Genomic DNA, 81,070 nt, shown 5'->3' with positions numbered 1-81,070 from the left:
TGGCAAGACGGTATCTACATATGCCGTAGGGTGCGCATTTATGCGCACCTGGTTTTAAACCGCACCAGCCTAAGCCAGCAGCTCCTCACTCTGCATCAGCGCAAAAAACGACTCCAGCTCGCGCAGCATCATCGAAGCCGCAATCGAAAGCTGGCGCTGCGGCGCAACACACAGCGACAAAGTAAACGGTTTCAGCACCGTATCGATCAGCGGGATAAACTTCAGTTCGCCACGCCGATACTCATCAACGATATCCAGCCAGCACATCAGGCTAATCCCCACATCATCGCGCACCAGCGAACGCAGCATATGAATATTATTGGTACGCGCCACTTCGTTGATCTTAATGCCCGAACTGTTGATCAACGCTTCCAGCGGATCGGCCAGCATCAGCGGTGCGGCGGGCACGATAAACGGCCAGGATTCGCAGTGGCTGAAGCGGATCGACTCCAGATTTGCCAGCGGATGTTGGCTGCTCACCACAATACCCAGACGTAAATCGGCAAACGACTTCACCAGCAGCTCGCGCGAACTCTGCGGATTGAGCATGATGCCGAAATCCGCATCGCCTGAGGTCAGCGCATTGGCGATATGGATGTTGCTCATGGTGGTCAGCGTGAAGGAGATGCCGGGATAGTCGCTGCGAATGCGCTGCAAAATCGATGAAAAGAAGCCGCGATTAATCGCATCAATGGTGGCGATATGCACATGCCCATGACGTAATCCGCGCAAATCATCCAGCTGCGTACAAACGCGGCCAAAATCCCGCTGCCAGTTTTTCGCCGCATTAAGCAGGATCTCACCCGCCGCAGTCATACGTAATCCTGATGGATGGCGCTCAAACAGCGGCATATCCAGCTGTTCCTCCACGCGCAGAATCTGCCGATCGATCGACGATGCCGAGACATGCAGCACCTCAGAAGCCTTGCGCAGCGAACCCTGGCGGGCCACCTCAGTGAAATAGAGCAGAAATCGGGAGAAGGCGAACATTAGGGGTGCTCTCTTTTTTGCAACGCATCATGCGAATTAAACAGATGGACGCTTACACATGGGCAAAATAATAATCGCTGCCATGAGAAAAACAAGGGTTTGCGCGGCCTCGCAGCCGATGACATCCCTGTTCAGGCAGAAAGATGATGAAATTCACTCCTCTCGCCGTCACCGTCATCGCAAAGCAGTTCAACGGTGCAGGCAATGTGTTACTGACGCTGGCGAGTTGCAACGGGCAGCCGCTGCCCGCCTTCACGCCCGGCGCGCATATTGATGTGCTCATTCCCGACGGCGGTAAACGCCAGTATTCGCTCTGCTCTGCGCCAGCCGATCACTATGAAATCTGCGTGCGCCTGGATGAGTGTTCAACCGGCGGATCGCGCTGGCTGCATCAGCAGTTGACCATCGGCGATAAGCTAGAGATATCCGCGCCACGCAACCACTTTCCGCTGCCGCACGTGCCGCGCACGCTGCTGTTTGCCGCCGGCATCGGCTTGACGCCGCTGCTGGTGATGGCCGAAGCATTGGCGGCGCGTCAGGCGGATTTCACCCTGCACCTTTACCTGAAACGCGCCGACCAACTGGCTTTCAGCCAACGCCTGAACAATCTCGGCGCGCGCGCCGTCATTCATTACAGCAGCGAAGGCGACAGCCTGCGCCAGCACGTTCCCGAAGCTCTCACCCAGCCCGACAACGCTGCGCTAGTGTTCTGCGGCCCGGCGGGTTTTATGCATCATTTGCAGCAGCTGGCGTTGCAACATGGCTGGGCGGAAGCACAGCTGCACAGCGAGCGCTTCCAACCCACAACGACGCTGGCGGTTGGCGGTGCGTTCGAAGTGGAGATCGCCTCTTCCGGCGCACGCTTTGCCGTAGGTGAGCAACAAACTATCGCTGAAGTGCTTGAAGAGGCAGGGATTGAGATTGAACTCTCCTGCGAACAAGGCATGTGCGGTGCCTGCATCACCGGCGTGTTAGCGGGCGAGCCGGATCACCGTGATGATGTGCTGAGCCACCATGAGCGCGCGGCCAATGATTGCATCGTGCTGTGCTGCTCGCGCGCGCGTTCACCTTTATTGGTACTGGATCTATGAGCGGCTATCCGGGTGCGACCGGCGCACGTTTACCCCGCTGGCTGCTGCCAGAAAACTGGCCTGAAGCCAACAATCAACCTCATCTGGCGACCTTAAATTTCCACGCCGCGGGCCTGCAATTCGAACCCGACCATGCAGCAGCACCCGCTGATTATCTGCCGCTCAACGGCGCGCTGGTGCTGCCCGCGTTTATCGAGCCGCACGCGCATCTGGATAAAACCTTCACTATCCAGCGCAGTCCGGCGCAACAGCCCGGTTTGCTGGCCGCGATTGCCGCCATGCATCAGGACCGCGCGCACTGGAACGCAGCAGATTTGCAGCAGCGCGCCAGCCAGGCGCTGCGCTGGGCGGTAGAAGCCGGCGTCGGTTTGCTGCGCACCCATATCGACTGGTTCTCCGTCGATGCACCATTAGCGTGGCAAGTGATTGGCGATCTGCACCATCCGCTGTGCAGCATTGAGCGCGTGGCCCTCGCGCCGCTCACCTTCTTTGCCGACGCCAGCGATGCGCAGCATATTGCCGCGCAGGTTGCGACCAGCGGGCCCGGCGCGCTGTTAGGCGGCTTTATTCACAGCAGCAACTGGGATGCGCAGGCGTTTCAGCATCTGATGCAGGCCGCCGAACTGTGGCAGCTGGATATCGATCTGCATATTGATGAAGAACTTAACGTCGAAGCTCAGGGATTGCGCTGGCTGGCGCACTATTTGCAACAGCACCCGTTTAGCGGCGCGATCACCTGCAGCCACAGCTGCGCGCTGTCGCAGCAGGAGGATGCGCAACAGATTCTTGCCGTGCTGGCGCAACACAATGTGACATTGATTGCGCTGCCGCTCACCAACCTGCTGCTGCAGGATGCGGTGCCCGGCCGCACGCCGCGTCTGCGCGGTTTAACGCTGGTGAAAGAGGCGCAGGCGCTGGGCATGCCGCTGCTGCTCGGTGCTGACAACGTGCAGGACGCGTTCTGTCCGTTTGGCAGTTACGACCCGCTCGATACGCTGTTCAGCGGTTTGCTGAGCCTGCAACTGGGCGCGGCGTTTGATCAGGCCTCCGCGCTGATCTGCCAACGCCGCGCGCTGCTGGCCAATGATTTAGTGATTTTTCCGCATGCCGATGTGGCGAGCTGGCCGTTGCGTCAACGTCAGCGCTATCGGCTGAAAATGGGGGTGCGTTATGGAGAAACAACAGATGGCGCTTGATGAAGGAGCGGGAAAACCGCTGGCGAAATATGCCGCGTGGCGACGCGCGGGTGACTTCATTTTCCTCTCCGGCATTATCCCGGTGAATCCGCAAACCGCCACCATTGTGCGCGGCTACGACGACATTCCCGCCGCGGCGCAACAGCTGCTTGGCCGCACCGGCGAGTTCTCCACTGACATTAAAGAGGGACCGATTCTGGCGCAGAGCTGGTACGTGCTGGAGAGCATCCGCGCCACCATCGAAAGCGCCGGCGGCCAGATGAGCGATGTCTTCAAACTGGTGCAGTACTTCCGCAATCTCGACCATTTTCCACACTACAGCCGGGTGCGTAAGCAATTTTTCCCCGATGCGCCGCCGGTTTCTACCGTGGTGCAGGTGAGCGAAATGCTGCCGAGTCCGGACGTCTTGATTGAAGTTGAAGCCACGGCGTGGTTGCCGCAATAACACGAGGAGTTGAAATGTTACATGGTTATATTCCGGCAAACCGCTTTTTGCCGTACCTGAGCTGGACCGACATCGCCACGCTGGAAAATAAAGCCAACACCGTGATCGTGTTGCCAACCGGCGCGATTGAGCAGCACGGCCCGCATCTACCGTGCGCGGTGGATAGCGTGATCTCATCTGGCGTGGTCGGCCATGCACTGGCGCGCTTACCCGCGGAAATTCCGGCTTACGCCATTCCGCCGATCACCTACGGCAAATCGGATGAGCATCTGCATTTTCCCGGCACGCTGACGCTGACCGGCGAAACCCTGCTGCACACCATTCTGGAGATTGGCGAATCACTCTATCGCGCCGGTTTCCGCAAATTCCTAATGGTCAACGGTCACGGCGGCCAGCCGCAGCCGTTGCAGATGGCGGCGCGCGAACTGCGTCTGCGCCACGGCGACATGATCATCATCATGCAAGACACCTTCAAAGTGCCGAACTGCGCGGAAAGCTTTATGGACGACAAAGAGCGGCAGATGGCGATGCACGCCGGACATGCGGAAACCGCGCTGATGCTGGCGCTGGCACCCGATACCGTGCAGATGGACAAAGCGGTCGCTAATTATCCGCCGGAATTCCCCTGCCCGACGCTTTCGACCAACAAACCGCTGGCGGCATGGGCATCCTACGATTTCGGCCCAAGCGGTGTGATTGGCGATCCTTTGCCATCCACGCCCGAGCAAGGCGCGGCCATCCTCGATTCGCTGGCAGAAAGCTGGGCGCAGGTGATCACCGAAGTGCACCAGATGACGTGGGTAACCCGCGCCGAACCGGCGTGGGGCACCGGCCAGTGGCAAGGCAAAGTATTAGATCACCACGACGCAGCCGCCTTTTTAACACCTCGCTAGGGAATAACGATGAACAAAACATTGAGCACTGTTGCCGCGCTTGCGCTGGCACTCTCGGCCCCGAGCATGGCGGCGGAGAAATTCACCTTTATGACCAACTGGTATGCGCAGGCCGAACACGGCGGTTTCTATCAGGCGCAGGCGCAGAATCTCTATCGCGATGCCGGCCTCGACGTCACCATCAAAATGGGCGGTCCGCAGGTGCATACCATGCAGCTGATGGCGGCCGGTCAGGCCGACTGCATCATCAGCGATAACATGCAGGCGCTGGAAATCTGGCAGCAAGGCGTGCAGGCGATGCCGGTTGCCACCACCTTCCAGCACTCGGCGATTGCCTTTCTCACCCATCCGGATGTGAAAAATCAGGCTGATTTGCAGGGCAAAACCTTCCTGCTGGCGGCGGAAGCCTACACCTCATATTGGCCGTGGGCGCAGAGCGCGCTGAACCTGAAAAATGCCCGCGTGCGTCCGTACACCTTCAGCATTCAGCCGTTCCTCGCCGATAAAAATCTGGTGCAGCAAGGCTATATCACCTCCGAGCCTTTTGCGGTGCAGAAAGCCAATGCGCAGGCCAATGTTTATCCGATCAGCGATTGGGGCTATCCGCCGTACGGCAACAGCATCGTGTGCATGAAATCGACCATCGAGAAACGTCCGGCAGCAGTGGCAGCGTTTGTGAAGGCGTCGATGCAGGGCTGGAAGAATTATCTGCAAGATCCAAGCGCCGCCAACGTGCTGATCAAGAAAGAGAACCCGCAGATGAGCGATGAACAGATCGCTTTCGGCATTGCGCAGATGAAGAAATACCAGATGCTGACCGGCGGCGATGCGCAAACCGGTGGCATCGGCATCATGACCGAAGCGCGCCTCAAGCAAACCTGGCAGCTACTGGTCGATACCAAGCTGATCGATGCGGCCAAAGTGCCGTTTGACGGCAGCTACACGCTGAAATTCATCCAAGACGTCAAGGTTCTGCCATGAATAGCGCCAGCCATCTGACGCTGCTGAATCCCGATGCGCAAGCGGTGCCGCGTTCTGCGGCGCCACCGGCGATTGAGGTGCTGTCAGCGGAGAAAATCTACCCCAACGGCACGCGCGCGCTGCTGCCGGTCGATCTCACCATTCGTCAGGGCGAATTTGTCTCGCTGCTCGGCCCGTCCGGCTGCGGCAAAAGTACCTTGCTGAAAATGATCGCCGGGTTGATTGAGCCCACCGATGGCAAGTTAATGCTGTTTCGCCGCGATCGTCGAGAAAATCAGCGTGAGCTGCCGCTGTCGTTTGTGTTCCAGGAAGCGACGCTGATGCCGTGGAGCAACGTGCACAAAAACGTGCGTCTGCCGCTCGATTTGGCAGGCGTGCCGCGTGCCGAAGCGGACACCCGCGTGCGCGAAATCCTTGAGCTGGTCGGCCTCGGCCAGTTTGGTCACGTGCTGCCACGCGAGCTTTCCGGCGGCATGCAGATGCGCGTGTCGATAGCGCGCGGCCTGGTCACGCGCCCGAAAGTGCTGCTGATGGATGAGCCGTTTGGCGCGCTGGATGAGATCACCCGCAACAAGCTGGACAGCGATCTGCTGGATTTGTGGCAGGAGCAGAAGCTGACGGTGGTGTTTGTCACCCACTCAATTCAGGAAGCGGTATTCCTGTCGCAGCGGGTGATCATGATGGCGGCGCGCCCCGGACGCGTGGTGGATGACATCCGCATTGAAACGTCATTGCCGCGCGACGATGAGTTCCGCGTCAGCCAGGATTTCACGCACTATGCGCAACAGCTGCAACGCGGCCTGCTGGCGGCGAGCAAGGAGAGTCAATGATGAAACCGTTAGCGGCCCATCGTCAATTTCAGCAGTGGCTGTTCCCCGCCATTGTCGCGGTCGCCATGCTGCTGCTGTGGCAGTTTTTGGTCACCACCTTCAAAGTACCGGTGTTTCTGGTGCCCTCGCCGTTAGTGGTGGCGCAAAGTCTGGTGCAGAACTTCCCGACGCTGTTTATGTCGTTGCTCTACACCCTGAAAATCACCGTGATTTCCTTCGCGGTGGCGATTGTGATTGGCTCAGTTGTGGCGTTTCTGCTGGTGCAAAATCGCTTTATTGAAACCGCCCTCTTTCCCTACATCGTGTTCCTGCAGGTGACGCCGATTGTCGCTATCGCGCCGCTGATCATTATCTGGGTAAAAGACACCACGTTGTCGTTGGTGGTGTGCGCCACCTTGATGGCAGTGTTTCCAATAATTTCCAATACCACACAAGGTCTGCGCAGCGTGTCGCCAGGATTGCTGAGCTATTTCCGCCTCAACCATGCGTCACGCATGCAGATTCTGCTGCGCCTGCGTATTCCTTCGGCGCTGCCGTACTTCTTCGGCGCGCTGCGCATCTCCAGCGGCTTGTCGCTGATTGGCGCGGTGGTGGCAGAGTTTGTCGCCGGCACCGGCGGCACCGATACCGGATTGGCGTACCAGATTTTGCAGGCCGGTTATCAGCTTAATATTCCGCTGATGTTTGCCGCGCTGCTGCTGATTTCACTGGCCGGTTTCCTGCTGTTCGCGCTGATGTCGTGGCTGACGCGCCGCGTACTGGCGGCATGGCATGAGAGTGAATTGAGCCCCAATTAATAAACACGCACGCACCGTAGCGGCGCAATTTATTGCGCATTGCTGGCACGGTGCGCCTGCAACAGCGCGATAAATCGCGCCGCTACGATATGTGCATGTATCAGGTGCGGCGCAGCAACACCTTTTAACATAGGAAATAAACATGTCTGATTCTGATCGCCAGTCTGCACTGGCGGCGCTGGTCGCGGCGTTGCCTGAACTTGACTGGATCAAAGAAGCGCCGAAGGTTAAACGTCTGTCGCGCGATTTCCACTGGTTTAGCCCGGTACTGAAACCGCAGCTGGAAGAGAAGTTCGCCGAGCTGGCGGTGCGTCCGCGTGACGAGCAGGAGCTGGCACTGATCGTCGCGGCCTGCACCAAACAGCGCGTGCCGCTCAACTTGCGTGGCGGTGGCACCGGCAATTACGGTCAGCTGATTCCGCTGCACGGTGGCTTGATGGTGGATATGACGCGCCTCAACGCCGTGACCGCCGTCGGCCACGGCACGGTGCGCGCGCAGGCGGGCATTCGGCTCGGCGATCTGGAAGCGCATACGCGTCCACTCGGCTGGGAGCTGCGCTGCATGCCGTCCACCTGGAAACTGGCGACGCTCGGCGGTCTGTTTGGTGGCGGATTTGGCGGCGTAGGTTCGATTAATTACGGTCCGCTGGCCGCGCCGGGCAACGTGTTGTCGGTGCGTCTGATGACCATGGAAGAGACGCCGCGCATTATCACCCTGCAAGCGCCAGATGCGCTGTTGCTGCATCACGCTTACGGCAGCAACGGCATCGTGCTGGAGATTGAACTGGCGCTGGCACCGCGCCACGACTGGATCGAACGTCTGGATATCTTCAACGATTTCCCGACAGCGATGGCCTTTGCCGATGCGCTGGCGCGTTCGCCGGGCATGGTAAAGCGCCAAATCGCAGTGTTCGCCGCGCCGGTGCTTGATTACTTCAGCGATCTGGCCGATGCCGATGTGGCCGGCAAACATGGCGTGATTTCAGTGGTGGGCAGCGAAAGTGACGGGCTATTACCTGCGCTGCTGATCCAACATGCGGGCCGCAACGCGCTACATTTTGCCGAAGGTGAAAACAGCGGCCATTCGCTGATCGAATACTGCTGGAATCACACCACGCTGCAGGCGCTGAAAATCGACAAGACGCTGACGTATCTGCAAACCGCTTACGCGGCGGATAACTATCAACAGCAGGCGTTAGCGCTGGAAGCGCAATTATCCGATGAGGTGATGTCGCACATTGAATTTCTGCGCGATATGAACGGCACTATTACCTGTAGCGGCTTGCCGCTGGTGCGTTATCGCGATGAAGAACGGCTTAACGCAATTATGGATATTTACCGCGCTAACGGCGTGAAGATAAATAATCCACACGTGATTCATATTGAAGACGGCAAGCAAGGCATGGTGCGCGCCGACGTAGTGGCAATGAAACGCGCCTGCGATCCGCATAATTTATTGAATCCGGGCAAATTACGCGGCTGGGAAGTGCGGGATACCTTGCCGGATGTGCATATTTCGGGCGTGAATTAGTCATAAATTACGCCAGCAACCGAGGTTGCTGGCTGTTAGTTAGATATAAGGTTTTTCCGCGTCGTTTAATGGAATACTCCACGCTTCGCCATTAACCCGCACTTTTAAATAGCGCCGGGTGCGATATTTTCCTGGTTCATACTCTTCGACCTCCCCTTTAATCACCGTTCCACGCAATAACAACTCTTTATTGTTGTTATAGCCGAAGCCAACGTCTTTGTTACCGATCCAGTGCTGCTCAAATGCCACAATCGGTGCCGCATCCAGCGTTGCGCTCTCTTCAGTGGTACAGGCGGTAAAACTCTTACGGAAGATAAAACACAATCCGGCCTGATAACGGTCTTTACCATTGGTCGTTACCAACGCGGTTGAGAATCCGGTATAGGCAGCGATTTTCACATAGAGCTTAGTTCTGGCACCGTTACCTGAAATATGGACTTTCACTACCGGGCTGGAACCTTCGCCGTACCAGCTACCAATCGTGTTCCCACCATCACGCGCCTGTAAATAGATATTCGTTGCGCCTTCTGGCGTGCGATTGCTGTAGTCGACCTGGGTTTCACTTTGCGAATTATATTGCGCGGTGCCTACCACACGAACGTGAATCTGCGACGTCGCATCGGAGAAATTGAATTCACCAACGTAAAACCATTTATTGTTGGCGGTGCGGTTATCCATATGGTGCTGGGAGGAAATATAGTCATAACTTAGCGAACCTTGCGCAATAATCCCCCAATCGGAGAATTCCAATACGCCACGATCGCCTTCACCAATTAGCGTCCACGGCTCAATCCCTTCGGTGCTGTAATCAAATCCAGCGCTTTGGTTATGAATACTTTTCTGAATAATGGTGGCGCGGCAATAACCGAGTTTTAGCGGATTGGTAGTGGACTCAATCGCCAGCCCTTCAATCACCCATTGCCCGTTGGTGAGATCGCCGGCAAATTCCGCGTGTTCAATCCAGCCGTTGCGGATAAAGGATTGGGTACAGCGCGGTAAATCCAGCACCGGCTTCTTGGTGTTGCCTTGCAAGTTGAAGTTCGACAGCTCAATTGCCGTGGAGTGATCCCACGCGCCTTGTTGGCGATCGGACCAGCGAGCGTAAACGATGCTGTCCTGACAGCCGCGCGAATAAAACTGGTCGATTTTACAATCCAGCGTATCAATTAAATCCAACGCTCTGCCGCCGAGATAGCGGAACTCCATACTGCTGACTCGTAAGAACTGGCCGCCAATAATGGTGTTGGCGTAAAAGCCCACGGTGTTAAATGCGGTACCGCCATCTTCGCCGCTGTTGGAACTCATTCCTTTTACAACAATTCCCGAGATCTCCGCATAGCGCGCCTGCACTTTAAAGAACAGCTGGCCACGCGGTTTGGTTTCCCAGTTGAAAACCAGTGTTGTGGTAGGGAAATAGCCGAAGTTGACCGATGCGCCGGTGACCTTGAAGCGATTGATCTCTTTATCAGAGATGTCGAACGTCGACATGCTGAACACGCCCGCGGTAAAGCGAATTCCCGCTGAAGGCAACACGCGTTGCGACCAGGTATACATGCGCTTGACTGCTTCGATGCAGTCGGTTTTCCCGTCCGGCACCGCGCCAAAATCCAATACCGTAACTGAGTTGTAATCCAGTACGACACGTTTCCAGCGTTTTTTCCCCGCCGTCACAATAATTAATCCACCATCGTCCGGGCTAGTTGAGTCGGTTGCGTCGTAGAGAAATACGCCGCCGCCCGCTTTGGTTCCGCGGGTATATTCCAGCACCGTGGCGAGTTCGCCGATGGTCGTAGGCTCTGTCGCCTTTAGTTCCGCGACATCGCGCAACTGAATAACCGATGCTGCCGCCGTGACCGCATTTTGTGGATTTGTATTCGCCATGGTTTACCCCTAGAACAATAAGAGAAAGTAACTGCCACAACGAGTATAAGTAACTGATAATTAATGTGTTGATAAGGTCCAGCCTAAACAATGGCTTTTACTCGTGACAATAATCCCTCTCACGACAAGGCCATGATTAGTGAAAGAAAGCGCAGCGGCAAAACGATGATTTACGGAATTATCGTAGAGAGATTATTGCTTTGAGCGGCACGATTAATAAAAGGCCAGTAACCGTTAGTTACTGGCCTGTTCGCTTAGAACGTGGCGTTCACACCGACATTCCAGGTCACCTGATGGTAATCGCTATTACCGCCAACGGTTGAAACCCCGGCAAACGCATTCACCGTTTCGCCGAGCGGCACGTTGGCGCCCACCGACAGATCCAGCCAGTTTTTATCGCGCGCCTCGACGCTGCGCTCAAATGACGTGCGCGTCGATTTCAAACCTGCACGCACGGTGGAATCGGTATCGCCAAACTGATGGTTATAACTCACCTGCGCCCACGGATTGACCACCCACTGTTTGCTGTCAATGCGCCAGCCGACTGAGCCAATCTGTGAATGGGTGGTTTGATCGGAGTAACGCATCGCGGTGCTGCTGTCGCTGTTCTCGCTGTAGCCGCCGACGCGACCGTAATCCAGCGCGTAACTGGCGACCGGCCCGGTGCTGAGATTTTCAGTAATCGGCAGCGTCCAGCCGGTTTGCACGCGCATGCCGAGCAATTTACCGCTGGTGCTACCCTGCTCGGTGCGTTTGGCTGGGCCGATGTGGATATCACGCTCAATGCTGTCGAAATCGAGATCGGCATAGTGCAGATCGGCGTTGATCCAGCCCTGATCGAACACCGTCAGCTGGCTGTAAAGCGCCACCAGATTGCCACGCAGTTTGTAGTCGTAGTTGGAGGACGGTTCCTGACGCTGATTGGTGTTGGAGAACAGTACGCCGGTTTGCCAGTTGTCGGTGATCTGATAACCGATACCCAACGTTAAGTTGGTGGTGTTGGCATCGCCGTCGCTCCAGCTGTCGCCCTGATAATCGACATGTTGTCCGGCATAGCCGCCAAATACCGTGAACTTTCCGGCGCTGGCAGGCTGTTGACGCTGTTGCTGCAAATGTCCGTCCAGCGTGTTTTGCGTGTCACGCGCCATCATCAGTGGCGATTGTGACAACGCCGCCACCTGCGCTGGCGCATCCAGAATCGACTGGATGTAATCGGCGATCATCGCGTGCACCGCTGGGCTCGGGTGCAGACGATCGGCAAACAGATAATCCTGCGCCGAGGAGAAACCCGGCGTGCTGGATTGGCACTCATCCGCTGAGGTGCCAATCGGACAAGCGATGCCGATGGTGTTGCTGAGGCCATATTGCGTCGGGTTGGTAATCACTTCATCGAACAACCCGGCGATATCGACGCGCACGATGTTGCCATTCAAGTTCGCCAGCCCCGCTTCTTCCTGCTGGTTATAACCGTCGGACAGCGCCGTAACCTGCTCGCTCAGTTCCTGCCATGCGGTGTAGAGCTGCTGCGCCAGCGCGTCACGCACCGCCGGAACTGACGAAACTTCGTCTGCCGCTTGCGTGAAGGCATCCTGCACCGCTTGCTGGCGCGCGGCTTTATCTGGCGTGGTCACGCCATCCAGCGACTGAAACGCTGCCACCATCGCCGGCGTAGCTTCGCTTCCCAGCACGCGTAGCACCGTTTGGATCATATAGGGCGTTGAGCCGAGCTGCGGCACGGTGGGCACAATCACCGCGCCCGCGCCGGCATCCAGCAGGGTTTTAATCTGCGCCACCGATTGATTGGCGCTGTTGCTGATGGTTTCACTGGCGGTTAACGGATTAGTGACGGCAACGGCGATGTCGTTGGCGCCAACCCAATGAATGTACAAACCATTGCTGTCAGCGCGCCCGCCGGTTGAAGCGAGATAACCCGCCAGTTGATCCTGGGTGTTTAAATCAGGATCGAGCTTGGGTACCGAAACCGCGCCGCCCTGCGCATAATTGCTCCCGCCTAACGTTGAGCGCTGTAAATCCTCGCCCAGATGCGCGGCAAGAATCTCGTCATATAAAGGATGTTGTGCACCATCGAAGGTAAAGCGCCCCACGTTGCCGCTATCACTCAGGCTATCGCCAAACACGGTCAGGCTATCCCATGCCAGCGCGGGAACCGGCGTCAATAACGCAGTGAGTGTGGCGATGGCGACAGCGGAAAGCGCAGATTTGTGGTTGTTCATCATCAACTCCGTGATGGGCCAGAGATGCAGCGTCTGACCGGCAAAAGGTAAGGTCCGCGCATCAAGCGAACCCGCAACATCGCATCAGGAATGCGTAAGGAAAATATCAAGGACGTTTAACTGTTTAGTCAGGAAGGTGGCGTTATGCCAGTTTGCAGCGGCAAATAAACTTAAGTTTATTAACAGGCCTTTTACATGCATTTAAATTAAACCTTTAAATAAGGCCGCCGATACTAGTGTTGCGGAGTTCGACTACGCTCTGATCGGTACATTTCGAAAACATCAGGTAGGTTAATTACATACCCCGTGCGGCGCTGCGGCGCAAAGAGACACTTAAGTGTACGGCGAAGGGGAATCTGCGGGCAGCTCAGGTGACGCATGTTGGGCGTGACCAATTTTGCGCTGCACGCATTACGTTCAACAGCACAATAATCGCCTGAGGCTTCCCATGTTTGGTGTGAAAAAGTCGAGTCTTTCCTTGCCGTTTTATAAAAGTGGCGATGTGGCAAAAGATATCAATGCGATCAAACAGCATGTGGCATGGATTGAATTTACGCCTAACGGCGAGATTCTCACCGCCAATCACCTCTTCCTTGCCACCACCGGCTACCAGCTGAATGAGATTCAGGGGAAGCATCACCGCATCTTCTGCAGCCCGCAACACAGCCAATCCTCACGTTATCTCGCCTTCTGGCAAACGCTGGCATCGGGCGAATCGGTGACCGGCATTTTTGAGCGCTTCAATAAGCACGGCCAGCGCTTCTATCTCAGCGCCACCTATTTCCCGGTGAGCGATGACAAAGGCCAGGTTTACAAAGTGATCAAGGTAGCATCTGATATTACAGAACGTCATCAGGAGCTGGAGCACAAAGAAGCGGTGATCACCGCGCTGGACCTTTCCATGGCGGTGATTGAATTCACGCCGGACGGACAAATCCTCACGGCCAACAGTAACTTCCTCAAGCACATGGGATACGAGCTGGCTGCGGTTGTAGGGCAGCATCATCGCATTTTCTGCTTCGATAACTTCTACCGTGAAAATCCCGACTTCTGGCGCAAGATGGCGAAAGGCCAGCACTTTGTCGGCCGCTTCGAACGCAAAACCGCCAGCGGCGAACGCATCTGGCTTGAGGCCAGCTACAACCCGGTTTATGACGCGGATGGCAAGGTGTACAAGGTGATCAAAATCGCCTCGGATATTACTGCGCGCGTTGAAGCCGCCAAGCGCGTCGCCGACATCGCGCTGACGACGTCTGAAGAGACCTCACAAATTACTGATAACGCCAATGAGGTGCTGGACGAAACCATCCGCAACTCCGGTCTGGTGGCGGTGCAGGTTAATGCGGCGACGGCGATCGGTGCCGAGCTCAACGCCTCGGCGAAGAGCATTAGCGAGGTGGTGGAAACCATCAACCTGATTGCCTCGCAAACCAATATTCTGGCGCTGAATGCGGCGATTGAGTCAGCGCGCGCCGGTGAAGCGGGACGCGGATTCAGCGTGGTGGCGGGCGAAGTACGACGTTTGGCGGCATCTACTTCCAGCGCGACTAAGCAGATCACCCAGGTGGTGGAACATAACGCCAGCCTGATTGCGCAGATGGAGCAGCAGCTCAGTGAGGTGAAACAGTTTGTGGTGACCGAGCAGGATAAAATCAGCGTGTTGTCACGCAGCCTGCGGGAAATTAACAGCGGCGTACATGAATTTGTGAACGTGATTCATCGGTTGGATGTGTGATTTTGTGAGGTGTGTATAGTTGAATAAATGTGCACCTTACAGCAGAGCGCACGCATCGTAGCGGCGCAATTTATTGCGCGATAAATCGCGCCGCTACGAAATGTGCAGTGATTGAATTCAGCAAGATTTACATCATCTGCGGTTCACGGATCGCCTGACCTTTGGCGAAACGCGCCAGGCTGTACGGCTTCATATCGGTGAACAGCGGTTTGTTATTTACCATCTGCGCACACAGCAAGCCTGCGCCTGGCCCAATACCAAAACCGTGACCACTAAAGCCGGAGGCGATAAACAAGCCCGGCATGCTGGTCATCTCATCGATCACCGGCACCAGATCCGGCGTGGTATCAATCCAGCCGCCCCACGCGTGATCCACTTTAATGCCATTCAACTCCGGATAAAGCTGCACCAGCGCCTGCATCGCTTCCTGCACAATGCCGTTATCCGGTGCCGGATCGAGGGTGCGGATCTTCTCGAACGGCGACACGCCTTGATTGGACCACGAACCGGCGGCTTCCGGGCCGTTGAAGAACGAGCCGTTGATGCGCATCTTGAGCTTCTTGGCGATCTTGCTGCGATACATTGGATAGAACTTGGTGGCGTAACGGATATTTTGCGGCGCGAGATCAATCTGCCCGCGTCCGGAGAGCGCCACGGTGTAGCTGCCATCCTGACGACGGCGAATACACAACCCGCCGGTGCTGAGACAGCCTTTGATCACTTCAGGCGCCGCCGCGGTTTTGAACGCGGTGCCCAGAATATTGGCGCTCGGCAGTTCGATGCCATATTGCTTGCAGAAGCGCGAACTCCACGCGCCGCCGCAGCAGATTACGCGGTTGGCTTTCACCAGGCCGCGCTCGGTCCAGACGCCGGTGACGCGTCCGCCGGACACATCGAGGCCGCGCACCGCACAGTTTTGCTGGATCGATGCGCCGAGATTTTTCGCGCCGGTCGCAATCGCCGGAGCAGCCAGAGACGGCTCTGCGCGTCCATCGCTCGGTGACCACACGCCGCCCACCCACGGCGAATTATTGCCGATGCGCTCGCGCGTCTCTTGCGCGGTCATCAAATGGCTGACGAAGCCAATTTGCTGCGCCTGTTTGCCCCACGCTTCCCAACGTGCCAGGTCGCTTTCGCTCTGCGTGCCGTAAGTAATGCCCTGACGCGAGAAGCCGAGATCGAGGCCGATTTCGCTGCTCAACTCGTCCCAGCGCTGCAAACTGCGCATCGCCATTGGCAGTTCGTACAGATCGCGGTTTTGCTGGCGAACCCAGCCCCAGTTGCGGCCGGATTGCTCGCCACCGATCACGCCCTTCTCAAACAGCGCCACTGAAACGCCCTGTTTTGCCAGTTCGTAACTCACCGACGTGCCAATAATGCCGCCGCCGATAACAATCACATCAACGGATTCGGGAAAGCGTTCACTGTCTGCTACTGCATTGATTTTTATGCGCATCGTCTCAAGTCCTGCACGCCACGTCGGTGACGAAATCACAAATGATGTTCAGAGGGAATGTGCATGATCCACAACACTCTGGCTTCACTCGCGCTATGGTTAAAAATGTTATGCGGTAAATGGCTCTGGAACTGGAAGCTGTCGCCCGCGGTTAATATGGCGCTGTCGCCATCAATCTCCAGCATCAACTCACCTTCCATCACCAAACCGGCCTTCTCGCCCTTGCCCATCAACATCTCATCGGAACGCACGCCCGGCGGCACATTGATGAACATAAACTGCAAATCGTGATCGCCGGACGGCGACAGCATCTCCTTGGATATCCCGCGCTTGCCGACATTAAAATGCGGCCGCTCAATCGCGCGACGAACAAAGTGTTCCGCGCCGCGCAGGTTGGTTTGATTCTCTTCCAGGAAGGCCGAAAGCGGCACTTTCAACACCAGCCGCAGCTGCTCTAACACGCGCACGGTGGGATTGGTCAGGTTGCGCTCGATCTGGCTGATGGCGCCAGCGGACACATTCGCCAGCTGCGCCAGATCAGTGATGGTCATATTGCGCGCCTTGCGAATCCGTTTCAGCCGCGATCCAATATCCGCTTCCTGCGCGCCCGTTGCTTCGTCACTGATACTCACTCTCTTCATCGGTTTTTTACCCTTCCAGCAGATAACTTTATCCAATTTCGCACAGCGCAGTCGCCGCGTTTATTTCCCTGATACTGTGTTTATCGCTGAAATTACCGGTGCGAGACAGCAAAATATGCCGCAGCGAAGGTTATGGCATGCCCCATTTGGTTTTAATGGTCTGCAAGGTGCCATCTTCTTTCATCGCGGTCAGCGCGCTATTAATCTGCACCATTAATTGATCGTTGCCCTTTTTCACACCAAACGCCATCGGCGAAACATGCTCGGGTTTATAACCGTCAATAACGTGCATGCCTTTCAAGCCACCGGCTTTTTCCTGCGCTTTCAGAATCGGATAATCATTCATGCCTGCCGCAATACGCCCGAGAGATAAATCGCGCGTCATATCCGCCGGACTGTCATACACCTTCACCTCTTTGGCGATGCCGCTGGCCATCAGGCTTTGGGTGTAATCGGTGCCCGCCATGGTGCCGACGATGTCACCTTTCACATCCTGCCACGAGTTATAGGTTTTTTTATTGTCATCACGCACCACTAAACCTGCGCCAAACGCGGTCACCGGCTGAGAAAACGTAATGCGTTTGGCACGCTCTTCGGTGGGCGTCATGCCCGCCACAATCATGTCGATTTTGCCGGCAATCACCGATTGAATCAGCGTGGAGAACGGAATGGCGGTGTAATTAATGTCGAGGTGCTGGCGCTTCGCCACTTCGGCTGCCACATCCGGCATAAAGCCTTCAATTTTACCGCTTTGAGTATCGAGAAAAGTGGTGGGCGCACTGGAGGGCGGTGAACCGGCGGTCAGCGCCGCCGCTTGAGCATTAAGGCAACATGCAGCCGTAAGACACGCGAGTAATAACCGGGAACGATTAGCAGACATAACTCACTCCTGAATCAAATGAAAAGGGCGAACGTCATTTTCAATATAATGAAATTAGTGCGGGTGGTGTCAATGTTTTATTTAACCGCAATGCGTGATTTCACAAATAACGATTAACCCCTTTGATAACATGTAATATTTCACCTATAGCCTGTTCATATGGCGATAATAAGTAAAAGCTATCTCTGAACAGCGGGTAATGATTGACAGTGATTCGCCATCGGGGATATTCATTATAATGAAATTTATCTGCAGGGGATTATCATGGATTGGAGTAGTATTCACGTTTATCTGCCCTTCCTGTTAAAAGGGGCCGAAATGACGATTTACATCACCATTTTGTCCCTGATAATCAGCACGCCATTGGGACTGATTTTTGCCGCGGCGAAGATGTGCCCGTGGAAAATAATTTCCTGGCCGATTGCGACGGTAATTAATATTACGCGCGGCCTGCCGATGATTGTGGTGCTGTTTTATATCTATTTTGTCTTCCCCGATATTGGCATCACGCTGTCGTCATTTCAGGCCAGCGTGATTGGGATCGCCTTCTGCTTTTCGACCTATATCGCTGAGATTTTCCGCGCCGGCATTGAATCGGTGGATCGCGGCCAGCTCGAAGCCGCGCGCTCAATGGGCATGAGTTTTCCTAAAGCGATGCGCCGCGTGGTGCTGCCGCAGGCATTTCATGTCGCCCTGCCGCCTTACAGCAATACGCTGGTGATGATGCTGAAAGATTCCGCGCTGGCTTCCACCATCGCCGTCACCGAAATGACGCGTCAGGGCCAGCTGATTGCTGCATCCACGTTCGATAACACCACGGTGTATACGCTGGTGGCGCTGCTCTATCTGGTGCTGTGCCTGCCGTTGCTGGCGCTGACCAAGCAGCTGGAAAAACGCCAGATTAAAGGAGCCTGAGATGATTGAGATTCGTGATGTGCACAAAAAATTCGGCCCGGTCGAAGTGCTGAAAGGCGTGAGTTTTAACGTCAGCGAAGGCGAAGTGGTCTGTTTGATCGGCCCGTCCGGTTCAGGGAAATCGACCATTTTGCGCTGCATTAACGGCCTCGAAACTTACGAAGGCGGCGACATTAACGTGCTGGGCCAGCGCGTTAATAACAAACATAAAAGCATCAACGATCTGCGTCGTCAGATCGGCATGGTGTTTCAGCGCTTCAACCTGTTCCCGCATCGCAGCGTGTTGGAGAACGTGATGGAAGGCCCGATGCACGTTAATGGCGAACCGCGGCATGTGGCGGAGAAGCGCGCCAAAGATCTGCTGGCGATGGTTGGGCTGGCGGAGAAGATCAACGCGTGGCCGACGCAACTTTCCGGCGGTCAGCAGCAGCGCGTAGCGATTGCCCGCACGCTGGCGCTGCAACCGAAAGCGATATTGTTTGATGAACCTACCTCAGCGCTCGATCCGGAACTGGTGGGCGAAGTGCTGCAGGTGATGCGCAATCTGGCGCGTGAAGGCATGACGATGATTGTGGTCACCCATGAGATGCAGTTCGCGCGCGAAGTCGCCGACCGCGTCTGTTTCCTGCACAGCGGACAGATTGTCGAACAAGGCCCCGCCGATCAGATCCTGCTTTCACCGCAGGAACCTCGCACGCAGGATTTCCTGCGCCGCGTGCTGGGCAACGTGGTTTCCACCACCTGCGCCTGCTGCCGTAGGGTCGCCATTCATGGCGACCTGGATCCTCAACCGCACCACACTTAATTCAGAGGAAAATAATGAAAGTCCAAAAAATCACCCAACCCGCCGCTATCGCAGTGATGGAAGATTGGGGCAGCGTCGAAGGTTTGCCCGGCACCGGCAGCATTGCGTTATCCGGTATTCAGAAAGTAATTCCCGGTAAAGAAGATATCGATACGGGAATATTTGAATGCGGCGTCGGCTCCTATCGCCGCTCGGTGAAACAGGCCGAAATCATGCACTTCCTCAACGGCAACGGCTCTTTCACGCCGGATGGCGAAGAGACGCTGCACTTCAAGCCCGGCGATTCGTTGTTCTTTGAAGCCAATACCGAAGGCACCTGGGTAATTGAAAACACCATGCGCAAGTTGTATGTGATTTTTGACGCCAGCTGACTGATGCGCTGCCTATCTAAACGTGAATTGCTGACCGGTGCGCATGAATGTGCACCCTACAAAATCCTGCCTTTATTTTCCGTTCCCCTTTCGTAAATTTTTGTCTTTGCACTGGCGTTGTGAACAAAAATGACTCATACAGATAGCATCAGCTATATATTATAGCATTGGCTATATTCCTCTGGAGATGATCATGTTTACTCAACGCCTTTTGCCTGCGATTGCCGTCCTGCTGTCACTCAGCGCGTTTACCGCGTCAGCGGCTGAAAAACTCAAAGTGGTGACCACCTTTACGGTGATCGCCGATATGGCGAAAAACGTCGCGGGCGATGCGGCGGACGTGACGTCGATTACCAAAACCGGTGCAGAAATCCACGAATACCAACCCACGCCAGGCGATATTCGTCGGGCGCAGGGTGCCAATCTGATTTTGGTAAACGGCTTTAATCTGGAACTGTGGTTCAGCCGGTTTTACCAGCGTCTGAACGATGTGCCGCAGGTGACCGTGACGCAAGGCATTGAACCGATGGGCATTACGGAAGGTCCGTACAATGGCAAACCCAATCCGCATGCGTGGATGTCGCCGGATAATGCGCTGATCTACGTCGATAACATCCGCAACGCGCTGCAGAAATACGATCCCGCCAATGCCGCGATTTATCAGGCCAACGCTGAGCGCTACAAAGCGCAGATTCAGCAAACCATCGCGCCGATGCGTGCCGCTATCGACAAGCTGCCCGCCGATAAACGCTGGCTGGTGACCAGTGAAGGTGCCTTCTCCTATCTGGCGCGCGATTTCGCTTTGAAAGAGCTCTATTTGTGGCCGATTAACGCCGATCAGCAAGGTACGCCGCAGCAGGTGCGTAAAGTGATCGATGCGGTGCGCGATCATCAAATTCCTGCCATCTTTAGTGAAAGCACCATCTCTGCCAAACCCGCGCAGCAAGTGGCGCGTGAAGCCGGCATTCATTACGGCGGCGTGTTGTACGTCGATTCGCTGAGCAACAGCGAGGGTCCGGTGCCGACCTATCTGGATCTGCTGCGCGTCACCACCGAAACCGTGGTGAAAGGCATCACAGAAGGAAGCCAGAAATGAACCCAGCCGCAGGATTAATCGTCGAGAATGTGGGTGTGACCTACCGCAACGGCCACACGGCGCTGCGTAAAGCCTCTTTTAGCGTGCCCGCGGGCAGCATCACCGCGCTGATTGGCGTCAACGGCTCCGGCAAATCCACGCTGTTCAAAGCGATCATGGGATTTGTGCCGCTCTCTTCGGGCGCGGTAACGCTGGCCGGTTTGCCGGCCAATAAGGCGCTGAAACACAATATCGTGTCCTATGTTCCGCAGTCGGAGGAAGTGGACTGGAGCTTCCCGGTACTGGTGGAAGATGTGGTGATGATGGGCCGTTACGGCTATATGGGCATGCTGCGTATTCCGCGTGCCGCCGATAAACAGAGCGTTGACCAGGCGCTGGAACGCGTGGGAATGAGCGCTTATCGCCATCGTCAGATTGGCGAGCTGTCGGGCGGGCAGAAGAAACGCGTTTTTCTGGCGCGCGCGCTGGCGCAGAGCGGTCAGATTATCCTGCTGGATGAGCCGTTTACCGGCGTGGACGTCAAAACCGAAGCCGCGATTATCACCCTGCTGAAGGAGCTGCGCGACGAAGGCCGCACCATGCTGGTTTCCACCCACGATCTCAACGCCATCCCCGATTTCTGCGATCGCTGCGTACTGGTGAAAAATACCGTGCTGGCGAGCGGCTTACTGCATGACACTTTCACCGCCGATAATCTGGCGCAGACCTTTGACGGTGCGCTGCATGAGCGTAACGCAGTGTTGATGCAGCTGATGAAAGACAAAAATCCTGACCGGGGAGCGAACCATGTCGTGGATTATTGAGCCGTTTGGCTATCAATACATGCTGAATGCGATGTGGATCGCCGCGCTGGTCGGCGCGATTTGCGCCTTTCTCTCCTGCTTCCTGATGCTGAAAGGCTGGTCACTGATCGGTGATGCGCTGTCGCACTCGATTGTGCCCGGCGTGGCGGGCGCGTATATGCTTGGATTGCCCTTTTCGCTCGGCGCGTTTCTGTCCGGCGGGCTGGCGGCGGGCAGCATGCTGTTTCTCAATCAGCGCACGCGCTTAAAAGAAGATGCCATTATTGGCCTGATCTTCTCGTCGTTTTTCGGCATCGGCCTGTTTCTGGTGTCGCTCAATCCCACGTCGGTGAATATTCAAACCATCGTGCTGGGCAATATTTTGTCGGTCGCGCCTGCTGATATCTGGCAGCTCGGCGCGATTGGCTTTATCACCCTGACCATTCTGCTGCTGAAGTGGAAAGATCTGATGGTGACCTTCTTCGACGAGAGCCACGCGCGTTCACTCGGTTTGAATACCCTGCGGCTGAAGATTTTGTTCTTTACCCTGCTCTCGGCGTCCACCGTCGCCGCGCTGCAAACCGTCGGTGCCTTTATGGTGATTTGTCTGGTGGTGACGCCCGGTGCAACCGCCTATTTGCTGACCGATCGTTTTCCGCGCCTGTTGCTAATCGCCGTGACCATCGGCAGCGTCACCAGTTTCCTCGGCGCATGGAGCAGCTACTTCCTCGATGGCGCGACCGGCGGTGTGATTGTGGTGGCGCAAACGCTGGTGTTTTTAGTGGCCTTTGTCTTCGCGCCAAAACATGGTGTGCTGGCTTCGCGCCGCCGTGCGCGTCAGACCATGGAGGACGGCGTAAATGGCTGAGTTATTGTTGAGTCCTTTCCAGTTCGAATTCATGAACATGGCGCTGATCACCACCTTAATACTGTCGCTGCCGTGCGCGATGCTGTCGGCATTTCTGGTGCTAAAAGGTTGGTCGTTACTCGGTGATGCGATGAGCCACGCGGTATTTCCCGGCGTGGTGATCGCCTGGCTGATTGGCTTGCCGTACGTCATTGGCGCGTTTGTCGCTGGCATGGTGTGCGCCGTCGCAACCGGCTACATCAGCGAAAACAGCCGCATCAAACCCGACACGGTAATGGGCATCGTCTTCTCCGGCATGTTTGGCGCCGGTTTGGTGCTGTATCTGAAATTGCAGCCCGAAGTGCATCTCGACCACATCTTGTTCGGCGATATGTTGGGCATCAGCCTGGCGGATATCATCCAGACTGCGGCCATCGCGGTGATTGTTAGCCTGCTGATTGGCATCAAGTGGCGAGATTTGCTGCTGCACGCGTTCGATCCCAATCAGGCGCGCGCCTGTGGCATCAACGGTAAATTGATGCATTACGGCTTGCTGTGTTTGATCTCGTTAACCATCGTCGCCGCACTGAAATCGGTGGGCGTGATTCTGTCGATTTCGATGCTGATCGCGCCTGGCGCTATCGCTTTGCTGCTGGCGCGTCGTTTCGTGCAGGTGATGCTGCTGGCGATTGGCATTGCGGTGGTGACGGGTTTCAGCGGCGTGTACGCCTCGTTCTTCCTCGATAGTGCGCCGGGCCCAACCATTGTGGTGATCTACGCGGCGCTGTTCGTGCTGGCGTTTTTGTATGTCACGGTAAGGGATCGGCGCACGCAGCAAGTGCATGTGTGATGATTTTGGTCGCCAGTAAATTAAATCACCTCTAACCCCTCATCTTTGAGGGGTTGAAAGCAACTTATCTTGACTCACTCTATTTCACTCCCTACTCTTATGTTAATGCGAACCCATTAAAAGTGAGGGGTTGAGTTTAACTTATGAAAAGACTTGAGCTGATCAATAAGCTCGCCGAGATGGATCGTAAAGGCATTTATGTGCTGCCAAAAAAGGATCTCGCGAAGCTCTTCCCACTTGAATCCGACAAATCGATGGAGCAATCGTTGAAGCGGATGGTCGATGACAAGTTGCTGCAGCGAGTCGCGCGTGGCCTGTATGTGAATCCGAACGCTTCATCCAGAAACCGCTGGATGATGGAAGAAATTGCTAAAGCACTTCGTCCGGGAAGCATGTCTTATGTGAGCCTTGAATCAGTATTGTCGGAATATGGAGTAATTTCTCAGATTCCCATCAATCGCATGACATTAATGACCACCGGTGCGAGTGGTTTAATTGATACGCCTTATGGCACCATTGAATTCACCCATACCAAACGTAACGTTGCGCAAATTGTCAAAAATACCCTGGTCGCTAAAGGTCGGCCTTTACGCATCGCAACCCAAAGTGCAGCAATTCGTGATCTGTTACGCGTAGGACGAAACACCAATATGGTGGAAGAAGAAGCTATGCAAGCATACCAGGAAGGGGAAATTGCATGATCATTGATAAAACCGATTTTAATCAACTCGTCGATTTAGCGATGGCTAATGCCTCACTGTCAAAGATGCGTCCGGTCGTTGAAAAGGAATTGCTTCATTATGAAATTTTTCATGCACTTGATGCTGAAGGGTTGCTAAAAGACATTGTATTTCAGGGAGGAACATCACTAAGACTGTGTAGAGGATCAGATCGCTTTAGCGAGGACCTCGACTTTGCTGGTGGTAGCGACTTCTCAGCAGATAGCATGCAAAAAATTAAAACCTGTGTTGAGAAGCGAATCGGCGAGCGATTTGGGCTTAATGTCGTGGTAAATAATAAGCCCGCTAAAGTGGGAGAAGACGGTATAAATCACGTTCGCGTGGAAAAATGGTGGATCTCTATTGAAACCGCCCAGGAAAATCCCGCCATGCCACGTCAGAAAATAAAATTAGAAATCGCCAATATTCCTGCCTACACCCGTGAATTAGTCGCGCTTAGAGTCAACTATGATTTTTTAGTCGGAATGCCGGTCGTGTTGGTTAACGCGGAAACCCTTGATGAAATCCTGGCAGACAAAGTATTGGCCTTCCCTACTTCACTACTCGATAACCAAGGAAGAGCTGTGGCTGCAGACTCGGTGAAAATTCGTCATCGTGATATTTGGGATCTGGCTTGGTTGATCACTCGTGGAGCGAAGCTCGTTCCTGAACTCGTCACGTCAAAAATCAAAGATTATGGGGTGATTAATTACTCCGGCTTAGTTGAGCATGCAATCAAACAACTTCCGGATATTATCAGGAGCCGCGAATTTAATGCTCAAATGAGTCGTTTCATTGACTCAGCCACACTAGCACGAACCCTTTCAGTTGAAAGTTATCTCAATTATCTGGATACATCTGTGCGTGGTTTATTTATGGAAATGAAAGCGGCCCTTTAAAGATACAGATTACTATTAATATCGCCCTACGATGGAAACTCGCAGCCCAACTCGCGCAATTTCTTCTCGACCCAATCGCGTTTATTGCGCCCTTCGGCGATGGCCTGCAGTTTGGCGATTTCACCGCTGTGGCGCGCGCTGGCCAACTCGTGAATCTCATCAATGTGATCAAAAGGCACGCACAGCACGCCATCATCATCACCGACAATAAGATCACCCGCTTCAATCACCATGCCATTTAACGAAATCGGCACATTCACTTCGCCGGGGCCGTCTTTATAGGGCCCGCGATGCGTGATGCCCGCCGCATACACCGGCAAAGCATTGTTGCGGATACTCAGGCTGTCGCGCACTGCGCCGTTAATCACCACGCCAGCGATGCGCTTCTTCGCCGCATACGTCAGCATCAGCTCGCCGACAATCGCGTTGGTCACATCACCACCGGCGTCCACCACAATCACATCGCCGGGTTCAGCGATATTTAACGCGTAGTGCACCAGCAAATTATCGCCAGGCCGACACTTAACCGTGAGCGCGGCACCCGCCATGTAGCCACCGGCGTGATAAGGCCGCAGATTGGCCCCGCCCGCCGTCAAGCGCTGCATGGCATCGCTGATATTCGCCACTGGCAAATCCTGATAGGCCGCAATCTGCTGCGCACTGGCTTTGCGCGTTCTGCTAACGATGCGGAATCCGCTCATACCTTTTCCTATGACTGTTTAGCGAACACGTCTTCATTGAGTTTGGCTTCTTTCACCGCGCCGTAGCCGATGAACCAGTGATCGAGAATTTTTTGGTAAGTGCCATCCTGAATTAACGAGTTCAACGCCGCCTGAACCGCCTTCTCTATTGGCGATCCCTTCGGTAATCCGATTGACATTGGTGGTTCCTGCACGCTGATTTCACCGGTAATTGCCAGATTTTTCAGCTGCGCGGCCTGATACGCCAACCCTTCCCACGGACCGTAATAAAACGACGTTCTGCCGCTTAATACCGCGACTACGCCATCAGGACGGCTCGGGAATACTGCAACGTTGATCGCCGGTTTATTTTCACTGATGCAGGTTTTGCTGGCTTCGTTGAGAAACTCAATCTGCGCCGTGCCCACGCCTGCGCCGACGGTTTCGCCGCAGAGTGCAGTTAAGCGGGTAAACGGCGGCACGTTTTTATCTTTCCGCGAAATCACCGCCTGGCGTGAACTGTCGAAATAACTAACGAAGTCGATTTGCGCAAAACGCTTTTGGCTCGGTCGAATATTTGACAGCACCGCATCAAAGCGACCGGTTTTTAAGCCTGGAATAATGTTGTCGAAGCCGCCGGTATCTTTCCAGATGACTTTCAAACCCAGACGCTGACCAATCGCATTCATGATATCGACGTCGCGACCGGATAAGGTTTTATTATCTTCCAGGAAAAACGTGGTGGGCGGTGTATTAGGATTGGTTCCGGCAATCACATAACCTTTCTGAATGATCTCTTGCGGTAATAAAGACTGTAATTTTGCATCAGGTTTCACCTGAAAATTAAATTTAGCCGCAACGCCCGCCTCTTCCTGCGCATAAACGGATGCCGTTAATAATGCAGACGATAGAATAGCTCCCGATAAGAGAGATTTAATATTAAGCATGATTTACCCCAGGTGAAAAATAGGAAGTAGTAATAATTAATTCTTATAATGCAAGGGGTTGAAACCCTTTCAAGTACCATACAAGATCGGGTTAAAAGGATGAAATTCATAATCAGCATATAGATAGCGATAAATGTTTATTTCACAATGAAATAATCAATAATTACTGCTGCATATGGCATATCGCCCATGCTGAAGAGTTCAGCATGGGCGATATGAAGAGAACATTTTGATGCGCTAAATGTTAAAACGACCACCTCACGCCCGCGTTATAGCGCCAGCCTTTGGCGCCGTTGCCGTCGATCTCTTTGCGGTAATCCGCTTCGGCATACAGCGCAACGTCGTTATTCAGCGTGGCGCTGCCGCCTAAGCCGACATCCCACATCTGACCAAACTTCCCGCTCTCAAAGGTTTGGCTGCCTTCCGCATCTGCCGCACCGATTTTGGTTTTCGCGGTGCCGCCCCAGCCTTTGTAGTAGTTGGCGCGAACATACGGCGTGTAGGCATTCTGGCTGGCGTCCAGCCAGGTGCGATCGAGGCGCGCGCCGAGTCGGCCGATGGTTTGATCGTAATCGTTGTACGACACGCGCGTGCGATCTTGATCGGTGAAGCTGTCCATCTTCATCTGCAGCCAGGTGATTTGCGCCTGCGGTTCGAGGCGCACGCCGTTGGCGAAGGTGAACGGATAGCCCGATTCCACCGACGCCGTCCAGCCGTTGCCTTTCGGTGATGCCACCTCTTTCTGCCGGGCGATGTCGGTTTCACCGCGATACCAACCCCAACTCAGCGAGCCATCGAGGTAGAATCCGCTGTCGCGCAGCCAGGTGCCGTACAGCGAAATGCTGTCGCTGTCGAAGCTGGTGGAGCTGTAACCGTCGGCTGCGTGAGGACGAATGCGTGTGTTACCGCGCGTATAGGCCACGCCGCCGCGCAAGCTGTCTTGCGGGCCGTCGGCGCGCAGCACGTTGCCGCCCAGTTGCACCGCGCTGTAATCCAGATCGAAGTCGTAGCCGTAATCGGCCAAACCGCGATTGCTTTGATATTTCAGATTGGAGCCGAGATAGCGGATAAACATCTCGCCGCCCACGGCATCGGACGCGGTTTGCTGCTGACGCAGTTCGCCAAGACGTTTATGCAGATCGTCGGTCACCGCCAGCGAGTAATACGCCAAACCAACCGGCGCGGAGATGTAAGACGGCACCTGCGGCGTCACGGCCAGCCGCGCGGCACGCTGATTGCTGCCCGCTTGTGGCTGGCACAGCGAACCGTCTTCACAGACAAAGGTGTTAGCGAGTCGATAATCCCACGCACCGGATGTTGAACTGCCCGGCGCGAAGCTGGCTAAACCGTATTGCCACGGCCCGGACGCCACATAGCCGCTCTTGAGCGCAAAACTGGTTGCGCTGGCGCTGCCGGTTACCTGCGCCAGCGACACGCCTTCGTTGGCGGCAATCACGCCGTCGCGATTGCTGTCCAGCTGCGGGCCGCCGATCAGCGTGTCGTCGATAAAAGTGGTGCCCGACACATTGCCGTTTACGCGCAGGTTGTCGCTCTGCGTGGCGGTAGAGTTGAGTTTCAGGCTGCCGCCCGCCGATGCCAGTTCGCCATCAATGGTTAAAACATTCGCCGCCGCGTTGCCGCCGTTGGTGAGATCCAGCGTACCGGCGTTCTTAACTATCAGCGAATCATCGGTCGCGCCTTGCAGCAGCGGATTGACGTTATCGCCGGCAAACAGCGTACTACCGGCGTCGATATTGATGGTGCTGTGCGCCAGTTTGATGTTGTCGGTTAGCGTCCATTGGGTGGCGAAGAAGTTGAGCGTGCTCCAGCCCGCGCCGAGGTTGGTGCCTTTGCTGGCATCATCGCTGGTAAACGAGCCGCCGCGCGCCGTCAGTTCGCTGAGGTTGAGCGTGCTGCCTGCGCCGTTTTCGGTGGTGATGTGACGGGTGTCGGTCAGGCTAACTTTCTGCACCGTCGCCTGATTCGCCGCACCCTTGCCCATCGTCAGGCTGCCGTTCAGCGTGCCGCCGGTCACCACCAGTTCATCGCTGCCGTCGCCGGTATTTACATCGCCGATCACTGAACCATCCAGCAATGCGATAACATTACTGCCTGCGCCGCCCGCCACCACCACTTGATCCGGGAACGGCGCGTTGATGGTTCCCTGATTGATGAAGAGCGTTTGCCCGCCGCGCAAATCAATCAGCGGCGACACGCGACTTTGTGAACTGATTGTTCCCTGATTGATCACCTGGCTGGCATTGCGGGTGACAATCGCCGACCCGCCATCCGCATCGAGAATGTCGATCACGCCGCGCGAAATCACTTTTCCGTCGGTGTTAGCGCGAATGCCAGTACCTTCACCCGACACCACAATCGAGTAATCTTTACCCAGCACCAGACTGTTGGTGGTGCTGACTCCATCGACATTTTCGAAAAGGTAGCCTGTGCCGTTGCCAGCCACATTGATGTGCACTTTACCGTTGGGATCCAACGACGTCACTGAACGCACACCATTGCCGCCGTAAACATCCAACACCACGTTTTTCAGAGAGATATTAGTGCTTTCGGCAATATTGTTGATCGCGCTACCGCTGCTGTAGCTGAGAATAGTGATGTCGCTGGCTTCAAAGCCGCGTGCACCCGGCTCCAGCCGCACGCCATCCGCACCGCCTCGCGCCTGAATGGTGCTTGCGGCCTGCCCATCGCCAACAATATTTAGCCAGCCAGCGTTACCGACACGTATCGCTGCGATGCCATCATCAACCTGCAAACGGCCTTTTATCGGCACGTATTGGTTATAGCCGCTGCCGACATCGACACCGATGCCGGAAGCAATGAAGATGCTGCCACGATTGGTCAAATGGCCGCCGTTGTAGATGCGCGCGCCGGTGCTATTGTAACCGGTGAAATTCACCGAGCCTTGCTGCTGATTGACGAGGCGCGCGCCTGAACTGACGTCAAACGCGGTAATATTGTCTGCGCTGCCGGTGATGGGTGCGGCGACGGACACTTGCGTTCCGCCGCCACTGGCGATTGCCGCCGTGCTGAATTCACCATGCATCGCAATGTTACTGGTGATGAAAGCTTTTGCAGTGTCGCTGGCACGCAGCACGGTGACATTTTTGCCCGTGGTGAAGTAACTATCGGTGCTGGACACCAAAGCGCCCGGCCCGCTGACATCGATGCCGGTGATGCTGTTTCCATATAACGAGACGCTGCCCGGCGTTGCGGCATCCAGCCTCGCACCATTAACGATCTCGTACAACAGCGCATTATCGGCTCCGACTTGAGTAACGCCGCCGTGGGTGATCAAGCGCGTTCCAGGATCGGCGGCACGAAAACCGAATTGGTTGGGATCGTGAAACTCCACGCGATTGCCATCACCCAACTCCAACAAGCCGCCAGCAAATACCGATCCTGCCATCGCGTTAGTGCCGTAAAGATTGATAGTGCCGCTTTGGTAGATCCGCGCCAGCTCATTAAAGGCCACCACACCTTTGCTGGTGAACAAGTTCATGCCATCGACGCTATAAACGTTCAACAAACCGTTGTTGAATACCTGCGTCAAGGTTTGCCCATCACCGTATTGCGGATCTCCATTGGCATACAGGCCGGTACTGTTGCCTGTCACGGTAATTACGCCACGGTTAAAGGCAAACGCGCCAGATTCCGCCCGAATCCCGGTGGTGTTTCTCCCGCCTAAAGTGATGTCGCCGGTGTTAATCAATTGCGCCTGATTTTTGACGATCAACGCTTCCTGATTATTGGCAACACCGCTCAGTGGCGCATGGTTGATCAACAACGTATCGGGATTGAACTGTGTTGCCGGATTGATGGCTTCGCCTAATAAGGTGTATTTGTTGCCGTCGGCAATGGCGGCCGTCGCGCCGATGCCAAGCAATTTGATGCGCGCATTGGCATCTATGGTGGCTTGCGCACCATCGGTAATTTCAATGCCGCGCGCATACATGCCAGAAATATTGAACCTGCCGCCATTAGTGTTCACGTCAGTGTACTGGCCGCTGCCATATACGCCGGTGGCGAAGCTGTTGGTCATCGACAGCGTGCGGCCTGTGCCATCGAAGTCTGCGCCATCCTCAACGCGGAAAATCGTGCCGCCGTAAACCGATGAGAGATAACTGCCGTTGGCGGGTAAATTGATTCTGGCGTTGGGACCAATGGCGTAGAAACTGATTTGTCGTCCGGTGAACAGACTTGAGCTGGGAACGGAAACGGGAATTGAATTGGCGCTGACATCAATGGCGGCACTGCCTTCCGCGCGAATACCAATCCCGTTGGTGCCGCCGAGGCGAATCGGCCCGGTAAGATTGGCGTAGGCGGTGCCGCCGGGATCGCCCTTCACCCAAACCGCCGTGTTATAGGATGTTCCGTAGCGATCGCCATCGCCGAGAACGTTAATCGCACCGCTGGAATATGCCTCGGAATCATTGCCATCACGTGCGATGACTTTAAGACCGGTGCTGTTGAAGCCATTCACATTGATGGCTCCGGCATTGATCACTTTGTTGCTAAGGCTGCCGGAATCGAGCACCAACATGCCAACGTTTTCTGCCGGATTGGGCTGCGCCTGGCCGTTGATATCAATCACGCCGTTGTTGATGGTAGTCGCGTGCGGAGCCAGTTCCACGCGCATGCCCGTGGCATTTTGTACTTTGGAGCCGATAACAATATGGCCGTTATTGATGGCGCTGGAATCAAGCAGTTGCGAGATGCCGTTAACGCCGCCGCTCATGTTGACCGCGACATCTTGCGTGGCATCATTTTTGCGATTTTGCGGTGAACGTCCGATGTAAATCGTGCCGTCTTTGGCGTTCACAAAGCTACCTTGCCCATCGCTGCTCGGCATCACGCCAGACGCTGAGCCACCGTTGGAAACGTCACTGACGCCGACATTGATATTACCGTGATTGACTACCTTGCTGTTGTAGGTGGTGATGCCCGCGCTGTATCCAGCACCGGGTTGCAGATTGATCACGCCACGATTGATAAATTTGCTGCCATACGCGGCGCTAACCGCGGTTCCGCCGTTGCCGATAGTGCTGAGATCCACGCCTTTGCCATCAGCGTTATTAAGGAAGCCGCTGTTGATCACGCCGTTATTGAATCCACGCGCGCCGTGCAGCAATTCCAAACCCGAACCGGTGCTGGAAAGCTTGCCGTCGATAATCGCTTTCGCGCCGTTGCTGGCGCGCATTACCGCGCTATCGCTGTTCACCACTTCGAGCGTTTTGCCACGATTGATTTTGACTGTCGCTTTTGGCCCATCAGCGCTGAGTACCACTTGATCGAATATCGGCAACGCCACTTCATCATCGTAATTGTTGGTGCTCATGCGATACACCACGCGACCATCGCGCAGTTTAAAAGCTTTATTAAATTCGGTGTTGTAGTTATCGGTAATGATGTTGCCGTTGGAGAGTTGACCAATCAGCCAGTCATTGTATTTGCGCAATTCGTAGAGATTAGTGACGTTGAATTGTGTGGTGCCACCATCGTAAGTGCCGACGCTAAATTCACCGGCATATTCCACCACGTTGCCGACATCGTAAGCTAAACGATCGCCACCATACGGTGTGGTGCCCGCGGTAAAGATGATGCGGTTGTTAGAATTCCAGTTCAAATTCCCTTTCTTACTGGCGGTAAATAACTGGCTTTGCTTCACTGCCATCGACCAGCTATTACTGGAGGAATTGATTGCGGCATCGTGCTTGCCAATATCGACGTTCAAGGTTCCGTTGCTGACTGACGCAACACGCGCATCGATATATTGTTTGTCATTCACATCAAAATAATCTGGCACGACGGTTTGGAGATCAACCGAAGGTAAATCAACCAGTTCTGCGCTATTAAACACCTGATAATTGTTATAGGTATGATAATTGGGATCGAGAATGCCAATGGTGTGATTTTGCGGCCCAATTTGTAATCGTTCCGCACCAATCACATTGTCATTGATAATACGGCCAATCGATCGCAACTCGCCAATCGTAACGCTGCCCACGCCACTTTCACCGGGCGCGAACTGCGGCAATCCGTTCAGCGTTTGCGTGCTGCCATTGCAAAGACAATAAGCGCCAACTTTATTGTCATTCACTTCAGGCGTGTAAGGTCTTAATATCGCAGCCGTTGTCGGCAACACAGGGAACATCACGCCTTGCGCAGCCACAAGGCTTAGTAACACCGGATTTAATTTAAACACGTTGTTTTCCTCATGCAGAGAAAAGACAAAACGCGTACGGCAGAATGCCAATACGCTTCAGAGGTATTTAAGTGATTGAATTATTTTGTTTCAGGTTTTTAATATTTGAAATCGGATGAAATGAGTATCTACGCTAACGCAGGAAAACGCCCAATTTGAGTTAAGGAATTGTGAGGTGGGAGAGATGATTTAGGAATTAAACCAGAATGTATTTATTATTGTTCGGATCTAATATTGCTTGCAGAGGATAATATTGATGCATAAAGTAGAATGCGTGGAATTTAATCAAACCTTCATCTATTTGTTATGATTTATTCGATGCTTTTATTTCTCCAAAGGCCACGCCGCCAATCCCTTTATCTCTTTCAAAACAAACATACTCTGCATCTCCTTTATCCCCGGCAATCTTCGAATAACCGACATGGCGAATTCCGCATAAGCATCCATATCCGCCGCCACAACCTGCAATAAGAAATCCGCATCGCCGCCGATGCTGTAGCAGGAAACCACATTATCCAGCGCCATCACTTCTTGTTCGAATTTACGCGCTTCCGCTTCGCTGTGGCTATCAATGGTGACGCGTACAAATACCATCACATTAAGGCCAATCTTTTTTCGATTAAGTACCGCGCGATAACCCTGAATCACTTCGTCCTCTTCCAGCTTGCGTACTTTGCGCCAGGTTGGCGATGCGGAGAGGCCAATTTCGTCGGCGAGATGTTGGTTGGTGATGCGCGCATCCTGCTGCAACTGCTGGAGGATTTTGATATCTGTCTTGCTTAAGCTCATAAGTGGATAATCCTTTCCTTTGTTTAGCGATTAAGGGATTTTTTATCCCTAATCTGTTCCTTTTGCAACGAATTCAGAAAGCACTTTCTTTTGGGGTTGCGGCATACTTTCTCTGCCAAACAGATGTTTGTATGTACCGTAGCGGCGCAATTCATTGCGCAATGTCTGGTCAGGCACAGTGTTGCTGATAATGAGCGCGATAAATCGCGCCGCTACAAAATGTGCGGAATTTATACTCCACCATTCACTTACTTCTGCATCCCCACTCAAGGTGAAATACTCAATATGGATTTCGACGCAAACACCCATCGCTGCACCATCGTGATTGATCAGCAGCTGCCCGCCGGATTGGCGATGAACGCTGCCAGCGTTATCGGCATTAGTTTTGGAAAATTAATAGGAAATTTGGTGGGGCCGGATCAGCAAAGCCTGGATGGCGTTAATTATCCCGGCGTCATCTACGCGCCGCTGCCGGTGTTATTGGCGGACGGTAATTATCTACGCGAGTTGCAGCAAATAAGCGGCGCGGATAGCGAGATTTTTTCGATGCCGTTCAGCGCGCTGGCGCAATCCTGCAAAACGTACGAAGAGTATGGCGAACGTATTGCTGACGCGCACAGCGATCAGATTGAGTTGGTGGCGATCGGTTTGATCGGTCCAAAGAAAAAAATTACCCGTTTAACCGGCAATTTGAAGCTGTATCGCTAAACATCCTCTTCGGCGGCGAACCACGCAGGCGGCTGCCCGACGTAGCGACTGAACGCCACGCTGAAGGCGCTGGCGGAGCGATAGCCGACGCGCTCTGCCACTTCGGCCACCGCCATGCTTTTACCGCGCAGCAGATTTTTCGCCAGCGCCATGCGCCACGTCAGCAAGTAGACCATCGGCGCCACGCCAACCGCTTCGCGGAAACGCACAAAGAAAGAGGAACGTGACAGCGCGGCGGCTTTCGCCAGTTCGGCCACCGTCCAGCTGTGCGCAGGATTGGCATGGATAGCGCGGATTGCCGCCGCCAGCCGTTCGTCGGCTAAGCCGCTCATCACGCCAGGACACGCATTGCAGATTGGCATCGATCGCAGCGCTTCTATTAATAGCAGCTCCAGCAAGCGTTCCAGCACCACATGACGCGCCGGTCGCTGCGCGCGGCATTCATCCATCACCAATTCCACCAGCGTGGTCAGGCGCGATTCGCCGCGCACCTGAATAAACTGCGGCAGCAGCGAGACAATCAATCCGGCATCGGGCGCGCCGAACTGGCAATAACCAATCAGAGTTTGCACGTCGGCGGGCTGCTGTTGGTCGCCAATCCAGTATTCGCCGGGCGCGAGCATCTGTGGCGCGGTTTCTGGCGCATCGTCGGCGGGCGGTTCGGCGCTGGTCATGCAAAATTCGCACGCCGCCGGGATCAGCACAAAATCGCCCTGCTCCAGCGTGATGGGCGGATGCCCTTTCATCTTCAGCTGGCTGCGACCTTCCAGCACCAGACAATAAAACGGCTGACCGGTTTCACTGCGATGCACGCGCCAGCGGCCATTAGCACGCGCGCGTTTAGAAAACGCCGCTTGCGGCTGCAGCAGCGACACCATCTCCGCTAAAGGATCGATCATTTGGACTCCTGCGAATGAAAGCTGGACGTTGCGTTGTAGTGAGTCCAGTTGGTTGACTCTATAGTGATCGTCTACCCCAATGCAACGCAGGAGTGAAAGATGAAAACGATTTTAATCACCGGCTGTTCTTCCGGCTTTGGTCACGCCACCGCGCTCTATTTTCTGGAACGTGGCTGGAAAGTGATCGCCACCATGCGCACTCCGAGCGCCGACTTATTTCCGGCGTCAGAAAATCTGCGTCTGCTGCCATTGGACGTCAGCGATGCCGCCAGCATCAAAAATGCCATCGCCGCAGCGGGCGACATCGATGTGCTGGTGAATAACGCCGGGATTGGCGTGCTGGCATCACTGGAAGGCACGCCAATATCGACGGTGCGCGACGTGTTTGAGACTAACACGCTCGGCACCATCGCACTGACGCAGGCTGTGCTGCCGCAGTTTCGCGCGAAACAAGGCGGAACGGTGATCAACGTGACCTCGACGGTGACGTTGAAATCTCTGCCGCTGCTGGCGGTTTACACTGCAAGTAAAGCGGCGGTGAACGCCTTCACCGAATCGCTGGCTTTGGAGTTGCAGCCGTTCAACATCAACGTGCGTCTGGTGCTACCGGGTTTGGCGCCCACCACCGATTTCGGCAAAAATGCCACGCCACGAATGGAGAACACGCAGCTTGAGCCGTATCAGCCGCTGTTAGATGGCGTGTTCAGCGCAATGCAGCAGCCGCAACCGACCACCAAAGCGCTGGATGTGGCCGAAGCGGTGTGGCGCGCGGCGACCGATCCGCATGCTCCGATGCGCATTCCCGCCGGTGAAGATGCGGTGGCGCTGGCGAACGAAGTGGGCTGATATACTTTGCCAGGCAGCGTAGTTTGCCTGGCAACGCCAACATCGCTATGTTGTCACTCTCGCCCGCCACCTTTTAGGAATCGGAATGCACATCAGCCTGCTGGCACAACAACCACAGTTTTTGGATGCAGTGACCCAAATGCTGTACCGCGAATGGTCGGATTTCCCCAACTGGCGCGATGCGGCGTTGATTCAGCAGCGTTTACAGGTGCGCAATGCCGATGAGGCCAAAACGCTGACGCTGGTGGCCACCACAAGCGATGGCGAATTGATGGCGACCGCCAGCATCATCCATTACGAACTGCACGATATCGTCGAGCGCGAGTTTTGGCTCGGTGAAGTGATTACTGCCGCAGAACATCGTGGTAAAGGATTGGCGAGTGGCTTGGTGACGCGCTTAATTACCGAAGCACGTCAGCGTGGGATTAGCGCGCTGTGGCTGTATACGCCGGATCAACAAGCGCTCTATCGCCGCTTCGGCTGGCAGGATGTGGAACAGCGCGAGATTGCTGATGAAGATGTTACGGTGATGAAGCTGATTCTTTAAGTCGATTTCGCCAACGCTTGCAGCGCCGCCAATCCATCGCGCGCCATCCAGGTGCGCAGCGGCGCAAACAGCGGTTGCGGCAGATCCTCTGGTGCGAACCACTGCCAACCGCGGCACTTTTCGGGCTCCATTAGCTGCGGTTCACCAATTGCTTCCTGCGCTACCATCAGCAGCGTGATGTAGTGCTTGTTGACCTCGGGAAACACATCGCTAACGAACGCGCCGTTTTGCAGTTCACCCAGCTGTAAGCCGGTTTCTTCCAGCACTTCGCGACGCGCACAGGCTTCCGGCGATTCGCCAAATTCCAGATGCCCGCCCGGCGCAGACCAGTCGCCCGCGCCGTGGCTGCCTTTGCGTTGGCCCAATAACAGTTTCCCGTCGCGGAATATCAAAACGCCGATTCCCACTTGTGGTGACATCGTTGCTCCTTGTCCTTGTTTTGCCAGGTCGTCATAAATGACGACCCTACGTGAAAAAATTGCCCCACGTTTTATCACATTCTGTGCCGCGCGTTTATCGCTGCGGTTTAAACCGCAGCGCCATAACCATCAGCAACACAATGCCCACGCTCATGATTACCCACGCGCTATCCAGCGAGGCGGCGCGGTCACGCACGATGCCAGCGATTAGAGGCATCAAGGCCGCCAGCAAATAACCGCCGCCCTGCACGAAGGATAGCAATGCGCCCGCCTCTTCCGGCGTGTGCGCATGATCAAGCGTGACAATCAGCGAGAGTGGGAACAGCGCGCCGATGCCCAATCCAAGCAGCAATGTTGGCAGCCACGCCTGCGCGCCGCCCAGCATCAGCAAACTGATCAAGCCCAGCAGAATCAGGGTTAAAACCACCAGCAGCGGACGGCGACGATCGCGGAAGCGATGGATAAGCGCCGACAGCACAAAGCCCGCGGCAACTTCCGTCAGCGTCAGCGCGCCCAGCACGTAGCCGCTCTGCTCCGGTTGCCAGCCGTGCTGCATGTAAAACGGCGGCAGCCAAGCCAGCACCAAGGTGTACGCGCCGGTGCCAATGCCAAAGAAGATCATCAACAGCCAGGCACGCGGCGAGCGAGCAGCGCGTGGAGCCTGGCTACTTTGCATTGGCGTTACGCCGCGTGAAAAAGTCAGCCACAATAACAGCGCGATGAGCGCGGGAACCACCGGAATCGCCAGTGTTAACGCTAAACCTTGTGTATTCGCCAGTGGCGCGGCGCTGGCGGCGGCAATCGCTGCGCCCGCCATTATCCCGGTGGTGAACAGCGCCATCAGCGTGCCCGCTTTCGCACCGAAGTGACGTTTTATTTGCGCTGGCATCAACGCCTGAATTAATCCGATACCGCAACCCGCCACCAGCGCGCTGATAATCAACGCTGTGGCAGATTGGTCGAATCCGCGCGCTACGCTCGCCAGCGCCAGCAACAGCAATCCGGCAGCGATCCCGCGCACTTCGCCAAGCCGGCGCAACAGCAGCGGACCGGCCAGCGCCGCCAATCCCATCATGATTACCGGCAACGTAGTCAGCAGGCTAAGCTGCGTGGCGCTGAGCTGCGCGTCGCGCTGCAGGAGCGGAAACAGCGGCCCCATCGCCGCCATAATCGGCCGCAAATTCAGTGCGATAACAAAAACCAGTAAGGCAAACATCCCAACCGCAGGTAAAGTACGATTCACTTTGCATCTCCATGCTCATTAAAAGTATCTTAACGTTAAGATACTTTTCGCAGTAGCAATAGCCCATGCGCACAAAGCAACAAATGGGGATGAGATAGCGAATATTGATCACCGCACAATCCGTAGCGGCGCGATTCATCGCGCAATAAATTGCGCCGCTACGGATTGTGCAACCAGGTAAGAACTGCATCAGGGGAAATCCGTATGACCGATCATGTCGATTTTGTAGTGGAACAGTGGGCCAGCGCGATGCCGGAGCTGGATGCATCGTCGATGGCGGTATTTGGTCGCATGCTGCGCATCATGAAACATCTGGCGAAAACGCGCGCTGAAGCGCTGGCACCGTTTGGTTTTCGCGATGGCGAATTTGATGTGCTGGCGACGCTGCGGCGCGCGGGTGCGCCCTATCGCTTATCGCCGACCCAGCTGTACAAATCATTGCTGGTGACATCGGGCGCGATGACCAATCGCCTCAATCGGCTGGAAGAAGTGGGTTCGATTGTGCGCGCTGCCGATCCCGACGATAAGCGCAGCATGCTGGTGGCGCTCACCGATGAAGGCTTAGCAAAGATCGAGCAAGCGCTGCTGGTACACACGCAAACGCAAAATAGCCTGCTGGAAACGCTGGATGCATCGCAGCAAACGCAGCTGAAAACCTTGCTGAGTCAGCTGTTGGTGGCAACGGAAGCGCAAAGGTAAAAACGCTGTTGCTGATGTGTCAAATAATGAATTAATTCAGCGTGTTTTCCATTAAAGTAACCGTCCCGCCAGGTCTTTTTACGGATTAGAGATGAGCAATAAATACGCCCCATCGCAGATTTTTCTTCATTGGTTGACCTTCCTGTTGGTCGTCACTGCGTATTGCACCATGGAATTTCGTGGACTGGCGACGCGCGGTTCGTGGCAAGGCTTTGCGATGATTATTAGTCACTTTAGCGCAGGAAGTTGTGTGCTGGTGATTATGCTATCACGCATCCTGCTGCGTTTTCGCCATCGCAGCCCGGCGATTTTGCCCAAGCCGCCGCACTGGCAAACCGGCCTGGCGCATCTGATGCATCTGGCGATCTACGTGTTTTTCATTGTCTTACCCACGCTGGGCATTTTGTCGCGCTTCTATATGGGCCGCACCTGGTGGATTTTTGGCATTCCGATGCCGGTAAGTAGCAATCCGGATCCGGATTTCGCCGACACAATTGCGGACTGGCATGAAACCCTCGCGCCTTACGGTTACTGGCTGATTGGCATCCACGCCGTTGCCGCGCTGGCGCACCATTATCTGTTCAAAGACAATACGTTAGTGCGCATGATGCCGTCGCGCCGCTCGCGCGCTAAAACGTCAGACTGAAGCTATCGTCGAGCAGCGCCACAATCTCGCTATCCGGCAAGCCGTTCTCCAGCGTGATGCTCAGCCAATGCTCTTTGTTCATGTGGTAAGCCGGATAAACGCCGGGTAACTGGCGCAGCGATCCAATCAATTCAGGCCGCGCTTTGATGTTCATCACATCAATGACCGGCCCATCCGGCAAACCGAGTTTATGACTCTCCAGCGGGAACACCAGCGCAAACCACTTGCGGTGCCGCGGATGACGCAGCACCGCATATTCACTGTGCTTTTTCCACGGATAATCGGGTTCTACCTGATAGTGCTGATTGATGTAGTCGAACAGCTGCTGGCGTTGCATGCATCCTCCGTGGTGAACGCGGGATAAAGGCCGCCGAAGATGGCGGCCCCTCAGACTTTATAAAGCTGAAGCAAAAGTTGCCAGTGTTCGATTAAAACGTGCAGATTCTTCGATAAATGGCGCATGGCCAGAATTGGCAAACATCTGTGTCTGAATACGCGGATTGATACTCTTTACTCTGGCGAGAGATGCAGCAGGATTCACCAATGCATCATGCTCACCGTAGATAAACAGCAGCGGCACACGCGATTTTTTTACTCCTTTTTCCAAGGCAATGGTCATGGTTGGCACCGCTCGTTGCATGGGCCATGCAGCCAGCGCGGCGTTAGCCAGCAGACGTTCAAAGGTTGTGCGGTCAGGTTGCTGATAGAAGCAAAGGTGTAGAAAGGCCCGCTCGCCATCCAGATGCGTTTTCAAATCACTTGCCGTCATTGCACCATACACTTCATGCGCCGGAATCAAAGTGGGATTAAGTTCTACCACACCGTCGACGTAGATAGCGCCACTGATATTACCGTCACCGTAGGCCGCCAGATAGTTGGTGATCACCGCTCCGCCCAATGACCATCCGACCAATAGCGGCTTATTTGCATGGCTTTGATTAATCACTGCGCGGAGATCGTCGGCCCAGCGTTTTCCATCGCGGTAAGCTGATTCTTGTTCAGGCTTGTCGGATAAACCGTGCCCACGCATATCGAAAGTAATCAGCCGATAGCGTTGCTGTAACTGCGCATCACTGATCTGTTTTTCCCAGTTTAAGTGGCTGCCAAGCAAACCGTGAATAAACACTATAGGTAAACCATTAGGATTACCTGATTCCTGTACTGCAAGCCTTACGCCATCTGGCGCGGTAATGGTGTACTGCTTCTCAGCGGCAAACAGCGTGGCAGAAAAGAGCATGAGAACGACGCCAAACAGTGTGCGTTTAATAAGTAACAGCATAAAAAGTCTCCTTAAATGAATGATTCCCGGCTATCCTGAACCCTGACACTGATGTCAGAGTCAAGCCGCTTGATGGGGAGCAACTTATGCAGTTATCAATTGGAGAGTTGGCAAGAGAGACAGGCGTGAGCGTGCGCGCCATCCGTCATTACGATCGCCATCATCTGCTGACTTCAACACGCGCCTGTAACGGATACCGTTTTTTCCCGCTACAGGCGATAACACAGGTGCGGCAGATTCAGCGGCTGATCAATACCGGTTTCAGCATTGCCGAAATCTGCTCTTTTCCGGATTGTATGCGCATGGTCGAAGGGGCAGCATTCTGCCCGGAAACCCAAGCTGTGCAATATAAGCGGCTGGCGGATATTGAACGCCAAATTAGTGAACTTGAATCCCGTCGTGCGTTACTGATGGCCACACTGGCTGAAGGCATCACCCGATAATGCGGTTTCCATTAACAGTGCCGTCAGTAACGCTCTTTGCGGGTAAATTTTTGCGCTAAATCAGCGCCCTTGAACCAGGGAAGTAAGTGATGTTTCATCTGATTTTCAGCATACCGAGCTGGTATGTGATCGCCCGATTTTTGTTCCCGTTAGCCATGCCCTTGCTGTTAAAAATCATCCTTTCTCTGCTGGTGTTGCTGGCTTCGCAGTATTTGCTGGTGAGCCGTTTTACCTCTGGCAGCATGTTCTCGCCGGAAATGCCGCGCGCCATCGTCATCCTGTTCAACTGGGGTTTCAGCGCCGTTCTGTTCCTCGCGCTGACGCAGTTTGTGATTGATGTGGTGGCGCTGGTTTCGCTGTTGTTCCGCCATCCGTTTGAAATCGTGCCCGCGGTACGTTATGTAGCGGCGGCGTTTGCCTTGATTCTCGCCACGGTTGGCGTTTATCAGGCTATCCGCGTTCCGCCCATCAAAGATGTGACCATCGAAATCGACAACCTTCCGCGCGAATTTGAAGGCTATCAACTGTTGCAGTTGACCGATATGCACATCACCAAACTCTTCAATGAGAAATGGACGCGCGCGCTGGTGCAAAAAGCCATGACGCTGGATGTCGATCTGATTCTGGTCACCGGCGATGTGATTGACGGCACGCTGCAAAACCGGCGTGCGGACGTCGAGCCGCTGCGTGGATTGCATGCCCGCGATGGCGTTTTCGCCATTACCGGCAATCACGAATATTTCTTTGAGCAGGAGCGCTGGACCGCGCATCTGGCGTCGCTGGGTCTGGAGCCGTTACTCAATCGTCATACGGTAATTAAACGCGATAACGCCGAGCTGGTGATCGCCGGCATGCCGGATACCTCAGCAGCACGACGTGGCGCAGTTGGCCCCGATTTGGAGCTAGCGCTGGCCGGTGCGCCGGAACATGCCCCGATCATCCTGCTCGATCACCAGCCGCGCAACGCCCGGCAAAATGCGCTGAAAAACATCGATCTGCAGCTGTCCGGCCACACGCACGGCGGCCTGATTGTTGGCTTTGATCGCCTGTTTGCCAAACCCAACGCGGGCTTCGTGTCGGGGCTGTATCAGGTCGACGGCATGCAACTCTACGTCAACAACGGCACCGCGCTCTGGCCTGGCATGGCGGTGCGTTTGGGCCGACCATCGGAGTTGACCCGCATTACGCTGCAGCGCAAACCGTAACGCGCGTCAAGGTTGGGGGATTGCCCGCGAGGCATCCCACAATCTCATCATCTGGGCGATTCCGTGCTCAATCTCGCCGAGAGGAACCTCATCGCGCGCCAGCGTCGAGATCCCCAGCATAAAACTGTTGAAACTGACCGCAAGGGAAAGCGTCTCCTCATCATCCCGCAACTCACCGCTGCCGATCCCTCTTTCAACGCAATGCTTGATCCCTTCACGGGTGCGCATGCGCGATGCTGCAAGCGGTTTAAGCACGTGGCGATTTTCCTCAGAACAGGAAGACATCACGCTCAGTGCCACCATGCATCCGCGCGGATGCGAAGGATCGTACTGCATTCTGGCGGAGTTGAGCAGCGCGGTTTCCAGCGCCTGGCGAGCGGGCACGCGGGTATCCCACAAAGCTTCCGTGACCTGAGCATGGGTTTGCAAATAACAGTTCACGGCTTCAGCAAAGAGCGCCTCTTTCGATCCAAACGCGGCATAGAAGCTTGGCGCGGTGATGCCTTTGCCTATCGAGGCTTTGAGCTGCGCCAGCGAGGTTGATTCATAGCCGTTTTCCCAGAAAAGGTGCATCGCTTTGATTACCGCTTCATCCCGGTCAAATTGTCTTGGTCTGCCTGTTCTCATCATCACATCCTCCGCCATTTATACTAATCGATACAGAATTCATTGACAACGCACAGCTTGCCTCCGCAATATATATACCGATCGATACATATATTCATGGCGCTTTGCGGCGCTGTTGCAAATCAAGAGCAGGCTAAATAATGAATTCAACGTTTAAGCACGAAGAAGCCCAACGGCTGCCAATCCTGGCGCTTTTGGCGCTCGCAATGGCAGGTTTTATCTGCATTCTGACTGAAACCATACCCGCCGGATTGCTGCCACAAATCAGTCAGGGGCTCAATATTTCCCCCTCGCTGGCCGGTCAATGGGTTACCGCCTATGCAGCCGGTTCGCTACTGGCCGCGATTCCGCTCACATTACTGACCCGAAGCTGGTCGCGCCGGGTTGTGTTGCTAAGCACCGTGTGTGGATTTCTGCTGTTTAACACCCTCACCGCCGTCTCTTCAGACATCGTTATCATCTTAATAGCGCGATTTTTTGCTGGTGCCTCAGCCGGTTTGGCGTGGAGTTTGATTGCGGGCTATGCGCGAAGAATGGTGGTTCCATCGCTGCAGGGACGCGCATTGGCGCTCGCCATGGTGGGTACGCCAATCGCCCTTTCACTCGGTGTTCCGGCAGGCACATGGATGGGCTCGTTGCTGGGATGGCGTCTGACATTTGCCGCCATGTCGGGACTCTCGATTATTCTGATTGGCTGGATTCTGCTGGCCGTGCCGAACTATCCCGGCCAATCTGCCACGCAAAAAATGCCGCTCGGCGCAGTATTACGTATCCCCGGCGTATGTGCCGTGCTTGGCGTGGTGCTGACCTGGATGCTGGCGCATAACATTCTCTATACCTACATCGCGCCGTTCATTGCTTCAGCCGGTCTGGCGCATCGCGTGGATGTGGTGCTGCTGATCTTTGGCATCGCGGCATTGGGTGGAATATTCATTACCGGCAAGATCATTGATACCCATCTGCGCAAAGCGGTGCTGCTGTCACTCTCCATCTTTGCTGCGGTGTCGCTGATTTTTGGTCTGAGTACGCCAACACCCGCCGTGATCTATGCGGGCATAGCCGTTTGGGGACTCACCTTCGGCGGTGCCGCGACGCTGCTGCAAACGGCTCTGGCAGATGCCGCCGGTGAATATGCCGATGTCGCGCTCTCCATGAATGTCGTCACCTGGAACAGCGCTATCGCCCTCGGCGGTTTGACCGGCGGAATGTTGCTTGAACATGTCGGCTCCCAATCTTTTCCGTGGGCGATTCTGCTATTGCTGTTGGTCGCGTTGGCCATTGCACTGCGTGCTAAGCAGGGTTTCCCGGCTGCGAACAGCCGGGCGAAAACCTCACTCAGCCCGGCCAGCGAGACTGACGGATAACGCGACAGAAATTGAGCGGTGAGAAATCCGGCTCTTTATCCTTAATCACATCGGCTTTTACATTGCCAAAGGTGGTGTCCGGTTTATGCCGGATGCCATCGTAAAAGGCCTGAATGATCGCCTCCTTGAACGCCGCCGGGCGCGGATAGTTCGCCGTCACGGCGCCAATCTCCTCTTCCGCAAACTTCTCATAACCGATGCCCAGCACGTCCATCTCCACGCCCGCGGTAACCAGCGCTATTTCTGGTGCCATAAACTCCGGTATTCCCGGCGTGGTGTGCAGCGCAATCGCGGTCCACACCTTATCGATATCACTGGGAGCGATGCCGTAGCCTTGCAGAAATTCCCGCGCGGCATTGGCACCATCCACTTCAAAACGTTTATCGCAACTGCAGTGCTCGTGCGTCAGGCCGATGTCATGGAACATGCAGCCGATATACAGCAGCTCGCGATCGACGTTAACTCCACGCTGCTGCCCCGCTAGCGCGCCCCAGTAATAGACGCGGCTGGAGTGGTTAAACAGCAACTCTGATTCGGTATCGCGCACAAACTCTGTCGCTTCGCGGGCCATTTTGCTGTCCGGGATGCGGATGCCGGTAATGTTCACGCTCATTTTTCTCTCCTGTTGGTTGTCTTTTTCCACCATAGAGCGCAGGCTAAAAGTCTTAAAGTGCCCAATACAGACGATTAAAGACATTGTGATGTTTTGCGACATGAGGAAATGAATGCGTCATGAAATAGCGATTCTGGCGGTGCCGGGCGTGCAGTTACTCGACGTTTGCGGCCCGGTGGATGTGTTTGCCGAAGCCAACCGTCTGCTGCAGCGGCAGATCTACACGCCCCGCATTATCGCAGTTGAGGGCGGTGAAATTCACGCATCATCCGGCGTGCGGCTGAGCGCCGATTTGCAGCTGGCTGAAACGCAGAACTATGCGCCGCACACCTTTCTGATCGCTGGCGCGCCGGGCATAGAAAATTTTGCTGCCGATGACAACCTGCTGCATGCGCTGAGCGGTTTATGCCAGCGTAGCCAGCGTTTCGGCTCGGTGTGCAGCGGCGCGTTGCTGCTGGCGCGTACTGGATTGCTGGCCGGCAAACGCGTCACCACGCACTGGGAAAGCGCCGCTTTACTGGCTTCGCGCTATCCGGAGATCACCGTAGATGCCGATGCGTTGTGCGTTGCAGATGGGCGAGTGCGTACCGCCGCGGGCGTTACGTCCGGGCTGGATCTGGCGCTGCGTCTGGTGGAAGAGGATCTTGGGCGTGAAGTCGTGATTGAGATCGCCGCGCATCTGGTGATGTTTTTCCGTCGTCCGGTCAATCAGGCGCATTTTATGCGCAGCAACAGCGCATCGTTGCGCGGCCGCTCGGCGTTGCAGGAGTTACAGCGTTGGGTGATTTCGCATCTGGCGGAAGTTAAAACCGTGGCGATGATGGCCGAACATATGGCGATCAGTGAAAGGCATCTGACGCGATTATTCCGCAATGAATTGGGGATGACGCCGGGACAATGGCTGGAGCGCGAGCGCGTGGCGAAAGCAAAACAGCTGCTGGAACAAAAATCGCTGCCCGCAAAAACGCTGGCATTACAGTGCGGATTTTCCGGCGCTGACGTGATGCGACGAGCGTTCAGCCGGGTAACCGGCATCACACCCGCCGCATACCGCAAAATTACGGAAAATAACGAATAAAATAAAAATATTGAATATTTCGTAGCGGCGCGATTTATCGCGCAATAAATTGCGCCGCTACGATATGCACGCTCAGTAATTTACTCTTTCGCAAACGCCAGCAAGTCTGGATTAATCTGCTCAGGATGCGTCGTGAACATACCGTGCGACAAGCCTGGATAGGTTTTCAGCGTGCCCTGTTTCAGCAACTTAATCGCCTTGTGCGCCGAATCATCAATTGGCACCACCTGATCGTCTTCCCCGTGCAGCACCAATACCGGCACCGTGATCGCTTTGAGATCTTCGGTAAAATCGGTTTCCGAGAACGCAGTGATACAGTCATATTGCGCCTTAGCACCGCCCGCCATGCCCTGACGCCACCAGTTATCGATCAAACCCTGGCTCACTTTCGCACCTGGACGGTTAAAGCCGTAAAACGGACCCGCTGGCACATCGATAAAGAACTGCGCGCGGTTAGCGGCCAGCGCTGAGCGGAAACCGTCAAACACCTCTTTCGGCAAACCTTCTGGATTGGCAGCGGTTTGCAGCATGATTGGCGGCACGGCGCCCATCAACACCGCTTTCGCCACGCGGCCTTTCTCGGCATGCGCCACATAACGCGCCACTTCACCGCCACCGGTTGAGTGACCGATATGGATGGCGTTGCGCAGATCCAGCGCTTTGGCCAGTTCTGCCACGTCGGCGGCGTATGTGGTCATATCGTTGCCGCTATCGGTTTGGTCAGAACGGCCGTGGCCGCGACGGTCGTGGGCGATAACGCGATAACCTTGTGCCAGGAAAAACAACATTTGGTTGTCCCAGTCATCGGCGCTTAACGGCCAACCGTGGTGAAACACTACCGGTTGGGCATTTTTTGGGCCCCAGTCTTTGTAAAAGATTTTGGTACCGTCTTGAGTGGTGATGATGCCGTTGCTCATGAGTAAGTCCTCTGTATGTGATTGTCTGTGTTCGATGGGCTTATTGTCACGGAAAGCGGCAGCGGCTAACATTGTCAAATATGACACATTAAGGTCCGTAACTGACAAATGATGAAAACTGCAGAAAACAGCGTTGTGGCGGAAATTGGCCTGGTGCTCTACCCCGATTGCCAGCTCGCGGCGATTTATGGCTTAACCGATATGTTCAGGATTGCCGCGGAATGGGCGGAAAACATTTCTGGTGAGGAGCGCAAGCGGACGATACGTGTCTCACATTGGCAGATCGATGCGCACAGCGACCAAATGGTTTGCGTCTGGGATAGCCATCCCGATACACCACATCGATTGAGCCACGTGATTGCGCCGCCAAGTCTGGTGGTGCCAGCGAAAATGGTGCCCATGAAGGTGCCCGCCAACTGGATGAGCGGGCTTTATGATGAAGGCGTAACGCTCTGTTCGGTGTGCGCCGGTGCCTTTGTGCTGGCCGAAACCGGACTGATCGATCACCGTCGCGCCACCACGCACTGGGCCTTTGCGCAGACGCTGTCAGAGCGTTTTCCTGCGGTGGAAGTCGCGGTGGAAAATATGGTGATTGACGATGGCGATATTATTACCGCCGGTGGGATTCTCGCGTGGACGGATTTGGGTTTAACGCTGATCGAAAAAGTACTCGGCACCGGCACCATGCTGGCGACCTCACGCTTTTTACTGATCGATCCGCCGCGTCGCGAGCAAAGCACTTACTCGGCGTTTATCCCCAATTTCGATCACGGCGACAGCCAGATTCTCCGCGCGCAGCATCATCTTCACGCCCATGTTGCCGAGCAGCACAGCATCGAGAGCATGTCGGCGCTGGCAAGCATGACGCCACGGACCTTTCTGCGCCATTTCCAGAAAGCAACCGGCCTGCGGCCAACGGATTATTTGCAGCAGGTACGCATTATGAAAGCGCGCGATGCGCTGGAGCTGAGTAATCGTTCGGTCGATCAGATCGCCTGGGAGATCGGCTACAGCGATCCTTCCGCCTTTCGCAAAATTTTCCGCAAACTCACCGGCGTCACGCCGGGCCAGTACCGGCAGCGGTTTGGCAGCCGGCACCATGATTAACGCCCATCACAGCAGGAAAATCGCCGTTTTCCTGCCATGATTACGTTCGTCCCGTTATGACTTGCTAAGGATTTCTATGCCACTGCGTTCGCTTCAGGCTCTGTGTCTGGTTAACTTTTTTATGGCTGACGTACGAGATGGTCTTGGGCCTTTTCTCGGCATATTTCTCACAGAACGCCACTGGAATGCGGGAGATATTGGCTGGGTAATGACTGCCGGTGGCCTTGCGGGTCTTGTCGCTACCCTGCCGGCGGGTTTAGCCACTGACGCCACGCGCCATAAACGTTCGCTGCTTATCACTGGATCAATCCTGATCACCCTTTCCACCTTGCTGCTTTGGTATTTCCATCAGGGTTGGATCGTGGTTTTATCGCAGATTGTCACCGGCCTTTCAGCCGCGCTCATCGCGCCAGTGTTGACCGGGATCACCCTCGGCTTAGCGGGTCCGCAAGGATTTAGCCATCAAATGGGGAGAAATGAAGCCTTCAACCACGGCGGAAATATGACGGCCGCCATTATTGCTGGCGCTTCAGTGTGGTTGTGGGGAACGGGCGCGGTGTTTGTGCTAATGACGACGATGGCGCTGTGCGCAGGTGCAGCCGTGCTGGCTATTCGCCATAACGACATCGACAACCTTGCCGCGCGCGGGCTCTCTGGTAGCGAATCCGCCGCTAACGTACCGCGTCTTTATCAGATTGCCCGTAATCCCGCCGTCATCATCACGGGAGTCACGCTGTTACTTTTCCATCTAGGCAATGCTGCGCTGTTACCTATGCTGAGCTTGCGGGTGGCGGCAGCGCATAACGCAGCCATCAGCCCCGGACTTTATGCCGCCGCCACGGTGGTTATTTCACAATGCGTGATGATTCCCATGGCGCTGTATGCCGCACGTCGCGCGCCGCGTTTTGGTTATCCGGCGCTGATCACGGCGGCGCTGCTGGTGCTGCCATTACGTGCGTTGATTGCTTCCGCTTTTGACGGCGCTTATTTCATGGTTCCGGTACAGATTCTGGATGGCATAGCGGCGGGTCTGCTGGGCGTGGCGGTGCCGGGTTATATCGTGAAGGTGCTTGAGGGCAGCGGACATACCAATGCAGGTCAGGGTTTTATCATGCTAATGCAGGGCGTCGGCGCGGCAATGAGTCCCGCGTTGGCGGGAAACATTGCCGCAGCCTATTCCTATCGAAGTGCGTTTGCCGTGCTGGGCGCGATCGCCCTGGCGGCGCTGATCACCTGGTGGCTAGGCAGCCGTTATTCAGAGAAAAACGGCGTGCCACGTTCAGCGCGTTCTTAGCTGAGGCTCGATCAACTCAGCTGGAAACGCCCAACGGTGTTCGCCAGCTGCGAGGCCTGATCCTCCAGTGAACTGGCGGCGGCAGACATCTCCTGCACCAGCGCGGCGTTCTGCTGCGTGGTGCTGTCCATCTCGTTCACCGCGATGGTGACCTGGCTGATGCCGCGCGCCTGCTCATCGGAAGCAATCACGATTTCACCAATAATGGTGCGCACCGAATTTACCGCCTGCGTCATCTCCTGCATGGTTCTGCCCGCATCCTGCACCAGCTGCACGCCGCTGCCGACGCGCTGTGTTGACTCCTGAATCAGCGCGCCGATATCTTTCACCGCATTGGCGCTGCGCTGGGCCAGATTACGCACCTCCGACGCCACCACAGCAAAGCCGCGCCCTTGTTCACCGGCACGCGCCGCTTCTACTGCGGCGTTCAGCGCCAGAATATTGGTCTGGAAGGCGATGCTGTTGATGATGGCGGTGATGTCGCCAATTTTCTTCGCGCTGTCGTCGATTTGCGCCATGGTTTGCACCACTTCGCCCACCAGCGTTTCACCACGACTGGCAATGTGCGTGGCGTTATCGGTGAGCGTTGTCGCCTGATGCGCGTTGGTAGCGTTGTGTTTCACCGTCGCGGTGATCTGCTCCATGCTGGCGGCAGTTTGCTCCAGCGCGGCAGCTTGCTGTTCAGTGCGCGAAGCCAGATTGAGGTTGCCGCTGGCGATTTCACCCGCGCCCTGACGCACCGACGAGCTGGCATCCTGAATCTGTCCCACGATGTCGCGCAGCTGGTTTTGCATGGTATGCAGCGCATAGAACAAGCTGCTGTTATCGCGCCCTTTCAGCGTGATGACGTTATCGAGTTTGCCATCGGCCACTGCCAGGGCGATGGTCGCGGCCTCCAGCGGTTCGCCACCAATCGGCTTCAGCACTTTGCGGCTGAACAGCATGCTAAGTAGCGTACACACCACCAGAATGCTGATGATCATCAGGATCACCGCGTTAATCAGTTGACGATGCGCCGCCGCCATCACCTGGCTGACCGGCGCAACCACGCCGAGATACCATTTCTGATCGCTGTTACCAATTACAACCGGCTGCCAGGTGACCAGCGCATCTTCACCCAATAACGCATCATGATGTTCCATCACGCTGCTGCTGAAGTTGTGGGTATCGCCTTTCCACGGCTTGCTGGTCTGGCTTTTATCCGGATAAGAAACCACATTGCCCGCGCTGGAGAGCAACATCGCATAGCCGCTGCCTTCCCACGGTTTGATTTTGTTGACCTTCTCCTGCAGCGACGCCAGTGAAATATCGGATGTCACCACGCCCCACAATTTGCCCTGACTCACAATCGGTGCTGCCACCGAGGTCAGCAGCGTCGGCACGCCGTTGTAGGCGTAGCTGTACGGTTCAATCAGCATATCTTTCTGACTTTTCTGCGGCAGCAGATAGTAATCGCCCTGACCCGGCGTGAAGATTGAGGTCAGCGGATGCATGTTGAAATTGCCGGTTTGATCGCGATCGACGAAGAAGGCGTAGCGACCTTTCGGGGCCGCATTGGCTTGGGTGGCGAACTCCGCGTCACGTCCGTCAAAGGCGTTCTCTTCGAAGATCACCGAGATCGACAGATAATCGGGATTATCGCGCAGCGCCGATTCCATCAGCTTATCGGCAACTTTACGGTCCTGAATGCCTGCCGCTGGCAGTGCGATCAAGCTATGGCCGAGGTTGTGCGCCACATCGCGCGCGTAGCTAAGTTCATGCTGAATTTGCAGCGCCTGGCTTTGCGCAATCTGCTGCAGATAGCTTTCGGCCAGCGATTTTTGTTCGTTACTGGATTGCCAGCTCAGCACGCCGATGGTCACGGCAAAGCCAAGCGTGATGGTTAAGGCGCCCGTCAGCAGCATCTGCGTGCGGGTGCTCATTGTTTTCTTAAGTGATGCGTGTTTGGCCATTATGGCGCTCCTGGAGTTGACACTTTTCGGTATTCAGAACCACTCCCTGTGCGCATACATCCCTTTGAACACTCTATCGGCGCGCGGCGGTGGAACTTGATGGCAACGCACCAAACTCCTTTGGGTCGCCATTCATGGCGTAATGCTCGTCAGTTAAGACATGAAAACCCTTAATTACCGAGACCACACATTGTAGCGGCGCAATTCATTGCGCGATNNTTTGATACGGCGCTTAACTGACCGGCATTACGACATTCATGGCGACCGTCATCAAATCAGCGCCCTCTCTCTGCTGGTCAATGAGCCGATTACAAGCTACTATTCAGCTCACTATATGAGCCGAATAGCCGTTCTATTCAGCTCATGCGATTCAGGAGTGACTTTATGATGTGGATTTGGCAGCAGCCCGATTGGCCGCAGTTTCGCTGGCAGGATGAGAAATTACTGCCGCGCCTGCGCCAGTTGCAGCAGCAGCGCGGCGTCTTGCTGGGCCGCGCCAGCGTGCAAGATAACAGCGATCAACAAACGCTGGATACGCTGCTCAGCAATATCCTCTCTTCCTCAGCGATTGAAGATGAGCGCGTCAACGCGCAGTCGGTACGATCGTCCCTTGCCCGCCGTTTAGGCGTTTCGCTCGACCAGCCTTATCCGGTTTCCGAACGTTCCGAGGGTTTGGCAACCATGATGATGGATGCCATCACGCAACGCGATCAGGAATTGACCATTGAACGCTTATGTCAGTGGCATCGCTGGCTGTTTCCCGCAAGCGAATGGACCATCAAGCGGCTGAATGTCGGCACGTTGCGCGGTGATGAACCGATGCAGGTAGTTTCAGGACGTATCTATCGCCCAACGGTGCATTTCGAAGCGCCGCCGCGTGCCGGGCTGGAAGCACAGCTAGAAGAATTTATTGCCTGGTTTAATTACAGCCGTGCGGATCCGCTGCTCGATCCACTATTGCGCGCCGCGCTGTGCCACTTGTGGTTCGTTACGCTGCACCCGTTTGATGACGGTAATGGACGTATCACCCGCGCCCTGACCGATTTGGCGCTGGCACAGGCGGATAGCCAGAGCATTCGTTTGTATGCCATGTCCGCATCGATTCTGGCGCGACGTGCTGATTATTACCGCATCCTGCAGCAGACGCAGCGTGGCGCAATGGACGTCACCGATTGGCTGCTGTGGTTTTGTGATGTGCTGAATGACAGCCTTGAGCTCGCACTGGAAACCGTCACGCGCACGCAGAATAAAGCGCGCTTCTGGTTAATGCACAATGCTGCTGAGCTGAGTGCGGAGCAAACCCGCGTGCTGAATCGCTTACTGGATGGCGGCGAACAGGGATTTAGCGAAGGCATCAGCGCAGGCCAGTATCAGAAAGTAGCGAAAGTGAGTAAAGCTACGGCGACGCGACATCTGACAGAACTGCTGGCGAAAGGTTGTGTGGAGAAATTACCCGGCGGCGGGCGCAGCACGCGCTACCAGATTAAGCATTGATGGGTAACCAGGTGCGCATAGATGCGCACCTGGCAAAACGACTTACGCCGCTTTAACCGCGCGGACTTTCTTTTCCGGCGCTGCCGCTTCCGCTTCGCTATCGGTTTCCGCAGAGGCTTCAGGCGCTTGCGCAACCTCTTCTTCCTTTACGATATCCGGCAACTTGCTGGTGCGCAGAATGTGCTGCACCGCGTCTTTCTGTTCAGCCAACAGCAGACCCAATGCTTCGGCCTGCGCTTCACCCAGTTCTGGCTGATGCTGCTGCAGCCAATAGGTAAAGGCGTCTGCCATATCGAGCATTTTGTCCCAGGCATCCGCGTCTTTTTTATTGGCAAACGTCATCTTTTCTTCACCCTTTCTGACTACAACATATTTGGTTTCGACTGCCATGATGCACCTCGGTTAACTGTATTTATATACAGTATATTCTGATCAAACTTTTCCAGGCAATGACTTTCTGCTGTTAAGCCAGTAATTCTTCCAGGAACAGCGCCAACGCTTTGCGCGGATCGTCCTCTTCCGAGACGATCATCTCAATGCCCCACTGTCCCAGCACCTCTTTCGCCACCGGATTATTGCGGTTAGTGAACAGGTACGATTTGGGACGCGCGGTGGCCAATCCGGTTCGGCCCCACATTTTTGTCAGGCGGTAGAATAACAGACGAATGTTGAAATCGCTGATGCTGTAACCCACAAACAACACCGAGTTGCCCATTACGTCGTGCGTAAGTTTGATATCAAGCGGCGAATCAAAATAGAGACGCTCAAAGTAGCTGCTCTCATCCAGCACAATTGAAGTATCGTCGTCGAAATCGCCATGAAGCTTAATGATATGGCGCTTATCTTCGGTCAATGATACCAAATCTGCAGCATTCGCCACTTTGCTGTAAGGCACGTTGTGCGCTTCATGCGCCATCTCCAGCCAGCGATCGTAATTGGTGGTGTAGATGCGTGAGAAATTGCCTTGCGTAATCATGGTGTGGATTTCAGAACTGCGCACGTCAATATCCGGGCGATGCCATTCGCGATCCATCCAGCTGCGCAGCGGTCCCAGCGAGCCTTTACGCTGTTTGTAATACTCCGCCAGCGACAGATGTGTGCCGTAGGTATTGAAGATTTTTGGGTCGTAGCCCAGCTCTTTAGCCAGATGCGCAATCAGCTCATGCCATTCCGGCAGGCCAAGATTGCGTGAAATGCCTGCACCAGCAAACAGGATCAGTTTACCGGCGTCGTAGGCGCGTTTTAGCTCGGGTTTCATGCCAATCCCCGCGATGTTTTCAAAAAGGTAGCGAAGCGATCCAGCGCCAGGCGACGCATCGAAATCTCATTTTTCAGCTCGCCCATTTCGGCGAAAGTTTGCGTGTGCCCTTCCGGGATAAACACGCAGTCCCACTGAAATTCGCGTGGACCGGCAGGCTCGGTGGCGATGGTGCCGCGCAGTTCGCCTTCGAACTGATACATTTTTTGCCCATCACAATAGCCGAGCACGGTTTTCGCCGTGACGCATGGGCTATCTAAACCGTTCACCAGTTTGGTGAAGCGCTCGGCATTCAGGCGGCTCCAGAAGATGCGCGTCAACCCGGCTGGTAAGCCGTTCAGGCCATCCAGATAGAGCCCGGTGTGTTCGACAAACAGCGGACGACCAATAATTGAGAACGCTTTGGTGAGCTTGTCGCGCACCAGTTCGACTTCATTTTCAGTCTGAATCTCTTCAATACGGCGTGCGATTGGAAGCACTTCGACACCGACCGGCTCAAGGATGGTACGCACCTCGGCCAGCTTTAGCTCGTTGGCAGACAGGAATCGTATTTTCATTGCAATCAGTATGTTGAAGGTGAGTTTAAGCTCTGTAAAAGCCTTTCCGTTGGTCGTTGATTCTAACGCGCCTACCGGGAACTGGATAGGAACAATCTTTGATCGGAGAAAACAAAATTATGACTTTCCCGATGCATGAATCTAGAATAATTATGCGATTCAATTTAATAAATATGACAGAAAAAATGAGAACCTCAGATGATTTCTTATTTTAGCTCCAGATATTCCATGCTAAAAGATTTACCCTTCATTTTGCAGGGTGATAACCCAGAGAAAAAATTGCGCTTAACTCTGCTAATTGCTGGATTTTCCAGCATCCTGGCGGGTTTTTATATGGTAGTGACGAATTTCATTAAGGGAGAAAATGGTGTTTCCACCTTATATTGCCTGAGCACCGCGATGGGATTTTATATTGTGGTTGCGGCTTTCAGTAACAAGCTGAACAAACATCTCTACATCATCGTGCATGCTTTGTTACTGATCATAATGCTGTTGTTCCTGCTGGATAATGACCACAACTTCGAGAAACATTCAGAGTACAATTATCTGGTGGCGTTAACCGTGGGTTCAGCGTTGGTATTACGCCAGCAAACCACCTACTTAAGTAAAATATTTCCGTTAATCTGCCTGGCGGTTTATCTGTTTTTTATTTCGACCGGATTAACCTGGCAACATAGCAAGTTTCAGCTCAATATTCCGCAGGAGTCTGGCTTTTATATCGTTAACTGTGCGGTGCCGATGATCGCGCTGTTGTTAACGGCATTCACGCTGCGCGGCAACTACTCCGAAACCGATTTAATCAAACGCGAACTGTCACAAGCCATCGAAAAAAATCAGCTGGAGCTTTATTACCAGCCACAAGTGGACAGCAATAAAAAGCTGATCGGATTTGAAGCCCTGCTGCGCTGGAAGCATCCCGCGAAAGGCTTTATCTCGCCCGAAGTGTTTATTCCGGTGGCAGAAAAAAGCGGCTTGATTATCGATATTGGCAAATGGGTGATGGAACGTACTTTGCAGCAGATCGCCGAATGGGATCGCGGTCAGCATCTCGGTGATTTGGTGTTTTCAGTTAACATCAGTCCGCTGCAGTTAATACACCGCGATTTCACCCAGGATACGTTGCTGACGCTGTCGCATTATAAAATCCGGCCCGAACGCCTCAAGTTTGAAATTACTGAAACCACCTTTGTCTACGACCAAAAGCGCATTGGCGATGTGATCAGCCATTTTAGCCAACTGGGTGTTAAATGGGCGATTGATGACTTTGGCGTCGGCTATTCCTCGCTGAAATCGATCAGTGATTTTGCCATTGATGATATTAAGATCGATAAATCGCTAATCATGCAGATTTTTAAAAATGAGTCATCGGCGATTGTGGTACAAAAAACCATCGAGTTATCGCGTGAAATGGGTCTGAATGTGCTGGCCGAAGGCATCGAGAGCGAGGAGTATTTCACCTACCTGCGCGATAAAGGCTGTCATCTGTTTCAGGGCTACCATTTCGCCCGCCCGCTGCCGCCCGCAGATGCGCAGGTATGGATCAAAAAGGCCAAAATATAACCCCCGCACATATCGTAGCGGCGCGATTTATCGCGCAATAAATTGCGCCGCTACACTGCCTGCAGTCTGGAATTCATGGGGGCGAAATGATGACGACCGGAAAAAATTACTGGTAAACGATCCCCGGAGGATTTACCTGCGATGTTTCCACCGCCTCTTCCTGTTCGCCCCAGCGTGCTAATACTTGTTTGTACTCGCCGCTGGCAATCGCGCCGTTAATCGCCTGCTGCAGCGACACATCTAATCCATTGCCTTTCTTCGTGGTCACCGCTACCCAAGCGCGGAACGGGCCGTGGCCGACGATTTTGGTCTGCCCGCGCGAGGCGACTTTCCATGCTGCCAATGATTGAGGGCCAAACGATGCATCCGCACGCCCGGAAAGCAGCGCCAGCGTGGCTGCCGCATCATCGTTGAGATAGATTGGCTGCACCGGCGCTAAGCCCTGCGCACGGTTCTTCTCATCCCAGCTGAGTAAAATCCGCTCCTGATTGGTGCCCGAACCAACAATGATGCGCTTACCCGCCACATCTTCGCGGCCCTTAATCGCGGTTATCGCGCTGTTGGTTTTCACCGCAAACGCATGGTTATCCGCGCGATAAGTAGCGAAATCAAACTTCTTTTTGCGCTCTTCGGTAACGGCAATATTGAACATCGCCACATCATAACGTCCGGCGGTAATACCCAACGGCCAATCTTCCCAGGCGGCTGGCACCAGCTTCAGCTTTAAGCCCAAACTATCCGCCAGCAGACGCGCAATATCCGGATCGCTGCCAATCAGCGTTTTATTATCCGACGCCCACAAACCGATCGGCGGCGAGTTCATCGCCGTAGTGGCGACGGTCAAATAACCCGGATTCACAAAGTGAAAACCCGCCGGAATCTTCGCGATAGCCTGGGGATTTGCGGCAATATTGATCGGCGTTTCGTTGTTTTTTGCATTCAGCGTTTCTGCTGCGATGGTGGCTGGCGCGCTTAACATCACCGCCAACAACGCCATAATAATCACTCGTTCCATTAAAGTACCCGCGCCAGAAAACGTTTGGTGCGCTCGTGGCGCGGCTGATTCAATACCTGATTGCTGCTGCCCTGCTCGACAATGCGTCCATCGACCATAAACACCACGTTATCTGCCACTTCTCGCGCAAAGCCGACCTCGTGCGTGACAATCACCAGCGTGGTGCCGGAACGCGCCAGCTTTTTGATGACATCCAGCACTTCGCCCACCAGCTCGGGATCAAGCGCTGACGTCGGTTCATCAAACAGCATCACGCGCGGGTTGAGCATTAAGGCACGCGCAATCGCGATACGCTGCTGCTGGCCGCCCGACAAATGGCGCGGCCAGGCATCGGCTTTGTGGCGCAAACCCACCACATCCAGCAGCTCTCCGGCGCGATCAATCGCTTCACGGCGTGACAGCTGACGATGCGCAATCGGCGCTTCAATCAGGTTCTCCAGCACCGTGAGATGCGGGAACAGATTAAAGTTCTGGAACACGTAGCCAACGTTGATGCGCTGACGCAGAATCGCCTTCTCTTTCAGCTCATACAGCTTGTCGCCGCGACGCTGATAACCGATGTAGTCACCATCGATCTGGATGTAGCCTTCATCAACGCGCTCCAGATGGTTAATGGTGCGCAGCAGCGTCGATTTACCCGAGCCAGATGGCCCAAGAATCACCGTCACCGATCCCGGTTCCAGCTCCAGCGACACATCATCCAGCGCTTTCAGTTTGCCGAACGACTTGCTCACGCCGGTGATGCTTATAGCGCCAGCGGTATGCAGATTGCGGTAATCAATGGCTTCGGACATGGGAAAGCTCCTCGGTTGCAGGTTTGGCGCTGCGGTTACGCCATTGACGCCAGCGCGACGGCTGCGGTTCACGGGTGACACTGCGCGCCAGCCAGCGCTCAACGCTGTGCTGCAGCAGTGACAGAACGGTGGTGATAATCAGATACCAGGCCGCGCCGACCATCAGCAGCGGAATCACCTGCTGCGTGCGGTTGTAGATCATCTGGATGGTGTAAAACAGTTCCGGCATCGCCAGCACGTAAACCATCGAGGTGCCTTTGGCGAGGCTGATGATTTCATTAAAGGTGGTGGGAATAATCGCGCGCAGCGCCTGCGGCAGAATGATGCGGAAGGTACGACGCGAGGAGGATAATCCCAGCGCCGAAGCCGCTTCAAACTGGCCGTGATCGACACCCAAAAAGCCGCCGCGAATGATCTCAGCGCTATAAGCGCTCTGCACCAGCGTCAAACCAATCACCGCCGCCGGGAACTGGCCGAGCACGTTGATGGTCTGGAAGTGGCCCCACGACAGCGCGGTAAACGGAATGCCGAGCGACAGCGTGTCGTACAGATAGGAAAAGTTGTAGAGGATGATCAGCACCACAATCAGCGGCAGCGAGCGGAACAGCCAGATATAGCCGAACGCCAGCGTACTCAGCAGCCAGGATGACGAGAGGCGCGCCAGCGCCAGCAAACCGCCGAAAATCAGGCTGAGGAGGGTGCCAAACAGCGTCAGCAGCAGCGTTTGCCCCAAACCGCTGAGGATCACCGGATCAAAAAACCATTTAGCGAACACGCCCCATTCCCAGCGCGGATTGAACGCAACCGAATCAATCACGCTGGCCAGAATAAACAGCGCGACAATCGCGCCGACGGTACGTGCCGGATATCGCGCCGGCACCACGGTTAAACGTTGTGGTTCATTACTCATTACAACCCCTTAGCTGGCCTGCGCCACGCTATGTACATCAATCACTTTCAGGAAGCGCAAGCGTCCATCGTGTGGCGGCTGGCTGTAGACTTCCATATCCTCCAGCAGCTCAAACTGCGGCTGATAACCGTGGCCGATATACAACTTCACCGCTTCCGGCTGGCGGAAACCGGTGGTGAGAAACACGCGCTGATAGCCCGCACGCAGCGCGCGGCGCTCCAGTTCCTGCAGGATCAGCAGCGCCAATCCCTGACGACGCAGATCGCTGCGCGTCCAGATGCGTTTAAACTCGGCGGTCACCTCGTCGTAGGGTTTATACGCGCCCATCGCGATGATCTCGCCGTCACGCTCCAGCACGATAAACAGCCCGCGCGGCGGCAAATACCATTCGGTCAGCTCCACCTCTTTTTGGCTGGTGAAGAACGCGCCGTAGCGCGCGGTGTATTCACCAAACAGTCCGGTCAAAATCGGTTGCAGCTCAGGCGCTTCCGGTGATACTTCGCGGAACAGTTGCTCGCTCATGCGGCCTCCTTAATCGCCCAATCCGGCCGGATTGATCTCTGAACTGTCGATACGCTCAACGCCTTCACCCCAGCGCTTCAGCACCTTGTCGTAATCGCCGTTCTTGATCACGCCATTCAGCGCGGTGTTGATTGGCTGCACCAGGCCGCCATCTTTTTTCACCGTCACAGCGATGTGCGCCGCTTTCGGCCAGCCGCCATCGACGCTACCAACCAAACGCGTCTGCTTAGTCAGCGCCGCTTTCCATGCGCCAATCACGTTCGGACCAAAGTAGGCATCGGCGCGACCTGACTGCAGCGCCAGCGTTTGTGCCGCATCGTCTTTGGTATACACCGGCGTAAACGGCTTCAATCCTTTGGCCTGATTCTCTTTATCCCAGGCCAGCAGGATCGATTCCTGATTGGTGCCAGAGCCGACGATAATGCGCAGTCCGGCGATATCTTCGGCTTTGGTCAGCGACTTAATCGGGCTGCTGGATTTGACGTAAAAACCGAGTGAGTCTTTGCGATAAGTCGCGAAATCGAAGCGCTCTTTGCGCTCTTTGGTGACGGTCACGTTACTGATCGCCGCATCGTATTTGCCCGATGCCACGCCCAGCGGCCAGTCTTCCCATGAAGTTGGTACCACGTTGAGTTTCAAACCGAGACTGTCGGCGACTAAGCGGGCGATATCCACTTCGCTGCCGAGTAAGGTTTTGTTGTCATCACTGAACACCGTCAGCGGCGGTGAATTCAGCGCGGCGACCGCCACGGTGAACGAGCCCGGTACGGCGAAGCGATGTCCAGCCGGGATCTGCGCCACTGCGGCGTCATTCTTCGCGGTATTGATTGGCGTTTTATTGGCTTCAACACTGATGTTCTGACCGTTAACCGCCACATCTTCGGCGAATACGGCGCTGCTCATGCCCAGCAACAAGAGCGCGATAAGGGATTTTTTCTGCATAGCGTTTATTCTCGTGTTTTATTTTTGTGTGTATTGGTTAACCGGATCTTTCAGACCAAAGCTGGCGCGCAGCGTGGTTCCGGGGTATTCGCTGCGGGTTAAACCGCGCGCTTGCAGAATCGGTACCACGCGATCGACAAAGCGTTCGAAGGTATCTGGCGTGCCGCCCTGAATGATGAAGCCATCGGTCGCTTCGCTCTCAAACCACAGCTGCAAACCGTCGGCCACCTGTTCTGGCGTGCCGTGGAACAGCGGACGCGGCGTCGCGGCTTCCAGCGCCGCCTGGCGCAGTGAGTGGCCATGCTCACGCGCCTTGCGTTTGATTTCGTCGGTGGTGCTGCGGAAGCTGTTTTGTCCGATATCGCCGAGTTCCGGGAACGGTTCATCCAGCGGATATTGTGAGAAGTCGTGATGGTCAAAGAAGCGGCCGAGATAGTTGAGAGCATCTTTGATGGAAACCAGCGCGGCGGTGGTTTGATACTGCTGCTCCACATCTTCTGCACTGTCGCCCACAATCACGCCGACGCCCTGGAAAATGTGCAGATCGCCCGGCTCGCGGCCGTTCGCCACCAGCTGTTTTTTCACATCACGATAGAATTCCTGCGCCTCTTCGCGCGTCGGCTGATGGGTAAAGATGGCATCAGCATGTTTAGCGGCCAGCTTGCGGCCATCTTCCGATGCGCCCGCCTGGAACACCACCGGACGTCCTTGCGGCGTGCGTTCGATATTCAGCGGTCCTTGCACCTGGAAGAAATCGCCGTGGTGATTCAGCGTGTGCAGTTTCTCAGGATCAAAGAACTGGCCGCTCTCTTTATTACGCACGAAAGCGTCGCCTTCCCACGAATCCCACAGCCCTTTCACCACTTGCAGATACTCATCGGCGATGCGATAGCGCAGCGCGTGTTCCGGATGCTGCTGGCGCGAGAAGTTCTTCGCCGAACCTTCCAGCGGCGAGGTCACCACGTTCCAGCCCGCACGCCCGCCGCTCAGATGATCGAGGCTGGCAAACTGCCGCGCCACGGTGAACGGCTCGCTGTACGAGGTGGAAACCGTGCCGACTAAGCCGAGATGCTCGGTTACGCCCGCCAGCGCCGACAGCAAGGTCAGCGGCTCGAAGCGATTGAGGAAGTGGGGAATCGATTTTTCGTTAATAAACAGGCCATCGGCAACAAACAGGAAATCCAGCTTGCCCGCTTCCGCCTTGCGCGCAATGTGTTTGGCGTAATCAAAATTGATGCTGGCATTCGCCAGCGCCGCCGGATGACGCCACGCGGACATATTGCCGGACGCGCCATGCAGAATGGTGCCCAATCGCAGTTGTCTTGCAGTCATAATGTTCTCTCTTTTGCCAAGGCGCAGCCTGACGGCGACATGCCTGTCGCCGTGCAGAACCGGAATTAAATAGGTGAATCGCGTTAGTTCAGAATGGCGTCACGACATCGCGCGTTGAGGTGCTGCAACGCTTGCTGAGCCAGTTGCGTAAAGTAGTGTGCAGCGGGGGCAATCAGCGCTTCATCAGGATTGAAGCCACCATGATGCAGACCAAATTCGCTCGCGCTGCCAATGCTGACAAACGCGCCGGGGATCTGCTGTAAGTAGTAGGCGAAATCTTCGCCGCCGAGATGTAACTCAGCGGTCTGCACGCGGTAACCCGCCTGCTGCGCCACGTTGCTGGCAAACTGCGCCCAGCGCGCATCGTTCTCCAGCACCGGCGGACCGGGATGCCAGCTAAAGGTGGCGCTGGCACCGTTGGCGGCGGCGATATTCTCCACCAGCGTGCGGGCGCGCTGCTCCAGCTCGGCGCGCACCTGTTTGTCATGGGTGCGCACCGTGCCGCCAAATTCGGCCTCGCCGGGCAGCACGTTCCAGGTTTTGCCGGCGTCGATGCGTGTGATGCTCAGCACTAAGCTGTCCAGCGTATTGAAACTGCGGCTGGTGAGCGATTGCAGCGCCTGAATAATCTGGCTGGCGACCACAATGCTGTCCACGCCCTCTTCCGGATGCGCGGCATGCGCACCTTTGCCGGAAACCCGCACGATAAATTTATCCGCATTGGCGTAAAATGCGCCGCCGCGTGTGGCGAAGGTGCCGGTCGGCAAACCAGGTTCATTGTGCATGCCAAAAATCGCCTGCACCCCGTCCAGCACGCCCGCATTGATCAACTGGCGTGCGCCGGTGGCGTTCTCTTCCGCCGGTTGGAACAGAATACGGATGCGCCCCGGCAATTGATCTTCAACTGCTTTCAGCTGCAAGGCCGCGCCCAGCATCACCGCGCTGTGGACATCGTGGCCGCAGGCGTGCATCACGCCGCTGTTGCGCGAACGGTAAGCCAGTCCGGTGGCTTCGTGAATCGGTAGCGCATCGATATCGGCGCGCAGCGCAATCAGCGTATCGCCACGCCCCACTTCCACGATTACGCCGGTTTCCAGCGGATAATCCAGCAGACGCAAACCGGCGTCCTGTAACCAGCGGCGCAGGCGCGCAGTGGTTTCGACTTCGCGGCCGGATAACTCCGGCCAGCTGTGCAGCTCACGTCGCCAGTCAATCAGCTGATGTTCGCTAAATTGCGTCATACCTGCCTCCGGAAGCAGCGAATCATGCGGTGACTAAACGGTGAGTGGCCAACAGTTCGAGTGATTTCACGCGCGCCTGCTCTTCAGCCACCGGCGTATCAATCACGAACTCTTCAATGCCGAAATTCTGATGGAGCGCATCCAGCTTGGCATGCACCTGCGCGGCGGTGCCTTTCAGCAACGATGGCGTGCGCGGTTCAATCACGTAATCGGTATAACCGCCCTGACGCACGTAGCGTTCGGCCTGCTCGACGCTGCCGACGTTAACGCTGGGGCCATCTTTCACGCTGACGTGATAAACGCGCAGGTTATCCACCAGCAGATCGGCTTCCGCCGGCGAATCCGCCACCACCACTTGCACCGCCACCAGCGCGCGCTGGCCGTTGCTGTGCTGGCGATAGCTGTTAAGGACTTTTTCCATCAGTTGCGGATCGCCGTTGTGATGCGCGGCGAACACCAGCTGCCAGCCGAGTTCCGCCGCCAGTTTGGCGCTCTCTTCGCTGGCACCCAGCAGGAAACGATTGGCCGGACGCGGCGGCTGCGGCGTGGCGCGCAGAATCTCTTCGTCGCCCACCGGCGGCACTTGCAGCCAGCTATCCAGCAGCGTCAGCTGCTCAGCGAAGCTGCCTTTCTCCTGCAGATGCACACCGAGCTGCAGCGCACGCGTCGAGAGCGGCAAGCCGCCCGGCGCTTTGCCGACACCGACATCGATACGGCCCGGCGCTAATGACGCCAGCAGGTTGAAGTTTTCCGCCACTTTGTACGGGCTGTAGTGTTGCAGCATTACGCCGCCGGAGCCGACGCGAATATGTTGCGTCTGGCCGATGATCCAGGCGATCAGCAGTTCCGGCGACGGACTCGCCAGACGATCGGTATTGTGATGTTCCGCTAACCAGAAGCGGTGATAGCCCCAGGCTTCCGCCTGTTGCGCCAGCTGTAACGTGCGATGTAGCGCGTGACTGGCCGTCTCTCCGTCGGCAATCGGCGATTTATCCAGCAAACTCAGTCGGTATGACATGCGCCTTATCCTTATCAAAGTGAATATGGCGAGTAGTTTGGTGTGACAACCGCTAATTCGTAAAACAACAAATCCGAGATAGAGAATATGAAAAATAGAAAAGGCGCATATTCCAAACAATTGCCATTGCCCATTTCCGCACATTTTTGTAGCGGCGCGATTCATCGCGCGTCTTTTAATTCTGCACGACAACACCACGCGCAATAAATTGCGCCGCCACGGTATGCGCGGGAATTAATATCGGCAACACAAAACTGTCTATTTACCTTTTTCGGCAAAGCTTAGTGCAATTCATTGGTTCAACTCACTGCGGCGTCATTCAATGATGAAAACCGCCCGTCGGGCTATTGATAAAAAAGGGAAACACCATGACTAAGCATTTTCACTTGCAGGCGTTGAGTTTGGCCCTGCTATCAGGGATTTTTAGCGCCCACGCGGCAGACACGCCCGTCAAAGGCGGCACGCTGGTTTATCTTGAACAACAGGCGCATACCAACCTATATCCACCCGCCGGTGGCTTTTATCCCAATGGCGGTATTCTGAATCAAATCACCGATAAACTGACGTGGCAGAATCCTGAAACCTTAAAAGTTGAGCCGTGGATTGCCGAAAGCTGGAGCAGTAACGCCGATAAAACCGAATATACCTTTAAAATTCGTCCCGGCGTCACCTTCTCCGATGGCACACCCTTAGATGCCAATGCGGTCGCCAAAAACTTTGATACTTACGGCCTGGGAAATAAAGCCCAGCGCCTGCCGGTTTCAGAAGTAATTAATAATTACGATCGCAGTGAAGTCATTGATCCTCAGACGGTGAAATTCTATTTCAAAAAGCCATCACCCGGTTTTTTACAGGGCACCGCCACCATCGGTTCGGGTCTGGTTTCTCTCAGCACGCTGCAACGTAGCTTCGATCAACTCGGCGATGCGCGTCACATTATTGGTTCCGGTCCGTTTGTGGTCAGCGATGAGAAACTCGGCCGCGAAGTCGATTTAACCGCGCGCAAAGATTACCAATGGGGCCCGAAAAATCTCGCCCAGCAAGGTCCCGCCAATCTCGACGGCATTAAATTCATCGTCACGCCGGAAGACAGCGTGCGTATTGGCGCGCTGCTGGCCGGTCAGGCCGACTTTATTCGTCAGGTGCAAGCCTACGACGAGAAGCAGGCGCAGCAGCAAAACTTCCCGATTTACGCCGCACCCACGCGTGGCGTCAACGACAGCATCAGCTTCCGCCCGGATAACCCGCTGGTCAGCGATGTAAAAGTACGTCAGGCACTGCTGCACGCCACCAACGCGCAGCAAGTGGTGCAAACCCTGTTCTCACCGAACTATCCGCAGGCCACCTCGGTGATCGCCACCTCGGCAGCCGGTTACGTCAATCTGGCTGACAAGCTGAAATTCGATCCGGCGTTGTCGAAAAAACTGCTGGATGAAGCGGGCTGGAAACCGGGCAGCGACGGCATTCGCGAGAAGGATGGTAAGAAACTGGCGCTGACCATTTATGAATCGCTGCCGCAGCCGCAGAACAAAGAAGTGCTGCAGCTGGTGGCACAGCAGTGGCGTCAGGTTGGCGTCGCTTTGGCGGTGAAAGCCGGTGATGCCGGCAGCCGCGTGCTGGATAACCTCGATCCGCTGAAAACCCCGCTGGTGGTGTCTGAAGTGGGCCGCGCCGATCCTGATGTGGTGAAGAGCCAGTTCTATCCGACTAACCGCGATGCGCTGCTGCAGAAAGGCGGCTCCAGCGACAAGGTGCAGAACTTCCGCGACGACAAGCTGAACACGCTGCTGCTGGGGATCTCCTCGGAAGTCGATCCGGCGAAACGCCTGGCGGTGACCGGCGAGGCGCAGCGTTATCTGCTCGATGAGGCGTATGTGATTCCGATCTTTGAAGAACCGCAGGTGTTTGCCGGTGCGCCGTGGCTGAAAGGCGTGAATTTTGAAGCCGTGGGTCGTCCGTCGTTCTACGGCGCGTGGCTGGAAAAACACTAAGGCAGGTTAATGATGCAACGTTCACTGCTGCGAAGAGTGGGTCAAAGCGTTTTGGTGCTGTGGGCCGCGTTTACCCTGTCGTTCTTTCTGCTGCAGGTGCTGCCCGGCGATGCGGTGCTGATCAAGTTTCAGAACCCGGATCTGGGCCTCAGCCCGGATCAGATCGCCGAAATGCGACTGGCTTATGGCGCGGATAATCCGCTCTGGCAGCAGTACGTGCACACGCTGCTGGCGATGCTGCGCGGTGATTTTGGTTACTCGGTGCAGGCGGGCGTGCCGGTCAGCGAACAGCTGATCAGCAACCTGCCCGCCACGCTGCAACTGGCGCTGCTCGGCTTTGCGCTGGCAACCCTTATCGCGTTCGCGCTGGCGGCGTTATCGCGCTTGCCGGCGCTGCGCTTCCTGCGTTCGGTGCTGCAATCGGTACCGGCGCTGTTTATCTCGCTGCCGACCTTCTGGCTCGGCATCGCGCTGATTCAGCTGTTCTCTTTCCAGCTGCGCTGGATCCCGGTGATCAATCCGTCGGCGCTGCAGGGTTTGATTCTGCCGGTGATTACCGTGGCGATCCCGATCTCCGCGCCGCTGGCGCAGATTCTGTTGCGCAGCATCGATCAGGTTTCTACCCAGCCGTTCGTGGCGGTGGCGCGTGCCAAAGGCGCCAGCGAAAGCCATGTGCTGTGGCATCACGTGATGCGCAATGCGCTGTTGCCGGTGCTGAACGTCGCCGGTTTGCTGCTCGGGGAACTGATCGCCGGGGCGCTGATTACCGAAACGGTGTTTGGCCTGAGCGGCGTCGGGCAGTTGACGCAGCAGGCGGTGAATAATCAGGACGTCGCGGTATTACAGGCGGTGGTGATGATCTCGGCGCTGGCGTTTGTGCTGATTAACCTGCTGGTCGATGCGCTGATGCCGCTGTTCGATCCGCGTCTGCAATCCATTGCCGGAGGCAACCGATGAGCCTGGTCGATTACTCAACTGCGCGTCAAAGCAACGGCAACGCGCGCGCGTCCCGCGTGCTCAACATCCAGCCGGGTTTGTGGCTGGCGTGGGGCGTGATGCTGCTGGCGCTGCTGGCGGCGTTTGCGCCAGGCCTGTTTACCCATTTCAGCCCGACGGAAGGCGTGCCCGGTGCGCAGCGTCTGCCGCCGCAGGCCGCTTACTGGCTCGGCACCGATCAGCTGGGCCGCGATCTCTACGCGCGCATTATTTATGGTGCGTCACAGTCGCTGTCGGCCGCGGTCGCAGCCGTAGCGATGGGGCTGATTGGCGGCACCACGCTCGGCGTGCTGGCAGGCGCGACGGGCGGTCGCACTGAGAACTGGCTGATGCGCTTAGTGGATGTGCTGCTGTCGATTCCCTCGCTGCTGCTGTCGCTTAGCATTCTGATTCTGCTGGGTTTCGGCACCGTGCACGCCGCGCTGGCGGTGGGCATCGCCTCGATTGCCAGCTTTGCCCGCCTGGCGCGTGGCGAAGTGGTACGCGTACGCCGCAGCGAGTTCGTTGAAGCGGCTTACGGCAGCGGCGGCAGTTTCTGGCGCGTGTTGTGGCGTCACATTTTACCCAACTCGCTGACGGCGGTGATCGCCTTCGCCGCCTTGCAGTTTGGCCAGGCGATTCTGGCGTTATCCACGCTCAGCTTCCTCGGCTACGGCACGCCGCCGCCGACGCCCGAATGGGGTTTATTGATCGCCGAAGGACGTAACTATCTGGCGACCGCGTGGTGGCTCACCACCTTCCCCGGCATTGTGGTGGTCGCCGTGGTGCTGGCCGCGAACCGCATCAGCCGTCAACTGGCCGGAGGTGACGCATGAGCGCGTTATTAGCCATTGAAAATTTAACCCTCAGCTATCGCCAGCGCGGCGAGTGGCGCGCAGTGGTTCACAACGTCAGCTTTGAGTTGCAGCCCGGTGAAATGGTGGCGCTGGTCGGTGAATCCGGCTCCGGCAAAACCACCACCTCGCAGGCCATTATTGGTTTGATGGCGGAAAATGGCCGACGAGACAGCGGCAAAATTGTGCTGAACGGCACCGATATCGCCGGCTGGTCATCTAAACGTCTTGATAGCCTGCGCGGCGTCAGCATCAGCTTAGTGCCGCAGGATCCGGGCAACTCGCTCAATCCGGTGAAAACCATCGGCGATCAGGTCGGTGAAATGCTGCAGCTGCACCTGAAAATCAGCAAAGCCGAACGCCAGCAGCGCGTGCTGGAATTGCTGCAAAAAGTGGGGCTAAGCCATCCGGAGCAGCGCCTGAAGCAGTATCCGCATCAGCTCTCCGGCGGCATGAAACAGCGCGTGCTGATTGCCATCGCCCTCGCCCTGCGTCCGCAGATCATCATTGCCGATGAACCCACCAGTGCGCTGGATGTCACGGTGCAAAAACGCATTCTCGATCTGCTGGATGTGTTGCGCCGCGAATCCGGCACGGCGGTGCTGTTTGTCACGCACGATTTGGCGCTGGCGGCAGAACGTGCCGATCGCCTGCTGGTATTTCGTCATGGCGAAGTTCAGGAACAAGGCCCGGCGGCGCAGGTGATCAACGCGCCTAAGCATGCTTATACGCGGCAGCTGTTGCAGGATGCCGATCCGGGCGACAGCGCGCTGTCCGTGCCGACACAAGCTAACTTCTCGTCGCCAGCGATTCAGCTCTCCGGCATCAATAAACAGTTTTCCCTTGGTCGCCAGCAGCAGTTGCAGGTGGCGAAAGAGGTGTGCGTGACCGTAGCGCGCGGCACCACGCACGCGCTGGTCGGCGAATCCGGCTCGGGGAAAACCACGCTGGCGCGCATTCTTTTGGGGTTTGAGCAGGCCGACAGCGGCCGCGTGGTGATCGATGGCATCGACGCCACCACGCTGCGCGGTGAAGCGCAACGTCAGCTGCGCCGCAAGATTCAGTTTGTGTATCAGAACCCGTTTGCCTCGCTCGATCCGCGCCAGACGCTGTTCGCCATCATTGAAGAGCCGCTGCGTAACTTCGAGAAACTCAGCAGCGAAGAGCGCCGTGAACGCGTCGCAGCCGTGGCGCAGCGCGTGGCGTTACCGCTGGAGCTGCTGACGCGCAAACCGCGCGAGTTGTCGGGCGGACAGCGTCAGCGCGTGGCGATTGCCCGCGCCCTGATTCTGCAACCGGCGATTCTGGTGCTGGACGAAGCGACCTCGGCGCTGGATGTCACGGTGCAGGCGCAGATTCTGCAACTGCTGCAACAGCTGCAACGCGAGCTCGGCCTCACTTATCTGTTTATCACCCACGACCTCGCCACCGTGCGCCGCATTGCGCACAGCGTCACCGTGCTGCGCGCCGGTGAAGTGGTGGAGCAAGGTGACACCGTCACGCTATTTAACGCGCCACAGCATCCGTATACCCGATCGCTGATTGACGCGATTCCCGCTTTCCGTCCGCTGATTAAGGAGTCTGCATGACGCGTAAACGCATTGGTTTTTTCACTCGCCTGCTGGATGACACTTCCGCACAGCAGCGCTATCGCCTGGCAACCGAACAGATTCAGCACGCCGAGCGCACCGGTTTTGACAGCGCGTGGATTGCTCAGCACCACTTTCACGAGAAAGAAGGCGGCTTGCCGTCGCCGCTGCTGTTTCTGGCCCACGTTGCCGCGCACACCCGCACTATTCGCCTTGGCACCGGCATCATCACGCTGGCGATGGAGAACGCGCTGCGCGTCGCCGAAGATGCGGCGGTGCTGGATCTGCTGAGCAACGGTCGCCTCGAAGTCGGTTTAGGTTCAGGCGGCACCGCGACCTCTTTTCTGCCGTTCGGCATCACTATCGACCAGCGCGCCAGCGTGTTTGCCGATCATCTGCATCAGCTACTGAGCGCCTGGCGTGGCGATACGCTGGGCCATCCGGATAATCATCTTTATCCCGCAGCGCCAACGCTGGCGCAGCGCGTGTGGATCGCCACCTTCTCGGTGGAAGGTGCGGCGCGCGCCGGACAAGCCGGGCACGGTTTGATGCTGTCGCGCACCCAGCCGCGTCCGGCGGGCCAGCCCGATTTGCCGCTCGACCAGATACAAAACCCGATGATCGATGCCTATCTGGCGGCTTTACCGGCGGGCATTGCGCCGCGCATTCTGGCCTCGCGCACCGCTTTTGTGGCCGATTCCAGTGACTACGCGCGCCGTCTCGCCGAGCCGGGCTTACAGCGCCAGGCACAGCATTTCCGCGAATCGGGACACGTTATTGGCAACACGCTGGACGAACAGGCGCGTCAGCTGGATGCACACTTCGGCGATGCCGACACGGTGCTGCAATCGCTGCTGGCCGATACGTCGCTGCAGCGCGTCACCGATATCAGCTTCCAGGTGCACTCCATCGATCCGCCACACGCCGACATTCTGCGTTCCATCGAATTGATTGCCGAGCATATTGCGCCCGCGCTGCGTGGGTAAGTCGGTGTGCATGAAGGTATAGAGATGAATACACACCTTACTGAGCGCACACCTTGTAGCGGCGCAATTCATTGCGCGATAAATCGCGCCGCTACGAAATGTGCGGAGGTTTGATTTAGTGCTGAGCTGGACCGTATTACGCCAGCTATGGCGACCGAATAACGCTTTAACAGGAGAATTCCATGTCTCAACCGTTTGATTTACTGGCCGCGCTGGCGGATATCGATCCCGCGTCTGAACTGGCGCAAGCCCGCGCCGAACGTCATGCCGCGACCCAGCATACGCAAGGCAGCTACGACGTGCTGTTTTCGCAAGATGATGAGGATTTGCCGTTAGCAGAACGTTTCGCCCTCGCCGCGCAGGTCGCGGCCTGGCATGGCGCGTCGAGTCTCGAAGCGCATTACCGGCAGCCGGATCAACCTAACAATGCACGCTTCGCTGCGGGTCTGGCGTTTGCGCAACTGCTGAGCCTGCATCCGGTTGATGCTGCGCCGCAGCACATCGAGACGCTGCAAGCTGCCGGCTGGTCGCCACGCGGCATCGTCACGCTGGCGCAGCTGATTGCTTTTGTCAGCTTCCAGAGCCGTTTGCTCGCGGGTTTGCGGTTGCTCAACGGCGAAGAGACGGCGTCGCAGCCGCATGCGGTGGCCGGTAAATGGCACGATGCGCCGCTCACCGTTAGCGGTAAAACCGCCCTCACCGCCTTTACCCAACAGGAACTCGGCTGGGAACCGTGGCTGGCGGCGAAACCACTGCAGGAATTTAGCGCTGAAGAGCAGGCAACGCTGGCGAAATTCGGCCATAGCGACTCTGATTACTTCCGCCTGCTGGGCCGCAATCAGCCGCTGCTCGAGCAACGCACGCTGACTGATAAAGGCATCTTCTACACCGCTGGCGGACTTTCACGCGCCGAGCGTGAACTCGCCGCCACGGTGGTGAGCAAGGTCAACGGCTGCATTTACTGCGCCTCGGTGCATGCGCGCAAAGCCAGCCAGCTGTCGAAAGATGAACCGGCGGTGCAGAAGCTGCTGAATGTCGCGCCGGGCGCTGAGCTGTCGCACGGACAATCGGCGCGCTGGGCGGCACAGATCGATCTGGTTGCCACCTTATCGATCACGCCTGCCGCCACCAGTCTGAAACAGCTGCACGCGCTGCGCGATCAGGGATTCAGCACGCTGGAGCTGCTGGACCTGATTCAATCCGCCGCCTTCTTCGCCTGGGCAAACCGCCTGATGCTGACGCTCGGCGAACCTTTCTTACCTGAACACACACAAGGATGACCATGACGGATCTTTCCCATCAACAGCTGGTGCGCTGGCGACGCGAGCTGCATCAGCATCCCGAGCTGTCGGATCAGGAATTTGCCACCACCGAGCGCCTTACCCGCTGGCTGCAGGAACTCAACGTCAAACTGCTACCGCTGGAATTGAAAACCGGTGTCGTGGCAGAAATCGGTCACGGCGAACCGCTGATTGCGCTGCGTGCCGACATCGACGCCCTGCCGATTGACGAGCAAACCGATCAAGCATGGCGCTCCCAGCAGCCGGGCGTGATGCACGCCTGCGGCCACGATCTGCACAGCAGCGTAATGCTGGGCGTCGCGCAGCAGTTGCAACGCATCGAATCCCAGCTGCCTGGCCGCGTGCGTATTCTTTTCCAGCCTGCCGAAGAGATTTTTACCGGCGCGAAACAGCTGCTGGCGGCGGGCGCGCTGAAAGATGTGCAGGCGATTTTCGGCCTGCATAACGCGCCAGATCTGCCAACCGGCACGCTGCGTACGCGCGGCGGCGCCTACTATGCCAACGTCGATCGCTTCCAGATCAATATCACCGGTAAAGGCGCGCACGCCGCGCGTCCGCATGAAGGTATCGATAGCATCGTGATTGGCAGCCACATCGTCACCGCGCTGCAAACGCTGCCGAGCCGCGTGTTCAGTTCGCTGGAATCGGTGGTGGTCAGCGTGACGCGCTTTACCGCCGGCAACAGCTGGAACGTGCTGCCACAAACGGTGGAGCTGGAAGGCACGGTGCGGACTCACAATGCAGCGATTCGCGCGCAGATCCCGCAGAAAATCAGCGCGCTGATAAACGGGATCGCCGCCGGATTTGGCGCGCAGGCGGAGCTGGTGTGGCAGGAAGGTCCGCCTTCGCTGGTCAACACGCCGGAGTGGGCCGATTTCGCGCTGGATTTGGCCGCAGAGCATGGCTATCAAACCCAAGTCGGCACGCCGCAGATGGGTGGCGAAGACTTCGCCTTCTACCTGCAACAGCTGCCGGGCGCGTTCGTCAGCATCGGCAGCGCCAGTGAATTTGGCCTGCATCATGCCGGTTTCGATCCGGATGAAGCGATGCTGGAACCGGCGGTGCATTACTTCACCGAGCTGGCCCAGCGCGCGCTGCTGACGCTGCGTCAACAACAGGCGCTGGCATCGTGACCATGAGAGCAAGGAGAAAAGCGATGGCGATTTCTGTACCTGTTCCACGTCTCGACCATGTGGTGATCAACGTTGCCAGCCAACTGGATGACGCCAGCGCGCTGTTTCGTCGCCTGGGATTTCAGCTGACCGAGCGCGGCCATCATTCGCTCGGCTCCAGTAATCATCTGGCGATTTTTGGTGATAACTATCTGGAGCTGTTGGGGTTTGAACCTGGGCGCGGCAACCTGCGCCAGGATTTGTGGCAGTCGCCAATTGGCCTCAGCGGTTTAGTGTGGAAAACCGAGGATGCCGACGCGGTGTGGCGTTATCTGGAGAGCCAGGACATCGACGGCGATCTGCCGGCGAGCTTTTTCCGTCCTGTTACTTTGCCGGACGGCACCGAGCAGGAAGCACGCTTCCGCACCGTACGGTTGCGGCCGTCGCTGGTTGCGAACGGCCGCAGCTTCTTTTGCCAGCACGACACACCGGATTCAGTGTGGCAGGACGCGTGGCGCGTCCACCCGAATGGCGTGAGCGATATCGTCGAGTTCGTGGTGGTGGCGCAGGATCCCGCCGCCGCCGCGCAACCTTACAGCCGATTATTTGGTGCCGATAAGCTCACCGCCTGTCAGGAAGGCGCGTTTGTGCTCAAAGCGGGCGTGGCGACGGTGCGCTTTGCCGCCGCGGAATACGTCACGCAGCGCTTCGCCGGATTGCCGATTGATTACGACGGCAGCGCGCGCATGGCAGGATTGAGTTTGCGCACCTCGGATCTGCGCAAAGTGAAAGCCAGCCTGCTGCTCGGCGACGTGCCGTTCCGCGAGGAAGCGTCGGCGATTATTGTCGGTGCCGAGCAGGCATTTGGTGTGGCGTTGCGGTTCCAGTTGTGATTACCCGCACGCATTTGCAGGGTCGCCATTTATGGCGACCTGGTTTAACGTGATCCACTTTCATCCATAAACGAAGGTGAAATGTGACCGCTAAACTGCATCTCGAAACCCCCAGACTTACCTGCTCGCAGATCGCGGAAGACGACTGGGACTTCTTCCGCCAGCTCCAGCTCTCGCCTCACGTCATGCATTACGTCGCCGATGCAAAATCTGAAGAAAAAATTCTCGCCGATTTCACAGCAAGATTGCCGCTCTGGTCGCCAGGCAGCGCGCATTGGCTGTGTCTGGTAGTGCGGGAGAAACAATCAGGTAATCGCATCGGCGTCAGCGGTTATATTCATCGCGAAAATGACTGCGCCGAAGTCGGCTTTCTGTTCGCGCCAGAAGCGCACGGCAAAGGCTATGCGCACGAGTCGCTTCGGGCGATTTGTGACTATGCGTTCAGCGACGGCGGCATCCATCGCCTGAGCGCCACCGTCACCGCAGGCAATACGCCCTCACGGCGACTGCTGGAAAAAGTCGGTTTTGTATTAGAAGGTGAACTGCGGGAAAGTTACTGGCTGAGAAATGCGTGGCATAACGATTGGTTGTTTGGGTTGCTGTGTGGGGAATATGGGTTGTAATACCGGTGTTATCCACTTGGTGGTAGTCGGATTTGGTTAGCGACTTAACGATATGCTATAGGGATAAGCATAAATGAGGCGGCTTTGTGCCAGAAGCGGAAGTTGGATGCTGAATGGTGGGAACAGTGATGCTCGAATCAAACTGATGATAACGACGTTTCTGAAAAATTATGTGGCCTTTTTAAACCTGTCCACTCAGGATTTCTGTAAATTCTCTGCGCTTCCTTGTTGCCCACTCAGGTTTGATGGAGAGCATTAAACTATATTGTTTTCGAAAATAAACATACCTGAATTCCGTTTCAGGTGAGCTATTCATAGCTGCATACTCTGTAGCCAGCCCAACCACACCACACTCAACAAACCAATAAAGAATCTCATCATCACTGAGGGTCACTTTACGCGCTATTTCGGCACCTCTTTCATTGACAATGAAATGATATTCTTTGCCATGAATTTCCAGATATGGAGTCGCCATACCATCAGATCTGTCAGGGATGGTGAAGTAATAATTGGGTCTTATTCCCCCTCCAATTCTTTCACCGATTTTGAGAAGTTCTGCGCGTAACTCTAGGATATTTTTCATGATTTATTTTTTTGAGGGTTAACCATTCGTTCCAGACATGCTCCGCATCAATATCTTGATAGCCCCGGCTTTTAGTCATGTCTCTGGCAATTTGTGTCGGTAATTCAATAGCGGTAGCATTATCTCGTATCGCCTCAACCTCATGCCTCAGCAGTTCACGATCGGCCTCCTTCTCTTTTGCTTCAAGCAACGCAACAAGTGACGGGATGAATACAACAGCCATTTCAGTAAGTCTCCACTAATCACTAAATTTGAATCATTTTGGCATAAGTAGCAGGCTGTTATACACCCTTAAGAACCAATGAATAATGACGAACATTCCCTATGGCATCAGGTTCTGATGTCTGCATTCCGCTCTCCGCTGACCTTCAGCGTCACGTGTTTGTCTCCTGTGTGCCAAAAGCAGCTGTTAAGGCTCACGCTAGGTCACCTCATACAATAATGCGTCGGTCGCATGCTTACTCAAAACACTCGAAGATGACGCTCAATCGATCACCGATTTCGCTGCTGTCTCCATCGCTTCGATCAATTGCGCTGACGCTCGATAAAGGGGGACATGGCCGCGCACCAAGATTTGGGTATTGCGTCGGTAAGCAGCGGCGCGAATGTCTATGCTCTCGGCATGAGCCTTGACACTGACCGTAGTATCCAACTTGCCCGCCGGATTCTCGATACTCACCTCCACATCCGAGTACGTCGCTGATGCGCTTTTAAGACCCACGGCCACCGCATGGGCGGTACTTCCCGACAGCAGGCATGCGGCGGCGAGACAGCAGCCGCCAGAGACGGCCATCGAAGCGTGCCCCGTCTGGGGCGTGAAATACCGGACTGCAATGTGCCCGCCGTGGCGTGGCGCGCCCACGATGCACACTTTGGGAATGGTTTCACTTCGTTCGAGATCGGCACGGCTCATTAGCTCTCCGTCGCGACGGCAAAGCTTCATCTTAAGACCAGCCTCAATCCAGACTTGCCTCAGCTTCGCCATGAACACAGCGTCGGCTTCAAGTTCTGAAATGGCTTCGTGGCCTGTCTTGCCAAAGCTGGCGGCATCGGCAATGACCATAGGCACAGCCACGTCTACACAAGAAACATTATGACCGGCGATCGTATCCATGACGTTACCTGTAGGTAGAAGAGTACCGGTCTTGTTGCCTACCGGTGACTGAAGGAAAAGATCGACGCGGGGGAATGCGCCGGCAACCCCAGGAATTTCGGCATTCACGAATCCTCCCTGGAAATCGCGGGACATCCGTGCGACGGTAAGAACGCCGGTGTTGGTGTTCTTGATTTCGATGTCAAAGCTCCCAGTAGCAGGCACTTCGATCAAGCCCGTGTCGATAGCCCAGAGCGGCAACGCGGAAGACATGTTGCCGCAGTTCACGCTCCAGTCTATGTCGCTATGATCACTGGCCAGTTGGGCAAGCGTACTGACGATCTGACGCCCCGAAGGCGTGTATTCCACCCGAGCCAAAAACACTTTGTTGCTGGTCGCAGGGCCCCGGCCAAGCCCGGTTATCTGCCGATTACCCTGCTGACTTCCATCAAGAGGGACGCCCATGAGATGGCGCAGTAGCTCTGCTCGCAGCCTCTCCTCACGGGGTAGCAAGGGCTCCCAAATAACCACGCCCGTCGAAGTACCACCTCTCATGTAATGCACTGGCAACTCCAACACGCCAGCATTCATCCGAGAGCTAAAGGCATCCCTGCAGACGGGAAACATAGGTGATTTTAACATCGATAACTCCACACATAATTGAGGCAGCCCTCAGATAGGCTCCTGCACGGTTTCAGAAGTGTTGGTCGCTGCGACGGCTCTAAATGGCGCCAGGCGTTTGACCTGTAACAATGCTGCAACGACACTTGATGACAATTGCAAGGATGTGAGCACTATACCCAGGATAAAGGAACCAGTTTGGTCATTAATAAGACCAATTATGTAAGGCTCTATGAACCCGCCGAGATTGCCAAACGCATTGATGAACGCTATACCCGCCGCCGCCGGTGAGCCAGTGAGAGAGCCGCCCGTTAAACGGTCGCGATGCAATCACATCCAGGGTGCTGATTGAAATGCCCACCATGACTCCGGACAGTGTGGGCACAGCAGCAGCTATCAACAGGCCTGTCGCACCCAGCAAGCAGTCACGTGGAGGGGACGGTTAGGGCTTTTATCGGATAATGCGCCCCAAGCGATCATTCCTACAATCGCGATACCGTAAGGGATCATCGACTTTAGTCCAATGTGGAAGCTGCTCAAGCCGTGCCCTTTGAGGATGTGCGTCAGCCAAATCGCAATCCCATAAGAGCCGACGGCGAATCCTAAATGAATAACACCCATGAGCATCACATTCAGGCTTCGGAAGGCGTCCTTAAAGCTGGAGATATGACCGCACGTTTTTTCCACCGAAAGCTTGGATACTAGCCAATCTTTTCCTTCTGGAGTGAACCATTTGGCAATGATGACGACCGGTAACTTCCGCATTTCGCTCAAAGCGGACCTTGCCATACGCACACATTCTTTCAATGCCAGATGCGGGAGATGTTAAAGCGCTTTGCCCAGATCGACGGTGAGCAGGTGAACATGGGTAATCAACCCTAAAACCATTATGGTGACGAAGTCGCGACTCATATTCACTGCCCTAGCCTGACGCTGAGGCAGTGAATACATCATTTCTGATCAACTTATTACAAATCCACGTTCAACGCCGGGGCACCAAAACTGACTAACTCCGCATTCGACGCAGTAAAATAGTCGCGCCAGAATATCTCAAGCTGCTGAATGATTTTCCCTGAGCGATAATTGTTTTTCGCATCGGTATCAATCAATCCTGCACCTGCGACAAACACCTTTGCGCCGGCAAAATCCGCTAACAAATTCTGCTGCTTAACCTGCTGCAACTCTTTCTCTGGCGAGAGCAAACGCAGCGCGTTATTGCGGTAGAAGCTATCGAAAGCGCTGTTTTCCAGCATATCGGAGATCAGAAACAGAGTACGTGACGCGTTTTCATCCTGCTCAAGATCATGACTAATGCGTTTCAGGCTATCGAGGATCTCGCTTTTAGCGATGTTATCGCCCTTCTCAGCGAAACTTTTTGCCATCAGCCCACCGAATGCGCTCGCGAAATATTGCTTCTGCTCAATCAGGCATTTGTCGAGGTTCTTCAAACTTTCCATGCCTTGATTGTCGCGGATTTTCTTGTCCGTGAGTAACGGCTCCAGACGACCATCAAATAAGCGCTGCATGAAATTGTTCTGCAACAACGCCGAGAACTGATAAAGCACCACATGATCGCCGGGCTGACTAAAACGCATGATCTGCTGCCAACTGGCATTTTTGATCTGCAGCGGCACTTTAACCGTTTGATCAATAATCACCACCAGCTCACGACCGCTGTTGGCCGGGCGATATTGACTGAGTTTGGCATAGTCATAACAGCTCGGAATATCGTTGCGATCCGCAGCCTGCGCCAGGGCATTCACCCCGGCTAACAGCAGCAAACACCATTTGCTGATCTTCACCTGATTATCCTCTGGCCTTATTGAGCACGCGCTGCACTTTACGACGACTGAGCAGCGATTCATATGACAGACCCAAATCCTCAGCCACCAAACGCAGTTCTTCATCATCTAAGGCTGTCAAATCGCCTAACTCCGCAATGCGCGCCTTTTCATCGGCGTTAGCAGCAGGTGCCGTTTCCAGTGCCACCGGTGCAAGCGTTGGCGTTGTGGGTTCAAATACCAAAGCCGGTTCTGGCTGATGTACCGGGCGCTCTGGAGCAATGGTTGCACGTGTGGCGTTAAATTGCTGATGCTGATCGTCGGCCAGTGCTTTATCGCGCTGCTTACCGCGCACGTAATCGTCGAAGGTCCGAACATCAGTTTGTGCAATGCTGGCGCTACTGGCGCGTTGCATCGCCATACGATTCTGCAAGCTTGCCAGTTTATCCTGCGCATCACGCTCTACGCGCTCACGGCGCATGGCGTACCACGCGGCAAACTCTTCAGAGCTACTGAAATTACCAATATATTTCGCCGCCAGACGAGATTCGATGCCGACCAGAGAACGGTAATAACCAATCAAAATACCGATAATTTGCACGCCAATGAAAATCACCGACAGAATAATGAAGGTCAATTTGGAGGCGAACACGCGGTTGTCACTGACCTCTTTCGCCGCTTGCTTATCAGCCTGCTGATTATCTTCCACCGCTTGCTGTGGCAACTCAAAAGGTGAAGCGTTGCTCGCCGCGCTGGTTTGGCTAAACGGCGTACCATTAACGGCCTGGGTTTCGGCGGCATTGATGGTTGCCGCACGAATGAAATAGGCACCTACCGCAAAGGTGACGATCAACAGCAGCGTCACAACCGTTTGTACATATTGCGGTTTTGCACCAATACCGTGGTTCACACGGTTGAGCATTTGCAAATAGCTGGGTGCGTCATCATCAATGCGGCTGTTTTCCAGCGACACGCGGTTGTCTTTAACCAACGCCTGCGCATGGCCTTCCAGACGCGCTTCTTTATGCCAGTAGCGGATTTTGCTCAGCAGCGTATTTTTGTGTAACTGCGTGCCCATTAAATGCGTTGCGGGCACCAAAATCACACCAATCAGCACCGAAACCACAATCGCCGACAGCTCCGCCTGGTTCGCAGAGATGTTGTTGGCAATGAATGGCGAAAGTACCAGCGCAAAGATAAAGGCTTCCAGAATGACGAGGGCGATGCTGCATAACCACAACACCACGCTGGTCGGTTTGCGGCCCCGCTCATCCACTTTGTTCAGATAGTTAACGCAGCGCAGATAAAAATCGGCATCGCGGTTGGAGATGCTATGAAACTGATAGAACTTGCCACACAAAGCTTCTTCTGCCGGATGCCAGATGCGTCCGCCGGTGCCCGCACGGCGCGATTCATGGCTACGCGACAAACGGGTGATGTGTCCAAACAACGGTAGGGAACAAAACAGGTTGAGGAAGAAGTAACGAACTTGATCCCACCATTTGATCACGCCAAGTGTTAGCGCCAACAGCCCGAAAAGCGGCCAAAAGATGTAGCGATAGGTGGCGATCGCCTGCATTAAGGTATCTAAAATTTCCATAAGAGAGTTATCCGTTTATCCACGCTGAGGTGCGTAATTGGCCAGCCACGGCTGACGATGGTTGCTATAAAAGAGTTGTCCTTGTTGCGCAGGCTTGCCTGATTTCGGCAGCAAGAGGTCGACGCACGAGATCGGTTGTTGCTGGGCATCGGCGATGTAGACGCGGTAAAGAATGCTGTCTTCCCCTTCCCAACTGTTGGCGACACTTGCCATGCCTTGCAGCGCCTTGCGGTTGCCCTGCGCATAGTTTGGCGTGATGAGCACTTGTGGGTTTTGCGTCACCACCGCACCCTCTTTGAGAACAAACACTGGCGTCAATGTCACCAGGTTGCCATTCACCAATCCTGCCCACGCGCGCCCGTTCATATTGGGCAGATATTCCCGCGTATCATGCTGATCGATCGCCTTACCGCTGGCTAAATTCTTGGCCAGTCCACTGACGCGAGGAAGATCGGTGAGACAGCTACCGCTGACACTGCTGGCCTGCGCCTGACTAATCAGGCTGAAACCTTGCGACAGCGGCTTTAAGTTGCTGGCGAGACCCGTAACCTGTGCGCTAGTGGGCTTGCCACCAAAATCGACAAAGTTAACGGGATTGCTCTCAGCAATGGCTTGAGTGGGTTGGGTCACCACTTCCGGCGCTTTTACTTCAGCGCTTTTTGCCGCAGCCTTCTTGCTCGCTTTACGTGGTGCCGCCCTGGCGGTTGAAGTACGCGCCAGCGTATTTTCAGCAGCAGAGCTGTGGCGCAAATACAGTGGGTTATTGCTTTCCAGCGCCAGACGCTGGCGTAACAGTGTTTCATTCGCCAGCGCCACGATTTCAACCCGGCGGTTTTGTGCCCGACCCGAAAGGGAATCGTTATCCGCCAGTGGACGTGAGGAACCCACGCCCTGGAAATAGAGTTGGCTGGCTTTAATGCCACTTTGCTCCAGTACCAGCCCAACGTTGCGGGCACGCGCTTCAGAAAGTTGCTGATTGTGTTCGGCGTTGCCAGTGGCGTCCGTATGTCCCACCACCAGCAAAACATCGCTGGA

At 55.5% G+C, this 81,070-nt stretch carries 77 protein-coding genes (1 of these 77 running past the window's edge); 40 read left to right on the top strand and 37 right to left on the bottom strand.

Annotated elements, in window-relative coordinates:
• Positions 1-69 precede the first annotated feature (69 nt).
• Entirely contained in the window at positions 70-990 is a 921-nt protein-coding gene (locus tag HX773_RS14880) for a LysR family transcriptional regulator (protein ID WP_101761445.1), read from the bottom strand.
• 146 nt (positions 991-1,136) lie between these two features.
• Here HX773_RS14880 and HX773_RS14875 point away from each other — a divergent pair, with 146 nt between their 5' ends.
• From HX773_RS14875 to HX773_RS14840, 8 genes are all read left to right on the top strand, one after another.
• On the top strand, positions 1,137-2,081 hold the full coding sequence (locus HX773_RS14875) for a 2Fe-2S iron-sulfur cluster-binding protein (protein ID WP_370463612.1): 945 nt from the start codon (positions 1,137-1,139) through the stop codon (positions 2,079-2,081).
• Positions 2,078-3,277 carry an amidohydrolase family protein gene (locus HX773_RS14870; RefSeq protein WP_176972165.1) on the top strand — a complete coding sequence of 400 codons (1,200 nt, stop codon included), beginning with the start codon at positions 2,078-2,080 and terminating at the stop codon, positions 3,275-3,277. Before HX773_RS14875 ends, HX773_RS14870 begins: the two co-directional genes overlap by 4 nt.
• Entirely contained in the window at positions 3,267-3,722 is a 456-nt protein-coding gene (locus HX773_RS14865; protein ID WP_176972175.1) for a RidA family protein, read from the top strand. The genes HX773_RS14870 and HX773_RS14865 overlap by 11 nt, the downstream gene beginning before the upstream one ends.
• 14 nt (positions 3,723-3,736) lie before the next feature.
• Positions 3,737-4,615: a creatininase family protein gene (locus HX773_RS14860; RefSeq protein WP_176972164.1), complete on the top strand. Its 879-nt coding sequence runs from the start codon at positions 3,737-3,739 to the stop codon at positions 4,613-4,615.
• A 9-nt stretch (positions 4,616-4,624) separates the two neighbouring features.
• Positions 4,625-5,596 (top strand): ABC transporter substrate-binding protein, encoded by a 972-nt coding sequence (locus HX773_RS14855; protein ID WP_176972163.1) that lies wholly within the window; start codon positions 4,625-4,627, stop codon positions 5,594-5,596.
• Positions 5,593-6,426 (top strand): ABC transporter ATP-binding protein, encoded by an 834-nt coding sequence (locus HX773_RS14850; protein ID WP_176972162.1) that lies wholly within the window; start codon positions 5,593-5,595, stop codon positions 6,424-6,426. The genes HX773_RS14855 and HX773_RS14850 overlap by 4 nt, the downstream gene beginning before the upstream one ends.
• A complete protein-coding gene (locus HX773_RS14845) occupies positions 6,423-7,223 on the top strand; it encodes an ABC transporter permease (protein WP_176972161.1) in 801 nt (266 codons plus the stop codon). The genes HX773_RS14850 and HX773_RS14845 overlap by 4 nt, the downstream gene beginning before the upstream one ends.
• 142 nt (positions 7,224-7,365) lie before the next feature.
• Positions 7,366-8,754, top strand: a complete 1,389-nt coding sequence (locus HX773_RS14840) for an FAD-binding oxidoreductase (protein WP_176972160.1) — start codon at positions 7,366-7,368, stop codon at positions 8,752-8,754.
• Positions 8,755-8,793: 39 nt separating this feature from the next.
• On the opposite strand, the gene HX773_RS14835 is transcribed toward HX773_RS14840, so the two are convergent.
• Both HX773_RS14835 and HX773_RS14830 read right to left on the bottom strand, forming a co-directional pair.
• Positions 8,794-10,635, bottom strand: coding sequence for a hypothetical protein (locus tag HX773_RS14835; RefSeq protein ID WP_176972159.1), 1,842 nt, complete (start codon positions 10,633-10,635; stop codon positions 8,794-8,796).
• 254 nt (positions 10,636-10,889) lie between these two features.
• Positions 10,890-12,869, bottom strand: coding sequence for an autotransporter outer membrane beta-barrel domain-containing protein (locus HX773_RS14830; RefSeq protein ID WP_176972158.1), 1,980 nt, complete (start codon positions 12,867-12,869; stop codon positions 10,890-10,892).
• Positions 12,870-13,317: 448 nt separating this feature from the next.
• Between HX773_RS14830 and HX773_RS14825 the strand changes: the two genes are divergently transcribed.
• Entirely contained in the window at positions 13,318-14,604 is a 1,287-nt protein-coding gene (locus HX773_RS14825) for a PAS domain-containing methyl-accepting chemotaxis protein (RefSeq protein ID WP_176972157.1), read from the top strand.
• Positions 14,605-14,731: 127 nt separating this feature from the next.
• Here the strand turns inward: HX773_RS14825 and HX773_RS14820 are convergent, their stop codons facing one another.
• From HX773_RS14820 to HX773_RS14810, 3 genes are all read right to left on the bottom strand, one after another.
• A complete protein-coding gene (locus HX773_RS14820; RefSeq protein WP_176972156.1) occupies positions 14,732-16,060 on the bottom strand; it encodes an FAD-binding oxidoreductase in 1,329 nt (442 codons plus the stop codon).
• Between the two features lie 35 nt (positions 16,061-16,095).
• Positions 16,096-16,701 carry a cupin domain-containing protein gene (locus tag HX773_RS14815; protein ID WP_176972155.1) on the bottom strand — a complete coding sequence of 202 codons (606 nt, stop codon included), beginning with the start codon at positions 16,699-16,701 and terminating at the stop codon, positions 16,096-16,098.
• A 130-nt stretch (positions 16,702-16,831) separates the two neighbouring features.
• Positions 16,832-17,581: an ABC transporter substrate-binding protein gene (locus tag HX773_RS14810; protein WP_176972154.1), complete on the bottom strand. Its 750-nt coding sequence runs from the start codon at positions 17,579-17,581 to the stop codon at positions 16,832-16,834.
• 264 nt (positions 17,582-17,845) lie between these two features.
• On the opposite strand from HX773_RS14810, the gene HX773_RS14805 reads away from it, so the two are divergent.
• From HX773_RS14805 to HX773_RS14765, 9 genes are all read left to right on the top strand, one after another.
• The gene (locus tag HX773_RS14805; protein WP_008108724.1) at positions 17,846-18,496 is read left to right on the top strand and encodes an amino acid ABC transporter permease; all 651 of its coding nucleotides are present in this window, start codon (positions 17,846-17,848) and stop codon (positions 18,494-18,496) included.
• 1 nt (position 18,497) lies between these two features.
• On the top strand, positions 18,498-19,301 hold the full coding sequence (locus HX773_RS14800; RefSeq protein ID WP_176972153.1) for an amino acid ABC transporter ATP-binding protein: 804 nt from the start codon (positions 18,498-18,500) through the stop codon (positions 19,299-19,301).
• 14 nt (positions 19,302-19,315) lie between these two features.
• Positions 19,316-19,672: a cupin domain-containing protein gene (locus HX773_RS14795; protein ID WP_176972152.1), complete on the top strand. Its 357-nt coding sequence runs from the start codon at positions 19,316-19,318 to the stop codon at positions 19,670-19,672.
• Between the two features lie 193 nt (positions 19,673-19,865).
• Positions 19,866-20,768: a metal ABC transporter substrate-binding protein gene (locus HX773_RS14790; protein WP_176972151.1), complete on the top strand. Its 903-nt coding sequence runs from the start codon at positions 19,866-19,868 to the stop codon at positions 20,766-20,768.
• The gene (locus HX773_RS14785) at positions 20,765-21,571 is read left to right on the top strand and encodes a manganese/iron ABC transporter ATP-binding protein (protein WP_176972150.1); all 807 of its coding nucleotides are present in this window, start codon (positions 20,765-20,767) and stop codon (positions 21,569-21,571) included. The genes HX773_RS14790 and HX773_RS14785 overlap by 4 nt, the downstream gene beginning before the upstream one ends.
• On the top strand, positions 21,555-22,418 hold the full coding sequence (gene sitC / locus HX773_RS14780) for an iron/manganese ABC transporter permease subunit SitC (RefSeq protein WP_176972149.1): 864 nt from the start codon (positions 21,555-21,557) through the stop codon (positions 22,416-22,418). Before HX773_RS14785 ends, sitC begins: the two co-directional genes overlap by 17 nt.
• Entirely contained in the window at positions 22,411-23,247 is an 837-nt protein-coding gene (locus HX773_RS14775) for a metal ABC transporter permease (protein ID WP_176972148.1), read from the top strand. Before sitC ends, HX773_RS14775 begins: the two co-directional genes overlap by 8 nt.
• A gap of 143 nt (positions 23,248-23,390) precedes the next feature.
• Positions 23,391-23,948 (top strand): type IV toxin-antitoxin system AbiEi family antitoxin, encoded by a 558-nt coding sequence (gene abiEi / locus HX773_RS14770; protein WP_176972147.1) that lies wholly within the window; start codon positions 23,391-23,393, stop codon positions 23,946-23,948.
• Entirely contained in the window at positions 23,945-24,865 is a 921-nt protein-coding gene (locus HX773_RS14765; RefSeq protein ID WP_176972146.1) for a nucleotidyl transferase AbiEii/AbiGii toxin family protein, read from the top strand. The genes abiEi and HX773_RS14765 overlap by 4 nt, the downstream gene beginning before the upstream one ends.
• A 26-nt stretch (positions 24,866-24,891) precedes the next feature.
• Here HX773_RS14765 and HX773_RS14760 read toward each other — a convergent pair whose 3' ends face one another.
• From HX773_RS14760 to HX773_RS14745, 4 genes are all read right to left on the bottom strand, one after another.
• On the bottom strand, positions 24,892-25,566 hold the full coding sequence (locus tag HX773_RS14760; RefSeq protein WP_176972145.1) for an RraA family protein: 675 nt from the start codon (positions 25,564-25,566) through the stop codon (positions 24,892-24,894).
• 8 nt (positions 25,567-25,574) lie between these two features.
• A complete protein-coding gene (locus HX773_RS14755; protein WP_176972144.1) occupies positions 25,575-26,492 on the bottom strand; it encodes an ABC transporter substrate-binding protein in 918 nt (305 codons plus the stop codon).
• Positions 26,493-26,736: 244 nt separating this feature from the next.
• On the bottom strand, positions 26,737-32,715 hold the full coding sequence (locus HX773_RS14750; protein WP_176972143.1) for an autotransporter outer membrane beta-barrel domain-containing protein: 5,979 nt from the start codon (positions 32,713-32,715) through the stop codon (positions 26,737-26,739).
• A 324-nt stretch (positions 32,716-33,039) separates the two neighbouring features.
• Positions 33,040-33,504, bottom strand: coding sequence for an Lrp/AsnC family transcriptional regulator (locus tag HX773_RS14745; RefSeq protein WP_061719524.1), 465 nt, complete (start codon positions 33,502-33,504; stop codon positions 33,040-33,042).
• A 285-nt stretch (positions 33,505-33,789) separates the two neighbouring features.
• Between HX773_RS14745 and HX773_RS14740 the strand changes: the two genes are divergently transcribed.
• A complete protein-coding gene (locus HX773_RS14740) occupies positions 33,790-34,212 on the top strand; it encodes a DUF2000 domain-containing protein (protein WP_176972142.1) in 423 nt (140 codons plus the stop codon).
• Here the strand turns inward: HX773_RS14740 and HX773_RS14735 are convergent.
• Positions 34,209-35,111, bottom strand: coding sequence for an AraC family transcriptional regulator (locus HX773_RS14735; RefSeq protein WP_176972141.1), 903 nt, complete (start codon positions 35,109-35,111; stop codon positions 34,209-34,211). The genes HX773_RS14740 and HX773_RS14735 overlap by 4 nt on opposite strands.
• Before the next feature lie 99 nt (positions 35,112-35,210).
• Here HX773_RS14735 and HX773_RS14730 point away from each other — a divergent pair, with 99 nt between their 5' ends.
• Together HX773_RS14730 and HX773_RS14725 are read left to right on the top strand one after the other, a co-directional pair.
• Complete coding sequence (locus HX773_RS14730; RefSeq protein WP_176972140.1) at positions 35,211-35,957, top strand: SDR family oxidoreductase; 747 nt, start codon at positions 35,211-35,213, stop codon at positions 35,955-35,957.
• An 85-nt stretch (positions 35,958-36,042) separates the two neighbouring features.
• Positions 36,043-36,504, top strand: a complete 462-nt coding sequence (locus HX773_RS14725; RefSeq protein ID WP_176972139.1) for a GNAT family N-acetyltransferase — start codon at positions 36,043-36,045, stop codon at positions 36,502-36,504.
• Here HX773_RS14725 and HX773_RS14720 read toward each other — a convergent pair.
• Both HX773_RS14720 and HX773_RS14715 read right to left on the bottom strand, forming a co-directional pair.
• Positions 36,501-36,923, bottom strand: coding sequence for an NUDIX hydrolase (locus HX773_RS14720; protein ID WP_176972138.1), 423 nt, complete (start codon positions 36,921-36,923; stop codon positions 36,501-36,503). The two genes, HX773_RS14725 and HX773_RS14720, sit on opposite strands and share 4 nt — an antisense overlap.
• Positions 36,924-37,017: 94 nt before the next feature.
• Complete coding sequence (locus HX773_RS14715; RefSeq protein ID WP_370463611.1) at positions 37,018-38,166, bottom strand: MFS transporter; 1,149 nt, start codon at positions 38,164-38,166, stop codon at positions 37,018-37,020.
• Between the two features lie 204 nt (positions 38,167-38,370).
• On the opposite strand from HX773_RS14715, the gene HX773_RS14710 reads away from it, so the two are divergent.
• Both HX773_RS14710 and cybB read left to right on the top strand, forming a co-directional pair.
• Complete coding sequence (locus HX773_RS14710; protein WP_176972137.1) at positions 38,371-38,865, top strand: MarR family winged helix-turn-helix transcriptional regulator; 495 nt, start codon at positions 38,371-38,373, stop codon at positions 38,863-38,865.
• A gap of 91 nt (positions 38,866-38,956) precedes the next feature.
• Positions 38,957-39,511 carry a cytochrome b561 gene (gene cybB / locus HX773_RS14705; RefSeq protein WP_176972136.1) on the top strand — a complete coding sequence of 185 codons (555 nt, stop codon included), beginning with the start codon at positions 38,957-38,959 and terminating at the stop codon, positions 39,509-39,511.
• On the opposite strand, the gene HX773_RS14700 is transcribed toward cybB, so the two are convergent.
• Both HX773_RS14700 and HX773_RS14695 read right to left on the bottom strand, forming a co-directional pair.
• Positions 39,495-39,848 carry an MmcQ/YjbR family DNA-binding protein gene (locus HX773_RS14700; RefSeq protein WP_176972135.1) on the bottom strand — a complete coding sequence of 118 codons (354 nt, stop codon included), beginning with the start codon at positions 39,846-39,848 and terminating at the stop codon, positions 39,495-39,497. The genes cybB and HX773_RS14700 overlap by 17 nt on opposite strands.
• Positions 39,849-39,905: 57 nt before the next feature.
• Entirely contained in the window at positions 39,906-40,790 is an 885-nt protein-coding gene (locus HX773_RS14695) for an alpha/beta fold hydrolase (protein WP_176972134.1), read from the bottom strand.
• A gap of 86 nt (positions 40,791-40,876) precedes the next feature.
• Here HX773_RS14695 and HX773_RS14690 point away from each other — a divergent pair, with 86 nt between their 5' ends.
• Positions 40,877-41,233, top strand: a complete 357-nt coding sequence (locus HX773_RS14690) for a MerR family transcriptional regulator (protein ID WP_176972133.1) — start codon at positions 40,877-40,879, stop codon at positions 41,231-41,233.
• Between the two features lie 89 nt (positions 41,234-41,322).
• Positions 41,323-42,438 (top strand): metallophosphoesterase, encoded by a 1,116-nt coding sequence (locus HX773_RS14685; protein ID WP_176972132.1) that lies wholly within the window; start codon positions 41,323-41,325, stop codon positions 42,436-42,438.
• Between the two features lie 6 nt (positions 42,439-42,444).
• Here the strand turns inward: HX773_RS14685 and HX773_RS14680 are convergent, their stop codons facing one another.
• Positions 42,445-43,068 (bottom strand): TetR/AcrR family transcriptional regulator, encoded by a 624-nt coding sequence (locus tag HX773_RS14680; protein WP_176972131.1) that lies wholly within the window; start codon positions 43,066-43,068, stop codon positions 42,445-42,447.
• Positions 43,069-43,205: 137 nt separating this feature from the next.
• Between HX773_RS14680 and HX773_RS14675 the strand changes: the two genes are divergently transcribed.
• The gene (locus HX773_RS14675; RefSeq protein ID WP_176972130.1) at positions 43,206-44,429 is read left to right on the top strand and encodes an MFS transporter; all 1,224 of its coding nucleotides are present in this window, start codon (positions 43,206-43,208) and stop codon (positions 44,427-44,429) included.
• Here HX773_RS14675 and HX773_RS14670 read toward each other — a convergent pair.
• Positions 44,401-45,042, bottom strand: a complete 642-nt coding sequence (locus HX773_RS14670; protein ID WP_176972129.1) for an HD domain-containing protein — start codon at positions 45,040-45,042, stop codon at positions 44,401-44,403. The genes HX773_RS14675 and HX773_RS14670 overlap by 29 nt on opposite strands.
• 112 nt (positions 45,043-45,154) lie before the next feature.
• On the opposite strand from HX773_RS14670, the gene HX773_RS14665 reads away from it, so the two are divergent.
• Entirely contained in the window at positions 45,155-46,120 is a 966-nt protein-coding gene (locus HX773_RS14665) for a GlxA family transcriptional regulator (RefSeq protein WP_176972128.1), read from the top strand.
• A gap of 80 nt (positions 46,121-46,200) precedes the next feature.
• On the opposite strand, the gene HX773_RS14660 is transcribed toward HX773_RS14665, so the two are convergent.
• Positions 46,201-47,037 (bottom strand): alpha/beta fold hydrolase, encoded by an 837-nt coding sequence (locus tag HX773_RS14660; protein ID WP_176972127.1) that lies wholly within the window; start codon positions 47,035-47,037, stop codon positions 46,201-46,203.
• A gap of 108 nt (positions 47,038-47,145) precedes the next feature.
• Here HX773_RS14660 and HX773_RS14655 point away from each other — a divergent pair, with 108 nt between their 5' ends.
• Both HX773_RS14655 and HX773_RS14650 read left to right on the top strand, forming a co-directional pair.
• Positions 47,146-48,144 carry a GlxA family transcriptional regulator gene (locus HX773_RS14655; RefSeq protein ID WP_255433234.1) on the top strand — a complete coding sequence of 333 codons (999 nt, stop codon included), beginning with the start codon at positions 47,146-47,148 and terminating at the stop codon, positions 48,142-48,144.
• A gap of 76 nt (positions 48,145-48,220) precedes the next feature.
• Entirely contained in the window at positions 48,221-49,438 is a 1,218-nt protein-coding gene (locus HX773_RS14650; RefSeq protein ID WP_176972125.1) for an MFS transporter, read from the top strand.
• 11 nt (positions 49,439-49,449) lie between these two features.
• Here HX773_RS14650 and HX773_RS14645 read toward each other — a convergent pair whose 3' ends face one another.
• Positions 49,450-51,390: a methyl-accepting chemotaxis protein gene (locus HX773_RS14645; protein ID WP_176972124.1), complete on the bottom strand. Its 1,941-nt coding sequence runs from the start codon at positions 51,388-51,390 to the stop codon at positions 49,450-49,452.
• A gap of 384 nt (positions 51,391-51,774) precedes the next feature.
• Here HX773_RS14645 and HX773_RS14640 point away from each other — a divergent pair, with 384 nt between their 5' ends.
• A complete protein-coding gene (locus tag HX773_RS14640) occupies positions 51,775-52,884 on the top strand; it encodes a Fic family protein (protein WP_176972123.1) in 1,110 nt (369 codons plus the stop codon).
• Between the two features lie 42 nt (positions 52,885-52,926).
• Here HX773_RS14640 and HX773_RS14635 read toward each other — a convergent pair whose 3' ends face one another.
• From HX773_RS14635 to HX773_RS14625, 3 genes are all read right to left on the bottom strand, one after another.
• Positions 52,927-53,274: a YebG family protein gene (locus tag HX773_RS14635; protein WP_176972122.1), complete on the bottom strand. Its 348-nt coding sequence runs from the start codon at positions 53,272-53,274 to the stop codon at positions 52,927-52,929.
• A 73-nt stretch (positions 53,275-53,347) separates the two neighbouring features.
• Entirely contained in the window at positions 53,348-54,142 is a 795-nt protein-coding gene (locus HX773_RS14630; protein WP_008108794.1) for an SIR2 family protein, read from the bottom strand.
• Entirely contained in the window at positions 54,139-54,699 is a 561-nt protein-coding gene (locus HX773_RS14625) for a non-canonical purine NTP pyrophosphatase (RefSeq protein WP_008108796.1), read from the bottom strand. Before HX773_RS14625 ends, HX773_RS14630 begins: the two co-directional genes overlap by 4 nt.
• 399 nt (positions 54,700-55,098) lie before the next feature.
• Between HX773_RS14625 and HX773_RS14620 the strand changes: the two genes are divergently transcribed.
• A complete protein-coding gene (locus HX773_RS14620; RefSeq protein WP_255433233.1) occupies positions 55,099-56,259 on the top strand; it encodes a bifunctional diguanylate cyclase/phosphodiesterase in 1,161 nt (386 codons plus the stop codon).
• Positions 56,260-56,365: 106 nt separating this feature from the next.
• On the opposite strand, the gene HX773_RS14615 is transcribed toward HX773_RS14620, so the two are convergent.
• From HX773_RS14615 to HX773_RS14580, 8 genes are all read right to left on the bottom strand, one after another.
• Positions 56,366-57,274 (bottom strand): ABC transporter substrate-binding protein, encoded by a 909-nt coding sequence (locus tag HX773_RS14615; RefSeq protein WP_176972120.1) that lies wholly within the window; start codon positions 57,272-57,274, stop codon positions 56,366-56,368.
• Complete coding sequence (locus HX773_RS14610) at positions 57,274-58,068, bottom strand: amino acid ABC transporter ATP-binding protein (protein ID WP_176972119.1); 795 nt, start codon at positions 58,066-58,068, stop codon at positions 57,274-57,276. Before HX773_RS14610 ends, HX773_RS14615 begins: the two co-directional genes overlap by 1 nt.
• Positions 58,052-58,978, bottom strand: a complete 927-nt coding sequence (locus HX773_RS14605; protein ID WP_176972118.1) for an amino acid ABC transporter permease — start codon at positions 58,976-58,978, stop codon at positions 58,052-58,054. Before HX773_RS14605 ends, HX773_RS14610 begins: the two co-directional genes overlap by 17 nt.
• A gap of 9 nt (positions 58,979-58,987) precedes the next feature.
• A complete protein-coding gene (locus tag HX773_RS14600; protein ID WP_101761402.1) occupies positions 58,988-59,500 on the bottom strand; it encodes a GNAT family N-acetyltransferase in 513 nt (170 codons plus the stop codon).
• 9 nt (positions 59,501-59,509) lie between these two features.
• A complete protein-coding gene (locus HX773_RS14595; protein ID WP_101761401.1) occupies positions 59,510-60,442 on the bottom strand; it encodes an ABC transporter substrate-binding protein in 933 nt (310 codons plus the stop codon).
• A gap of 18 nt (positions 60,443-60,460) precedes the next feature.
• Complete coding sequence (locus HX773_RS14590) at positions 60,461-61,774, bottom strand: LLM class flavin-dependent oxidoreductase (protein WP_176972117.1); 1,314 nt, start codon at positions 61,772-61,774, stop codon at positions 60,461-60,463.
• Between the two features lie 83 nt (positions 61,775-61,857).
• Positions 61,858-63,015, bottom strand: coding sequence for an amidohydrolase (locus HX773_RS14585; protein ID WP_176972116.1), 1,158 nt, complete (start codon positions 63,013-63,015; stop codon positions 61,858-61,860).
• Positions 63,016-63,037: 22 nt separating this feature from the next.
• On the bottom strand, positions 63,038-64,033 hold the full coding sequence (locus tag HX773_RS14580; RefSeq protein WP_137386971.1) for an MsnO8 family LLM class oxidoreductase: 996 nt from the start codon (positions 64,031-64,033) through the stop codon (positions 63,038-63,040).
• Positions 64,034-64,401: 368 nt separating this feature from the next.
• Between HX773_RS14580 and HX773_RS14575 the strand changes: the two genes are divergently transcribed.
• The 9 genes from HX773_RS14575 to HX773_RS14535 all read left to right on the top strand — a co-directional run bounded on the left by HX773_RS14575 (position 64,402) and on the right by HX773_RS14535 (position 74,357).
• Positions 64,402-66,024, top strand: a complete 1,623-nt coding sequence (locus tag HX773_RS14575) for a TIGR04028 family ABC transporter substrate-binding protein (RefSeq protein WP_176972115.1) — start codon at positions 64,402-64,404, stop codon at positions 66,022-66,024.
• A gap of 12 nt (positions 66,025-66,036) precedes the next feature.
• Complete coding sequence (locus tag HX773_RS14570) at positions 66,037-66,981, top strand: ABC transporter permease (RefSeq protein WP_176972173.1); 945 nt, start codon at positions 66,037-66,039, stop codon at positions 66,979-66,981.
• Positions 66,978-67,835, top strand: a complete 858-nt coding sequence (locus tag HX773_RS14565) for an ABC transporter permease (protein ID WP_176972114.1) — start codon at positions 66,978-66,980, stop codon at positions 67,833-67,835. The genes HX773_RS14570 and HX773_RS14565 overlap by 4 nt, the downstream gene beginning before the upstream one ends.
• Entirely contained in the window at positions 67,832-69,442 is a 1,611-nt protein-coding gene (locus tag HX773_RS14560; RefSeq protein WP_176972113.1) for an ABC transporter ATP-binding protein, read from the top strand. The genes HX773_RS14565 and HX773_RS14560 overlap by 4 nt, the downstream gene beginning before the upstream one ends.
• Complete coding sequence (locus HX773_RS14555) at positions 69,439-70,428, top strand: putative FMN-dependent luciferase-like monooxygenase (protein WP_176972112.1); 990 nt, start codon at positions 69,439-69,441, stop codon at positions 70,426-70,428. The genes HX773_RS14560 and HX773_RS14555 overlap by 4 nt, the downstream gene beginning before the upstream one ends.
• Positions 70,429-70,610: 182 nt before the next feature.
• Positions 70,611-71,708: an alkylhydroperoxidase domain protein gene (locus tag HX773_RS14550; RefSeq protein WP_176972111.1), complete on the top strand. Its 1,098-nt coding sequence runs from the start codon at positions 70,611-70,613 to the stop codon at positions 71,706-71,708.
• Between the two features lie 2 nt (positions 71,709-71,710).
• Positions 71,711-72,862: an amidohydrolase gene (locus tag HX773_RS14545; protein ID WP_176972110.1), complete on the top strand. Its 1,152-nt coding sequence runs from the start codon at positions 71,711-71,713 to the stop codon at positions 72,860-72,862.
• A 23-nt stretch (positions 72,863-72,885) separates the two neighbouring features.
• Positions 72,886-73,734 (top strand): VOC family protein, encoded by an 849-nt coding sequence (locus HX773_RS14540; protein ID WP_176972109.1) that lies wholly within the window; start codon positions 72,886-72,888, stop codon positions 73,732-73,734.
• A gap of 83 nt (positions 73,735-73,817) precedes the next feature.
• Positions 73,818-74,357, top strand: coding sequence for a GNAT family N-acetyltransferase (locus HX773_RS14535; RefSeq protein WP_176972108.1), 540 nt, complete (start codon positions 73,818-73,820; stop codon positions 74,355-74,357).
• A 181-nt stretch (positions 74,358-74,538) separates the two neighbouring features.
• Here HX773_RS14535 and HX773_RS14530 read toward each other — a convergent pair whose 3' ends face one another.
• From HX773_RS14530 to HX773_RS14500, 7 genes are all read right to left on the bottom strand, one after another.
• On the bottom strand, positions 74,539-74,940 hold the full coding sequence (locus HX773_RS14530; RefSeq protein WP_042569626.1) for an Imm63 family immunity protein: 402 nt from the start codon (positions 74,938-74,940) through the stop codon (positions 74,539-74,541).
• Positions 74,894-75,163 (bottom strand): hypothetical protein, encoded by a 270-nt coding sequence (locus tag HX773_RS14525; RefSeq protein WP_176972107.1) that lies wholly within the window; start codon positions 75,161-75,163, stop codon positions 74,894-74,896. The genes HX773_RS14530 and HX773_RS14525 overlap by 47 nt, the downstream gene beginning before the upstream one ends.
• A gap of 261 nt (positions 75,164-75,424) precedes the next feature.
• Complete coding sequence (locus tag HX773_RS14520) at positions 75,425-76,675, bottom strand: PrpF domain-containing protein (protein WP_176972106.1); 1,251 nt, start codon at positions 76,673-76,675, stop codon at positions 75,425-75,427.
• Between the two features lie 375 nt (positions 76,676-77,050).
• The gene (locus HX773_RS14515) at positions 77,051-77,443 is read right to left on the bottom strand and encodes a hypothetical protein (protein ID WP_176972105.1); all 393 of its coding nucleotides are present in this window, start codon (positions 77,441-77,443) and stop codon (positions 77,051-77,053) included.
• Positions 77,444-77,622: 179 nt separating this feature from the next.
• The gene (locus HX773_RS14510) at positions 77,623-78,456 is read right to left on the bottom strand and encodes a hypothetical protein (protein WP_176972104.1); all 834 of its coding nucleotides are present in this window, start codon (positions 78,454-78,456) and stop codon (positions 77,623-77,625) included.
• Between the two features lie 4 nt (positions 78,457-78,460).
• The gene (locus HX773_RS14505) at positions 78,461-80,035 is read right to left on the bottom strand and encodes a hypothetical protein (protein ID WP_176972103.1); all 1,575 of its coding nucleotides are present in this window, start codon (positions 80,033-80,035) and stop codon (positions 78,461-78,463) included.
• Positions 80,036-80,050: 15 nt separating this feature from the next.
• On the bottom strand, positions 80,051-81,070 hold the 3' portion of the coding sequence (locus HX773_RS14500) for an OmpA family protein (RefSeq protein WP_176972102.1). Its footprint extends 453 nt past the window's final position; the window shows 1,020 of its 1,473 coding nt (coding positions 454-1,473); the start codon falls outside the window, past its right edge; it ends in the stop codon at positions 80,051-80,053.

Origin of the sequence: Pantoea sp. B9002 (genome assembly GCF_013385945.1) — a bacterium.
Taxonomy (GTDB): domain Bacteria; phylum Pseudomonadota; class Gammaproteobacteria; order Enterobacterales; family Enterobacteriaceae; genus Pantoea.
The sequence above is the reverse complement of the archived record's forward strand: the minus strand, read 5'-3'. Positions and strand labels throughout refer to the sequence as shown.

What these genes read in the sequence shown, in the direction of transcription:
- HX773_RS14880 (WP_101761445.1), bottom strand. Translation starts at nt 990, where the DNA reads ATGTTCGCCTTCTCCCGATTTCTGCTCTATTTCACTGAGGTGGCCCGC.
- HX773_RS14875 (WP_370463612.1), top strand. Translation starts at nt 1,137, where the DNA reads ATGAAATTCACTCCTCTCGCCGTCACCGTCATCGCAAAGCAGTTCAAC.
- HX773_RS14870 (WP_176972165.1), top strand. Translation starts at nt 2,078, where the DNA reads ATGAGCGGCTATCCGGGTGCGACCGGCGCACGTTTACCCCGCTGGCTG.
- HX773_RS14865 (WP_176972175.1), top strand. Translation starts at nt 3,267, where the DNA reads ATGGCGCTTGATGAAGGAGCGGGAAAACCGCTGGCGAAATATGCCGCG.
- HX773_RS14860 (WP_176972164.1), top strand. Translation starts at nt 3,737, where the DNA reads ATGTTACATGGTTATATTCCGGCAAACCGCTTTTTGCCGTACCTGAGC.
- HX773_RS14855 (WP_176972163.1), top strand. Translation starts at nt 4,625, where the DNA reads ATGAACAAAACATTGAGCACTGTTGCCGCGCTTGCGCTGGCACTCTCG.
- HX773_RS14850 (WP_176972162.1), top strand. Translation starts at nt 5,593, where the DNA reads ATGAATAGCGCCAGCCATCTGACGCTGCTGAATCCCGATGCGCAAGCG.
- HX773_RS14845 (WP_176972161.1), top strand. Translation starts at nt 6,423, where the DNA reads ATGATGAAACCGTTAGCGGCCCATCGTCAATTTCAGCAGTGGCTGTTC.
- HX773_RS14840 (WP_176972160.1), top strand. Translation starts at nt 7,366, where the DNA reads ATGTCTGATTCTGATCGCCAGTCTGCACTGGCGGCGCTGGTCGCGGCG.
- HX773_RS14835 (WP_176972159.1), bottom strand. Translation starts at nt 10,635, where the DNA reads ATGGCGAATACAAATCCACAAAATGCGGTCACGGCGGCAGCATCGGTT.
- HX773_RS14830 (WP_176972158.1), bottom strand. Translation starts at nt 12,869, where the DNA reads ATGAACAACCACAAATCTGCGCTTTCCGCTGTCGCCATCGCCACACTC.
- HX773_RS14825 (WP_176972157.1), top strand. Translation starts at nt 13,318, where the DNA reads ATGTTTGGTGTGAAAAAGTCGAGTCTTTCCTTGCCGTTTTATAAAAGT.
- HX773_RS14820 (WP_176972156.1), bottom strand. Translation starts at nt 16,060, where the DNA reads ATGCGCATAAAAATCAATGCAGTAGCAGACAGTGAACGCTTTCCCGAA.
- HX773_RS14815 (WP_176972155.1), bottom strand. Translation starts at nt 16,701, where the DNA reads ATGAAGAGAGTGAGTATCAGTGACGAAGCAACGGGCGCGCAGGAAGCG.
- HX773_RS14810 (WP_176972154.1), bottom strand. Translation starts at nt 17,581, where the DNA reads ATGTCTGCTAATCGTTCCCGGTTATTACTCGCGTGTCTTACGGCTGCA.
- HX773_RS14805 (WP_008108724.1), top strand. Translation starts at nt 17,846, where the DNA reads ATGGATTGGAGTAGTATTCACGTTTATCTGCCCTTCCTGTTAAAAGGG.
- HX773_RS14800 (WP_176972153.1), top strand. Translation starts at nt 18,498, where the DNA reads ATGATTGAGATTCGTGATGTGCACAAAAAATTCGGCCCGGTCGAAGTG.
- HX773_RS14795 (WP_176972152.1), top strand. Translation starts at nt 19,316, where the DNA reads ATGAAAGTCCAAAAAATCACCCAACCCGCCGCTATCGCAGTGATGGAA.
- HX773_RS14790 (WP_176972151.1), top strand. Translation starts at nt 19,866, where the DNA reads ATGTTTACTCAACGCCTTTTGCCTGCGATTGCCGTCCTGCTGTCACTC.
- HX773_RS14785 (WP_176972150.1), top strand. Translation starts at nt 20,765, where the DNA reads ATGAACCCAGCCGCAGGATTAATCGTCGAGAATGTGGGTGTGACCTAC.
- sitC (WP_176972149.1), top strand. Translation starts at nt 21,555, where the DNA reads ATGTCGTGGATTATTGAGCCGTTTGGCTATCAATACATGCTGAATGCG.
- HX773_RS14775 (WP_176972148.1), top strand. Translation starts at nt 22,411, where the DNA reads ATGGCTGAGTTATTGTTGAGTCCTTTCCAGTTCGAATTCATGAACATG.
- abiEi (WP_176972147.1), top strand. Translation starts at nt 23,391, where the DNA reads ATGAAAAGACTTGAGCTGATCAATAAGCTCGCCGAGATGGATCGTAAA.
- HX773_RS14765 (WP_176972146.1), top strand. Translation starts at nt 23,945, where the DNA reads ATGATCATTGATAAAACCGATTTTAATCAACTCGTCGATTTAGCGATG.
- HX773_RS14760 (WP_176972145.1), bottom strand. Translation starts at nt 25,566, where the DNA reads ATGAGCGGATTCCGCATCGTTAGCAGAACGCGCAAAGCCAGTGCGCAG.
- HX773_RS14755 (WP_176972144.1), bottom strand. Translation starts at nt 26,492, where the DNA reads ATGCTTAATATTAAATCTCTCTTATCGGGAGCTATTCTATCGTCTGCA.
- HX773_RS14745 (WP_061719524.1), bottom strand. Translation starts at nt 33,504, where the DNA reads ATGAGCTTAAGCAAGACAGATATCAAAATCCTCCAGCAGTTGCAGCAG.
- HX773_RS14740 (WP_176972142.1), top strand. Translation starts at nt 33,790, where the DNA reads ATGGATTTCGACGCAAACACCCATCGCTGCACCATCGTGATTGATCAG.
- HX773_RS14735 (WP_176972141.1), bottom strand. Translation starts at nt 35,111, where the DNA reads ATGATCGATCCTTTAGCGGAGATGGTGTCGCTGCTGCAGCCGCAAGCG.
- HX773_RS14730 (WP_176972140.1), top strand. Translation starts at nt 35,211, where the DNA reads ATGAAAACGATTTTAATCACCGGCTGTTCTTCCGGCTTTGGTCACGCC.
- HX773_RS14725 (WP_176972139.1), top strand. Translation starts at nt 36,043, where the DNA reads ATGCACATCAGCCTGCTGGCACAACAACCACAGTTTTTGGATGCAGTG.
- HX773_RS14720 (WP_176972138.1), bottom strand. Translation starts at nt 36,923, where the DNA reads ATGTCACCACAAGTGGGAATCGGCGTTTTGATATTCCGCGACGGGAAA.
- HX773_RS14710 (WP_176972137.1), top strand. Translation starts at nt 38,371, where the DNA reads ATGACCGATCATGTCGATTTTGTAGTGGAACAGTGGGCCAGCGCGATG.
- cybB (WP_176972136.1), top strand. Translation starts at nt 38,957, where the DNA reads ATGAGCAATAAATACGCCCCATCGCAGATTTTTCTTCATTGGTTGACC.
- HX773_RS14700 (WP_176972135.1), bottom strand. Translation starts at nt 39,848, where the DNA reads ATGCAACGCCAGCAGCTGTTCGACTACATCAATCAGCACTATCAGGTA.
- HX773_RS14695 (WP_176972134.1), bottom strand. Translation starts at nt 40,790, where the DNA reads ATGCTGTTACTTATTAAACGCACACTGTTTGGCGTCGTTCTCATGCTC.
- HX773_RS14690 (WP_176972133.1), top strand. Translation starts at nt 40,877, where the DNA reads ATGCAGTTATCAATTGGAGAGTTGGCAAGAGAGACAGGCGTGAGCGTG.
- HX773_RS14685 (WP_176972132.1), top strand. Translation starts at nt 41,323, where the DNA reads ATGTTTCATCTGATTTTCAGCATACCGAGCTGGTATGTGATCGCCCGA.
- HX773_RS14680 (WP_176972131.1), bottom strand. Translation starts at nt 43,068, where the DNA reads ATGATGAGAACAGGCAGACCAAGACAATTTGACCGGGATGAAGCGGTA.
- HX773_RS14675 (WP_176972130.1), top strand. Translation starts at nt 43,206, where the DNA reads ATGAATTCAACGTTTAAGCACGAAGAAGCCCAACGGCTGCCAATCCTG.
- HX773_RS14670 (WP_176972129.1), bottom strand. Translation starts at nt 45,042, where the DNA reads ATGAGCGTGAACATTACCGGCATCCGCATCCCGGACAGCAAAATGGCC.
- HX773_RS14665 (WP_176972128.1), top strand. Translation starts at nt 45,155, where the DNA reads ATGCGTCATGAAATAGCGATTCTGGCGGTGCCGGGCGTGCAGTTACTC.
- HX773_RS14660 (WP_176972127.1), bottom strand. Translation starts at nt 47,037, where the DNA reads ATGAGCAACGGCATCATCACCACTCAAGACGGTACCAAAATCTTTTAC.
- HX773_RS14655 (WP_255433234.1), top strand. Translation starts at nt 47,146, where the DNA reads ATGATGAAAACTGCAGAAAACAGCGTTGTGGCGGAAATTGGCCTGGTG.
- HX773_RS14650 (WP_176972125.1), top strand. Translation starts at nt 48,221, where the DNA reads ATGCCACTGCGTTCGCTTCAGGCTCTGTGTCTGGTTAACTTTTTTATG.
- HX773_RS14645 (WP_176972124.1), bottom strand. Translation starts at nt 51,390, where the DNA reads ATGGCCAAACACGCATCACTTAAGAAAACAATGAGCACCCGCACGCAG.
- HX773_RS14640 (WP_176972123.1), top strand. Translation starts at nt 51,775, where the DNA reads ATGATGTGGATTTGGCAGCAGCCCGATTGGCCGCAGTTTCGCTGGCAG.
- HX773_RS14635 (WP_176972122.1), bottom strand. Translation starts at nt 53,274, where the DNA reads ATGGCAGTCGAAACCAAATATGTTGTAGTCAGAAAGGGTGAAGAAAAG.
- HX773_RS14630 (WP_008108794.1), bottom strand. Translation starts at nt 54,142, where the DNA reads ATGAAACCCGAGCTAAAACGCGCCTACGACGCCGGTAAACTGATCCTG.
- HX773_RS14625 (WP_008108796.1), bottom strand. Translation starts at nt 54,699, where the DNA reads ATGAAAATACGATTCCTGTCTGCCAACGAGCTAAAGCTGGCCGAGGTG.
- HX773_RS14620 (WP_255433233.1), top strand. Translation starts at nt 55,099, where the DNA reads ATGGGATTTTATATTGTGGTTGCGGCTTTCAGTAACAAGCTGAACAAA.
- HX773_RS14615 (WP_176972120.1), bottom strand. Translation starts at nt 57,274, where the DNA reads ATGGAACGAGTGATTATTATGGCGTTGTTGGCGGTGATGTTAAGCGCG.
- HX773_RS14610 (WP_176972119.1), bottom strand. Translation starts at nt 58,068, where the DNA reads ATGTCCGAAGCCATTGATTACCGCAATCTGCATACCGCTGGCGCTATA.
- HX773_RS14605 (WP_176972118.1), bottom strand. Translation starts at nt 58,978, where the DNA reads ATGAGTAATGAACCACAACGTTTAACCGTGGTGCCGGCGCGATATCCG.
- HX773_RS14600 (WP_101761402.1), bottom strand. Translation starts at nt 59,500, where the DNA reads ATGAGCGAGCAACTGTTCCGCGAAGTATCACCGGAAGCGCCTGAGCTG.
- HX773_RS14595 (WP_101761401.1), bottom strand. Translation starts at nt 60,442, where the DNA reads ATGCAGAAAAAATCCCTTATCGCGCTCTTGTTGCTGGGCATGAGCAGC.
- HX773_RS14590 (WP_176972117.1), bottom strand. Translation starts at nt 61,774, where the DNA reads ATGACTGCAAGACAACTGCGATTGGGCACCATTCTGCATGGCGCGTCC.
- HX773_RS14585 (WP_176972116.1), bottom strand. Translation starts at nt 63,015, where the DNA reads ATGACGCAATTTAGCGAACATCAGCTGATTGACTGGCGACGTGAGCTG.
- HX773_RS14580 (WP_137386971.1), bottom strand. Translation starts at nt 64,033, where the DNA reads ATGTCATACCGACTGAGTTTGCTGGATAAATCGCCGATTGCCGACGGA.
- HX773_RS14575 (WP_176972115.1), top strand. Translation starts at nt 64,402, where the DNA reads ATGACTAAGCATTTTCACTTGCAGGCGTTGAGTTTGGCCCTGCTATCA.
- HX773_RS14570 (WP_176972173.1), top strand. Translation starts at nt 66,037, where the DNA reads ATGCAACGTTCACTGCTGCGAAGAGTGGGTCAAAGCGTTTTGGTGCTG.
- HX773_RS14565 (WP_176972114.1), top strand. Translation starts at nt 66,978, where the DNA reads ATGAGCCTGGTCGATTACTCAACTGCGCGTCAAAGCAACGGCAACGCG.
- HX773_RS14560 (WP_176972113.1), top strand. Translation starts at nt 67,832, where the DNA reads ATGAGCGCGTTATTAGCCATTGAAAATTTAACCCTCAGCTATCGCCAG.
- HX773_RS14555 (WP_176972112.1), top strand. Translation starts at nt 69,439, where the DNA reads ATGACGCGTAAACGCATTGGTTTTTTCACTCGCCTGCTGGATGACACT.
- HX773_RS14550 (WP_176972111.1), top strand. Translation starts at nt 70,611, where the DNA reads ATGTCTCAACCGTTTGATTTACTGGCCGCGCTGGCGGATATCGATCCC.
- HX773_RS14545 (WP_176972110.1), top strand. Translation starts at nt 71,711, where the DNA reads ATGACGGATCTTTCCCATCAACAGCTGGTGCGCTGGCGACGCGAGCTG.
- HX773_RS14540 (WP_176972109.1), top strand. Translation starts at nt 72,886, where the DNA reads ATGGCGATTTCTGTACCTGTTCCACGTCTCGACCATGTGGTGATCAAC.
- HX773_RS14530 (WP_042569626.1), bottom strand. Translation starts at nt 74,940, where the DNA reads ATGAAAAATATCCTAGAGTTACGCGCAGAACTTCTCAAAATCGGTGAA.
- HX773_RS14525 (WP_176972107.1), bottom strand. Translation starts at nt 75,163, where the DNA reads ATGGCTGTTGTATTCATCCCGTCACTTGTTGCGTTGCTTGAAGCAAAA.
- HX773_RS14520 (WP_176972106.1), bottom strand. Translation starts at nt 76,675, where the DNA reads ATGTTAAAATCACCTATGTTTCCCGTCTGCAGGGATGCCTTTAGCTCT.
- HX773_RS14515 (WP_176972105.1), bottom strand. Translation starts at nt 77,443, where the DNA reads ATGGCAAGGTCCGCTTTGAGCGAAATGCGGAAGTTACCGGTCGTCATC.
- HX773_RS14505 (WP_176972103.1), bottom strand. Translation starts at nt 80,035, where the DNA reads ATGGAAATTTTAGATACCTTAATGCAGGCGATCGCCACCTATCGCTAC.